This is a genomic window from Flavobacterium facile, from assembly GCF_036321945.1.
Lineage (GTDB): Bacteria > Bacteroidota > Bacteroidia > Flavobacteriales > Flavobacteriaceae > Flavobacterium > Flavobacterium facile.
The window spans coordinates 173014-287260 of record NZ_JAZAYT010000031.1; the positions used below are offsets into that span (position 1 = coordinate 173014).

89 protein-coding genes, 4 tRNA genes and 1 other RNA gene (1 of these 94 cut by a window edge) are annotated in these 114247 nt (G+C 31.7%); 36 read left to right on the forward strand and 58 right to left on the reverse strand.

Annotation, left to right across the window (positions count from 1 at the left end):
* Positions 1–1156, forward strand: the 3' portion of a protein-coding gene (locus UEQ13_RS07360) for a tetratricopeptide repeat-containing hybrid sensor histidine kinase/response regulator (protein ID WP_329805706.1). Its footprint begins 1019 nt before the window's first position; only the last 1156 of its 2175 coding nucleotides appear in the window; its start codon lies off the left edge, out of view; its stop codon occupies positions 1154–1156.
* Here UEQ13_RS07360 and lpxK read toward each other — a convergent pair.
* On the reverse strand, positions 1146–2147 hold the full coding sequence (gene lpxK / locus UEQ13_RS07365; protein ID WP_329805707.1) for a tetraacyldisaccharide 4'-kinase: 1002 nt from the start codon (positions 2145–2147) through the stop codon (positions 1146–1148). The two genes, UEQ13_RS07360 and lpxK, sit on opposite strands and share 11 nt — an antisense overlap.
* A 52-nt stretch (positions 2148–2199) precedes the next feature.
* Here lpxK and UEQ13_RS07370 point away from each other — a divergent pair, with 52 nt between their 5' ends.
* Together UEQ13_RS07370 and UEQ13_RS07375 are read left to right on the forward strand one after the other, a co-directional pair.
* Positions 2200–3291, forward strand: coding sequence for a Nif3-like dinuclear metal center hexameric protein (locus tag UEQ13_RS07370; RefSeq protein WP_329805708.1), 1092 nt, complete (start codon positions 2200–2202; stop codon positions 3289–3291).
* 4 nt (positions 3292–3295) lie between these two features.
* Positions 3296–4075: a zinc ribbon domain-containing protein gene (locus UEQ13_RS07375; RefSeq protein WP_329805709.1), complete on the forward strand. Its 780-nt coding sequence runs from the start codon at positions 3296–3298 to the stop codon at positions 4073–4075.
* Between the two features lie 34 nt (positions 4076–4109).
* Here UEQ13_RS07375 and UEQ13_RS07380 read toward each other — a convergent pair whose 3' ends face one another.
* Positions 4110–5633: a S8/S53 family peptidase gene (locus UEQ13_RS07380; RefSeq protein WP_329805711.1), complete on the reverse strand. Its 1524-nt coding sequence runs from the start codon at positions 5631–5633 to the stop codon at positions 4110–4112.
* 148 nt (positions 5634–5781) lie between these two features.
* Between UEQ13_RS07380 and rluF the strand changes: the two genes are divergently transcribed.
* Complete coding sequence (gene rluF, locus UEQ13_RS07385; RefSeq protein WP_329805712.1) at positions 5782–6570, forward strand: 23S rRNA pseudouridine(2604) synthase RluF; 789 nt, start codon at positions 5782–5784, stop codon at positions 6568–6570.
* A gap of 116 nt (positions 6571–6686) precedes the next feature.
* Here rluF and UEQ13_RS07390 read toward each other — a convergent pair whose 3' ends face one another.
* From UEQ13_RS07390 to UEQ13_RS07530, 29 genes are all read right to left on the reverse strand, one after another.
* Complete coding sequence (locus tag UEQ13_RS07390; protein WP_329805713.1) at positions 6687–7610, reverse strand: hypothetical protein; 924 nt, start codon at positions 7608–7610, stop codon at positions 6687–6689.
* 14 nt (positions 7611–7624) lie between these two features.
* Positions 7625–8119, reverse strand: a complete 495-nt coding sequence (locus tag UEQ13_RS07395; protein ID WP_329805714.1) for a GNAT family N-acetyltransferase — start codon at positions 8117–8119, stop codon at positions 7625–7627.
* 97 nt (positions 8120–8216) lie between these two features.
* Positions 8217–8831 carry a TlpA family protein disulfide reductase gene (locus UEQ13_RS07400; protein WP_329805715.1) on the reverse strand — a complete coding sequence of 205 codons (615 nt, stop codon included), beginning with the start codon at positions 8829–8831 and terminating at the stop codon, positions 8217–8219.
* A 5-nt stretch (positions 8832–8836) separates the two neighbouring features.
* Complete coding sequence (locus UEQ13_RS07405; RefSeq protein WP_329805716.1) at positions 8837–9145, reverse strand: DUF3467 domain-containing protein; 309 nt, start codon at positions 9143–9145, stop codon at positions 8837–8839.
* A gap of 185 nt (positions 9146–9330) precedes the next feature.
* Positions 9331–13641 (reverse strand): DNA-directed RNA polymerase subunit beta', encoded by a 4311-nt coding sequence (rpoC, locus tag UEQ13_RS07410; protein WP_329805717.1) that lies wholly within the window; start codon positions 13639–13641, stop codon positions 9331–9333.
* A 237-nt stretch (positions 13642–13878) separates the two neighbouring features.
* Positions 13879–17691, reverse strand: coding sequence for a DNA-directed RNA polymerase subunit beta (gene rpoB, locus UEQ13_RS07415; protein WP_166127221.1), 3813 nt, complete (start codon positions 17689–17691; stop codon positions 13879–13881).
* Positions 17692–17933: 242 nt separating this feature from the next.
* Positions 17934–18305, reverse strand: a complete 372-nt coding sequence (rplL, locus tag UEQ13_RS07420; protein WP_166127216.1) for a 50S ribosomal protein L7/L12 — start codon at positions 18303–18305, stop codon at positions 17934–17936.
* A gap of 56 nt (positions 18306–18361) precedes the next feature.
* Entirely contained in the window at positions 18362–18862 is a 501-nt protein-coding gene (gene rplJ / locus UEQ13_RS07425; protein ID WP_166127212.1) for a 50S ribosomal protein L10, read from the reverse strand.
* Between the two features lie 22 nt (positions 18863–18884).
* Positions 18885–19574 carry a 50S ribosomal protein L1 gene (rplA, locus tag UEQ13_RS07430; RefSeq protein ID WP_166127209.1) on the reverse strand — a complete coding sequence of 230 codons (690 nt, stop codon included), beginning with the start codon at positions 19572–19574 and terminating at the stop codon, positions 18885–18887.
* A 5-nt stretch (positions 19575–19579) separates the two neighbouring features.
* The gene (gene rplK, locus UEQ13_RS07435) at positions 19580–20020 is read right to left on the reverse strand and encodes a 50S ribosomal protein L11 (RefSeq protein WP_166127205.1); all 441 of its coding nucleotides are present in this window, start codon (positions 20018–20020) and stop codon (positions 19580–19582) included.
* 64 nt (positions 20021–20084) lie between these two features.
* Positions 20085–20636, reverse strand: coding sequence for a transcription termination/antitermination protein NusG (gene nusG, locus UEQ13_RS07440; protein WP_166127202.1), 552 nt, complete (start codon positions 20634–20636; stop codon positions 20085–20087).
* A gap of 6 nt (positions 20637–20642) precedes the next feature.
* Entirely contained in the window at positions 20643–20831 is a 189-nt protein-coding gene (gene secE / locus UEQ13_RS07445) for a preprotein translocase subunit SecE (RefSeq protein WP_225875147.1), read from the reverse strand.
* An 18-nt stretch (positions 20832–20849) separates the two neighbouring features.
* A tRNA-Trp gene (locus UEQ13_RS07450) sits at positions 20850–20921 on the reverse strand.
* A 58-nt stretch (positions 20922–20979) separates the two neighbouring features.
* Complete coding sequence (tuf, locus tag UEQ13_RS07455; protein WP_166127174.1) at positions 20980–22167, reverse strand: elongation factor Tu; 1188 nt, start codon at positions 22165–22167, stop codon at positions 20980–20982.
* Positions 22168–22225: 58 nt separating this feature from the next.
* Positions 22226–22297: transfer RNA gene (locus UEQ13_RS07460), tRNA-Thr, on the reverse strand.
* Between the two features lie 114 nt (positions 22298–22411).
* Positions 22412–22492: transfer RNA gene (locus tag UEQ13_RS07465), tRNA-Tyr, on the reverse strand.
* Between the two features lie 50 nt (positions 22493–22542).
* Positions 22543–22616 (reverse strand) — tRNA-Thr (locus tag UEQ13_RS07470).
* A gap of 95 nt (positions 22617–22711) precedes the next feature.
* Entirely contained in the window at positions 22712–23014 is a 303-nt protein-coding gene (gene hpf, locus UEQ13_RS07475; protein ID WP_091309383.1) for a ribosome hibernation-promoting factor, HPF/YfiA family, read from the reverse strand.
* A 30-nt stretch (positions 23015–23044) separates the two neighbouring features.
* Positions 23045–23938 carry a tyrosine-type recombinase/integrase gene (locus UEQ13_RS07480; protein ID WP_329805719.1) on the reverse strand — a complete coding sequence of 298 codons (894 nt, stop codon included), beginning with the start codon at positions 23936–23938 and terminating at the stop codon, positions 23045–23047.
* A gap of 71 nt (positions 23939–24009) precedes the next feature.
* Entirely contained in the window at positions 24010–24204 is a 195-nt protein-coding gene (gene rpsU / locus UEQ13_RS07485; protein WP_166127146.1) for a 30S ribosomal protein S21, read from the reverse strand.
* Positions 24205–24282: 78 nt separating this feature from the next.
* Positions 24283–25812, reverse strand: a complete 1530-nt coding sequence (locus tag UEQ13_RS07490) for a hypothetical protein (RefSeq protein WP_329805720.1) — start codon at positions 25810–25812, stop codon at positions 24283–24285.
* Positions 25813–25914: 102 nt separating this feature from the next.
* Positions 25915–27087, reverse strand: a complete 1173-nt coding sequence (locus tag UEQ13_RS07495; protein ID WP_329805721.1) for an acyl-CoA dehydrogenase family protein — start codon at positions 27085–27087, stop codon at positions 25915–25917.
* Between the two features lie 40 nt (positions 27088–27127).
* Positions 27128–28006 (reverse strand): ComEA family DNA-binding protein, encoded by an 879-nt coding sequence (locus tag UEQ13_RS07500; RefSeq protein WP_329805722.1) that lies wholly within the window; start codon positions 28004–28006, stop codon positions 27128–27130.
* Between the two features lie 8 nt (positions 28007–28014).
* On the reverse strand, positions 28015–28233 hold the full coding sequence (locus UEQ13_RS07505; protein WP_091309403.1) for a PspC domain-containing protein: 219 nt from the start codon (positions 28231–28233) through the stop codon (positions 28015–28017).
* Positions 28234–28259: 26 nt separating this feature from the next.
* The gene (locus UEQ13_RS07510) at positions 28260–29528 is read right to left on the reverse strand and encodes a DUF2851 family protein (protein WP_329805725.1); all 1269 of its coding nucleotides are present in this window, start codon (positions 29526–29528) and stop codon (positions 28260–28262) included.
* 153 nt (positions 29529–29681) lie between these two features.
* Complete coding sequence (locus UEQ13_RS07515; protein WP_329805727.1) at positions 29682–31043, reverse strand: pyridoxal-phosphate dependent enzyme; 1362 nt, start codon at positions 31041–31043, stop codon at positions 29682–29684.
* Between the two features lie 196 nt (positions 31044–31239).
* On the reverse strand, positions 31240–33105 hold the full coding sequence (locus tag UEQ13_RS07520; RefSeq protein WP_329805728.1) for a putative porin: 1866 nt from the start codon (positions 33103–33105) through the stop codon (positions 31240–31242).
* Between the two features lie 95 nt (positions 33106–33200).
* Positions 33201–34913, reverse strand: a complete 1713-nt coding sequence (locus UEQ13_RS07525) for a SusD/RagB family nutrient-binding outer membrane lipoprotein (protein WP_329805729.1) — start codon at positions 34911–34913, stop codon at positions 33201–33203.
* Positions 34914–34924: 11 nt separating this feature from the next.
* On the reverse strand, positions 34925–38143 hold the full coding sequence (locus tag UEQ13_RS07530) for a SusC/RagA family TonB-linked outer membrane protein (RefSeq protein ID WP_329805730.1): 3219 nt from the start codon (positions 38141–38143) through the stop codon (positions 34925–34927).
* A 200-nt stretch (positions 38144–38343) separates the two neighbouring features.
* On the opposite strand from UEQ13_RS07530, the gene UEQ13_RS07535 reads away from it, so the two are divergent.
* Entirely contained in the window at positions 38344–39039 is a 696-nt protein-coding gene (locus UEQ13_RS07535; protein ID WP_329805732.1) for a ribonuclease HII, read from the forward strand.
* A 4-nt stretch (positions 39040–39043) separates the two neighbouring features.
* Here UEQ13_RS07535 and lipB read toward each other — a convergent pair whose 3' ends face one another.
* Together lipB and UEQ13_RS07545 are read right to left on the reverse strand one after the other, a co-directional pair.
* Positions 39044–39736, reverse strand: coding sequence for a lipoyl(octanoyl) transferase LipB (gene lipB, locus UEQ13_RS07540; protein WP_329805733.1), 693 nt, complete (start codon positions 39734–39736; stop codon positions 39044–39046).
* 60 nt (positions 39737–39796) lie between these two features.
* Positions 39797–40756 (reverse strand): hypothetical protein, encoded by a 960-nt coding sequence (locus UEQ13_RS07545; RefSeq protein WP_329805734.1) that lies wholly within the window; start codon positions 40754–40756, stop codon positions 39797–39799.
* A 113-nt stretch (positions 40757–40869) separates the two neighbouring features.
* Between UEQ13_RS07545 and lysS the strand changes: the two genes are divergently transcribed.
* The gene (lysS, locus tag UEQ13_RS07550) at positions 40870–42564 is read left to right on the forward strand and encodes a lysine--tRNA ligase (protein WP_329805735.1); all 1695 of its coding nucleotides are present in this window, start codon (positions 40870–40872) and stop codon (positions 42562–42564) included.
* 83 nt (positions 42565–42647) lie between these two features.
* On the opposite strand, the gene UEQ13_RS07555 is transcribed toward lysS, so the two are convergent.
* The 5 genes from UEQ13_RS07555 to ffs all read right to left on the reverse strand — a co-directional run bounded on the left by UEQ13_RS07555 (position 42648) and on the right by ffs (position 47651).
* Positions 42648–45113, reverse strand: a complete 2466-nt coding sequence (locus tag UEQ13_RS07555) for a DUF5686 and carboxypeptidase regulatory-like domain-containing protein (protein ID WP_329805736.1) — start codon at positions 45111–45113, stop codon at positions 42648–42650.
* Positions 45114–45199: 86 nt separating this feature from the next.
* Complete coding sequence (locus tag UEQ13_RS07560; RefSeq protein WP_329805737.1) at positions 45200–45952, reverse strand: head GIN domain-containing protein; 753 nt, start codon at positions 45950–45952, stop codon at positions 45200–45202.
* Between the two features lie 63 nt (positions 45953–46015).
* Positions 46016–46429: a type II 3-dehydroquinate dehydratase gene (gene aroQ, locus UEQ13_RS07565; RefSeq protein ID WP_329805738.1), complete on the reverse strand. Its 414-nt coding sequence runs from the start codon at positions 46427–46429 to the stop codon at positions 46016–46018.
* Positions 46429–47463 (reverse strand): M28 family metallopeptidase, encoded by a 1035-nt coding sequence (locus UEQ13_RS07570; RefSeq protein ID WP_329805739.1) that lies wholly within the window; start codon positions 47461–47463, stop codon positions 46429–46431. Before UEQ13_RS07570 ends, aroQ begins: the two co-directional genes overlap by 1 nt.
* Positions 47464–47553: 90 nt before the next feature.
* Positions 47554–47651, reverse strand: an RNA gene (gene ffs / locus UEQ13_RS07575) — signal recognition particle sRNA small type.
* Positions 47652–47738: 87 nt separating this feature from the next.
* Here ffs and UEQ13_RS07580 point away from each other — a divergent pair.
* The 4 genes from UEQ13_RS07580 (at position 47739) to UEQ13_RS07595 (ending at position 56217) form a co-directional block, all read left to right on the forward strand.
* Positions 47739–48791, forward strand: a complete 1053-nt coding sequence (locus tag UEQ13_RS07580; RefSeq protein ID WP_329805740.1) for a glutaminyl-peptide cyclotransferase — start codon at positions 47739–47741, stop codon at positions 48789–48791.
* Positions 48792–48890: 99 nt separating this feature from the next.
* Positions 48891–50948: a S9 family peptidase gene (locus tag UEQ13_RS07585; RefSeq protein ID WP_407934653.1), complete on the forward strand. Its 2058-nt coding sequence runs from the start codon at positions 48891–48893 to the stop codon at positions 50946–50948.
* A gap of 111 nt (positions 50949–51059) precedes the next feature.
* Positions 51060–52100, forward strand: a complete 1041-nt coding sequence (locus UEQ13_RS07590) for a PLP-dependent cysteine synthase family protein (RefSeq protein WP_329805796.1) — start codon at positions 51060–51062, stop codon at positions 52098–52100.
* Between the two features lie 175 nt (positions 52101–52275).
* Positions 52276–56217: a DUF7619 domain-containing protein gene (locus tag UEQ13_RS07595; RefSeq protein WP_329805743.1), complete on the forward strand. Its 3942-nt coding sequence runs from the start codon at positions 52276–52278 to the stop codon at positions 56215–56217.
* Between the two features lie 71 nt (positions 56218–56288).
* Here UEQ13_RS07595 and UEQ13_RS07600 read toward each other — a convergent pair whose 3' ends face one another.
* Positions 56289–56642, reverse strand: a complete 354-nt coding sequence (locus tag UEQ13_RS07600) for a hypothetical protein (RefSeq protein ID WP_329805744.1) — start codon at positions 56640–56642, stop codon at positions 56289–56291.
* A gap of 102 nt (positions 56643–56744) precedes the next feature.
* Between UEQ13_RS07600 and UEQ13_RS07605 the strand changes: the two genes are divergently transcribed.
* A complete protein-coding gene (locus UEQ13_RS07605; protein ID WP_329805745.1) occupies positions 56745–57152 on the forward strand; it encodes a hypothetical protein in 408 nt (135 codons plus the stop codon).
* Between the two features lie 69 nt (positions 57153–57221).
* A complete protein-coding gene (locus UEQ13_RS07610) occupies positions 57222–57551 on the forward strand; it encodes a hypothetical protein (RefSeq protein ID WP_329805746.1) in 330 nt (109 codons plus the stop codon).
* 55 nt (positions 57552–57606) lie between these two features.
* Here UEQ13_RS07610 and hemL read toward each other — a convergent pair whose 3' ends face one another.
* From hemL to UEQ13_RS07630, 4 genes are all read right to left on the reverse strand, one after another.
* Positions 57607–58893: a glutamate-1-semialdehyde 2,1-aminomutase gene (gene hemL, locus UEQ13_RS07615; protein ID WP_329805747.1), complete on the reverse strand. Its 1287-nt coding sequence runs from the start codon at positions 58891–58893 to the stop codon at positions 57607–57609.
* Positions 58893–59753 carry a glucosaminidase domain-containing protein gene (locus tag UEQ13_RS07620; RefSeq protein ID WP_329805748.1) on the reverse strand — a complete coding sequence of 287 codons (861 nt, stop codon included), beginning with the start codon at positions 59751–59753 and terminating at the stop codon, positions 58893–58895. The genes hemL and UEQ13_RS07620 overlap by 1 nt, the downstream gene beginning before the upstream one ends.
* Complete coding sequence (locus UEQ13_RS07625) at positions 59750–60592, reverse strand: 1-aminocyclopropane-1-carboxylate deaminase/D-cysteine desulfhydrase (RefSeq protein ID WP_329805749.1); 843 nt, start codon at positions 60590–60592, stop codon at positions 59750–59752. Before UEQ13_RS07625 ends, UEQ13_RS07620 begins: the two co-directional genes overlap by 4 nt.
* A gap of 109 nt (positions 60593–60701) precedes the next feature.
* Positions 60702–62612, reverse strand: coding sequence for a T9SS type A sorting domain-containing protein (locus tag UEQ13_RS07630; protein ID WP_329805750.1), 1911 nt, complete (start codon positions 62610–62612; stop codon positions 60702–60704).
* An 822-nt stretch (positions 62613–63434) separates the two neighbouring features.
* Between UEQ13_RS07630 and UEQ13_RS07635 the strand changes: the two genes are divergently transcribed.
* From UEQ13_RS07635 to UEQ13_RS07650, 4 genes are all read left to right on the forward strand, one after another.
* The gene (locus tag UEQ13_RS07635) at positions 63435–69674 is read left to right on the forward strand and encodes a GEVED domain-containing protein (RefSeq protein WP_329805751.1); all 6240 of its coding nucleotides are present in this window, start codon (positions 63435–63437) and stop codon (positions 69672–69674) included.
* A gap of 110 nt (positions 69675–69784) precedes the next feature.
* Positions 69785–69988: a hypothetical protein gene (locus UEQ13_RS07640; protein ID WP_329805752.1), complete on the forward strand. Its 204-nt coding sequence runs from the start codon at positions 69785–69787 to the stop codon at positions 69986–69988.
* 465 nt (positions 69989–70453) lie between these two features.
* Positions 70454–72901, forward strand: coding sequence for a GEVED domain-containing protein (locus tag UEQ13_RS07645; protein ID WP_329805753.1), 2448 nt, complete (start codon positions 70454–70456; stop codon positions 72899–72901).
* Positions 72902–73171: 270 nt separating this feature from the next.
* On the forward strand, positions 73172–76051 hold the full coding sequence (locus UEQ13_RS07650; protein WP_329805754.1) for a T9SS sorting signal type C domain-containing protein: 2880 nt from the start codon (positions 73172–73174) through the stop codon (positions 76049–76051).
* Here UEQ13_RS07650 and UEQ13_RS07655 read toward each other — a convergent pair.
* Positions 76048–76374 carry a hypothetical protein gene (locus UEQ13_RS07655; RefSeq protein WP_329805755.1) on the reverse strand — a complete coding sequence of 109 codons (327 nt, stop codon included), beginning with the start codon at positions 76372–76374 and terminating at the stop codon, positions 76048–76050. The two genes, UEQ13_RS07650 and UEQ13_RS07655, sit on opposite strands and share 4 nt — an antisense overlap.
* Positions 76375–76402: 28 nt before the next feature.
* Here UEQ13_RS07655 and UEQ13_RS07660 point away from each other — a divergent pair, with 28 nt between their 5' ends.
* The 5 genes from UEQ13_RS07660 to UEQ13_RS07680 all read left to right on the forward strand — a co-directional run bounded on the left by UEQ13_RS07660 (position 76403) and on the right by UEQ13_RS07680 (position 81495).
* Positions 76403–76579 carry a DUF5522 domain-containing protein gene (locus tag UEQ13_RS07660; RefSeq protein WP_329805756.1) on the forward strand — a complete coding sequence of 59 codons (177 nt, stop codon included), beginning with the start codon at positions 76403–76405 and terminating at the stop codon, positions 76577–76579.
* Between the two features lie 132 nt (positions 76580–76711).
* Positions 76712–78691 (forward strand): urocanate hydratase, encoded by a 1980-nt coding sequence (locus UEQ13_RS07665; RefSeq protein ID WP_329805757.1) that lies wholly within the window; start codon positions 76712–76714, stop codon positions 78689–78691.
* Between the two features lie 10 nt (positions 78692–78701).
* On the forward strand, positions 78702–79232 hold the full coding sequence (locus UEQ13_RS07670; protein ID WP_329805758.1) for a DUF4136 domain-containing protein: 531 nt from the start codon (positions 78702–78704) through the stop codon (positions 79230–79232).
* A gap of 131 nt (positions 79233–79363) precedes the next feature.
* Positions 79364–81124 (forward strand): aromatic amino acid hydroxylase, encoded by a 1761-nt coding sequence (locus UEQ13_RS07675; RefSeq protein ID WP_329805759.1) that lies wholly within the window; start codon positions 79364–79366, stop codon positions 81122–81124.
* 62 nt (positions 81125–81186) lie between these two features.
* Entirely contained in the window at positions 81187–81495 is a 309-nt protein-coding gene (locus UEQ13_RS07680) for a rhodanese-like domain-containing protein (RefSeq protein WP_329805760.1), read from the forward strand.
* A 30-nt stretch (positions 81496–81525) separates the two neighbouring features.
* Here the strand turns inward: UEQ13_RS07680 and UEQ13_RS07685 are convergent, their stop codons facing one another.
* Both UEQ13_RS07685 and UEQ13_RS07690 read right to left on the reverse strand, forming a co-directional pair.
* Positions 81526–82188 (reverse strand): DUF4230 domain-containing protein, encoded by a 663-nt coding sequence (locus tag UEQ13_RS07685; protein ID WP_329805761.1) that lies wholly within the window; start codon positions 82186–82188, stop codon positions 81526–81528.
* Between the two features lie 2 nt (positions 82189–82190).
* Entirely contained in the window at positions 82191–83138 is a 948-nt protein-coding gene (locus UEQ13_RS07690) for a GSCFA domain-containing protein (RefSeq protein ID WP_329805762.1), read from the reverse strand.
* Between the two features lie 198 nt (positions 83139–83336).
* Between UEQ13_RS07690 and UEQ13_RS07695 the strand changes: the two genes are divergently transcribed.
* On the forward strand, positions 83337–85082 hold the full coding sequence (locus UEQ13_RS07695) for an ABC transporter ATP-binding protein (RefSeq protein WP_329805763.1): 1746 nt from the start codon (positions 83337–83339) through the stop codon (positions 85080–85082).
* Between the two features lie 90 nt (positions 85083–85172).
* On the forward strand, positions 85173–85550 hold the full coding sequence (locus UEQ13_RS07700) for a RidA family protein (protein ID WP_329805764.1): 378 nt from the start codon (positions 85173–85175) through the stop codon (positions 85548–85550).
* A gap of 67 nt (positions 85551–85617) precedes the next feature.
* Here UEQ13_RS07700 and UEQ13_RS07705 read toward each other — a convergent pair whose 3' ends face one another.
* The 3 genes from UEQ13_RS07705 to alaS form a co-directional block, all read right to left on the reverse strand.
* On the reverse strand, positions 85618–86370 hold the full coding sequence (locus tag UEQ13_RS07705) for a hypothetical protein (protein ID WP_329805765.1): 753 nt from the start codon (positions 86368–86370) through the stop codon (positions 85618–85620).
* A gap of 123 nt (positions 86371–86493) precedes the next feature.
* A complete protein-coding gene (locus tag UEQ13_RS07710) occupies positions 86494–86946 on the reverse strand; it encodes a lipocalin-like domain-containing protein (RefSeq protein ID WP_329805766.1) in 453 nt (150 codons plus the stop codon).
* Between the two features lie 4 nt (positions 86947–86950).
* Positions 86951–89668, reverse strand: coding sequence for an alanine--tRNA ligase (gene alaS / locus UEQ13_RS07715; protein ID WP_329805767.1), 2718 nt, complete (start codon positions 89666–89668; stop codon positions 86951–86953).
* Positions 89669–89852: 184 nt separating this feature from the next.
* Between alaS and UEQ13_RS07720 the strand changes: the two genes are divergently transcribed.
* The 6 genes from UEQ13_RS07720 (at position 89853) to UEQ13_RS07745 (ending at position 93404) form a co-directional block, all read left to right on the forward strand.
* Positions 89853–90830, forward strand: a complete 978-nt coding sequence (locus tag UEQ13_RS07720; protein ID WP_329805769.1) for a M23 family metallopeptidase — start codon at positions 89853–89855, stop codon at positions 90828–90830.
* Positions 90831–90904: 74 nt separating this feature from the next.
* Positions 90905–91234: a MerR family transcriptional regulator gene (locus UEQ13_RS07725; protein ID WP_329805770.1), complete on the forward strand. Its 330-nt coding sequence runs from the start codon at positions 90905–90907 to the stop codon at positions 91232–91234.
* Between the two features lie 77 nt (positions 91235–91311).
* Positions 91312–91923 (forward strand): LemA family protein, encoded by a 612-nt coding sequence (locus UEQ13_RS07730; RefSeq protein WP_329805771.1) that lies wholly within the window; start codon positions 91312–91314, stop codon positions 91921–91923.
* Positions 91923–92363 (forward strand): TPM domain-containing protein, encoded by a 441-nt coding sequence (locus UEQ13_RS07735; RefSeq protein WP_329805772.1) that lies wholly within the window; start codon positions 91923–91925, stop codon positions 92361–92363. Before UEQ13_RS07730 ends, UEQ13_RS07735 begins: the two co-directional genes overlap by 1 nt.
* 1 nt (position 92364) lies before the next feature.
* Positions 92365–93144: a TPM domain-containing protein gene (locus UEQ13_RS07740; protein WP_329805773.1), complete on the forward strand. Its 780-nt coding sequence runs from the start codon at positions 92365–92367 to the stop codon at positions 93142–93144.
* Positions 93145–93194: 50 nt separating this feature from the next.
* Positions 93195–93404, forward strand: a complete 210-nt coding sequence (locus UEQ13_RS07745) for a hypothetical protein (protein ID WP_329805774.1) — start codon at positions 93195–93197, stop codon at positions 93402–93404.
* A gap of 46 nt (positions 93405–93450) precedes the next feature.
* Here the strand turns inward: UEQ13_RS07745 and UEQ13_RS07750 are convergent, their stop codons facing one another.
* From UEQ13_RS07750 to UEQ13_RS07790, 9 genes are all read right to left on the reverse strand, one after another.
* Positions 93451–96207 (reverse strand): outer membrane beta-barrel protein, encoded by a 2757-nt coding sequence (locus UEQ13_RS07750; RefSeq protein WP_329805775.1) that lies wholly within the window; start codon positions 96205–96207, stop codon positions 93451–93453.
* 113 nt (positions 96208–96320) lie between these two features.
* Positions 96321–97505: a hypothetical protein gene (locus UEQ13_RS07755; protein WP_329805776.1), complete on the reverse strand. Its 1185-nt coding sequence runs from the start codon at positions 97503–97505 to the stop codon at positions 96321–96323.
* Positions 97506–97621: 116 nt separating this feature from the next.
* The gene (gene der / locus UEQ13_RS07760) at positions 97622–98932 is read right to left on the reverse strand and encodes a ribosome biogenesis GTPase Der (RefSeq protein ID WP_166126922.1); all 1311 of its coding nucleotides are present in this window, start codon (positions 98930–98932) and stop codon (positions 97622–97624) included.
* 198 nt (positions 98933–99130) lie between these two features.
* Positions 99131–100015: a GTPase Era gene (gene era, locus UEQ13_RS07765; RefSeq protein WP_329805777.1), complete on the reverse strand. Its 885-nt coding sequence runs from the start codon at positions 100013–100015 to the stop codon at positions 99131–99133.
* A 114-nt stretch (positions 100016–100129) separates the two neighbouring features.
* A complete protein-coding gene (locus tag UEQ13_RS07770) occupies positions 100130–100582 on the reverse strand; it encodes a KTSC domain-containing protein (protein ID WP_329805778.1) in 453 nt (150 codons plus the stop codon).
* Positions 100583–101302: 720 nt separating this feature from the next.
* Entirely contained in the window at positions 101303–101806 is a 504-nt protein-coding gene (locus tag UEQ13_RS07775) for a hypothetical protein (protein WP_329805779.1), read from the reverse strand.
* A 533-nt stretch (positions 101807–102339) separates the two neighbouring features.
* Complete coding sequence (locus UEQ13_RS07780) at positions 102340–102594, reverse strand: hypothetical protein (RefSeq protein WP_329805780.1); 255 nt, start codon at positions 102592–102594, stop codon at positions 102340–102342.
* 507 nt (positions 102595–103101) lie between these two features.
* Positions 103102–103359 (reverse strand): GlsB/YeaQ/YmgE family stress response membrane protein, encoded by a 258-nt coding sequence (locus tag UEQ13_RS07785; RefSeq protein WP_329805781.1) that lies wholly within the window; start codon positions 103357–103359, stop codon positions 103102–103104.
* A 240-nt stretch (positions 103360–103599) separates the two neighbouring features.
* Positions 103600–103773 carry a hypothetical protein gene (locus UEQ13_RS07790; RefSeq protein ID WP_329805782.1) on the reverse strand — a complete coding sequence of 58 codons (174 nt, stop codon included), beginning with the start codon at positions 103771–103773 and terminating at the stop codon, positions 103600–103602.
* Positions 103774–104719: 946 nt separating this feature from the next.
* Here UEQ13_RS07790 and UEQ13_RS07795 point away from each other — a divergent pair.
* From UEQ13_RS07795 to UEQ13_RS07825, 7 genes are all read left to right on the forward strand, one after another.
* Complete coding sequence (locus UEQ13_RS07795; protein ID WP_329805783.1) at positions 104720–104989, forward strand: FtsX-like permease family protein; 270 nt, start codon at positions 104720–104722, stop codon at positions 104987–104989.
* Positions 104990–105264: 275 nt separating this feature from the next.
* On the forward strand, positions 105265–107010 hold the full coding sequence (locus UEQ13_RS07800; protein ID WP_329805784.1) for a sensor histidine kinase: 1746 nt from the start codon (positions 105265–105267) through the stop codon (positions 107008–107010).
* A gap of 50 nt (positions 107011–107060) precedes the next feature.
* The gene (locus UEQ13_RS07805; protein ID WP_329805785.1) at positions 107061–107717 is read left to right on the forward strand and encodes a response regulator transcription factor; all 657 of its coding nucleotides are present in this window, start codon (positions 107061–107063) and stop codon (positions 107715–107717) included.
* 198 nt (positions 107718–107915) lie between these two features.
* Positions 107916–109442 carry a hypothetical protein gene (locus UEQ13_RS07810; RefSeq protein ID WP_329805786.1) on the forward strand — a complete coding sequence of 509 codons (1527 nt, stop codon included), beginning with the start codon at positions 107916–107918 and terminating at the stop codon, positions 109440–109442.
* 6 nt (positions 109443–109448) lie between these two features.
* Positions 109449–109757, forward strand: a complete 309-nt coding sequence (locus UEQ13_RS07815) for a hypothetical protein (protein WP_329805787.1) — start codon at positions 109449–109451, stop codon at positions 109755–109757.
* A 761-nt stretch (positions 109758–110518) separates the two neighbouring features.
* Entirely contained in the window at positions 110519–111073 is a 555-nt protein-coding gene (locus tag UEQ13_RS07820) for a hypothetical protein (protein WP_329805789.1), read from the forward strand.
* A partial coding sequence (locus UEQ13_RS07825) for a beta strand repeat-containing protein (RefSeq protein WP_329805790.1) occupies positions 111070–114247 on the forward strand: 3178 nt, incomplete at its 3' end. The genes UEQ13_RS07820 and UEQ13_RS07825, both read left to right, overlap by 4 nt.

Below are 114247 nucleotides of genomic sequence, written 5' to 3' on the forward strand. Positions count from 1 at the left end.
CAAAGAATTAACAGAACAAAAAGAGAAAGCAGAATTCGCATCTAAAGCTAGATCAGAATTCTTATCTACGGTGAGTCACGAGTTAAGAACACCTCTGAATGCGATAAACGGAATTACGTATTTATTGCTGCAAGAAAAACCAAAAACCAGTCAGTTAAACTATTTGAAATCATTAGAGTTTTCAGGAAATTATCTTTTGAGTTTCATTAATGACATTTTGGAAATTAATAGATTAGAATCAAATAACGTTCATGTTGAAAAAATCAAATTTAATTTGGTTGAATTAGCGAATAATATTAATCAATCTTTCAGTGGATTTATTAGTAAAAACAACATCAATTTTAAATTAGATTTAGACATAGATGGCAATGAAAACCTAATCGGTGACCCAACCAAACTGTCTCAAATTTTAATAAATTTAATCAACAATTCTATCAAATTCACTAAAAACGGTGATGTTACATTAAAAATCAAAACTGTTAACGAAAAAGATAATAAAATCACCTTAAAATTTGTTGTACAAGATAATGGAATTGGTATTCCAGAAGATAAAATTGCAAATATTTTCGATAGTTTTTCTCAAGGTTCTGTAGAAATAAATAGAACATATGGCGGAACTGGTTTAGGACTTTCAATTGTTAAAAAAATCATTGAAATATTAGATAGTGAAATTCATTTAGAAAGTAAAGTCAACAAAGGAACAAAATTCTATTTTAATTTAGATTTTGACAAGTCGGACTTGAAAACCATTTCTAGCATTGAAACAAATCAAGTTATTTCTCACGAAAACTTAAAAGGCAAAAGCGTTTTATTAGTAGAAGACAATAAAATCAACCAAATGATTACCAAAAAAATGGTGGAAAACAAAGGTATGATTTGTACGATTATTGATAATGGTGAAGATTCTATTGTTGCGATGCAAAACAACAAATTCGATATGGTTTTGATGGATGTCCATTTACCAGGAATTAACGGAACTGAAGCTACCGCTGAAATTAGAAAATTTGATAACATTACACCAATTATTGCTTTAACCGCTATTTCATTAAACGAAAACAGAGAAATGCTACTTTCATACGGAATGAACGATGTGGTAACAAAACCTTTTGCACCAGAACATTTTTACAATGTAATTAGTTCTTACTTTAAGGCTTAATTGTTTTAGAAATATTTGTTTGAAATTCTGATTCCGAATTTAAAAACTTCACTTTTATTGGCAAATAAAACAACTTGTCCGAATTAATTTTCCCATTTAAACGTACAAAATCCTTTTCCGTTGTCACTAAGATTTTATCTTGAGCTAAACTATTTAATTCTTTTATTTCTTGATCCGAAAAATGATGATGATCTGGATAAACCATAACTTTATCCTTTCCAGAATTTAAATAATCTATAAAATATTTAGGTTTTGCAATTCCGGCCACAATGACTTTTTCTTTAGCAATTACTTCCGAAACGTTCATGACTTTTTCAGAGCCAAAAACTTCTGTATCATAATCAATTGCAGTAAAGAAAACAGGAACATTTACATCCAATTTCTTTTTGACTTGTTCTTGTTCTTGTTCAGAAAGAGCAGTTGGACATTTCGTTACAATTACCAGATTTGCACGTTTTTTCCCAATCGCACTTTCACGTAAATTTCCGAAAGGCAAAATATAATCGTCCGAAAACAAATCATCGTAAGCTGTTAATAATATATAATATTGAGCAGTAACTTTTCTGTGTTGAAAAGCGTCGTCTAATAAAATTACATCTGGCTTTATCGTCGAAATTAAATTTGCAATTCCTGTTTGTCTGTCTTCACAAACCGCTACAGAAACTTCAGGGAATTTGGCTTGAATTTGATACGATTCATCACCTAATTCATGAGCAGAAATCGTTTCATTCGCCAAAACAAAACCTTTCGTACTTCTTTTGTAACCACGACTTAAAACCGCGACTTTATACTTGTCTTTTAATAATCGGATTAAATATTCGGTATGTGGCGTTTTTCCAGTTCCACCAGCGCTTAAATTTCCGATTGCAATTATGGGTAAATCATAACTTTTACTTTTAAAGAAACCCACATCGTACAGCCAATTTCTAACAAAAGTGACTAACCAATATATAATTGCAATAGGAAAAAGTATTTTTCTTAATAATTTCATACCACGAAAATAAGTTTTTTTATCTTTGAAACTATAAAATTATAAAAAACTCATGCAATTATCTGAAATAACGAAATATTTGGAGCAATTAGCGCCATTAGCCTACGCGGAAGATTTTGACAATGTTGGACTTTTAACAAGTCACACCAACGACATCACAGGGATTTTGGTTTGTCACGATGCTTTGGAAGAAGTGATGGATGAAGCTATTGCGAAGAAATGCAATTTGGTAGTTTGCTTCCATCCTATTTTGTTTTCTGGATTGAAAAAAATTACAGGAAAAAATTATGTAGAAAGAGCTGTAATCAAAGCGATAAAAAATGATATTGCCATTTATTCGGTTCATACCGCTTTAGATAATCATCAAAATGGCGTGAATAAAATTTTCTGTGATGCTTTAGGCTTAACTAATACTAAAGTTTTAATTCCGAAACAAAATTTCATTCATAAATTAGTAACTTATACGAAACCTGAAAACGTAAATCAACTGAAACAAGCTTTGTTTGAAGCCGGAGCAGGAACTATTGGCAATTATGACAATTGTAGTTTTATTTCTTCTGGAATTGGTTCATTTAAAGGTAATGAATACAGCAATCCTGTAATTGGAGAAAAAAATATTTTACAAAAAGAAGCTGAAATTAAAATTGAAGTCACTTTTGAAAAGCACCATCAAAATAAGATTTTAAAAGCACTTTTTACGAATCATTTATATGAAGAAGTAGCTTACGAAATTTATAAAACCGAAAACGAACATCAAAATATTGGTTTAGGAATGATTGGAGAATTAGAAAACCCAATGAAACAATCAGATTTTTTACAATTTGTAAAAGATAAAATGGAATGTGGCGGAATTAGACACAGTCAATTTTTACCTACTGAAATTAAGAAAGTTGCTGTTTTAGGCGGAAGTGGAAGTTTCGCTATAAAAAATGCTATTTCAGCTGGTGCTGATGCGTTTTTGACTGCTGATTTAAAATATCATCAGTTTTATGAAGCCGAAAACAAGCTACTTTTGGCTGATATTGGACATTTTGAAAGTGAAAGGTATACAAAAAACTATATTGTTGACTTTCTTAAAGAAAAAATCACTAATTTTGCAATCATTTTATCAGAATTAAATACAAATCCCGTTAAATATTTTTAACAATATGGCAAATACAAAAGAACTAAGCGTAGAAGAAAAGTTAAGAGCAATTTATGCTTTACAATTAATTGATTCTAAAATTGACGAAATCAGAAACGTAAGAGGTGAATTACCTTTAGAAGTGGAAGATTTAGAAGATGAAGTGGCAGGATTATCTAAGCGTTTAGAAAAATTAAACGAAGATCTAAGTGCTATTGATCATCAAGCAAAAGAAAAAAAGAACAACATTGATGACTATAAAGCGTCAATTAAAAAATATACAGAGCAACAAAAAAATGTGCGTAACAATAGAGAATTCAATTCTTTATCTAAAGAAATTGAGTTTCAAGAATTAGAAATTCAATTGGCTGAAAAGCACATTAAAGAAATGAAAGTTACTTTAGAAAACAAAAAAGAAATTGTTGGTCAAACTAAAGAAAAATTAGACGGTAAGCAAAATCACTTGAAGCACAAAAAAGCGGAATTAAGTGATATTATGGCTGAAACTGAAAAAGACGAGAATTTCTTAATTGAAAAATCTAACGAATTTAGAGGTAAAATTGAAGAGCGTTTATTAGCAGCTTACGACAGAATTAGAAACAGTGTTATCAATGGTTTAGCGGTAGTTTCTATTGAGCGTGGCGCTTCTGCTGGTTCATTCTTTACTATTCCACCACAAACTCAAATGGAAATTGCTGGTAGAAAGAAAATCTTAACAGATGAGCACAGTGGACGTATTTTAGTTGACAGTGTTTTAGCTGACGAAGAAAGAGAAAAAATGGAGAAAATTTTCGCCAAAATGTAATATCAAGAATCCCGATGAAAGTCGGGATTTTTTTTTATCTCTTAATTATTCTTTTAACGAATTCTTTTTCTTCACTTTTCACTTTCAGAAAATAAATTCCAGAAGGCAATTCAGAAATATCTAATATCCCTTGTGATTCCTTCTTTTCAATCTGAATTATTTCTCTTCCTAAAACATCCGAAAAGCGAAAGCTAAATATTGAATTCCCAGCATTTGAAATCGAATAATTTAATTTTCCTTCTGATGGATTTGGGAAAAATTCTGCCGAAAAACCATTAAAATTCTGAACACTTAACATAGCATCAATTGCATTAAGAGCACTCTGCATATTTGGTAACGGACCAACATTTCCAGTTATTGGATTTCCTTGAGGAATACCTGTATTTACTAATAGGTTTCTCATTTCTAAGGGTGATAAATAATTTCCTGTTAAGCCATGATAATACGATTGTAACACAATCACACAACTTGCCACCATTGGAGTTGCTGAACTTGTTCCCGCAAAATTGGTATAACTTTGATTTAAATCTCCACCAATTGTAATATAAGAACCTGTAAATCCAGTAGTAAAAACATTCCCACCCCAACCTTGCACATCAACTCTAGAACCGTAATTACTGAAAGTTGATTTAAAATGATTTATACTTGGTGACCCAGCACCAACTAATATCGCTCCAGAATTACCTCGACTCATATAATCAGCATAGGTTGAACTATCTAAATTTAGACTTCCATTTGCTGCAGCTTCAACAATTATAATTCCAGCATCTGTTGCGGCTTTAGTTAAGTTCCAAACAGTTAAATCATATTCAGCTGGCAACAAATTATTACTCGCATCATAAGCCTGCATTTCATAAATAATAACATCACCAGATTGCGAATTTTGAATCGCTTGCGAGACAGCAAATATTCTATCATATCCTGATTGTTGCCATTCTGGAAATAAAATCATTTCTTGAGCTCCATAAGCCAACCCAGAAACACCATAAATTCCTTTATCCGCCATAACAACTCCAAAAACAGAAGTTCCATGTTCGGTATATGAAGATGTAGCTGAAGTGCTTATGGTCATTCCAGGAGCAATTGACACATTTACAGAATTAAGTTCTTCATGATTGAAGTTACAACCATATTCGATATCTCTTACTTTAATTCCTGTTCCAGACAAACCTAAATCCCAAGCATATTGCATGTTAATTCCCGGATCTGCTCCTAAATAAGTTTGATTTGCTTCAAAATTTGAAGTTGTTGGAGCAATGTCTGTTGGAGGTTTAACTGGAATAGTATTCATTTCATAACCATATTCTACATCTGAAAATGATTTCATTTTTTCGATAAAAGCGGCAAAATCATTCGGTTGAACAGTAAATTCGACAGTATAAATTCTTTTTAATTTCTGAACATAATAATCGCTATTTGAAATACGAATCGCTTCTTTAGACAAAAAATTAATTTTATCATCTGAAATAGAAATGGCTCTTTTTAAATTGGCGTTATTCTGATTTAGAAAAACTTGAAATTCATTACTAATACCTGCATTTTCTTTTAAATAAACCATTACAGTTGAATGATTATCGGATTTTAAAAGCGTGTTTTGCACTTCATTCTGCGCTGTAGAACAAAAAAAGAGAAGTAGAAAATAAGTAGACAACAAAAGCCTCATGATTTTTTTTAGTAAACTTAATAAATTCCTATATCTTTGCCAAATGGAAGAGCAATTAGTACGCATCAATAAATATTTATCAGAATCAGGATTTTGTTCTCGTAGAGAAGCCGACCGATTATTAGAAGAAGGAAGAATTACGATTAACGGTCAATCTCCGGAATTGGGTACGAAAGTCGCACCTGGTGATGAAGTTCGTGTCAATGGCGAATTAGTGACTAATGCGAATAAAAAACCTATTTATTTATCATTCCACAAACCAGCTGGAATTGAATGTACGACTAACTTGAGTATTCCAGACAATATTGTGGATTATATCAATTATCCAGAACGCGTTTTCCCAATTGGAAGATTGGATAAAGCCAGTGAAGGATTGATTTTCATGACTAATGATGGTGATATTGTAAACAAAATTTTACGCGCCAGAAACAATCACGAAAAAGAATATATTGTTACCGTTGACAAACCTATTACAGACGTTTTCATTAAGCAAATGAGTAATGGTTTACCTATTTTAGATACGATTACTAAAAAATGTACCGTTGAAAAAATGAGTCAGTTTGTGTTTAAAATTGTTTTAACACAAGGTTTGAACCGACAAATTCGTCGTATGTGCGAATATTTAGATTACGAAGTTACTACTTTAAAAAGAATCCGAATTATCAACATTACTTTAGATGTTCCTGTTGGAAAATACCGTCCGTTAACGGAAAAAGAAATTATTGAATTAAATACACTTATCGAACCTTCAAGTAAAACCGAAGATGCGAGTATTTTACGTGATAAGAAAACCAATTACGGAAGCAGAAACTACGATAAGAGAAATAGGTAATTTTTGGGCGTTCCCCTATGGGTCGTGTCTTCCGCTATATTCCCGATGAAAAATCGGGAGATGCCGCTACAACCACTAACGCAAATCCGTTTTCATTAGAAATTTGTTCTAATTAGTTATTCCTCTTGCATTTTATTATTTCTCCACCAATCATAGGTACAACTGTTCTTTAATCCAATTGATTTTCTTATTGAATCTAATTTATTAGGATTTAAAACTGGTATACTCAAACTACCATCTTTCATATTAATAAAAGAACCAAAATACTGTTTACTTTTTTTTGATGAAGTTTGAGTCCAAATTTTTCTGTCATAAACGGCTGCATATTCTGAGGGCATACAATTACCTTTCTTTAAATTCTCTAACATCACTTTAAGAAATAACTCTTTATCTGAAACATCTTGATGAATTAAGATAAGAGACAAATCAGCGGAATTTTCAAAATAATTATCAAAACCAATAATTTTTAAATTTGGGTAACCATATTTTAGAAAAATATCATCCAATTCCTTTTTATGCTTTTTACGATAAAAAAAAACTGAATCTTCAGCCAAATTTGCACTTGCTACTTGGTCTTCATTAATCATCCTTTCGATTTTGTGTCTTAATTCTAAATTTAATTTGTTTAAATAAATTTGTTTAAAACCTTTTAATTCATCTTTTGAGAACTTCGAATAACGTAAAATTGTATCATTAAATTTAGAAGAATCATAATGACAAATTGGTATTCCACCAAAATCAGTATAACTTTTTTTAATTTTATTATTAAGGTTATTAGTTTTACCAATCATCACTGAAGAAGCTAAATAATTTCCATACTCATAGTATCCTTGTATATTTATAGGCTCATATTTTTTAAATAATTTATGCAATATCTTATAACTCCCTTCATAATCGTTAACTAAAAACAAACTATCTGCTTCATAAACTTTTAAATAGTATGGTATATAATTTGCGTTTTTATTACCAATACGCGTGTAATTACTTTTACAAGAAAATAAAAACAACAACACACTTACTACAACAATTTTAAACTTCATTACTTTATTTTAAATTAAAACCTCAATTCCATTACATAATCATCCATAATGTAATTGTTTCCTATATCTATTACTTCATCTTTAGTAGCTGTAAAACCAAGTTTTTCGTAAAATAATTTGGCTTTATTGTATTTATTTACATTTAAAAACACCCCTTTTTGCTGGTTGTTTTTGGCTATTTTAATTACTTCATCAATCATAAATTTCCCAAAACCTTTACCTTGAGTTTCTGGTAACAAATAAATTTTATGAATTTTTAGTAATCCTGCTCCATTGCAATTGAATTCGTAGGCAACAAATCCAACTACTTTATTATCATCTAATAACAATTCAAAAATTTGATCATTATTCATTTGATTTTCTAAATTTTCAATCGAATAAAAATTATCTAACATATAATTTAATTGCTCGCTAGATAGTATTTCACCGTAAGTAGATGGCCAAATTGCATAAGCTAAATCCTTGATAATTGGCAATTGGTTTTTATTTATTTTTTCTAAATGTATCATAATAAAAAAGGTGATTACACAAAAAATGCAATCACCTTCAAATTTATAAACTTTTACTGATAAATCATGAAGTTTTTTATTAGCAAGATGTTTTCAATTATTTAAAAGTTGCCAAAGCTTGCTCTATAGCACTTCTAAATTTATAATATGTACCAAACAAACCAAGCTTTGAAGTTAACGTTTCCAAATCACTTGGTCCACCAAGTCTATATTTTATAATTTTTCCATCAAAAACCAATACAGAAGTTGGATAACCTCCGTTAATATCTAAATTACTTAAAAACTCCTTACTAACAGATAAGTGTCTGAAATTAAAAGGATGTTTTTTTATAAAGTTAACCACGCTTTCTTTCGAATCAAAGGTTACGGAAACAAAATCAACTTGATCTTTAAATTTATTTTGCAAATTATTAAGCATATCTGTTTCCAAAACACAAGGAACACAACCCGAAAACCAAAAATTATAAAACACTAATCTTTTTGTTTTAGAACTATCAAATTCAAACCCATTGATATCTTTAACTATAAAAAAAGGAATTTCCTTCCCTAAAAATTGCCTTTTACTCTTTGAATTTATTCCTTCATATATTTCTTCATATTTGATTTTATTCACCAATGAATCTATATTTACTTTATTTACAACAGTATCTTTTTCAGTTTGAGAATTGGCAAATGTGAAAGATAAAACAAAAAGTAAGAAAACTTTATTCATAGTAATTACGCTTGTCCAGTTGGTCCGAAATTTAATGGAATTGGTGGATGTTCTTCTTCTTTAATTTGTCCGTGTGCACTTTCAAAACGGTGAATATTTTCACTTAAAGCTTTTAATAATCTTTTCGCGTGTTGTGGCGTTAAGATAATTCTTGATTTCACTTTGGCTTTTGGTACACCTGGCATTAACGAAATAAAATCTACTACAAATTCTGTATTAGAATGATTGATAATCGCTAAATTAGAATAGGTTCCTTCCGCAATTTTTTCGTCTAATTCGATATTGATTTGACCTTCTTGGTTGTTATTTTCCATTTTTATGTCTTTACGAGGAACGAAGCAATCTCATCCTCAATTAATTATTTGATTTTAAACATATAAGTTTTACAAACCCATATCATGTTGTTAACTATACTACAAGATTAAGTATAATTTTGATTAAAAAAAAACCTAACAGAAAAAATCTGTTAGGTTTTTATACTTATTATGTGATTTGAATATTAGTAGCTGAATTCTTCTTTTCCAGCCATTAATTCACTGTATTCTTCTTTAGAACCTACAAGAATATTATCATAATCTCTCATACCTGTTCCAGCAGGAATTCTGTGACCCACAATTACATTTTCTTTCAATCCTTCTAATGTATCGATTTTACCAGCAACAGCTGCTTCGTTTAATACTTTAGTAGTTTCCTGGAACGATGCCGCAGAAATGAATGATTTAGTCTGTAACGATGCTCTTGTAATACCTTGTAATACAGGTGTTGCAGTCGCAGTAATTACATCTCTTGCAGAAACTAAGTTTTTATCTTCACGTTTTAACAATGAATTTTCATCTCTTAAGTCTCTTGGAGAAATAATTTGTCCTGGTTTTAAGTTCGCAGAATCTCCAGCTTCTTCTACAACCTTCATTCCGTATAACTTATCGTTTTCTAGAATAAAGTCTGAAGTATGTGCTAATTGATCTTCTAAGAATAAGGTATCTCCTGGATCTTGGATTCTTACTTTTCTCATCATTTGACGAATCACAACTTCGAAGTGTTTGTCATTGATTTTTACTCCTTGTAAACGGTAAACTTCTTGAATTTCGTTTACTAAGTATTGTTGAACAGCAGATGGTCCTTGAATTCTTAAGATATCTTCTGGAGTAATTGCTCCGTCTGATAATGGAGTTCCTGCTCTTACGAAGTCATTTTCTTGAACTAAGATTTGAGCTGAAAGCTTCACTAAATATTTCTTAACATCTCCGAATTTAGATTCAATTGATAACTCACGGTTACCTCTTTTCACTTTTCCGAAAGTAACTACACCATCAATTTCAGTAACCACTGCAGGGTTTGAAGGATTACGAGCTTCTAACAACTCGGTAATTCTTGGTAAACCTCCAGTAATATCACTTGCTTTAGATGAACGACGAGGAATTTTCACAAGAATTTTTCCTGCTTTAATTTTCTCACCATCATCTACCATAAGGTGAGCACCTACAGGTAAATTGTATGATCTAATTAACTCACCATCTTTACCATAAATATGTAAAGTTGGAATTAATTTTTTGTTACGTCCTTCAGAAATTACTTTCTCTTGGAAACCTGTTTGCTCATCAATTTCAACCATGAATGATTGACCTTGTTCTAAATCTTCATAAGCAATTTTACCTGTAAATTCAGATACAATTACACCATTATAAGGATCCCACTTACAGATTGTTGCTCCTTTTTCAACTACATCTCCATCTTTTACAGAAATTGTAGAACCGTAAGGAATATTATGTGTACTTAATAAAATACCTGTATTAACATCAACTAATTTTAATTCAGTAGAACGAGAAATTACGATATCAGCAGTATTACCTTCACCATCTTCTCCTTTAACTGTTTTTAAATCTTCAATTTCTAATTTTCCAGCAAAACGTGCAGAAATACCAGCTTCTTCAGAAATACCTCCGGCAACCCCTCCAACGTGGAAAGTACGAAGTGTTAACTGTGTTCCTGGCTCTCCAATTGACTGTGCGGCAATTACACCGACAGCTTCACCTCTTTGTGCCATTTTACCTGTTGCTAAGTTTCTTCCGTAACATTTAGTACAGATTCCTTTTTTAGCTTCACAAGTTAATGGTGAACGAACTTCTACTTTTTCAATTGGTGAAGCGTCAATAGCTTTTACAATTGCTTCAGTAATATGTTCTCCAGCTTGAACTAAAACTTCAGAGTTGAATGGATTTACAACATCTTGCAATGCTACACGTCCTAAAATTCTTTCTCCTAAAGTTTCAACAATTTCTTCGTTTTTCTTTAATGCAGAAACTTCTACACCTCTTAATGTTCCACAGTCTACAGAATTAATAATAACATCTTGAGATACATCATGTAACCTTCTTGTTAAATATCCTGCATCGGCAGTTTTAAGAGCCGTATCCGCTAATCCTTTACGCGCACCGTGAGTAGAAATGAAGTATTCTAAAATCGATAAACCTTCCTTAAAGTTAGAAAGAATCGGGTTTTCAATAATTTCACCACCACCTGCAGTTGATTTTTTCGGCTTAGCCATTAATCCACGCATACCAGTTAACTGACGAATTTGTTCTTTAGAACCCCTTGCACCAGAGTCAAGCATCATATATACCGAGTTGAAACCTTGTTGGTCTTCACGGATATTTTTCATCGCTAATTCTGTTAATTGTGCATTGGCAGAAGTCCAAATATCAATTACCTGATTGTAACGCTCGTTATTTGTGATAAGTCCCATGTTGTAGTTAGCAGAAATACCTTCTACTTGTACACGAGCATCAGCAATTAATTGCGTTTTTTGTTCTGGAATTCTAATATCACCTAAACTGAATGACAATCCACCTTTGAAAGCGAATTTGTAACCCATATCTTTCATATCATCTAAGAAAGCAGCAGTTACAGGTACACTAGTTACAGCTAAAATTTTACCAATAATATCACGAAGATTTTTCTTAGTTAAAACTTCATTTATATATCCTGCAGCTTCAGGTACTACTTCATTAAATAATACTCTACCTGCTGTAGTTTGGATAATTTGATATACTAATTCTCCGTTTTCATTAAAGTCTTTTGCTCTAATTTTAACACGAGCATTTAATTCAACTCTTCCTTCATTTAAAGCGATATTACACTCTTCAGCAGAATAGAAAGTTAAACCTTCTCCAATAATTTCCATTTCTGGAGTTGTTAAACGTTCTTTGGTCATATAGTAAAGACCTAATACCATGTCTTGAGAAGGTACCGTAATTGGTGCACCATTCGCAGGATTCAAGATATTGTGAGACGCTAACATTAATAATTGTGCTTCCAAAATTGCTTCTGGACCTAAAGGTAAGTGAACTGCCATCTGGTCACCATCGAAATCGGCGTTGAAAGCCGTACATACTAATGGGTGTAACTGGATTGCTTTTCCTTCAATTAACTTTGGTTGGAAAGCTTGGATACCTAAACGGTGAAGTGTAGGAGCACGGTTAAGTAATACTGGATGTCCTTTGATAACATTTTCTAAGATATCCCATACTACTGGTTCTTTTTTGTCGATAATTTTCTTAGCCGACTTAACTGTTTTAACAATTCCTCTTTCGATTAATTTACGAATAACGAATGGTTTGTACAATTCAGCAGCCATATCTTTTGGAAGACCACATTCGAACAATTTCATTTCTGGTCCAACAACAATTACTGAACGAGCAGAATAATCCACACGTTTTCCTAATAAGTTTTGACGGAAACGACCTTGTTTTCCTTTTAATGAATCTGATAAAGATTTTAATGGTCTGTTTGATTCTGTTTTAACAGCAGAAGCTTTTCTTGTATTGTCAAAAAGTGAATCAACCGCTTCTTGTAACATACGTTTTTCATTACGTAAGATTACTTCCGGCGCTTTAATTTCCACTAATCTTTTTAAACGATTGTTACGGATGATTACTCTTCTGTATAAATCATTTAAATCTGAAGTTGCGAAACGACCACCATCTAAAGGCACAAGAGGACGTAATTCTGGTGGAATAACCGGGATTACTTTTAAAATCATCCATTCTGGACGGTTTTCTCTGTTTTTATTTGCTTCACGGAAAGATTCAACAACGTTCAATCTTTTTAATGCTTCAGTTTTTCTTTGTTTAGACGTTTCGTTATTAGCTTTGTGACGTAAATCATAAGATAAAGCATCTAAATCTGTACGTGCTAATAAATCCATAATACATTCAGCACCCATTTTGGCGATAAATTTATTAGGATCTGAATCATCTAAATATTGATTTTCCATTGGTAAAGTATCCACAATATTTAAGTATTCTTCTTCTGTTAAGAAGTCTAGTCTACTTAAACTTTCACCTTCTGGACCTTTAGCAATACCAGCTTGAATAACTACATATCTTTCGTAGTAGATAATCATGTCTAATTTCTTAGAAGGTAATCCTAAAACGTAACCAATTTTATTTGGAAGAGAACGGAAATACCAGATATGAGCAATTGGCACAACAAGGTTGATGTGTCCTACTCTATCTCTACGTACTTTTTTCTCCGTAACTTCAACTCCACATCGGTCACAAACGATTCCTTTGTAGCGAATTCTTTTATATTTTCCACAAGCACATTCGAAATCTTTAACTGGTCCGAAAATTCGTTCACAGAAAAGACCATCTCTTTCTGGTTTGTGTGTACGGTAGTTGATTGTTTCTGGTTTTAAAACCTCACCTCTAGATTCACCTAACATTGATTCTGGCGAAGCCAAACCAATTGTTATTCTGTTAAATCTTTTAACTCCAGTACTTTTGTCTTTATTATTTCTATTATTCATCATAGTTTTTACTATTGATTTATGTGCAATTTAAAATTGATTTTAGTTTTATACTTATTATAAAACTACGACCCTCGGATTACTTCTCTAAACTTCAATCTCGATATTGAAGTGCTAATTATAGAAATTAGATTTCTATAAAAAATCGGAACGGATTACGGGGCTAAATCCTAAAAACTCTTTAAAATACCAAAGTAGAGAACGTTAAAAAACGTCTCTACATTGATAAATTCTATTTATTTATTCTTCTAATCTGATATCTAAACCAAGACCTTTTAATTCATGCATTAATACATTGAATGATTCAGGTAATCCTGGTTCTGGCATAGTTTCACCTTTTACGATTGCTTCGTAAGTTTTCGCTCTACCGTTTACATCATCTGATTTAACTGTCAAGATTTCTCTTAAAGTACTTGATGCACCGTATGCTTCAAGTGCCCAAACCTCCATCTCTCCAAAACGTTGCCCTCCAAATTGCGCTTTACCTCCTAAAGGTTGTTGCGTAATTAAAGAGTATGGTCCGATTGAACGAGCGTGCATTTTATCATCAACCATATGTCCTAACTTAAGCATGTAAATTACACCTACAGTTGCTGGTTGATGGAAACGTTCACCTGTTCCACCATCGTATAAGTAAGTATGACCGAATCTTGGAATTCCAGCTTCGTCAGTATACCCGTTAATTTGATCTAATGAAGCACCATCAAAGATAGGAGTTGCAAACTTTTTACCAGTTTTTAAACCTGCCCAACCTAATACGGTTTCATAAATCTGTCCAATGTTCATACGAGAAGGTACTCCTAATGGATTTAATACGATATCTACTGGCGTTCCGTCTTCTAAGAAAGGCATATCTTCCTGACGAACAATCTTAGCAACAATACCTTTGTTACCGTGACGTCCTGCCATTTTATCCCCTACTTTCAACTTACGTTTCTTAGCGATATAAACTTTAGCTAATTTTAAAATTCCAGCTGGTAATTCATCACCTACAGAAATTGTAAATTTCTCTCTTCTTAATACACCTTGTAAATCGTTTAATTTGATTTTATAGTTGTGTACTAAATCGTTAATTAATGAATTTGTATGTTCGTCTGTTGTCCATTGTCCTTTTGTTAAGTGAGCAAAATCGTCAACTGATTGTAACATTTTTTTAGTGAATTTTTTACCTTTTGGTAATACTTCTTCACCTAAATCATTGATTACACCTTGAGATGTTTTTCCGTCTACGATTAAGAATAATTTATCGATTAACTTGTCTTTAAGTTCAACGAACCTTACTTCGAATTCCATTTCAAGTTTGTCTAAATCTTCTTTATCTTTAGAACGCTTACGTTTATCTTTAACGGCTTTAGCAAATAATTTTTTGTCTAAAACTACACCGTGTAATGATGGAGAAGCTTTTAATGAAGCATCTTTTACATCACCTGCTTTATCACCAAAGATAGCACGTAATAATTTTTCTTCTGGAGTTGGATCTGATTCCCCTTTTGGTGTAATTTTTCCGATAAGGATATCACCAGGTTTAACTTCAGCTCCAATTCTTATCATTCCATTTTCATCTAAATCTTTCGTTGCTTCTTCAGAAACGTTAGGAATATCGTTAGTTAACTCTTCGTTACCTAATTTAGTATCTCTAACTTCTAATGAATAATCATCAACGTGGATAGAAGTGAAAATATCGTCTCTAACAACTTTTTCAGAAATTACAATTGCATCCTCGAAGTTATACCCTTTCCAAGGCATGAAGGCAACTTGTAGGTTTCTACCTAAAGCTAACTCTCCGTTTTGCGTTGCATATCCTTCACAAAGTACTTGACCTTTTTCCACTCTAGTTCCTTTTCTTACAATAGGTTTTAAGTTGATCGTTGTACTTTGATTCGTTTTTCTGAATTTAATTAAATTATAAGTTTTTTCATCTTCTTCAAAACTTACCATTCTTTGTTCTTCTGTTCTATCGTACTTAATTGTTACTTTATCAGCATCAACATAAGTTACCACTCCAGAACCTTCTGCATTAATAAGGACACGAGAATCAGACGCAACTTGTCTTTCTAAACCAGTACCAACAATTGGTGCTTCTGGTCTTAATAAAGGTACAGCCTGACGCATCATGTTAGAACCCATCAAGGCTCTATTTGCATCATCATGCTCTAAGAAAGGAATTAATGAAGCTGAAATAGAAGCAATTTGATTTGGCGCAACGTCTGTGTAATGAACTACAGATGGTGAAACAACTGGGAAATCTCCCTCTTCACGAGCAATTACATTATCAGCAAGAATTTTACCGTTTTCATCCATTTCAATGTTTGCTTGCGCAATCATTTTTCCTTCTTCTTCTTCAGCGCTTAAATAAACTGGAGTTGAAACTAAATCAACTACACCATCAGTTACCTTACGGTAAGGTGTTTCGATGAATCCCATTCCGTTTACTTTAGCATATACTCCAAGTGACGAAATCAAACCAATGTTTGGACCCTCAGGAGTTTCAATAGGACATAAACGTCCGTAGTGCGTATAGTGAACGTCACGAACCTCGAAACCTGCTCTTTCTCTAGATAAACCTCCAGGTCCAAGTGCTGATAAACGACGTTTGTGAGTAATCTCTGCTAATGGATTCGTTTGATCCATGAACTGAGATAACTGGTTTGTACCAAAGAACGAATTAATTACAGATGATAACGTTTTCGCGTTAATCAAATCGATCGGAGTAAAGACTTCGTTATCACGTACATTCATTCTTTCACGAATAGTACGAGCCATACGAGCTAAACCAACACCGAATTGAGCTGATAATTGTTCCCCTACAGTTCTAACACGACGGTTAGATAAGTGGTCAATATCATCAATCTCTGCTTTTGAATTAATTAATTCAATTAAGTATTTTACAATTGTAATGATATCTTCTTTAGTTAAAACTTGTTTATCCATTGGAATATCTAAGCATAACTTTTTATTCATTCTGTAACGACCTACATCACCTAAGTTGTAACGTTGATCAGAGAAGAATAATTTGTCGATAATACCACGAGCCGTTTCTTCATCAGGCGGTTCGGCATTACGTAATTGTCTATATATATGCTCTACTGCTTCTTTTTCAGAGTTAGTAGGGTCTTTCTGCAATGTGTTGTGGATGATAGCAAAATCTGCTTGATTAGCATCCTCTTTGTGTAATAAAATTACTTTTACATCCGCATCAATGATTTCCTCAACATTATCTTTATCTAAGATAGTATCACGATCTAAAATAATTTCATTACGTTCGATAGAAACAACTTCGCCAGTATCTTCATCTACGAAATCTTCATGCCAAGTGTTAAGAACACGTGCGGCAAGTCTTCTACCGATGTATTTTTTTATTCCAGTTTTAGAAACTTTAATTTCTTCAGCAAGGTCGAAAATTTCAAGGATATCCTTGTCTCTTTCGAAACCAATCGCACGGAAAAGAGTAGTAACTGGTAATTTTTTCTTTCTATCAATGTATGCATACATTACATTATTGATATCTGTTGCAAATTCTATCCAAGAACCTTTAAAAGGAATTACTCTGGCAGAATATAATTTAGTTCCATTTGCGTGGAAAGATTGACCAAAGAAAACCCCTGGTGATCTATGCAATTGCGAAACAACAACACGCTCAGCTCCATTGATAACGAAAGTTCCGCTTGGTGCCATGTATGGGATTGTTCCTAAATATACATCTTGCACGATAGTTTCAAAATCCTCGTGCTCAGGATCTGTACAATATAACTTTAAACGCGCTTTAAGAGGAACACTGTATGTTAAACCTCTATCAATACATTCTTCGATAGTATATCTTGGTGGGTCAATAAAATAATCTAGGAATTCAAGAACGAATTGATTTCTAGTATCAGTTATCGGAAAATTTTCCATGAAGGTATTATAAAGACCTTCGTTACCTCTTTCGTCTGATTTAGTTTCTAATTGAAAAAAATCTTGAAATGACTTTACCTGAATATCTAGAAAATCTGGATAATTCGGTATGTTTTTTGTCGAGGCAAAATTGATTCTTTCTGTTTGATTAGCAATCATCAATGGACAATATTTTGATTAAAAAAAAGTAATTTTTGTGTTTAACACAACATTTAAAATAATTTATACTTTCTTTTTACAACCAATACATCTTTAAAATAATTTTACAATTAATTTTTTTCTTCGTATTGATTTAAAAAAACATTTTTCGAAATAAAATATAAAATTTTATTATACGAAAAATGGTTTAGGTCGTGGAAATGACTTCCAAGACCTAAACCTGTATTATAAACTGGGTGAGATTATTTTAACTCAACAACAGCTCCAGCTTCTTCTAAAGCTTTCTTAAGACCTTCAGCCTCATCTTTAGAAACTCCTTCTTTAACATTTGTTGGAGCAGAATCTACTAAATCTTTTGCTTCTTTAAGACCTAAACCAGTTAATTCTTTAACCGCTTTTACAACTCCTAATTTAGAAGCACCAGCTTCTTTTAATACAACTGTAAATTCAGTTTGTTCAGCTGCAGCACCTGCATCTCCACCACCTGCTTGCATAACTACTGCTGCAGCTGCTGGTTCGATACCGTACTCGTCTTTTAATATAGTTGCTAATTCATTAACTTCTTTTACTGTTAAGTTAACTAATTGTTCTGCGAAATTTTTTAAATCTGCCATTTTTTCTATCTTTAATGTGTTTAAAATATGTAATTTATTAAGTGCGTTTTGTTTTGTTATTCTGCAGCTTCACCTTTAGTTTCAGCGTTGTTTAATAAAGCTGAAAGTATACGTTTAGCTGGAGATTGTAATAATCCGATGATTTCACCGATAACTTCTTCTCTAGATTTAATAGCTACTAAGCTATCTAAAAGTTCGTCACCAATGTAAACTTCTTGATTAATATATGCTCCTTTTAAAAGAGGTTTTTTACCTTTTTTACGGAATTCTTTAATGATTTTTGCAGGTCCATTAGCTGTATCTGCGATCATTATAGAAGTATTTCCTTTTAAAGTAGTTGGTAAATCTCCGTAGTCGTTTGCAGATACTTCCATAGCTTTTGCTAATAAAGTATTTTTTACAACTTCTAATTTGATTCCCGCTTTAAAACAAGCTCTTCTTAAGTCTGAAGTAGTCCCTGCATCAAGTCCAGATACGTCTGCTAAATATACAACATTCACATCTGCTAACTGTGCAGTTAAATTTTCAATAGCAATTGATTTTTCTTCTCTAGTCATACTAAATATATTTAACTACCAATTATACTGCTTTAGGATCTAAAGCGATAGCAGGACTCATAGTACTTGTTAAGTGAATAGACTTAATGTAAGTACCTTTCGCCGCAGTTGGTTTTAATTTGATTAATGTTTGAACAATTTCGTGTGCATTTTCATAGATTTTATCAGCATCAAAAGACACTCTTCCTATTCCTGCATGAACGATACCAGTTTTATCAACTTTAAAGTCAATTTTACCAGCTTTAACTTCTTGAATTGCTTTAGCAACATCCATAGTTACAGTACCTGTTTTAGGGTTTGGCATTAAACCTCTTGGTCCTAAAACACGTCCTAATGGACCTAATTTACCCATAACAGCTGGCATAGTGATGATTACATCAATATCTGTCCAACCATCTTTGATTTTTTGAAGGTAGTCATCTAAACCAACGTGGTCTGCACCTGCTGCTTTAGCTTCCGCTTCTTTATCTGGAGTAACAAGAGCTAAAACTCTTACATCTTTACCTGTACCATGTGGTAATGCAACCACACCTCTTACCATTTGATTTGCTTTTCTTGGATCTACTCCAAGTCTAACAGAGATATCAACTGATTCATCAAACTTTGCAGAAGCAATTTGTTTGATTAATACTGATGCATCTTTTAAAGAATATAATTTATTCTTTTCAATTTTTGCAGCAGCTTCTTTTTGCTTTTTTGTCAATTTTGCCATATCTCTTATTTTAGAGGAGAATCTCCAGTTACAGTTATACCCATAGATCTAGCTGTTCCAGCAATCATACTCATTGCAGCTTCCATTGTGAATGCATTTAAATCTGCCATTTTATCTTCAGCGATTACCTTAATCTGATCCCAAGTAACGTTAGCTACTTTTTTACGATTAGGTTCTCCTGAACCAGACTTTAATTTTGCAGCATCCATTAATTGAACTGCAGCAGGTGGAGTTTTTACAACAAAGTCAAAAGACTTGTCTTTATATACAGTTATTTGTACTGGACATATTTTGCCAGGTTTATCTTGTGTTCTAGCATTAAATTGCTTACAGAACTCCATGATGTTAACCCCAGCAGCTCCCAAAGCAGGTCCAACCGGTGGCGACGGGTTCGCAGCACCTCCCTTAACTTGTAGTTTAACTACTTTACTAACTTCTTTAGCCATTTTTTAAAATTTTACATTAATCATTGGAAGCGATTAATGCGGGTTTATATATATGTAACAAAAATTATACTTTTTCAACTTGCGTAAAACTCAATTCTAATGGTGTTTTTCTACCGAAAATTTTAACCATTACTTCAAGTTTACGCTTTTCTTCATTTATTTTCTCAATAGTTCCATTGAAACCATTGAAAGGACCATCAATAACTTTAACTGTTTCGTCAATTGAATAAGGAATGTTAACATTTTCTGTTGTTACAGATAACTCATCAACTCTTCCTAACATTCTATTTACTTCTGCCATTCTTAATGGAACTGGTTCACCACCTTTAGTTTCACCTAAAAAGCCAATTACACCTGTAATCGATTTAATAATGTGAGGTATTTCACCTGTTAAGTTTGCTTCAACCATTACATAGCCAGGAAAATATACTTTATCTTTAGATATTTTTTTACCGTCTTTAATTGAAACAACTTTTTCTGTAGGCACAAGTACTTGAGAAATGTAATCACCCATTCCAACACGATTAACTTCTTGCTCAATATAAGCTTTAATCTTGTTTTCCTGTCCACTTACTGCTCTTACGACATACCACTTCTTTACGTTATTATCAGCCATTTTGTATTAACCTTTTAACAAATTAAAGAATCCGTTTAACACTTTAGTGAAAGTTAAATCAACACCCCAAGTTGCTAAAGCAAATATTACTGAAAACAAAGCAACAATAATAGTATATTTTTGAACTTCAGCCCAAGCAGGCCAAGTTACGTTTGATTTTAATTCTTCGAATGCTTCAGAGAAATATTTTAACATGATATTTACTTTATTTTGCACGGGCGGAGGGATTCGAACCCCCATCAATGGTTTTGGAGACCACTATACTAGCCCTTGTACTACGCCCGTTTGTTAAAAACCAGTACTGACTTCTCAGTACTGATTTTAATTTATTATTGACTTATAATTAGTCTAAAATTTCAGTTACCTGTCCAGCACCTACTGTTCTACCACCTTCACGGATAGCGAAACGTAAACCGATAGATAATGCAATTGGAGATAATAATTCAACATCAATAGTTAAGTTATCACCTGGCATTACCATTTCTCTTCCTTCTGGTAACATAATAGTACCTGTTACGTCAGTTGTACGTACATAAAACTGAGGACGGTAGTTATTATGGAATGGAGTATGACGTCCACCTTCTTCTTTTTTCAAGATATAAACCTCTGCTTTGAATTTAGCGTGTGGTTTTACTGAACCTGGCTTAATAATAACCATACCTCTTTTGATATCAGCTTTATCAATACCTCTTAACAATAAACCTACGTTATCTCCAGCTTCACCTCTATCTAAGATTTTACGGAACATCTCAACTCCAGTAATAGTAGAAGTTAATTTTTCAGCTCCCATACCGATGATTTCAACTGGATCTCCAGTGTTTGCAATACCTGTTTCGATACGACCTGTAGCAACAGTTCCACGACCAGTAATTGTAAATGAATCCTCAACTGGCATTAAGAATGGTTTTTCAACGTCACGAACTGGTAATTCAATCCAAGAGTCAACCGCATCCATTAATTCCATAATAGTAGCAACCCATTTTGGATCACCGTTTAATCCTCCTAATGCAGAACCTTGGATAACTGGACCATTATCACCATCATATTGATAGAAAGATAATAAATCTCTGATTTCCATTTCAACTAATTCTAACAATTCAGCATCATCAACCATATCCACTTTGTTCATGAATACAACCATTCTAGGCACACCAACTTGACGACCTAAAAGGATATGCTCACGAGTTTGTGGCATTGGACCATCTGTAGCAGCAACTACCAAGATAGCACCATCCATTTGCGCAGCACCAGTAACCATGTTCTTTACGTAATCCGCGTGACCTGGACAGTCAACGTGAGCGTAATGACGATTAGCAGTTGCATACTCAACGTGCGACGTATTAATTGTAATACCTCTTTCTTTTTCTTCCGGTGCATTATCAATTTGATCAAATGACTTACCTTCACATAAACCAGCATCTGACAATACTTTTGTAATTGCTGCAGTTAATGTAGTTTTACCGTGATCTACGTGACCGATAGTACCAATATTTAAATGGGGCTTCGAACGGTCGAATGTTTCCTTTGCCATGATTTTAAAATTTAATCTTAGTTATTATTATTAGTGTTCAAAAATTAATTCTACTTTGAGCCAATGTCGGGAATTGAACCCGAGACCTCTTCCTTACCAAGGAAGCACTCTACCCCTGAGCTACACCGGCTGTTGTGAGTTCAGAAGTCAAAAACAAACCTAAACTTGTTTTCAATTCTCTTTTAACCTATTTTTCAAACCATTTACCTGAAAGTCATTTCCAAATAAATCATTAAAAAAATTGTGGGGAGAGCAGGATTCGAACCTGCGAAGTTTTCACAGCAGATTTACAGTCTGCCCTCGTTGGCCGCTTGAGTATCTCCCCTTTCTATTTAAACATTTTATTGCATAAATAGTATTCCAAAAATTTCAAAGAGCCAGTGGAGGGACTCGAACCCACGACCTGCTGATTACAAATCAGCTGCTCTAGCCAGCTGAGCTACACCGGCATTTCTATATATAGAAAAAGTCCGCTATTTCTAACGGACTGCAAATGTATGTAATTTATTTATTAATCAAAACTTTTTTAAATCTTTTTTTTCAATTAACTATGTGCTCTTAGCTTTTCTTTTCTTTTTACCAACAAACGTTCTAAAGATTCCACAGCTAAATCCGCCGCTTCTTCAAAAGTTTTACTTTGCTTTTTTACAATAAAATCATCGCCTGGAACTAATACTTTTAATTCTACAATTTTATTTTCTTTTTCACTTATATTCTCAACCTTTAAAAAAGCATCAGAAGAAACTACTTTATCGTAATATTTTTCTAATTTAGTCATTCTCTCATCTATAAAATCAACTAATTTTTTGTCGATATTAAAATTAACCGCGTGAACATTAACTTTCATAATAATAATTGGTATTAAATTAAACATTACTTATTTGTTCCTCGGATGCGCATTATTGTACACTTTCTTTAACTCTGACAAACTACTATGCGTATAAATCTGAGTGGATGACAAACTCGCATGACCAAGCAACTCTTTAACTGAATTTAAATCTGCACCGTTATTTAACAAATGTGTTGCAAACGAATGCCTAAGAACGTGAGGGCTTTTTTTTACCTTTTCAGATACAGTACTAAAGTAATCATTTATTAATCGATATACAAACGTTTCACTTATTTTATTTCCTTTTTTAGACAATATTAACTTTTCATTGTTAACAATTATTTGAAGTTCTTTTCTTTTTATTAAATATAAGGTAACAATTTCTAAAGTTAATGGTAACAATGGAAGAATCCTTTCTTTATTTCGTTTCCCTAAAACCTTAATTGTTTTTCCGTAAAAATCAACAGCATTTAATTCTAAGTTTATTAATTCTGCGCGACGCATTCCAGTTGAATATAATAATTCCACCACCAACCTATTTCGAACACTATCAAAATCTGTCTCCAAAAATTGCGTTTCGAATAATAGATTGATTTCTTTTTCTGAAAAAGGAATTTGAACTTGCTTTGGTGTTTTTAACGATTTGTGTTTTACGAAAGGATTAATTTCTATTTGTTTGGTTTTTAAAAGAAATTTGTAAAACGATTTTAAAGACGCCATTTTCCGATTAATGGAAGAAGGTGCTATTTCAGAATCTGACAAACACACAATCCAACTTCTAATTAACGGATAATTTACTTCTTCTAGTTTACAAGAATCGTGGCTTTCATTTAAAAAGAGTTGAAACGACACAATATCATTATAATACGCTTTTACGGTAAGTGGTGAATATTTTTTCTCTTTTTCGAGATATTCTGTATGTGACTGTAAATTATTGCGCATAAAAAAACCGTTAGATACAAATTTATAATTTATAATCTAACGGTTATAGTATTTAATCAAAAAATGATAGATTAACTTTCTAAGTTGTCTCTCATGTTTTGGATGTAAGCCGCTTTTTGAATTTTAATTCTGTTTGTAACAGAAGGCTTAATGAAAGCTTGACGCGCACGTAACTGACGAACAGTTCCTGTTTTATCAAATTTTCTTTTATAGCGCTTTAATGCTCTATCGATATTTTCTCCGTCTTTAATTGGTATAATTAACATAATATTGACACCTCCTCTCGTTAAGTGTGCAAAAGTATATTATTATTTTGAATTGACAATTATAAATTGTGAATTATTTTAAAAAGTGATTTTATAATATTGATATACATTTTTATCTTTAACTGTACCAATAAATAAAAACTCGTTTTTATTTTCACAAAAAACACCACTCAAGTTTATATAAGAAGTGATTTCTTCTCCATTTATCAAATCACTATAATTAAACTTACCATCTTTACTTATTTTAAAACAACTTAAAGATCTGTTAAGTTTTGAAAGAGAAACATTTATTTCGTCCAGCTTATTTTCGTCTAAAACATTTGAGAAAAGATACAAATCACCATCCTTATAAAAACTCTTTGTTGGCTTTAAACCGACATCTTTATCAGGACGATTTCTATGTATTAAATTTTCCCAATAAACCTCGTTATTAAAATTGATTTTCTCTATAAAAACATCGCCACGTCTCCAATAACTATAAGAATTTGAACCTACTCCTCCGGAAACTTCATAATATTCTTCACTACAAACTATTAATCCATTGGCGTCAAAATAAATGTCATTTACTCTTATTGGATGCCATTCGACTTTACCTTTAACATTTTGCTTCTCCAAAATCAATTTATCTGTAAACAAGTTAAATTTATTAGTTTTTAACACTAAATCATTTGCATTATATTCAAATACAGCTAATCCATTTCGAGTTTCTTTTTCATCATAATAATAACTCACCAAAAACAAGCTATTATCATTTAATTTTATTTTAGGGACATCAAATCGCTCTTTACCATTACCTGAAACTTTAATAGAACTAGCTTTATTATCATTAGAAATCTTATCCAAATCATAATAAACTTCCCCTAACTCTTTCCTGTCTTTATTTTTTTCTCGCCAAATTTCATTTAACAAATAAACTTCATTTGTATTAGATAAAACTATTTCTAATAACCTGCAATTTTCATCTTTTACATTTTTAACAGAATTATATTCTTTAATTAAATTAAAATTATTATCAAAAATATAAAAGTTTTTTGTGTCGTTTTTATCTTCATAAATATCAATCATAACAGCAAAATTTGTTTTATTTTCATTAAAAAAAACATGCTGTTGCAAAATATTCTCAGGATCATATTGACCCAAAAAACCAGATTTAATTTTTGTCTCTTCAATTCTAAAAAGCTCTTTCTTAACAAAACTTAATTCATTTAATTTCGATGATAAAACGGAACAAACATATTCTTTACTTTTAGCATTATGTTCAAATACTATTAAATGGTAAACACCTTCTTTAACTAATAAAGACAAAAGAAAATTTTCATTTTTAACTCTAAATTCTTTCTTAAAATCTAATTCAAAAGATTTTGTTAGTTTCATTTTTTTATCATAAAACTCCACTTGATAAAAACGTTTATCAGTAAATGTAGCTTTAGAAAATTCTCGCAACGCAATGAAGCCTCCATTACCATCGTCTTTAATGTCATGTAATCCGAAAAATTTATTCTCAGACTCAAACAGTTTTGTCTTCTGAATATCTACATTTATTTCTTGCCCCCAAGAAAATGAAATAGCAAAGATTGCCATTATTTTAATTAGTTTTTTTAATATCATTTTTTAAGAATTTAAGCACAAAATTAACATTTTAAAACAAAAAACCAAGTAACAATTTCTCATTACTTGGTTTCTATGTTTTATTACCTATATTACTTTAATCTATTCTTTTACAGCTGGTTGGTAATTTTGTTTGTCGATAATCATTTTCGATAAAATCTCTTTTAAGATTTCTGACGTTCCACCACCAATTGGTCCTAAACGACTATCTCTTAACAAACGAGCTAATGGATATTCTTCCATATAACCGTAACCACCAAGCATTTGCAAACAATCGTAAATGGCTAAATCAGCTACTTTTGTAGATTTTAATTTCGCCATTGTAGCTTCTTTCACTACATATTCGCCTTTATCTAATCTGGCAGTTGCTGCGTAATTGAATAGTTTACAGTGTTCCACTTCTGTAGCGTGTTCTACCATTGTATGTCTTAAAGCTTGAAACTTATTTATTGTTGTTCCGAAAGCTTCACGTTGCGACATATATTCAATTGTATAATCAATTGCATATTCTGCTCTTGCGTGTGCATTGATTGCCATAATTAATCTTTCGAAAGCAAAATGTTGCATGATATAAGGAAATCCTTTTCCCTCTTCACCCATTAAATTTTCTACAGGAATTTCTACATTATCAAAGGCAATTTCCGCAGTATCTGATGCTCTCCAACCTAATTTATCTAATTTAGTGGCAGATATTCCTTTTAGATTTGAATCCATCAAAAACATACTGATACCTTTGTTTCCAAGTTCCGGACTTGTTTTTGCAGCTACTACGTAATAATCAGCATAAACACCATTTGTAATAAATGTTTTAGAACCGTTGATAATAAATTTATCACCTTGTCTTACAGCAGTTGTTCTCATTCCAGCTACATCACTTCCACCAAAAGGTTCTGTAACACATAATGCTCCAATTTTTTTACCTAAAATACTTGGTACTAAATAGTCTTGTTTAATTCTTTCATCACCTTCTGCATTTAAATGCGTCATAGCTAAATAAGCGTGTGCCCACATTGCTGCAGCAAAACCAGAAGATTTAATTTTCTGAAGTTCTTCTAAAAAAACAACCGTATAAAACAAATCTAAACCTAGTCCACCATAAGCTTCAGGATATTTTAATCCGAAAAAGCCCATTTCTCCGAATTTTTCCCAAATAAAGCGTTCAATTGTACCTGTTTTTTCCCATTTTTCAATGTGTGGTACTACTTCTTTGTGCAAAAAACTTCTTAAACTTTCTCTGAATAATTCGTGTTCTTCTGTAAAATATAATGAATTCATAAAACTATGCTGTGTATTTGTTGATTTTTATTGATTTATTTTAGAATTCCAAATATACGGCGATTATTTTTAATTTTTCAACAGGAAATTGCTTAACATTTGTTAAATCTTCAATATTCTTAATTTCTCCATTCATACTTCTATAGGTAACAATGTTTTTAGCAATGTAATAATTAAAGTAAGGAAACTGTTGTAACTCTTTAATTGGCAACTCATTAATTTTAATTTTCTTTAAATTTCCTGTAGATTTAATTTGGAATCTTTTATTTAAGTCTGCAATAGCTTCTAACGAAATTCCCCAAATAAAATTAAGTTGTTCCATATCAGCAAAACCACCAAATTTTTCTCTTTCTGCAATTATTTTAAGTGCTAATTTTTCGCCAATCATATATACTTTTTCCAGTTCTACTTGATTAGCTGTATTGATATCTTGAACGATAATTTTAGTTTCTTTTTTCTCAAATTTTTGATATTTATTTTCAAAATTAGATGGGTATTTATTTGAAGACTTATTCGTTACCCAGTCTGGAAACTTGAAATAAGGCGCGTATTGTTTCATCCAATCGTTGGAAACGCCAGTTAGTTTTTGAAATTCTGCATTAGAATTTACATACTTATTTTGTTTTCTTAACTTATGAAGTTTATCAATTTGCTCAACGGTCATTCCCAGTTTATAGCCTTTATAATCCGAAATAAAATTTGGATTAAATGGATAAATTTTAGCGGCAGCTTCTTGAGTAACTTCTTTTAAGCTATCTATACTATTTTGTTGTTGTAACCAATTTTTATCATCGTGAGACAAATTAACATCACTTGAAGATTCTTGATTATCAAACCAATAGAAACAAACTTGCAACAACCCAATTAGGGCTAGCAAAATGGCAATACCGAAATAATGCCCTTTAGAAAATTTTATCATGGATTTTTTTATAAATCAAACACAGAACTGCGCTTGGTGTAAATCATATCTTTTAATTTTAACAAAAAAGCCAATGTTAAATAAAATCCGAATCCCAAACCTACTGTAATAAAAGAAATGTACACGAAAAACAAACGCACTTGAGTGGCGCGCATACCTAACCTATCAGCCAAACGTGAAGCGACATAAAATCCGTTTTTCTCGAAAAAATGAAGTAAGTTGTACATTTCTAATTTATAAAGGATAAAGATACTTAGTTTTTTAACAATTGCAAAGCTACAGCGCATTTGAGACACTTATTTTTGTTACAATATTCATTTTTTAACTCTAATAACGATTGCGATTGAAAAGCATTTGCCGACTTTACTTTAAATTCTGAAAACTTATCTAAAATGGAATTTTTCTCAGAAGGAATAGCTTCTAAAAGCGAAATTAACTCTTCCACATTAAGTTTTCCTTGATTTTTACCATAACTAAACTTAATGGGAACAACGGTATTAATAATCAGCAAATCAATAAATTGATCGGTTAATATTTTACTTTTTGGTTTACTCTTTTTTGAAAAATTGTAGTGACTTTTCCAATATTCTGACGTTTCACTTTTTAATAAATTTTTTATATCTGAATACGAATCAGCTAAAAGGATTTGAGAAAAAAAATTTGGTTTGTTTGAAATTAGCTGAATCAATTGCGACAGTCGAATCGTAGGGAAATTATCGGGACGAAGTTTGAAAAATTGTGGTTGCAAACCGAGTTCTTCCTTTATATTATATTTTAGTTTGAGATAATCCCAATTACTTTTTAATTTAAAATAGTATTCATCTTCTAAATTATTTTCTAACAAATTTAATTTCCCAAAAAACAAAGCTTCTAAAGTTGCTGCATCAAAACTTTCTTTTCTTATTATCGAAAAAGGAAAGGATTGAGCCAATTGTAAAAAACAATCGCCGTTAGTATTGAGTCCGAAATTTTTGGCTAGCATTTCAAAAAATACGGCTTCCCAATTGTAATTGGTTTCTTGAAGTCTTTTATCGATGACTTCTGATTTTCTTTCTAAACGATTTAAAAACAGACTTTCTAACCAATTAATCCAAATAAAATCATCCGTTTCTGCGATATGATTTTCGCAATTGATCCAAGATTTAGAAGCAATTAACGATTTATATTTATTAATTTCAGAAAGTGTTACGTACTTTTTTAATTCCAAAGTTGGGATTTCTGAATTGTCTTTTCTGAAAATTGGTGAGTCATTTTCCCAAACCACGTGTAGAATTAAGTTGTCATAATTGGGATCTTTTTCATGATTATGAACATACCAATCGGAAGATTTAATATGAATTTCTATATTTCCAGCCCATTTTTGTTGGTTAATAGAAATTTGGGCATTAAAAATATCAGGTCCAGCATTTTGCAAATACTGTCCGAAATGATTGATCTCTAAATCCTCGTTGAGATGTGTTTTGAGTTGGGTAAATGGTAGCTTCTTATTTACCCATAAATAATGGAGAAATTCTTCTTGCACGGCGTATAAAATTTAATTTTGGCATATAATAAAAAACAAATATAAAAAAAACGGATAACATTTTGCTATCCGTTTTTAAAAATATTTATAAAAGTTCTCGATACATTCCGATTTATACTTCATCGAAATACTCGAACTGACGTTATCAATTCCTTATTTGATAGAGCTAATAATATCGTGTTTGGTAATAATATGGTGTCTTCCGTTTCCTAAATCTACTAAAACTGCTTGATTGTCTTTGCTAATTAATTTAGAAACTTCATCAATAGAAGCTGCTGCTGAAACAATTGGATAAGGTTTTCCCATTACATCTTTGATTGGTAAATCGGCGATATCTTTGTTTTCGAAATAACTTCTAAACAAGTCAGATTCGTCTACACTTCCTACAAAACCAGTTGTATCTATTACAGGGATTTGAGAAATTTTGTATTTTTTCAATCTTTCAATCGCATGAGAAACCAATTCTTCTGTACGAACAATTACTAATGGTTTATCTTTATGATCTTTGATTAAATCTTCTGCTTTTGTTAGTTCTTCGTCTAGGAATCCACGTTCGCGCATCCATTCGTCGTTGTACATTTTACCTACATATCTACTTCCTGAATCGTGGAATAAAACCACTACAACATCTTCTGGTTTGAAGTGTTCTTTTAATTGTAGCAATCCTTTAACTGCTGCTCCAGCTGAATTTCCACAGAAAATCCCTTCTTCTAAAGCTAATTTACGTGTATAAACTGCAGCATCTTTATCCGTTACTTTTGTAAAACCATCGATTAGAGAAAAATCAACATTTAAAGGTAAAATATCTTCTCCAATTCCTTCTGTGATATACGAATAGATTTCGTTTTCGTCAAAAATACCTGTTTCGTGATATTTTTTAAACACAGAACCATACGTATCAATTCCCCAAATTTTTACATTTGGATTTTGTTCTTTTAAATATTTAGCGACACCAGAAATCGTTCCTCCAGTTCCTACTCCAACTACAAAATGCGTAATTTTTCCTTCTGTTTGTTTCCAAATTTCTGGACCAGTTTGCTCATAATGTGCGGTAGCATTACTTGGATTATCATATTGATTTACATACCAAGAATTAGGAATTTCGTCTCCTAATCTTTTAGAAACTGAATAATAAGATCGTGGATCTGTTGGCTCTACATCTGTTGGACAAACGATAACTTTTGCGCCAACTGCACGAAGAATATCTGATTTTTCTTTAGATTGTTTATCAGAAATTACAAAAATACATTTGTAACCTTTTACGATAGCCGCTAAAGCTAAACCCATTCCAGTATTTCCAGAAGTTCCTTCGATAATTGTTCCGCCTGGTTTTAAACGACCGTCTGCTTCTGCATCTTCGATCATTTTTACGGCCATACGGTCTTTTACAGAGTTTCCTGGATTAAAAGTTTCTAGTTTTCCTAAAACTAAACAAGGAATTTCTTCTGCGATTTTATTCAATTTTACTATTGGCGTATTTCCGATAGTTTCTAATATGTTTTTTGCGTAGTTCATTTCTAAATCTATTATTGGCTACAAAGTTAGTTTTTTTTGTTTCAGGTTTAAACTTTCGATGTAAAAAGTTAATTAATTTCTGATATAAACGAAAATATCATTATGAAAACGGATGCGTGAGTGATGGTAGCGGCATCTCCCGATTTTTCTTCGGGAATATAGCGGACAGCACGACCTGTAAGGGCACGCCCAAATTCTATTTAAAGAAATTCCATTCTAATCCAAAACGTACGTGAAAGTCGCGGAATGGTGAGTTAGGCGTATTGTAATAATCTACTTTATTTGTAAATAATGCGTTAACATGTTCGGCTTTTAAGTAAATTCTACATTGTTGTACGCGAGCATTTACAAAGAAATCTAAAACTGGGAAACCTCCAACTTTTTGTTGATCTTGCACAAAAAATTCTCCTAAAACTGCCACATAATCATCTGCATAATAGTTGCTGAAATAATTTACAGTAATTCCAGTTTGCAACAACATCGCTTTTTTGAAAACGGGTTTGGTGTAATACAATGTATGTCTTAGCACAAGATAAGGTAAGTTTAAAATTTTGGCACCTTGTTGTACTTCTTGCATTTTAATTCGGTTATCTAAGGCCCAATTTTTATATTTAATTTCTTTAGCGATTTCGGCACTTAAATATTGAATAGATTTATTGTATTGAAAAGGTTTCACCACTAAACTATCAATTCTTTCCTCTGTATTAAAAAAATACAAATGATCGTTTAAATTAGTAAATTGAACAGATGCTTCAAACCATTTATTTTTTGTTTCGACAACTAAAATACTGCTCTTTTCATTTTTGAATGGGCTATTCCAATTATAATTATCGTAGTCACTTTGATTAAAAACAAAAACGTTATCAGGCATTTTACTGGTTTGTTGTGCAGAAATTTTTATATAATTTTCCTGAGAAAATTTATATTTAGCAAATACTTCATAGTTTGATGAAGGTTGATTAGAAATTGCATTTTGCAATAAAATATTGAAATTCCATTTGTTTTGATAGAATTCGTATTGTCCGCCAATAGTATTAATTCGATTATGTAAATTATACTTTACATTTATATCGTATACCTTACCAGCAGGGATTTTATAAGATTGATTATAAGAATAATTATCTATAAAGAAATTGATTTCTCCTAATTTATTAGTTTTAAAACTTACACCTAGTTTATTATAAAACACATCAAATCTAGTTTTATTATTTATAGAAGAATTGATTGAATTTCCTAATCTTGAACTTTTAGTTGGTTGAAAATATTCATAAAACTTATTTTCATAATATGTTTGATGCTTTAAAACTAAAGAATTCCCAGTTGAAAATTGATAGGAATGATCTAAGAAATAACGATTCCCTTTTAGTTTAGAGGAAGCGTCATTAAAATACACATCAACTCTTTCGCGTTGGCTAAATGAAGGATTTGATCCATCTAATTGAGTAGGATCTACGACACCTCCATTTTCCTGATTATAGATGTCTTGTCCGACAAAATTAACTTTAAGAAAATATTTATTATTTATTGAATTATAATTTGAAATAAATCTGAAATGCCCTGAACTGGTTAGATTATTAAAATAATCACCAATAGAACGTATAGATTTATAAGCAACGGTAAAATTTAAATTCGGTTTCGTGTTTACAGAAAGTAGTGCATCTAAACTTTGTCCTTGACGCATCACTGTTTTGAAATACAAATCTGTTAATGGTGTTGGAACAGAATAATAATAAATATCACTATTATTTAAATAAGTTGCATGTTTGGCATTAAAACCAAATTGTGGTAAATTATAAGTTTTTTTTCTTGAAAAATCTAATTGATTAAAAAGATAACCTTCATTGGAAAACGTAAATAATCCAAAGTTATCTTTTTTCAAATAGTTGTATTTATATTCATCTTTAATGGTTAAGGATGTATCTATATAAATAGTATCTTTCTCTGAATTGAAAGTTTTGTATAGTTTAATATCGGCTTTTAAGTCTTTAACTTTAGTTGAATCTAATTCTTGAGCATTAATAGAAAATGCCATGAAAGAAAACAACGCAATAAGGTATCTCATTTTTTCATTTTAAAAGACAAATGTAATGAGAATTTGTGGAAATAAAAAAACCCCGATAAAATCGGGGTTCTTAATTTATGTAAACAATAATTTAATTATTGTCCTAAAGCTGGATCACCTTGTAACCAGAAAGGAACATATTTATTAGTAATATCAAAAATGTTATCAATTGATACATTTGGAACATTATTAGCATTAGCTATATATTCTGAAGTTGGATACAATAAACGGTAAGGTCTTTTTGTTCTTGTAGTTCCAATTGGCATTGGATTTAAAGGATAACCTGTTCTTGTATTGTCTAAATAAGACTCAATTGCATTTGAATTTAATAATGCAATCCATTTTTGAAACATAATTGCATGATAGTTTTGAGCTGGTGTAAATGCAGCATTATAACCAAAGTTAGGTTTAGTATTAATTGTTGTTAAATACGTACCTATAGCAGCAGTATAATGAGACATAGTAGCAGTAACACCTGCATTAAATGACGCACTAGCATCTAAACCTAATACCGCATAAGCAGGAGAAGTTGTTGCTCCTAAATGAGCTGCTTCAGCTTGTAAAAAATAAGATTCAGCAATTGTCATAATATACCCATCAACATTAGCATAAAAATTTCCAACATTAGTATTTGGTAATCCAGATGCATTTCCAGGAGCAACTTGAAAATGTGGATTAAAAAAGAACGGTGAAAATTTACTTGGTTGACCAGTAGAAGTAACCGATGGACTTGGATAATATACATCTGGTGCAGTAGAACCTTGAGTCACCCCTTTTTGATAAGATGTTGGTGAAGTACCAGCAAAAGAGAACAATCTAGATCTTCTAGGGTCTAACACATTAGGATAAAAAACACCACTTCCAGCTACTACTTCTTGAGCAGCAGGAGAAGAATAATTAACACTAGTATAAGGATTTAAAGCCTTTACAATATGACCCGATGCACAAAAAAGATTTCTATTAGTTGTGTTACCAGCAGCATCCCAACCAAAAGCTGTAATAAATGGATTCACTTGAGAATCTGTAGAATTATTAAAACCAGGATTAATTGTAATATCTTGACTTACAAAAGACTTACCAGCTAAACCTGTTAAACGAACATCTCTCCATGCAGCAGTAGCTCCAGTTGTTTTAGACATACGTAATAACATTTTTAACTCAATAGTGTTAGCAAATTGTTCCCATGCTAAATAATCACCACCTAAAACAATATCCAAATTAGCTAAATCTGAATTATTAGGATACACGTTACTTTGAAGATCTGCAAGTAAAACTCTTGCTTCATCTAATTCAATCAATAACTTCTTATAAATTTGTTGATCATCATCATAAGCAGGTGTTAAATTAGCATCACCTTGAAATGCTTGACTATAAGGAATATTTCCATACAAATCCACTAAATATTGTAAATTATATACTTTGTAAATTTTCGCAATAGCTTTACAACCTACATATTTATTATCTGGATCATTATAATCAATAATTTTTTGGAAATTACTTGAATTAACAGCCAAACCTTCAAAAATACCACTATAAGAAGAAGTAGATAAATTCAAACTAAATTCCGTATTGAACGGACTTGCATAAGACTGAACGTTTCCACCAGTAGCATTAGAAAACAATAATCCTAAACGATTCATCGTATTAGATTGAATTCTAAACTGACCTAATTCAGCAGCAGGTAAAAACTGTGTAGGTAAACCTTGAGCTGTTAAAAGTTCATTTGGATTTGTATTTACATCAAAATAATTATCACATGATGCAAATAACAAACCTAAAACAGGAACTATTATTTTTAAATTTTTCATATTATATTTTATTAAAAAGTTAAGTTTAATGAAACTCCATACGTTTTAGTAGCTGGGTATTGTCCTAAATTAGAAATACCTTGTCCATTACCAGTTGTAAATGAAGCTTCTGGATCTGTATAACCTTGGTTTTTAATACCATTACCGTTGTTTACAAAGAAAATAAATGGATTTCTTGCATTAACACCAAACTTCATAGAAGTAATTCCAGAATTTTTCAACATTTTAGCAGGAATAGAATATGCTAAAGCAATTTCTCTAATCTTAACAACAGATCCATCAACAACTGATAAACTTCCTACATTTCCATTTGTAGCTCCCCAAGTTGGTAAATTTCCTGGAGCAATTGCTATTGTATTTGTAACATAATTTGGAACAGAAGGTGTACCTGAATTAAAAACTGAATTTGGTACTACAAAACCATTTTCTCTATCTACATCACCTGAACCTAAATCACTTCCTGAGAAAAATAAACGGTTATAAGTTTGAGAATAAACGCTATTACCTGCTCTGTAATCTGCAACTGCAGTTAAACTAAAACCTTTATAACTAAAAGTGTTAGAGAAATTGATAATAAAATCAGGATTCACTTTACCTGCTTTTTGTAAAGTAGAAGTAATTAATGGAATACCATTAGAACCAACAATAATGTTTCCATTAGCATCTTTTTGATATTCAGTTGCTTTAATTAAAGGAAATTGTTCTCCAACTACCGCATAAATACCTACACCAGTACCACTCGCTAAAGCAACTTCAGTAACACCAGGATTTAAAGATTTCACAATAGTTTCATAATGTGTATATCCTGTTTTAAAACTCCAGTTAAAACCGTCTGTACTTCTAAATGGAACTACTCCTAAATCAACTTCGAAACCAGTATTACGTAAGTTACCAATGTTATCTTGGTTAGCTAATAAACCAGAAAAAGAAGATGTTGTAGCTCTTGTAATTAATTTTTGAGTATCATTTTGATAAATAGTACCTTCTAAAGTAATTCTATCATTAAATAAACCTAAATTAAGACCTAATTCTTTAGAAATTACAAATTCTGGTTGAATTGTTTGAGTCACCCCAGCTGTTCTTGGATTAAATCCAAAAATATCTACGTTTCCATTATTAAATGGAAAACCATTAGCACCAGGAGAAACATTTGTTAAACCATAAGTATTAATAGCAGAAACACTACCAACTTTAGCGTAGTTAGCATATACTTTAGCATAATTTAAAGTTTTACCTTTTAAAGATTCAAATGCTTTTGTTGGAACAAATGAGATACCAGCAGAAGGATAGAAAAATGCTTTAGGAGCTGCTGATGATCTTTCATAACGTCCTGTTAAATTTAAAAATAAATAATTTTTATAATCTAAATCAACATTAGCAAAACCTGAAGCACGTCTTCTTAACGCATACCCATTTGACAATGAACTTGGTGTGTCTGGTTTAGCCACGTTTTTAATATTATACCAACCTTCAATCTCTAAATTTTTACCACCTTGTTGAGTAAATAAATTATATTGTTCTTGTAAGTTGTTACCAATATTAAATTTCAAATTTAAATCTTTTGATAAATCGTAATCAAAATTCAACATTAAATCACCATAATAATTTCTAGTTGAATTAGTTGTAATATAATAGCTAGATACTTCATATTGATCAGACCCACCTGCAGCAGAATATAATTCTCCATTATAAGTTGGTGAATTTAAAATAGAAGAAAAGTCTAATACGTAATCTTGTTTAAATCCATCATTATGTTGTGTAGAAATTATAGAATTTAACTGAATATTACCATTGTAAGTCGCAGAAATATTCTTATTGATTTCATAGTTCAACTGTAAGTTACCATTAAAGTTATTAGTCTTATCATCAAATCTTTTTTGTTTGATAATTTGAAATGGGTTTAATGCATAAGCCGAAAAGTTATGTGCACTTCCTGAATTTCTGAATTTATTTAAATCAACGTTAGTTGGAGTTTGTAATAATTCATCAATTAAATTTGAATCTGTCTGAGTAACAACTTGATTGGTGTACTGAACAGAACCATCCATCTTAAGTCTTTTTACTCTTTTTCCAGCTTTAAACATGAAAGTATTTCTTTTCAATTTATCACCTTCAACAACAAAATCAGTATCTTGTCTACCGTAGTTAAACATTGTGTATCCATCCTCAGAACCTGCATTAACAGACATATTTGTTTGGAAAACAGTACCTGTTCTGAAGAAATCTTTAACATTATCATACCCTCTTGATTTCCAAGTATCTGTGATCAAAGAACCATCTGCCTGTGGTAAACCAACAGGAACTTGAGTACCAGCCCAAGCTGGATCAGAAAAAGAAGGTCCCCATGATCCATTCTCAAAAGGAGAATATTGAGTATTCCCATTACGCGGATCAGTTGGGTCATTAAAATTGAAATCATAATTTCCTACTCCCCAACCTTGTCCATATTTCTCTTGTTTTTTTGGCAAGAATAAAATATTTTGAAAATCAGCAGAAGTATTTAAAGACACTTCAATTTTAGAAGACTTACTACCTTTTCTTGTAGTAACAACAATTACACCATTTGAACCTTGTTCACCATATAAAGCAGCACCTTGCTGACCTTTAACTACGTTAATAGTTTCAATTAAATCTGGTGACATTTGAGACAAAATAGTAGCTGATGAAATTGCATTATCAATAACTACTAACGCTTCATTGTTACCAGTAAGTGATCTACTACCACGTAATACGATTCTACTAGTAGGATTAACTCCATTAGCAGTCATATTAATTTGTAAACCAGAAACTTTACCAGCTAATGACTGAATTACGTTAGGGTTTGCAGCTTGTGTAAGCTCTTTGCTTTTTACTAACTGAGCTGCTGAAGTCTGAGCATCAACTCTCTTTTTAATACCTAAAGCTCCAACAACTTGAACAACTTCGATATCAGTAGCTGAAGATGAAGTTAAAACTACATTAACAACATTACCAGCACCAACTGTAGCCGTTTGAGAAACTTTTCCAAAAAAAGCAATGTCTAAAACATCACCTTGGCTTGCTTTAATTGAGAATTTACCATTCTCATCAGTTTGAGTACCTAATTTGGTACCCGCAATACTTACAGTAGCACCAGGCAAAGCTTTGCCTTCACTTGTTACTGTACCTGTAACAGTTTTCTGTTGTGCGAAAGAAAACTGCATTGTAAACGCTACTAAAAGCGTAAAAATCCATTTGAACTTCGATCTCATATTAATTTTATTTGAGTTAGTTATTCCGCAAACTTCTTAATAATTTCTTAAATAAACAAATAATACTTCGGAATATTATCAATTTAATTGTGTTAAATTTTTTTAGCTAAAAAAATCAGATTGCCGAAACAACTATACAATAGATGCAAAAAAGTGTTAAAGGTTGCGTTAAAATAATTTATTTTTGTAAAAAATATTTTATGTTAAAGAAATGTTATAACAAAATTTTAATTGAATGTGGCACTGATGAAGCAGGCAGAGGCTGTTTAGCTGGGCCAGTCACGGCTGCTGCAATTATTTTACAATCTCCTAACCTTACCTTAACAAAGGAGAGAAAAAAATTAGAACAATTCGTATTTGAATCCATAAATGATTCCAAACAGCTCACTGAAAAAAAACGTTTTGAACTAAGACCAATTATAGAAAATTTGTTTGATTTTGCATTTACACATATTCAAAATGATGAAATTGATGAAATAAACATCCTAAATGCATCGATGAAAGCTATGCAAGAAAGTGTTTTGAATCTAAAAACACGCCCAGAATTTATTATTGTAGATGGAAACCGACCTATAAATGGAAAATTAGGCATGAAACAAACTTGTGGAAAGATTTTTTTACCAGAAGAAATTGAAATATTAAAATCAATTCCAAGTACTTCCATAATAAAAGGCGATGCAAAATTTTTGAGCATAGCCGCAGCTTCTATTTTAGCAAAAACATACCGTGATGATTTTATGGACAAAATCCACGAAGAATTCCCCATGTATAATTGGAAGAAAAACAAAGGCTATCCTACAAAAGAACATAGAGAAGCCATTAGAAAATACGGTATAACTAAATACCACAGAAAAACATTTAGATTATTACCAGAACAATTGAGTTTAGATTTATAGAAACCTAAATAAATGAACTTTCAAATAAAGCAGAAAAATGTTTTAGAATTTTCTCTTTCACTTCTTGTTCATCAACTCGTTTTCCTAATTCTACATGCATTGAGGTTACTGCTTTACCACGAATACCGCATGGAATAATATTGTCAAAATAACCTAAATCGGCATTTACGTTTAAAGCAAATCCATGCATGGTTACCCAACGAGAAGCTCGAACACCTAAAGCACAAATTTTTCGAGCAAATGGTGTGCCTACATCAAACCACACCCCTGTTTCACCAGGACTGCGTTCTGTTTTTAATCCGTATTCAGCTAAAGTTAAAATAATGGCTTCTTCTAAAAAACGAAGGTATTTATGAATGTCTGTGAAAAAATTTTCTAAATCTAAAATAGGATACCCTACAATTTGACCAGGACCATGATAAGTTATATCTCCTCCTCTGTTTATTTTGTAGAAAGTTGCTCCTTTTTCTGTCAGTTGTTTTTCAGAAAGTAACAAATTGGAAAAATCACCACTTTTACCTAAAGTATAAACATGTGGATGTTCCACATACAAGAAATAATTTGGCGTAACAATTTCTGGATTATTTCTTTTCTGAATTTTTAAATCGACAATTGCCGCAAATAATTCTTCTTGATAATCCCAAGTGTCTTTATAATCTTTATTTCCTAAATCGAGAAGTTGAATTTTTTTGTTCATAATTTAAAGACACAATTTATTTTTAACAAATGAAAATAAATCGCAATTTTTTATCTGTATTTATTGATTTTCAAGTTCAATTGTAAAACTGAGTTTTTCTGGAGCTTTCATGTATTCATCAATAGGAAAAGTAATAAAAACAGTTTTTTTATCTTTACTCAATTTATGATTTTTCACAGATACCGTTTTAATTCTTCTAGGAAATGTATATTCAAGAACATATTTAGAATCTTTAAAACCTTTTTCCATAACCTTACCAACTTTCTTGAACTCTTTATTCATTTTCTTCAAATCGGCTTTACTAACTTTTTCCTCTTCTATTACTTCCTCATCTGAATAATCTTCAACATAAGCTGTATCAACCATCGTTGAATCCGCATAATCTTCATAAACATAAGTCGAATCCTCAACATAAGCTGTTGTATCTGAATCTTCATACATGTCTTCACTTTCATAAGCTGAAGTATCTACAACTATTTCTTTTTTCACTACACTTCTTGAAAATAAATTCCCTTTAAAAGTCAAAGTAGTTTTTGTATCGTTGAACATTCCCCCCATTCCAGACATTGGGTCGCCACTTTTTCCTGTAGCTTTTTGCAAAGTTGATGTTGGAGATTCCATATTATTAAGTTCATCTACATTATTAAATGAACCGAATAATTCAAAATAAGCTTGTCCATTCTTTTTATTCATAACTGAATGAACAGAGAATTTTTCTAATTTTTCAAACATAACAATTTGCTCTGGAGTCAAAGTATCTCCTTTTTTAATTGCCATTTCTTTAAAATCTTTAAAATGAAAAGTACTGTCAATATCCTTATCAGAATCGGAAAAAATTGCTTTTGCAGATTCCTTTTCCTTGCTTCCCATTTTCGAAATCGTTTCTACAAATTTTGACATATTAAAATTATAAGAAACCTTCCCAGTTCCATCAGAATTAATTGTCATTTTTTCAGTAATATTACAACTCACAAATAAAGTTGCCACTAAAAACACAATTACAAATTTTATGTTCTTCATTGTTTTTTTTATTTTTCCCAAAGATACAATTTTGAATTAATTATGCTAAAAAATTCTCACTTTGAAACTATATTTCTATTACCTATCTTTGCGTTCTTAAAATATAAAATATTATGCAACTTTCCGAACAAGAAATCATTAGAAGAGAGAAATTACAAGCCTTAAGAAATTTAGGCATCAACCCTTATCCTGCAGATTTATATCCTGTAAAACACACTTCAAAAACCATAAAGGAAAATTTTGAAGAAGGAAAAAAGGTGGTAGTTGCTGGAAGATTAATGAGTGTAAGAGATCAAGGAAAAGCTGCTTTTGCCGAAATACAAGACAGCGAAGGAAGAATACAAGCTTATTTTAACCGAGATGTGATTTGCGAAGGTGAAGACAAAACATTATACAACCAAGTTTTTAAAAAATTAACCGATTTAGGAGATTTTATTGGAATTGAAGGCGAATTATTCACTACACAAGTTGGAGCGAAATGTATTCGAGTAGATAATTTTACTTTTTTGAGTAAAACCTTACGCCCATTACCTTTTCCAAAAACAGATGAAGACGGAAATGTTCACGATGCTTTTAACGATGCGGAATTACGTTACCGTATGCGTTATGTAGATTTAGTTGTAAATCCGCAAGTGAAAGAAGTTTTCGTAAAAAGAACAAAATTATTCTCAGCCATGAGATCTTTCTTTAACGAAAGTGGTTATATGGAAGTGGAAACACCAATTTTACAATCTATTCCTGGTGGAGCTGCGGCTCGTCCGTTTATGACACACCATAATAGTTTGGACATTCCATTATACATGAGAATTGCAAACGAATTATACTTAAAAAGATTAATTGTTGGTGGTTTTGATGGTGTGTACGAATTTTCTAAAAACTTCCGTAACGAAGGAATGGACAGAACGCACAATCCTGAATTTACCGCAATGGAAATATATGTAGCCTACAAAGATTACAATTGGATGATGGAATTTACCGAAAACCTTTTGGAATATTGTGCTACGAAAGTAAACGACACCACAGATGCTATTTTTGGTGAGCATAAAATTAGTTTTAAAGCGCCATATGCAAGAGTGACTATGACGCAATCTATCATTGATTTCACAGGTTTTGATATTTCTGGAAAAACAGAAGCAGAATTATTTGCAGCCGCTAAAGGAATGGGAATTGACGTGGATGAAACGATGGGTAAAGGAAAACTGATTGATGAAATTTTCGGTGCTAAATGCGAAGGAAATTATATTCAACCAACATTCATCACTGATTATCCTAAAGAAATGTCGCCATTATGTAAACAACACCGTGACAATCCAGATTTAACGGAACGTTTTGAATTAATGGTTTGTGGAAAAGAAATTGCCAACGCGTATTCTGAATTAAACGATCCAATTGACCAACGTGAGCGTTTTGAAGCTCAAATGGCTTTAGCCGAAAAAGGTGATGACGAAGCGAACGGAATTATTGACGAAGACTTCTTACGCGCATTAGAATACGGAATGCCACCAACTTCTGGTTTAGGAATTGGAATGGATAGATTAATTATGTTTTTAACAAATAACGCGTCAATTCAGGAAGTTTTATTCTTCCCACAAATGCGTCCGGAGAAAAAAGTTACTTTTGAATTAACAGAAGATGAAAAATTCATAGTTTCTTTATTAGAAAAAGAAAACAACCAACCAATTGGTGTATTGAAAGAAAAGTCAGCGTTAAGCGGAAAAAAATGGGATGCTGCCATGAAAGCTTTAGCAAAACACGGCTTAACTAAAGTTGTAGTTGACGGCGATAATAAATTAGTGGTTTTAGGATAAACTACACTAATTAACAAACAAAAAACCTCGAAGCAATTAAATTTCGAGGTTTTTTATTTTAATTATTCTTTGATATTTTTTTTTTAAAATTTTAATCCGAACATCAAGCCGTTTTTAGCAACTCCACCTTGAAAACTTCTAACAAAATCAACTCTGAAAATCTTAAGCTTTCCAAAACCAATTCGATCTAAACCAACAGTCATTTCTTGATAAGGTTTATTATCTGAAGTAGCTAGTTGATGAAATCCTGATACAAAATTCCAACCTAATTTATTTAACAAAGGAATTTTATTCATAAAATAACCATTGTCGTTATAATTTACATGTGTTTCGAAATATTGATTATTGGTAGATTGCGTATAATATGGCAATAAATTAAAGCTTGTATTGTACTGACCATCAATTCTAATATGCGTTTGATTTCCGTTGAAATGTTTGTAATCTGCGAAAGAAATATTATCCGCGTTAAAGAACTTACCTGCTTTCAAATTTAGTTGTAAATCACCTTTATTTGCTAATGTTTTTTTATAATTTAAACGAGCTTCTAAAAAGTCATATTCGTAACCTTTTGCAGTAGCTAGAAATGCTTTTGTATAAGTAAAACCTAAACTTGGATATTTTCCTTCATTCATATTCATTTTCCCGTCTGGTCTTGTAATATATTTTTGACCGAAAACAATTCGTGAACTCAAACTAAATTTCGTCAAATGATGTTCCTTAATTGCTGCAACAGCATCAGAATTTGGATTTAACGGATTATTCGAACTGTAAATATCACTTGTTTTATTAATAGCAAAATCAGTTGTATTAAACAAAGGTTTTCTGTTTTCGTAAGCTAAATTCGCATTTAAAAACAAACCGTTTGCTACTTCTCTACCCGTTCCAATTTCAATAAATTCCTTTTCGTATAGTTTCATGAAATTATTTTTAAAAACTAATGAACTTACCGAATTTTCAATCCCTGAAATTGGCTCAGAACTATTAAATTGATTGACTTTATTTCCTCCAGCTAGACGAATATAAGCATCATTTGTATTGTTGAATTTGTGATAAAAACCGGCAGTTGGCCTTACTCTTTTATCTGAAAATCCGTATTGAAAATCGGAAGTAATTGAAGTACTTTTTTGTTTTTCTTCATTATAACTTGAATACGAAAATCCAGAACCAATATGATATCCTTGAACTGTATTGAAATTAAAAGAAGACAAATTAAATAAACCTTGATAATTAAATCGTTTGTCTTTAAAACTATTTTTGTAAGTATAACCCATAATGATTTTAGACAATTTAAACTTGTTTGAAATCACATCAACAGAATCCAAATATACTTGAGAATTTCGAACTTTATAAACACTGTCTTTTTTGATATAATTGGTAGTTTCCTCTTCTGTTAAAGGCACCGGACGGCTTTCTAACCAATAAGAATCATCTTTTTTATTCGATTTTTCTGCAAATGTTACCACTTCACTTCCAAAAGTTTTTTTCTCAAAACTATCTACAAACTTATAATTACTAAAAACATGTGTAAACTTTCCGTTAAATTTCATCATAAAAACTCCTGCTTTAAAATCAAACGATTGCAAACTTTTAACCCACATTTTAGTATCTGGATTAAAATTGTAATTCTGCACCACTTTTAAAGTTTCTAAAATTTCTTGTTGTGCTCTTTTGCCTTTAATATCTAAATCAACAGCATAAACAGCATACGAATCATCAACAATATAAATATAACCTTCAAAAACAGGTTCTTTATCACGTTTTGGGATGACTTTAATCTTATAGATGTAATTATTATAACTATCTGTAAAGGTGTCTTCTATTTTGTATTTGTAATACGTAAAAGCGTTAGAAGCAATTGGCGAAATCATCGGAATATTATAACTAATCGTATTCTGATAAAAATCGTAATTGGTATTAATTGCGGTGTTAAAACTGAATCCATTATCGTTTCCAGCGACTTTACTTGCTAAAATTTCTTCTTTTAAATTGTTTGGTTTTTCGAACTTAATTTTAGAAACAGTTTCTGATTGATAGATAATTCCAGCACCAGTAGAATCAAGGTTTCCTTCTAAATCTCCAATTTCAAGACCCATGAATTTCTTCGGAATATCTTTTACTCTAAAGATTCCTCTAGAATAAAAATCAGCCTCAAATTTATCTGTTTTATCGGTGTTTTTTTTACGATTAGCAATGGCGTTTCTTATAATTCCATTAGCAGGATTCTCGCTAGTTTTAACTACCACTTCTTCAATTGAATATTGTTCATCTGATAAAGTAGCATTTATTACTGTTGGAAAAGAAGTAATTTCTTTGGTAATCGTTTGAGTTTTGTAACCTAAAATCTGAAAAACTAAGGTATAAGTACCTGTTTTTTTAATGTTTAATTCATATTCTCCATTTTCATTTGAAGAAGTTCCGATATAAGTTTTTTCAACAGTTACACTTGCATAAGGCAAAGCGTTTCCATTTGAATCTGTAACTTTCCCTCTAATTTGAGCGAATGAAAAACTTGTAATTAGTGCTAAGGCGAATAATAATTTAAATTTCATAAGTGGCATTTAATATTTAATGTTAATAATTAGGTATATGTACACATTTATTATTTTTTGTTACAGAAATTTCTTAATAATTTATTTTATTTTACTTGTTCCACAGAACCTGAAGTACTTTCAGTAACCTTTACTTTATCTGATTTTCCATAATATTTTATAGATGCGCTTGTAGAAGCAGTAGCGTCTAAACCTTTTAATGCTAAAACATTAACTTCTGAAGAAGTAGTTGCTAAAACTTGAACAACATTTGCTTGTAACTCTTTCGCGTCACAATTTGAAGAACTTGATGCATCAATCGCTAAATTGTTTGTTTTACCTTTTAAATCGACAGTAGAACTACTACTTAAATTTACAGCAATATCTTGAGTTGACAAATTTAAAGCCACATTTGAACTTGAAGAAGCGTCTATAAAAATGGAATTACAAGTCACATTTCCTGAAAAATCACCACTTGAAGAAGTATTTATTTTTAACAGACTAACATTTAAATTGTTTTTAATTGAAAAAGTTGCAGATGAACTTACCGTAACACTTCCAATTCCTTTATTCGTAACTGAAACAAGTAATTTACTCGTGTCAATATTTTTAAAATACTTATCGTTATCAATATAAATTCTCAGAATATTATTCTTTGCTTCGACTTTTAAATATTTCATCAAATCTTTTTCCCAACTAACCACAACACTTTGGGTTGCACCTTGCGTATACATTACATTTACACTAGTTGACGCCTTAATTGCTGTAAAATTTCCGACAACTCTGTTCTCGTTTATTTGCGCGAAAGAAATACTAATCATTGCAAAAAAAGCAATAATAAATAGGTTGGTTTTTTTCATTTTTATTATAGGTATTAGATTCTAATTTTATAGACGATTTTTAATTCAAAAAGGTTGCATTAGTTATAAAAAACTTTGCAAAGCCAATGTATAACTTTGCAAACCAAAACCAATAATCACCCCTTTTGCATTTGGAGAAATATAAGATTGATGGCGAAATGTTTCTCTTGAAAAAGTATTAGAAATATGAACTTCTATTACAGGTGAAGTTATCGCTTTTACGCAATCACCAATAGCCACAGAAGTATGCGTATAAGCGCCTGCATTCAAAACTATTCCATCATAAGTAAAGCCAACTTCTTGTAATTTATTGATGATTTCCCCTTCTACATTAGATTGAAAATATTCTAATTGCAAGGTTGGAAATTGAGATTTCAACTCCTTAAAAAACGAATCGAAATCTTGATTTCCATATATTGAAGTTTCTCGTTGTCCTAATAAATTCAAATTAGGTCCGTTCAGAAGTAGTAATTGCATTATTTTCCGTCTTTATCAACCACAATTTTATTTTCTCTGTTTGCCAATTCCCAAGCTAAAGTAAAGGCTAATTTCACACGCATTGTTAACAAATCGTATTCAATTTTGTCAGCTGTATCGTTTGGCCCATGATAATCTTCATGCACACCATTAAAAAAGAAAATTGAAGGAATTCCTTTTTTTGCAAAGTTGTAATGATCAGAACGGAAATAAAACTGATTTGGATCATTTCTAGCATTAAAAGTATAATCTAAATTTAATCCAACATATTTCGTATTCATTTCTTCATTTATCGAATGTAATTCAGAACTTAACCTATCAGAACCAATAACATATATATATTTTCCATTCTCTTTATGAGTTCCAATAGTATCTCTACGACCTACCATATCAATATTAATATCGGCAACAGTATTTTTTATAGGAAATAAAGGGTTTTCAGAATAATATCTTGAACCATGTAATCCATGTTCTTCACCAGTTACATGTAAAAATAAGATTGAACGTTTTGGAGCGTGACCTTCTTTTTTAGCTTCAGCGAAAGCTTTTGCGATTTCAATTAATGAAACAGTTCCTGAACCATCATCGTCAGCGCCGTTAAAAACTTCGCCATTTTTCATACCAATATGATCATAATGTGCAGAAATAATAACTACTTCTTCTGGTTTTTCTGCACCTGGAATAAAAGCCCAAATATTTTCAGAGTCTCCCAATTTTGGAGAAAACCCTTTTTTCATGAATTCTGAAGGTACTTTTTGGTAAAAATCAGTTGAACCTGGAGGATTTTTAATCCCTAACGCTTTGTATTGCTCAATAATATATAAACCTGCTTTTTTCTGACCTGCTTCACCTGTATTTCTTCCTTCCATTTCATCAGAAGCAATAACGTGAAGATTTTTAGATAAACTAGCTTCATTAATAGTGTTCATGTATTTTGAAACATCAACAACCTTTTTTGGAGTAACAATAGCTTTTTTTGAAGAACAACCCAGTAAAAAGACTGAAGTTGTAAGTAGTAGTAATAACTTTTTCATTTGTATTGGTTTAAGACAATACAAATCTAATTAAAAAAGTTTTATACCAATAAATTTTATAAGAATTTTATGAAGCGAAGTAAAATAAAAAATGGCAAGCGACCTACATCGCACCGCTACAACCACATACCTTTGCTGCGTTCCCACCCTGGAGGATTTTGAGGGAGCTGGTCGTGTAGGACTTGCCGGTGCAAATATACAATCTTTTATTATTTTTGCAAATCAAAAATTAGTTTAAAATAAATTGTAATATTGTAGTATTAATATTTACGGAAATGAAAAAAATTAACTTACTAATAATCACATCATTAAGTGCTCTTTTATATAATTGCGGCAACACAGAAAAATTATTTTCTATAGCTTCAAAAGACCTAAAACAAGTCTACAAACCGAATGAAAGTGTAAATTTAAGTGTAGAAAACGCAGAAAACACCACAATTGATTCAGTAGTTTATTATTCAAATGATATCAAATTAGGTACATCTGCAAATAATAAAATCATCAACTTTAAATTAGACAAATTACAATTTGGGGTTCAAGATATCAAAGCAGTTGTTTATTATGAAGGTCAAAATGTAGAATGTTTAACGTCTTTTGAATTGATTTCTAACATTACTCCAAAATTATATGAAACTAAAGATTATACGATTTTGAATACATATAATCACGATTCAAACGCTTATACACAAGGTTTAGAGTTTTACAATGGAACTTTATTAGAAGGAACTGGACAAAACGGCGAATCAACTTTAAGAAAAACAGATTATAAATCGGGTAACGTTTCTAAATCTATACCATTATCACCTGATTATTTTGGAGAAGGAATAACCGTTTTTAATGGTAAAATTTATCAATTGACTTGGAAAAATAAAGTTGGTTTTATTTATAATGCTGATACTTTCGTTCAAGAAAAAACATTCAATTATTTCGCAGATATCGAAGGTTGGGGATTAACGCATAACGACAAACATTTAATAATGAGCGATGGAACTAATAAAATTTACTTTTTAAATCCTGAAACTCAAAAATTGGCACGTTCTATTAACGTATATTCTGATACGAATGCTATTTCAGAATTAAACGAATTAGAATGGATTGACGGAAAAATTTGGGCCAACATTTACCAAAAAGATGCGGTAGTTATCATCAATCCTGAAAACGGTGCTGTAGAAGCTGTCATTGATTTTTCAGCATTGAAAACAAAAAATAAAAAAACATTATCAGAAGGAGATCAAGTTTTAAACGGAATCGCCTTCAACCCAACAACAAAAACTGTATTTGTTACTGGGAAAGATTGGGATAAAATGTTTGAAATCAAGTTAAAATAATTTTCAAAAACCAAAACTACTACTATGAAAAAAATAATCTTAGCATCAGTTTTACTGATATTTAGCATACAATTACATTCACAAAACAAAAAGAAGAAAATGAATAAGATGCAACCGCCTGTAGCGAAAATAATCCCTAAAAAATTAGAAAAACACGGAGATGTGAGAACCGATAATTACTATTGGTTAAATGAAAGAGAAAATCCGGAAGTGATTGATTATTTAAATAAAGAAAACGAATATTACCAAAAATCTACAGCGCATACCAAACAATTTCAAGACGATTTATTCTTAGAAATGAAAGCTAGAATTAAGGAAGACGATAGTTCTGTTCCTTATTTTTATAACGAATATTGGTACATCACGCGTTTTGAAACTGGTAAAGACTATCCAATTTACGCTAGAAAAAAAGGAAGTTTAGACGCCAAAGAAGAAATTTTATTCGATTGCAATGAAATGGCAAAAGGACAATCTTATTTCAATTTAAGCGGAATGAGTGTAAGTGGCGACAATAAATTAGTGGCTTTTGGTTTAGATTTAGTTTCTAGAAGACAATATACTATTCAAATTAAAAATTTAGAAACAGGCGAAATCCTTTCTGACAAAATCGAAAATACTACTGGTGGTTCAAGCTGGTCTACAGATAATAAAACCCTTTTCTACACGGGAAAAGACGCACAAACCTTACGATCTGATAAAGTTTTCAAACATAAATTAGGCACAAATGCTGCCGAAGATGTTTTAGTTTTTCATGAAAAAGATGATACTTACAACACATTTGTTTATAAAGAAAAATCGAAGAAATACATGATAATTGGTTCTGGAAGTACGCTTACAACCGAATACCAAATTTTAGAAGCAGACAATCCTGATGGCACTTTCAGAATTTTTCAACCAAGAACTCGTGGATTAGAATATTCTATTTCTTTCTATAAAGACAAATTTTACATCTTAACGAATGCGGACAAAGCGACCAATTTCAAATTAATGACAACGGCTGAAAATGCTACATCAAAAGAAAATTGGACGGATTTGATCCCACATAGAAAAGACGTTTTATTAGAAGGCATCGAAATTTTCAAAAACTATTTAGTGGTTGAAGAACGTTCAAACGGATTAAACAAAATTCAAATTAAACCATGGGATGCTTCGGGCGATTATTACTTGCCTTTTAACATTGAAACCTACACATGTTACACGACTTCAAACGTAGATTTCAATACAGACATTTTACGTTACGGCTACCAATCTATGGCAACTCCGTCATCTGTGATTGATTTCAATATGAAAACCAAAGAAAAAACCATCTTAAAAGAACAAGAAGTTTTAGGTGGGAAATTCGACAAAAACAATTACATAGAAGAAAGAATTTGGGCTACAGCTACTGACGGAACAAAAATTCCAATGAGTATGGTTTACAGAAAAGGCATCAAAAAAGACGGTAAAAACCCATTATTACAATATGCTTACGGTTCTTACGGTTCGTCAATGGATCCTTATTTTTCTAGTACGCGTTTGAGTTTAATGGACAGAGGATTTATTTACGTTATCGCTCACATTCGCGGTGGAGAAGATTTAGGAAGAGAATGGTACGAAAACGGAAAACTATTAAAAAAGAAAAACACATTTACCGATTTTATCGATTGTAGTAAATACTTAATTGCTGAAAAATATACTTCTGCCGAACATTTATATGCGGAAGGTGGTTCAGCCGGTGGCTTATTAATGGGTGCGATTGTAAACATGAATCCAGAATTATACAACGGTGTGATTGCACAAGTTCCTTTTGTGGATGTAATTACAACCATGTTAGACGATTCTATTCCGTTAACAACTGGAGAATATGACGAATGGGGAAATCCAAACGAGAAAAAATATTACGACTACATGTTGTCTTATTCGCCATACGATCAAGTAAAAGCGCAAGCTTATCCAAACATGTATGTTTCAACAGGATTACACGATTCGCAAGTACAGTATTTTGAACCAGCCAAATGGGTAGCAAAATTAAGAGTCATGAAAACGAACAACAAACAATTATTTTTAGATACGAATATGGAAGCTGGTCACGGTGGAGCTTCAGGAAGATTCGAAGCATTGAAAGAATTAGCGAAAGAATTTGCTTTCTTATTCGATTTAGAGAAAATTAAAAAATAAATTAAAGAATGATTTGTCAATCTGAACTTGTTTCAGATTCTTGATTATTATTTTAGATTCTGAAACAAGTTCAGAATGACAGATGCAATATTTAAAGATATGATAGCAAACATGAAGAAGGAGATAACAGCATACAACTCTGTTTTAGAATTAGTTGGAAATACACCAATTATTAAATTAAATAAAATTGCTGCAGGATTAAAAGGGAATTTTTACGCAAAAGTAGAAGCTTTCAATCCTGGTCATTCAGCAAAAGATAGAATTGCCATGCATATTATCAACAGTGCGGAAGAAAAAGGCATTTTAAAACCAGGTTCAACTATTGTAGAAACAACTTCTGGAAATACTGGGTTTAGTTTGGCAATGATTAGCATTATCAAAGGTTACAAATGTATTTTAGCTGTAAGTGATAAATCGTCTCCAGATAAAATTGACATGCTAAAAAGTATGGGTGCAAAAGTATATGTTTGTCCTGCAAGTGTGGCTGCTGATGATCCAAGAAGTTATTATGAAGTGGCGAAAAGAATTCACAAAGAAACTCCGAATTCTATTTACATCAATCAGTATTTTAATGAATTAAATATTGATGCCCATTATTGCAGTACAGGAAAAGAAATTTGGGAACAAACAGACGGTTTAGTGACGCACGTTGTCGTTTGTAGTGGAACTGGCGGAACCGTTTCTGGAATTGGAAAATATTTAAAAGAAAAAAATCCACTAATTAAAGTTTTAGCTGTGGATGCTTATGGTTCTGTTTTGAAAAAATACCACGAAACCAAAGAATTTGACGAAAAAGAAATCTATTCGTATAAAATTGAAGGTTTGGGTAAAAACTTAATTCCAACTGCAACCGATTTTGATATTATTGACCAATATGTAAAAGTTACCGATAAAGAAAGTGCTTTAATGGCGAGAGAAATCTCAAGAACCGAAGGTTTATTTGTAGGCTATACTTCTGGAGCGGCGTTTCAAGCAGTAAAACAATATGCAGCATTGGATGCATTTGACGAAAACAGTAATGTAGTTGTCGTTTTCCCAGACCATGGTTCACGTTATATGAGTAAAATTTACAGCGACGAATGGATGCAAGAACAAGGCTTTTTAGACACTGAAAATATAGATGATTCGATGAAGATTGAGATTATTAAATAATTAGAATTTTATAAATCATACGAAAATCCTCATTTTAATTTAATTTGAGGATTTTTTTGTGGGATTTATTTATATTTACAAACAATAAAAATATTGGTAATATTTATAACTAGAAAAATGTAGCTAATTATAAATTTACATACATTATCTACAAACCAAATTTAAAATACCAAAAATGAAAAAAATAGTACTCGTACTTATCTTAATAACGAATCATTTATTATTTGCACAAGTTCAACACATAAATATTGGTCAAGAAGAATCATTAAACCAATTTGTTGAAGTTATGAATCAGTTCAGTCCGAAAAACCATCCTGGGACTGGGACAAAACAGCAAATAGTTTGGAAATCACAAGACAACATTTATTTATACGGTAATGACAATTTAGCTTATAATTCTGGAAATTCTTCATTTTGGGTTTACAATTTAAACATTAAACAGTGGAAATGCTTACAAGACAATAATGTTGCTACAAATTTTGGTACAAAAGGAGTTTTTAACACTACAAACACACCTGGTAGACGATCTCAAAGTATAACATTTGTTGACAATAGTGGAAATCTTTTTCTTTTAGGTGGAACTTATGGGGGCGGAACAAATGATTTATGGAAATATGACATATCATTAAATCTATGGGCATGGATTGGCGGTTATGATAATCATGCCGCTGGAATTGTAGGGAATTATGGACCAATTGGAGTTGAATCTTCATCTTATTTTCCATCTTCAAGAATTTTTTCAAATCCAATTGTGTCGAATGATGGAATGATATATATTTATGGTGGCCACGCTCCAACTTTTGACGGTTATGATAGGTATGATTTATGGAAATACAATCCTAACAACAATTCATGGACTTTACTTTACAAACCAACAAACAATTCACAAAACATAGGAATAATTGGCGTTGAAGATACAAACAATCGACCTGGCTGTTTATTAGGCTATACTTCATGGTTTTTTGATAATTGTTTATGGTATTATGGAGGTTCATCTGAAAATAATACTGCAGTAAATTCTGTTCAGAAAAAAGTTTGGAAATTTAATCTATTAACGCAAAAATGGACTTGTGTAAAAGATCCAAATACAATTGATGCTATATATGGTCAACAAAACACAAGTAATATTGTTAATACTCCTCCATCTTTAATACACATGTCAAATTCTGTAGTTCATAACAATGAAGCTTATTTTATTGGAGGCTATGAATTAGGTGGAAATACTACTAATGAATTAAACAGAGGGCATCATGGCAGTCTTTGGAAGTATAATATGCTCACAAATCAATGGACTTGGCTAAAAGGAAAGCAATTAACAAAACATCCAGGATTCCATGGAAAAAAAGGTATCGAACGTAGCGAAAATTTACCTTCATCTCGTCTTAATTCTTTTTTATTGATTGAAAATAATGCACTAAAACTATATGGCGGTAATGCTTTTCAAGCAAACGGAGCCATTAACACACAAGAGTTTTGGAATTACAACATTTCAACAAATAATTTTACTTGGATTGATGGAATAACCACTAGATATGATCACATTAATCAAAATTCGACTTACTATTTTGAAGAATTAAATACAGCATCTGTTTATAATGTTGTAGAACCTACTAAATTGAAATGGGGCGAAAAAGGATCTAAACTTTGGTTTTTTAATACGTTAAATAATCAGCCATTCCTTGGAAATGCTTTTTTTGGTGGAATGTTTGAATATGATATTGAAACTTCAACTTGTTATAAAATAAAAGAGTTTGGCTCAACGCCATACAATTACGGTGTTTATGGTCAAAAAAATGTAGCTGATGTTTCAAATATTCCTCCATATAGAGAAAATGCTTGCTTATGGGAAACTGACACTAAATTATATTTAATGGGTGGCTTTGGTATGACTGGTTATTCTTATTATTATAATGATTTTTGGGTATTTGATAAAGCCACAAAAAATTGGACTTGGATTGGTGGTTCAAAAAACAATGACACACCTTATACTTTTTATTCAAATATTGGAGAAGCAAATTCAAATAATTACCCTAGAAGTCGTGCAAAAGCTCAAACTTGGGTGGATGCTGATGGTAATCTTTGGTTGTTTTCAGGTGTAAATGATCAAAGTTATTATTTAAATGATTTTTGGAAGTTTGACACTATTACTAATCAATGGGTATTAATGGGTGGTAATCAAAATAATTGCACAAATAGTTCAGCCTATTTTTTAGATACTTACCCACCATTTGTTCATAGTGCTGCTACTTGGTCAAAAGGAAATGATTTGTATTTTTATGGAGGTAATGGTTTAGGTAAAGAATCCAACCTATTTACCGCAGGGCTATTAAGTGATATTTGGAAATATTCAACCACAAATAACGTTTGGACAAAAGTTCTTGGCAATAGAAAAATTGGCATTAATGGAAGTTATGGAATAAAGGAATACGGGTTTATAACTAATGTTCCCAGCTCTCGAAAAGATTTTGTGTCATGGTCGGACATTTACGGTAATTTATGGTTGTATGGTGGATTTGGAAAAGGAACTTCTGGAAACTCTCAATCAGATTTATTTGATCTTTGGAAATATGATCTTACTTTAAATCTTTGGATTTGGATGGATGGCTTAAATTATCAACCAAGTCCGTTTGACCCATTATTTGATGCAAATAATTATAATTTTCCAAAAAGGGTTATAGACAGGTCTGTTACATATAAAAGTAATAATAAATATTTTTTAGCATCTGGAATTTCAAATAATCTTTGGGAATTTGACTTTAATTCATATCAAAAAGATTATAATAGTATTGAAGGAACGGCAAGATTTGATGTAAATAATAACTGTGACATAAATGATATTGTTGTACCTAATTTAAAACTTAAGATAAACAATTCAACTGATAATCAGTTTTATACCAATTTAGAAGGCTACTACAAAATTTACACTCCTTTTCAAAACAACACATTAGAAGCTGTTGGATTAGCTGAAAACAATACCTTTTTTAACATAAATCCAACAACTACAACAATTAATTTTTCTGGATTTAATAGTACACAGATTCAAAACTTTTGTGTTTCTCCAAACGGTTTACATAATGATGTTGAAATTGTTGTTATTCCAATCATTGATGCGCGTCCAGGATTTAACAACCTATATAAAATCATCTATAAGAACAAAGGAAATTCAACAATCTCTGGATCTTTACAATTCAATTATAACGATAATATAAATGATTACATTAGTTCTTCAATTCCTCCAACATTACAAAGTTTTGGATCATTAGAATGGACTTATAACAATCTAGTTCCTTTTGAAAGTAGAAGTATTATGGTAACTTTAAATCTAAACACGCCAATAGAAACACCAGCAGTTAATGGCGGCGATTTAATCAATTTCATAGGTATAATTTTGCCTTTAGCAGGAGATGAAAACTCTAATGATAATACTTTTACATTAAGTCAATTAGTAGTAAATTCATTTGACCCAAATGATAAAATATGTTTACAAGGTAATTTGGTAGAAGCAAATAGAATTGGAAATTATGTTACTTATAAAATCAGATTTAAGAACAATGGAACTTCAAAAGCACAAAACATCGTTATTAAAGACAATATTGATCCTAATAAATTTGATATTGAAAGCATTATAACTTTAGATGCGAGTCATAACTACAGAAAATTAATAACATCAACTAATAACTTAGAATATCATTTTGAAAATATAAATCTCCCATATGATAATGCCAATAATGATGGCTATGTTGTTTTTAAAATCAAAACAAAATCAACGCTTGTTGCAGGTGATACCTTCAGTAATTTAGCTAATATATATTTTGATTACAATTCTCCAATAGTAACAAACAATTACACAACAACCATTCAAAACACTTTAGGATTACAGGAAAATGAATTGTTAAATACAATTTCAGTTTATCCAAATCCAGTAAAAGATATGTTGCATTTTCAAACAAAAGAAAAGGTCTTGAAAGTAGAAATTTATGATGTTGCGGGTAGAATAGTAAGCTCAAAATCTATAATTGAAAATAAAATAAATTTAAGCGAATTAAAAGCTGGAAACTATTTCCTTAAACTTTATACTGAAAAAGGGATAATGCATACTAAAATCATAAAAGAATAAAAATGAGGTTTTATAATTAATTAAAAAATCGGCACGTATGCCGATTTTTTTTTTGTATTAACAAACCCCTTTCAGATTTGCACTATAACAACTTTATTTCCATTTCTTGCAACTTTATTTCCATTTCTTGCAAATTCATTTCCATAACTTGTATAGTTATTTCCATATCTTACATAAGTATTTCTATAATTTGCATAGTCATTTCCATATCTTGAATAGTCATTTCCATAACTTAGATCGGGATTTTCATAACTTGCATAGTCATTTCCATAACTTATATCCGTATTTCCATAACTTACATCCGTATTTCCATAACTTCCATAGTCATTTCCATAAATTACAACAGTATTTCCATAACTAACATCCGTATTTCCATAACTAACATCCGTATTTCCATAACTCGCATAGTCATTTCCAATTTTCACAACTTCATATAAAATATTCTTACTGCGAAAATCTTTTCTTCAACTGATATTAAACCATTTCCGAATTAAAGTGTCCAATACTAAACTTTAAAATTAATAGATATGAAAAATGTAGTAAAGAAATTAGTAGTTGTAATGGCGTTAGTCCTTTCATTCGGAGTTTCAGCTCAAGACAGAAGAGAAAAAATGAAAAACGCCACTCCGGAAGAAAGAGTAGCAATGAGAACGGAAAAAATGTCTGAAAAATTAGGCTTAGACGAAAATCAGAAAAAGAAAGTAAAAGAAATTTTAACTGCTCAGCAAAAAGATAATAAAACAACAAGAGAAGAAATAAAAGCGGAAAGAGAAAAAGCACGTGTTCAAATGAAAGCAAACATGAAAAAACAGCACGAAGAGTTGAAAGCAAAACTAAAACCAATACTTACAGAAGAGCAGTTTAAAAAGTGGGAAGCGATGCAAAATGAAAATATAGAGAAAGGAAAAGAGAGAAGAAATCATAAAAAAAGATAAATATTATTAAAAAATGCTTCCATATTGAAAATATTTTTTATTTTTGGTAAAACTATTAAACAAATTACAATGAAAAATTTATTAGGCGCTCTTGTTTTATTCTTAGCTTTTACAGTAAATGCAAGTGCTCAGGAGTTCAAAAAAGTAGATGAAAAAGCTGAAGCGAAAACTAATTTAGCTGCTCTTTCAGAAGTTGTTTCTCTTGAACAAGGAACTTTAAAAGAAGATTTATTCCGTTTATTTGAATACAAATTCAGAAATTTAAACGACAATCTTTCAGCAGATAGTAAAGCTGAATTAGCTAAAATCATTGAGTTAAAATTAAGAGCTACTCTTACAGATGATCAAATAAAAATTGTAGAAAAGAAAGAAGGTTTGTTGAAAAAATTAACAAACTAAAAATAAAAAAATCCCGTCAGTTTGAACTAGACGGGATTTTTTTTACTTATTATTACTATAAAATCTTAGCGACTTCGTTGATACATTTTATAGTGTAATCTAAATCTTCATATGTTAACGCATCTGTAATAAACCAAGTTTCATAAGCAGATGGAGCAATATAAATACCTCGGTTTAATAATTCGTGAAAGAATTTTTTAAATCTATCGTTATCACCATTTTTTGCGGTTTCAAAATCGTATACTTCGTTTTTATCAAAATGAACTGAAATCATTGACCCTACTCTATTTATAGTAAATTCAATATTGTTTTCAGATAAAACTTTGTCGATTCCTTTTTCTAAGTAAGCTGTTTTCTCATCTAAACGGTTAAAAATTTCAGAATCTGAATTTAATTCTAACAACATTTGGTAACCTGCAGCCATCGCTAACGGATTCCCAGACAATGTTCCCGCTTGATACACAGGACCAAGAGGCGACAACATATTCATAATTTCATTTCTTGCGGCAAAAGCACCAACTGGCAAACCACCGCCAATTACTTTACCAAAACAAACAATATCAGCATCTACATCATACAATTCTTGAACACCACCTTTTGCTAAGCGAAATCCCGTCATAACTTCATCAAACACTAATACTGCGCCGTTTTCTACACAAAGTTGCTTTAAACCTGACAAAAACCCGCTCTTAGGAGGAATACAACCCATATTTCCTGCAACTGGCTCAACAATTATAGCGGCAATTTCATTTTTATTCGCTTCAAAAAGTGCTTTTACATTTTCTAAGTCGTTGTATTTTGCTAACAACGTGTCTTTTGCTGTTCCTTCAGTAACTCCTGGACTATTTGGTACACCAAAAGTACTTAAACCACTTCCAGCAGCAATTAGAAACGAATCGGAATGCCCGTGATAACACCCTGAAAATTTAATTATTTTATCACGTTTTGTATAACCACGTGCTAAACGAATAGCGCTCATACAAGCTTCTGTACCTGAATTTACAAAACGAATTTTATCAATATTTGGCACCATTGAAACCGCTAATGCTGCAATTTTTGTTTCCAATTCAGTTGGCGCTCCAAATGAAGTTCCTTTTTTTGCTTTTTCAATAATGGCATTAATTACCGGTTCATGAGCATGGCCTAAAATCATTGGTCCCCACGAATTGATATAATCGATATATTTATTTCCGTCTTCATCATATAAATAAGCACCTTTGGCTTCTTTTATAAAAATGGGAAAACCACCAACTCCTTTAAATGCTCTTACTGGCGAATTTACACCGCCAGGAATTACTTCATTCGCTTCAATAAATAACTGACTACTTCTTTGATATAACATTATTTTTTTACTTTTAATTTTTGACCAATTGATATTCCAGAATCTAAAATATTATTTAAATTTTTTAATTCGTCCACGGATAAATTATATTTTTTAGACAACGAATATAAAGTATCTCCTTGTTGCACAATATGTTCTCCAGCAATTTGAGTCACAACTCTAGGTTTCGGAACAAAATTTCTTCCTAAAACTTCGTTATCAATTTTATACAATTCATAACGTTCGATAATTCCAATTAATTTTGAAGGATACAAAGTATCAGTTGCGTAACCCGCTTGTTTTAAGCCATTTGCCCAAGATTCGTAATCGCCTTTATCTAATTTAAAAAGGTTTTCATATCTTTTTCTTGAAGATAAAAAAGACGAATGATCTTTATAGGATTCTGCAGGATCTTTGTATTTTCTAAAACATTCTTGTTCGGCATCATCATCATATTTTATAGATTCTCCCATCCATCCAGTATGACATTTAATTCCGAAATGATTATTTGCTTCTTTTGCTAGTTGTCCAAAACCAGCACCTGATTCTAAAATTCCTTGTGCCATGGTAATACTTGCAGGAACACCGTGCACTTTCATATTACTTTTAGCAGTTTCTTTAAAATCTGAAATGTATTTTTTCACATCTTCTGTTGTCGCTTTCACTTTTGAAGTCGCAACTAAAACCTCACTTCCCGATGAATTTGATTCCTTTGGAGTGTTTTTAATTTCTGGTTTGACTGTTGGAGCTGTTTTTACAGGATACCTTTTAGTTACAGGATAACTTTTGGTACTTGTAGTTCTTTTAGTAGTTCTAATTTTAGAACTTCCACAACTTATAAAAAGTAGAGAAATAAATAGTATTACAATTTTCTTCATCATATTAGTATCTTCGTTTTTCCTTTTTTTTCTAATGTTTTATTCATTCCAGCAATGCCTTGTAAACCACCGGTATGAATGGCAAGAATTTTTGAATTTGCAGGAAAATAATTATTCTCAATTAAATTCATAATTCCGAACATCATTTTACCCGTGTAAATCGGATCTAAAGGAATTTGATATTTCAAATAGAAATTATTTATAAAATCTATTAATTCATCAGTCACTTTTCCATAACCACCAAAATGGTACTCACAATTTACTGTCCAATTTTGTTTGTTTGCAAATTTAGCAATATCATTTTGTAAAAAATCACCTTTTAAAGAAGAAAATCCAATAATATTCTGATTGTTTGCAGAACTATTAATTATTCCAGTAATTGTACCGCCAGTTCCAATAGAAGTACAGATATGTGTAAATTGCGAATCTGTTTCTGTTAAAATTTCCTCACAACCTTTGATGGCTAATTCATTGGTTCCACCTTCGGGAAGCAAATAAAATTCTCCAAAATCTTTTTGTAGTTGTTCGATGAAGTCTGTAGTTTCCTTTAGTCGATACTGTTCTCTTGAAATAAAAACGAATTTCATTCCTAAATTTTGTGCCTGTAACAAACTTGGGTTTTCAGAAATTTTATCTTGTAATTCTTCTCCTCTGATAATTCCGATGGTTTCAAAACCGAAGGCCTCACCTGCTCCAGCAACCGCAACAATATGATTGGAAAAAGCGCCACCAAAAGTTAATAAGACTTTTTTATTCTGTTTTTTTGCTTCTTCGATATTATATTTTAATTTTCGAAACTTATTTCCGGAAATAATAGGATGCAGTAGATCTTCTCTCTTCATATGAAGAGAAATAGCATTTGGAAAAACCGTATATATATGTTGATTTTCAGACATAAAAAATCCCGAATAAGAATTACCTATTCGGGATTAAATATAATTATTTATTTTATTAGTTTCCTACAATAATTTTCTTTTCAACAGAAACATTATCAGCAGTATTTAATTTAACAATATAAACACCATCACTTAAAGCGTTTGTAGGCAATTCAATTAAATTATTTTTACCTAAGTTTTTCTTAGTAATCACTAATTTTCCAGTAACATCATAAACAGTACAATTTAAAACGTCTTTATTTAAAGTGTTCACAATAGTTAACATAGCATTTTTATTATTTTGAAATACTTCAAATGAATCAGAAGCTAAACTATTATTATTGTTTGCTAATACTTCAAAGTTTTTAAATGTTACTTCAAAACGAGTAGCATTTTCTCCAGCAGGTAAATTCATGCTAAATTCATTATTTTTGATGTCAAAATAAATTCCTGTTTCTTTATCGTGAATATATACATTCTCAGAATCAGTAAAATTAATAATATCAGAAACTCTAACTTTAAAAGTTGATTGCGCAGCACATTTAAAAGCTATTGGAATTCTTTTATCTATATTAAATGGCAATGTAGTAATTGCACATTTTTTATTGTTATTATCTTGAGTAAAATGAACTAAATTCACAGCATTTGCATATACTTCAGGTGAAATCGCATCATAACCTATATCATAACCATCAGTTGTATTTGGATTAAAAGCCATTGCAATTTCTGAAGATTTTTCATTATTTAATATCGCTAATAATTTAATTTGCGGTACTGGCAATTTAGATAATTGCGAATAATCTATACCGGCAACATTAGGAATTTCATCCCAATTTGTAATAGCTTTATTTTCATTTGAATTTGCGCTTTTTTCAAATGTAGATTCATTTGCAACTCCTTCTTTTACAAAAGCTCTATATGCATTTTTCATTACTGAAGAACCTGCAGCGATACCTTTCACCATAAAACCTTGTCCTATTGGAGAAAAGTGTCTTTTAAAGTTTGATCCTGATGAAGCACCTGTAGTATTTAAAGAACCATCACTATTATATGTATTGTATGTTGCTGCTGTCCATGTCCCTGGAGTACCAACAGTTGCACCATTTGCTACATAGGTCCCGTAACCACCAACATAAGTGCTTAAAACGTGAGAAGCTCCTGATTTACTATGTTCCCAAAAATAAGCAGCACCATCAATAACATTTGGATTAACCCCTGCAGAAATGACTCCTGTTGTAGGATTATATTGTCTACCAGTATGTTCCACTAAGTACATATTTAAATTAATAGCACTTGAATATGGATTTCCAACCAAAGTTAAACCCCCATTAGAAACCGCTACTGAAATATCTCCATCATTTGGTCTTCCTCTAAAATCGTAACGTTGTGCTGCACCTGTTTTGTTAGCTACACCATCTGCGTCAACTGCTAATACATCAGTACCTGAAGTTCCTTTCATAGAAAAACCTTCACCTGGATTTAATGTTTGAGTATTACCAACATATTGCCAATTGGCATAAATAGGAGAAAGAGAAACAAATTTCCAAATCCAATATGGAGCAATCTGCATTGTCCCACCAGATCCACCAGTTGCTGTACCATTATAATTACTAGATGGTAAAATTTCAGCAGCAGTAGAAGAAATTAGACCAGTTGGCCTATTCAATAAAGCAATCCCAAATGGATTCCCAGCTGCACCATTTCCAACAGGCGAACACCAATAGTTGTACTGATAATTATTTACAGTTCCTTCCTGAAAAACAGATAATTTACCTGTTCCAGTATTAACTGAAGACCCAGAACCTTTTTGCAATAATTGAGACGTATTTCTAAGATAGAAATTACCCGTATTATTCAAATTAACATCTTGAGTAACTGTCATATACTGATTTGTCATAAATACATATGAACCATCTTTAACAAATAACTGAGCATTTGCAACACCCGTTAAAGCTATCATTAAACTAGTAAGTAAATTTTTTTTCATGTAAATAAAATTTTGAGTTCAAAAATATTTCTCAAAAGTAATGCTATTTTTTAATATAAGCAAATAAAACAATTGCTTAATGCAATCAAAATTACCTACATACCAAATACTTAAAACGGAATAAACCACACATTAAAAGAATTTCGAAAATAAATTTAACTTTTTACTTTTAAGACTATAATTCATACATACGATTAAAAAAGAATATTGGTTTTAAAACACCACTTGTTTTACAATTTTACAAAAAAATAACGCAACAAAACAAAAAATGTTTAAAAAACGTGTTTTTAAAACAAAAATGTGAAAATTCATTTATTTTATCGAAAAAATTTGCATTTTATCTATTATAACATATATTTGCTTTTCTAATAATAACGAATTTTAACAAATTTATTGTTTATTTTCCATTATTAGACAAAGTTTAATAGTTTAAAAAAACATATAAATGCTTATGATAAAAAAGTACTCTTACAACAAAAAACAATTTGTTTTTAATGATTCGTTATCATTTAAACTAAATTTTAAAACATAAACTTTAAGAAAAATTCTGACAAGCTAATCTACAATATGGTGTTTTTCATTTTATGATAATTTTTCAACAAAATATGAAAAAAAATAATTAACTCTGAGTTTATTAACAATCATTAACTCATTGATTAATATTGATTTAAAAACCAAAACGTATTGATTAGTTATTCGTTCATTAGTTTAAAAAGCATTTATAATAAATTTCAAATAATATGTTTTTAGTTAATATATCAATACAATTGTCTTGATATACATTATGAAATTACAATAGAAAAAAAATAAATCCCCCCGTTTATGAAATACAATTACCATCCAGTAATTCGCCCTCTTGCGATTACTAAAGCAGAAAAACTTACTTTTTCAAAAAGTAAAACTAATTTCTTATTAGCATGCCTTTTTACTTTACTAGGATTTACTGATGTTTTTGGGCAGGTAGCAAATTACACCTTTTCTGAATCTGCTGGAACTTACTCCTCAGCCACAGGAACAACTGTTCATGCTTCCGGTTGGGATGATGCAGTCTCAGCGAATACTATTCCTCTTGGATTCTCATTTTTATTTAATGGCACAAGTTACACAACTTGTTCTATTGCAACTAATGGTTTTTTAACTTTTGGAGGTACCATAGCTGGAACAACAGTATATACCCCTATTTCTTCAGGTACTGGATATTCAGGAGCCATTAGCGCCGTAGGTTTTGATTTAATTTCAAATGCATCTACCATAACGTACACAACAACTGGTACTGCGCCAAACAGGACTTTTATTGCACAATGGAATAATGCAAGAAGATATAGTGGCGGCGCAATTGGAGGTGATTTTAATTTTCAGATAAGACTAAATGAAACTACAAATATTATCAATGTTGTTTATGGAGCATGCACTCCTTCAACCACTACAATTTACTCAGTGGAAGTTGGATTGAGAGGCGCAAGCAATGCCGACTTTAACAATAGAAGTTTAACAAGTAGTGTTGTTTGGGATTCAGCAACAACTGCCGGAGCAGCAAATAATTCTGCATGTAGAACTAGAAGTAATGCATATCCAAATAGTGGTAGAACATTTACTTGGACACCGCCACCGCCTCCTATCATAACAAGTTTAGGTGCGGCAAGCGGTTGTGTTGGTTCGTCTTTAGTAATCACGGGAACTAATTTAACAGCAGCAAGTGCTGTTACTATTGGAGGAACAGCAGCAACTATTACAGCAAACACGGCAACGAGTATAACAGTAACCGTTGGAGCTGGTACTACTGGAACTGTTCAAGTAACAAATCCAAATGGCTCTGCAACATCAGCAGCTACTTTCACTGTAAACCCTTTACCAGCAGCAATTGCTGGCGGATCAGCAACGGTTTGTACAGGTGCTTCTACACCTGCATTCACAAGCGCTACGACTGGTGGAACATGGTCTGTAATAACTGGAACAGGAACAGCAAGTATAACTTCACCTGGAGGTGTTTTAACTGGCACTACTGCAGGATCCGTTACAGTAAGATACACATTACCAACTGGATGTTTTGTAACATCTGGAACTATAACTATACAACAAACTCCAGGCGCTATTGCGGGTGGATCAGCAACCGTTTGCAACGGAGCTTCAACTCCGTCATTTACTAATCCAAACGGAGGCGGAACTTGGTCTGTAGTAAACGGAACAGGTACTGCAACCATAACTGGAGGCGGAGTTTTAACAGGAACTTCAGTTGGTACAGTAACTGTGAATTACACAATTGGCACGTGTACACCAGCAACATTTAACGTTACAATAAACCCAACACCTGCAGCAATTGCCGGTGGAGCAGCAACAGTTTGTACAAGTGGAACTACACCCGCATTTACGAATGCAACTGGAGGCGGAACTTGGTCTATCACTAACGGCACAGGTTCTGCAACAATTGGAGCAGCAACTGGCATAGCAACTGGAGTTACTTCAGGAAACGTTACAGTTGTATATACGGTTTCAGGATGTAGCGTATCAACTACTTTAACAATAATAACAACACCAACCATAACAACTTCTCCAACAAGTGTGAGTGTTGCAGCTGGATCAAACACTTCTTTCACTGTTGCGGCATCAAATACTCCAACCAGTTATACATGGCAAGTTAGCACCAATGCTGGTGGAGCATGGACAACTATTACTAACGGCGGAGTTTATAGTAACGCAACAACTGCAACTTTAAACATCACTGGGGTTACAATGGGCATGGATGGATATCAATACCGTGTTTCAGCAACAAATAATTGTGGCACTTCAACTTATTCAACAGTAGCTTTTTTAAATATCTCATTAGTTTATTGTCCATCTGTACCAAATGTGAATTTTCCAGACGGTATTACAAACGTTCAATTTAACACTATTAATAACACAACAGCAACAACTGCTACTATTCCATATACAGATTACACAGGAACTCAAAACACAACTGTTACTCAAGGGCAATCTCATAACATTAGCGTTAGAGTTAATACAGATGGCGCCTTCACAATGGCTCAAATGGTTTGGTTTGATTGGAACAGAGATGGCGATTTTGATGATGCTGGAGAAGGTTACGACTTAGGAACGGTCACAAACAACGCTAACGGTTTAAGTTCAGCTTGCCCGTTTGCAATCACCATACCAGTTTCATCTGCAATTGGAGTTACTCGAATGAGAGTTTCTTCTCGATTTACAACAGTATCAACTCCATGTGCTAATGGATTTGACGGTGAAGTAGAAGACTATAGCGTTACAATTTTAGCAGCACCTCCATGTATTGAACCTACAGGACAACCTACTGTATTAGCATTAACACCTGGAGCTACTTCAATTAATGGTTCATTTACAGCTGCAGCACCAGTACCTCAAAACTATTTAGTAGTAATGAATACTACAAATATTGCACCAACAGGATTAATTATTGACGGAACTACATATGCAATTGGATCAAGTATCGGTGTAGGAAACACTGTAATTGACACTGACACGAACACGACATTTACAGCTAGTGGTTTAAATACAACCTCAACCTATTATTTCTTCATATATTCATTGAATGCCTTATGTTCTGGAGGACCACTTTACAACACTAATGCAACTGTTTTAACAGGTAATGCCACAACTGTTGGTGCGCCAGCAGCTCCATGTATTCCAGTAACAAATACAGTTAGAAATCAAGACAAATACATCAGTAGAGTTGCTTTTATTGGAACTTTAGTTGAAACAAATAACATAAGTACTTTTACAGATGTAACACCAGGTTATCAAGACTTTACTATTTTAGCTTTAAAAGCTCAGCAAGCTCAAGGCGAAGGAGTTAATCTAATTGTTGAATCTTTTGGCGGAAGAGCTAAATTATACGCTTGGGTAGATTGGAACAAAAATGGAACATTTGAAAACAGCGAAAAAGTATATGGACCACCTGCCGCAGGTATATCAAGTACATTTGGATTTATTATACCTAGCGGAACTGTTCCAGGAGATTACAGAATAAGAGTTAGAACTTTTAACAGTTTCTATAACGATGGTAATGGAGCGAACGGCAATCCTGACGAATATTTCGGATTAAATTTCAATGCCTGTGAACTATTTGACACAGGAATGGTAGGAGCATTTGCTTCAACACAATATGGTGAAGCCGAAGATTATTTATTTACTGTAATTCAAAGATGTGATGCTAACATTACCTCAGTAGTTGACGGAAGCGTTTGTGGTTCTGGGGTTGTAGATTTAATTGCAAATGGAACTGCTGGTACTACTGAAATAAGATGGTATGACGCTCTTACTGGAGGAACATATTTAGGCAACTCAACAAGCGGCGGTACATTTGGAACACCTTCAATTGTTGCAAATACAACTTTCTATTGTACAGCTTGGAATGGAACTTGCGAATCATTTGTAAGAACTCCTGTAGTTGCGAGAGTTAACCCTACTCCAACATTAACTTTTGCACAATCATCACCAGATGTATGTGGTGAAAATGCTATTGTTGCTTTAACAGCTGGAGGAGACAAACAATTATCAGATCTATTATACGAAAGATTTGAAAGCGGTGGATTAGGCGCTTTTACAAACATAAATACCGACGCAACACCAATTGGAATTAAAAACGATACGAAATGGACAAACAGACCTAGTACATTTGTACCTTCAGTAGGATTATCATGGAAACCAGCAATTTCAAGCGGTTTAGCACCTAACCTGTATGCATTAGCTACATCTGACTCTGGAACACCTCCAGATCAGTTAGTAGAAAATTCAATAACTTCAGGAATATTAAATTCAACTTCATATTTGAATTTAACAATGACCATGAAATTTTACTATTCGCGTTATTTCCCAGACAACACAAATAATGCAGATGAATTTGTTACTATTGACATATCTACAAATGGTGGAGCTGCATGGACACCTTTACAAACGTTTACTGCAGATTCAGGAATTGGAACTAAATTTGTGAATTTATCATACAATTTAGATGCTTATATCAACCAAACTAACTTAAGAGTTAGAATTAGACATCACTCGCTAGGAAGTGTAACTGGATATTTACCTGACGGTGTCGCTATAGACGATGTGAGAATTTTTGGAGATTTACCTTTGAACACTGCTTTTGTTTGGAGCGGAGCATCATTACCTGACGTTTATTCGAACCCAACAGCAACAGTACCATATGTTACAGGAAGTCCTGTTGTTACTGTTTATGTAAAGCCAACAATAGCACAATTAGAAATGGGAAGTTATACCTTTACAGCAACTGCTGTTTTATCTAATGGATGTACAGCAAACCAAAACATTACTCTACTTAATAAATCAAAAATTTGGAAAGGAGCTGTTGATAACAATTGGTATAACGCAAACAACTGGAGTCCAATCGGAATTCCTGACACAAATTCTTGTGTAATTGTTCCAGACATTGCTACTTCCGCAAACAGACCTTCTGAAATAAATACAGCTGCTTCTAATGCTTATGCAAAATCATTAGAAGTTAAAAGTAATGGAGTATTAAATATATATCCAAACAATGACTTAACTATAACGGAAGCTATAAACGTAGCTGCTACTGGATTAATAGACTTAGAAAACAGCGCTAGTTTAATTCAAATTAACAATGTTGCAAACACTGGTAACATAAGAATGAAACGTAATGTTAACATTAGAAAACAAGATTATGTTTATTGGTCATCTCCAGTTGCAGGTTTTGCTAATAGCGCCGTATCACCTGGAACTAATTTAGGATATCAATACAAATGGCTTCCTACAACAGGTGGTGTAAATCAATTTGGTAATTGGACATTTGCTAATGAAACAATGGTTTTAGGAAAAGGATACTGTTTAAGAGCTCCAGATACTTACTCATTATCATCATTTACTAATTTCACTGCTACATTTTTAGGTGTACCAAATAATGGAAATATAACTATACCAATTAGTAGAGGAATTTGGAATGGAGGAACTTATTCAACAGGAGTTTCAACAACGCCTGGAACAAATGAGGATGACAACTGGAATTTAGTTGGAAACCCATATCCATCAGCAATTAACGCTCTTAATTTCTTGACTTTAAACACAAATATTGCAGGTTTTGTAAACATTTGGACACATGGTACTTTACCATCGAATGCAACTGCAGATCCATTTTATAACAGTTATGCATACAATTATACACCTACAGATTATTTAACTTTTAACGCAGTAGGCCCATCAACTGGTCCTGGAGCAGGTTCTTTTAATGGAAGTTTAGCAGCTGGACAAGGATTCTTTGTTTCAATGCTTCATGGAACAGCTGCAACAACTGAAAATTTAATTTTCAATAACAGTTTAAGAAGTAACACAAATGCTAATGACGGGTTTTATAAAAACTCCACTAATAAAGATATCAACAATTTAGAAAAACACAGAATTTGGTTCGATTTAGTTTCTCCTAATGGAAATAGTGTTAGATCTTTATTAGGATATGTTGAAAATGCAACTAACGATAAAGACAGATTATTCGAAGCAGTATCAAATGAAAAATTATCATTTAATATTTTCTCTTTAGTAAAAGATGAAAAAATGCTAATTCAAGGAAGACAACTTCCATTTGATAGTAATGACAAAGTTAAAATCGGTATTAGTATTCCACAAGACGGATTATACAAAATAGCATTAAGTTCCATTGATGGTTTATTTTTAGATACCAATCAAAATATCTATCTAGAAGATAAGTTATTAAATGTGATATTCAATTTAAAAGATGCTCCATATTCTTTTATGAGCAACAAAGGAACAGTAAAAGATAGATTTGTTTTAAGATTCGCTAAAGAAATAGAAATTAATGAAATCACAAATCAACTAACTGTTTATGACAATAATGTTTTAACTGTAGAATCTGGAAAATCAAAAATTAAAAACATTCAAATTTTTGATATATTAGGAAAAGAATTATTTACAAAAAACAATGTAAACAATACTAATTATCAAATAAACAGTTTAACCAGAACAAATAGTCTATTGATAGTTAAAATAACACTAGAAGACAATACCGAAGAAGTTAGAAAAGTTATTTACTAATACACACCGCACTTCATTTTAAAAAGGCCTTTACTTTATGTAGAGGTCTTTTTTTTTAAAATAAAACTTTTCTTTAAAAAAAACACTACCTATTGCTGTGTTTGCTAACCATGTTCGCAAATGCACAAGTCGGAATCGGCACTACTACAACCGCAGGTGCTTTAGATCTAAACCCAACCGTTGCTACTAATTACGGTTTAGTTACTCCAAGAGTAGCTTTAACATCAATATTAATTGAAGCACCAGAAGTATTATTTGAAGATTACGGCATTGGAAAATTAGTAAATGGAGAAGTATATATTAATATTGATTAGATTTTAGCCAAATCCTTATTTATCGAAGAAAAACATCCTTTGAAAATTTTCATACAATTAGAAGGAGATAGGAATGGTGTTTTCCTAAAACTAATTTTACACATTCAAGTTTAAATGTATAATCATACTTAACTTTTCTTTCCATAAAAACACCCCAAATAGTGTCTAACTTTTGAGGATATTCATTTGTCAGTCTTTTTTTAATGATATATATATATAATTTAACCACAATCACAATATCCTAACAATTAAGTAATTTTTTATGTCATTTAACGCATAATGATGTGTTTCATCGACAAATAATGTTTTGCATCGAATATTTTAAACATTTCGTATAGAATTTGTTTAAAATTTATATATTGCTCAACGAATTTAAAAAATAATTTCACAATATGGAATTAACACATTAATTCTTAATTAAATATTAAACAATAACTAAAAAAAAAACACAAAACTACTTATAAAATGAACAACAAGGTCAACCACCCGAGACTCAAAACTTTAACCAATTTTAAAAAACACATTACTAATAAACTTAATTTATTACTGTTTTTTCTTTTTTTAATTTTTACAACTACAACTTTTTCGCAAACTGTTGACACATTCTCAACAGCTGGAACTGGAACATGGGTTTGCCCCGCTGGTGTTACCTCGGTAAAAATTGAAGCTTGGGGAGCTGGTGCTGGAGGTGGATTTGCAAGAGCTACTAACAATGCTGCTGCAGGTGGTGGAGGTGGAGGTGAATACACCTACTCAAACACAATAAGCGTGGTTCCTGGAACTACCTACTATTATAGAGTTGGTACTGGCGGATCAGGAGGTTTACAAACTGGTACTGCAGCAACTGCCGGAGGATCAAGTTGTTTTTCAACAGCTACAAATTGTGGAGGAACAATATTAACATCAGCAAACGGAGGAAATATCGGAACTTCAGTTGCAACAAATACAAGTGGAACTGGAGGAACTGGAGGAACTGGAGGTGTTTTTTCAAATGGTGGAGCTTTTAGAGGCGGAAACGGAGCTAATGGATTAAATGGAAATGGCGCAAGCTTCGGAGGCGGAGGAGGCGGAGGCGGTGCAAGCACACTTGGTAACGGAGGAGATACAACAAATAGAAATGGAGGTATTGGCACAGGTGTTGGCGGTGGAAATGGTGGAAATGGCGGTTCAAATCTTGATGGAACTAGCGGAAATAATATCGGCGGCGGCGGCGCTGGTGGTCATAGAAATAATAATAGCAATAATGGTGGAAATGGTGGTAACGGTCAAATTAGAATAACATACACAATACCAGGTAGTTATTGTGCAGCAACAAATACAGCTTCAACATCCTATTATATAACAAATGTAACCTCAACAGGAGGTGTTGCTAATTTTAATAATAGTTCAGCAGCATTTGCAGCATATTCAAATTTTTCTGCACAATTTGTAAGTCAATTCCCTGGAGCTAATTTTTCTTTAAGCGCAACGCATCCAACAAGTACCTACGGATATAATGTTTGGGTAGATTGGAATAATGATACAGATTTTAATGATGCAGGTGAAAATGTACTTTCTACAGGATATCTTAGTACTCCAGCAAGTTTAGGTAGTGTAACAATTCCGTTAGGTCAAGCTGCAGGAGATTACAGAATGCGTATAAGAAATGCTTATTTAAGCAACCCTGCTCCAGCATGTGGGGCATTTGATTATGGAGAAGCTGAAGATTACACTGTTCGAGTTATTGCGTCTCCAGCATGTTCAGGAGCTCCAACTGCAGGAACTACAACAGTCTCACCAGCAACTGGAAGTCCTGGATCATCTTATACGGTTTCAGCTTCTGGATTTACAAATGCAACTGGGCTAACATTTCAATGGCAATATAGTACAACTGGTAGCGGTGGACCATGGACAAACCAGGGTTCTGCTACAGGAACTTATTCTAATTATACTGCAACAGCACCTGCTTTAGGTATCACAACCCATTGGCGTTTAGTTGTTACTTGTACTGCAAGTGCTCAAAGCGCAAATTCAGTAACAGCTGCATTTACATCCGTTTCAACACAAAATATACCTACAACAGGAAACAACACAGTAACTTGTGGAACAAATATCGTATTATTTGATAATGGTGGAAACGCTGGAGATTATGCAAATAGCTCAAATGGATATACAGTTTTAGAGGCTGGATTAGGAGCAACAATTAATATTTCGGGAAACTATGTTACTGAAAGTTCTGATTACATAAAAATTTATAATGGAACTGGAACTGGTGGTACTTTATTAGGCACTTATTCTGGAACTGGATCTATTAACTATACTGGTACAGCTGGACAAACTTTAACCGTTCAATTTACTTCAGATAGTTCAATTGTATACTCTGGTTTTTCTCTTTCAGTTAACTATAGCGGAACTTGTTTCCCTGTTTGCGCTGGAACTCCAACTGGAGGAACTGCAGTAGCAACACCAGGATCAGCTTCACCAGGATCAACATACACAGTCTCTGCATCTGGATATACTGGAGCAACTGGACTAACATTTCAATGGCAATATAGCACAACTGGTAGTGGTGGCCCATGGATAAACCAAGGCGCTTCTTCTGCGACTTATTCAAACGTTACTGCAACGGCTCCTGCATTAGGTACAACTGTTTTATGGCATTTAATAGTTACTTGTACTAGTAGTGGACAAAGTGGAACTTCTACAAATGGAACTTTTAACTCTGTATCAACTCAAAATATTCCAACAACTGGAAACACTACAGTAACATGTGGTACAAATATCGTTTTATACGACAATGGTGGAAGTACAGGAGACTATGCAAATAGCTCAACTGGATATACAGTTTTAGAAGCTGGACTTGCATCAACAATAACCATTTCAGGAAACTATATTACAGAAAATAGTCTTGATTACATTAGAATTTATAACTGAACTGGAACTGGAGGAACTTTATTAGCTTCTTATACAGGAACAGGTTCAATTAACTATACAGGAACTGCTGGACAAACTTTAACGGTTCAATTTTATTCTGATAGTACTACCATTTATTCAGGTTTTAGTCTATCTGTATCTTATACTGGTGTTTGTTTTCCTGCTTGTGCAGGAACACCAACTGCAGGAACTGTAACCACTACACCTAATACAGGATGGTCAGGCTCTTCATATAGTGTTGTTGCTTCAGGATATACTCAAGCTTTAAACATGACATATCAATGGCAATATAGCACAAACGCTGGTGGACCATGGACAAATGCTGGCGTAGCAACTAGTTCATATGCTAATTATAGTGCTGTAGCTCCTGCAAGTGGACTTGTATATTGGCACTTAGTTGTTACTTGTACAAATAGTGGTCAAAGCACAACTTCTTCAAATGGCGTTTTTACAACAATGACAGTAAGTACTGTTGTAACAGGATGTCCTAATGTTGTATCAGGAGGCTTAGGTTTAAGTGGAGCAGATCCAGCAGCAGTAAATTGTACCGCAGCGTCAACTTGTGTTGATTTAGAAGCTACTTATTTAGATTTAGGAGAAACAACAGACTATATAGTTGAACCTATAGTATATAATCCTCCACGTAGTTTTACAGGATTAGCTAATCCGGTGAGTGTTAATACAGATGACGTTTGGTCTCCAATTGTAAACCTACCGTTTAATTTTTGTTTTTATGGAAATACATACACTCAATGTGTAATTGGTTCTAATGGAATATTAAGTTTTAATACTGCTTTAGCAGGAAATTCAAGTGGATATAGTTTTAACAACAACATTCCAATTAGCGGAAATACTGTATTAAGAGAAAATTCAATTTTTGGTGTTTTTCACGATATTAATCCAGGTGTAGGAACTTTAAAACAAGTTGGTTGGGAATTAATCACTTTACCAACAGGATGTAGAGCTTTAGTAGCATCTTGGTCAAATGTACCGATGTTTAGTGACAATACGATTTTATATACAGGAATGATGGTATTGTACGAAAATTCAAATATTATTGAAGTTTATATTAATAACAAAATGCTTGATAATGCTGGCGCTGGAACTTGGAATGATGGTAATGCAATCGTAGGTATTCAAAATGCAACTGGTACTTTAGCTTCTGTGCCTCCAGGAAGAAATGGTCTTGATCCAAACTGGACAGCAACTAATGAAGCTTGGCGTTTTGTACCAAATGGTACTTCAATCGCATCAATTAAATGGTATGAAGGGGCTGGAGTTGCAGGACCTGTTGTAGGAACTACACAAACAATAAACGTATGCCCTACTTCAACTACAACTTACACCGCAGAAATTACATACACTTTATGTGACGGAAGAACAATTAAAGAAACGGATCAAACTACTGTTACCATCAATGGAGCAAAAGTCTGGAATGGTTCTGTAAGTACTAACTGGAATATCGCTAACAACTGGACGCCTACAGGAGTTCCAACTTCAGCAGACTGTGTAGTAATACCTAACGTAGCAAACGACCCAATTATTGGAGGAACTAACTATAGTGGTTTAGGATTAAATTTAGCAGTAAATACAGATGCAATCTTAAACATTACAGCAACAAATGCTTTAAAAATAACTGATGTTATTAATGTAAATCCAACAGGAACAATTATTGTTCAAGATGACGCAAGTATCGTTCAAATAAACAATGTTCCTAACACAGGAAACATTCAATATCAAAGAAATGCTAATATTAGACGTCAAGATTATGTTTATTGGTCAACTCCAGTAGCTAATTTCGCAAGTAACGCTGTTTCTCCTGGAACAAGTTTAGGATATCAATATAAATGGACACCTACTATTGCAGGAAACACGAATCAATTTGGAAATTGGGCGTTAGCTAACGAAACTATGGTTAAAGGCAAAGGATATTGTGTAAGAGCACCTGATTCCTATTCACTTTCTGCATTTGCTAATTATACATCTACATTTATTGGAGTGCCTAATAACGGAAACATAACAATTCCAATTAGTAGAGGTACATTTAATGGAGCCAATTACTCAACAGGAGTTTCTACAACTCCTGGAACTAAAGATGATGATAACTGGAATTTAGTTGGAAACCCATACCCTTCTGCAATTCACGCTGTTAATTTCTTAACATTGAACACAAACATTGCAGGTTTTGTTAATATTTGGACACATGGCTCATTGCCTTCTAACGCAACAGCAGATCCTTTTTATAATGATTATGCTTATAACTATACACCAACCGATTATATCACTTATAATTCTGTAGGAGCATCTAGTGGCGCAGGTACATTTAATGGTAGAATCGCAGGTGGACAAGGATTCTTCATATCAATGTTACATACTTCAGCTGCAACAACGGAAAATTTAAATTTCAACAATACACTAAGAAGTAATACATATGATAATACTGTATTTTACAAGAATTCTAATGAGGATAAAAGCGCTGACGAATTAGAAAAACACAGAATTTGGTTTGATTTAGTTACGCCTTCAGGAACAAGTATTAGATCTTTATTAGGATATGTTGAAAATGCGACTAATCAAAGTGATAGATTATTTGATGCATTTTCAAATGAAAAATTATCATTCAATATCTTCTCATTAATTGAAGAGGAACAAATGTTAATTCAAGGTAGAAAACTTCCATTTGATGTTAATGACAAAGTTAATATCGGTGTAAGTATTCCTCAAGATGGATTGTATAAAATTGCATTAAGTTCTGTAGATGGATTATTTTTAGAAACCAAACAAAACATCTATTTAGAAGATAAATTATTAAATGTAATTTTCAGTTTAAAAGATGCACCTTATTCATTTATGAGTAACAAAGGTACTATTAAAGATAGATTTGTTTTAAGATATACAAAATCTGATAAAATTACAGAACTTACAAATCAATTAACTGTTTACGACAATAATGCATTAACAGTTGAATCTGGTAAATTGAAAATAAAAGATGTTGTAATTTTTGATACTTTAGGAAAACTATTACTTAACAAAAACAATGTAAATGATAAAAATTATCAAATCACTAATTTGAACAGAACAAATAGTATGTTGATCGTAAAAGTTACTTTAGAAGATAATACAGAAGAAGTAAGAAAAATTATTTACTAATAATAGTTTAAAAATCTCCAAAAAGACCTTTGTTTTAAATAACAAAGGTCTTTTTCATTTTCATAAGCTTCTCGTTCAAACGAAATATTCTTATAAGCCAAATGCCAATTTTTATATTTTATGTATCCAAACAAAAATTCCGTGACATAAATAACAAAAAAAGGTAGCACCAACATTTCTAATTGTTGTCTGATATGTATTTTTTCATGATTCAATAATACAGCATCGTTTCTATCTAATTTCTCAGATAAAACAATAAAAGGAAATAAAGTGATTCCTCTCACCCACTTTGGGGTTAAATATTTAAAAACTATTACAATCATTTGATACAAAGTTGCTAAATTTGCCTTTATGAACAATGAAATAAATCCAAATAATTTAAAAGAAGGTGAAGATTTTTATTACACACCTGAAGGATACAAATGTTTTACCGAAAAATACCATCTAAAACGTGGCTATTGCTGTAAAAGTGGTTGTCGTCATTGTCCTTACGGATTTGACAAAAAAACTGGCACCATCAAAAAATAAAAAATGGACATTCAATTATTCAAATATCGAATCAAAATTCACAAATCCTATCATAGGTCTGACATTCGTTATCCCTAGGTTTCAATTATCTGAAATTTAGAACATAAACCTAACGAATTAAAAAACAAAAAAATGACTTTCAAAGAACAAATACAACAAGGTATTCCATCTGTTTTACCACAGCCAAAAACTTACGAGACTTCCATAAATCACGCGCCAAAACGTAAAGAAATATTATCCGCAGATGAAAAAAAATTAGCCTTAAAAAACGCACTTCGTTATTTTGACGCGACACATCATGCGGAATTACTTCCTGAATTTAAAGCGGAATTAGAAACGTATGGTCGAATTTACATGTACCGTTTTCGTCCAGATTACGAAATGAAAGCGCGACCAATTTCTGATTATCCAGGAAATTCAGAACAAGCAAAAGCAATCATGTTGATGATTCAAAATAATTTAGATTATGCTGTAGCTCAACATCCGCAGGAATTAATTACTTATGGTGGAAACGGTGCCGTTTTTCAAAACTGGGCGCAATATTTGTTAACGATGAAGTATTTGTCTGAAATGACAGACGAACAAACGTTATCCATGTATTCTGGTCATCCAATGGGACTTTTCCCTTCTCATAAAGAAGCACCAAGAGTAGTGGTAACAAATGGAATGGTTATCCCTAATTATTCTAAACCAGACGATTGGGAAAAAATGAATGCTTTAGGTGTTTCTCAATACGGTCAAATGACGGCAGGAAGTTATATGTACATTGGTCCGCAAGGAATTGTGCACGGAACAACTATAACAGTTTTAAATGGCTTCAGAAAAATCAAAAAATCACCAACTGGAGGTTTATTCGTAACTTCTGGATTAGGTGGAATGTCTGGCGCACAACCAAAAGCTGGAAACATTGCAGGATGTGTTACGGTTTGTGCCGAGGTTAACCCGAAAATTACACATATTCGTCATTCTCAAGGTTGGATTAACGAAATTGTAGAAGATATTACACTTTTAGTCGCAAGAGTTCGAAAAGCTTTAGAGAACAAAGAAGTAGTTTCAATCGCTTATTTAGGAAATATTGTAGATGTTTGGGAACGTTTTGACCAAGAAAATCTACATATCGATTTGGGTTCTGATCAAACTTCATTACATAATCCATGGGCTGGTGGCTACTACCCTACTGGTTTTTCATTTGAAGAATCGAATGAAATGATGGCAAACCATCCAGATAAGTTTAAAGAAGAAGTTCAAAAAACATTACGTCGTCATGCAGATGCAATTAATAAACATACTGCAAAAGGAACGTATTTCTTCGATTACGGAAACGCCTTTTTATTAGAAGCTTCTCGAGCTGGAGCAGATATTATGGCAGAAAATCATATCGATTTCAAATATCCAAGTTATGTGCAAGACATTATGGGACCGATGTGTTTCGATTATGGATTTGGACCTTTCCGTTGGGTTTGTGCTTCTGGAAATCCGGAAGATTTAGCGAAAACAGATAAAATTGCTTGTGATGTTTTAGAAGAAATGATGAAAAATTCGCCAGTTGAAATTCAACAACAAATGGCAGATAACATCCAATGGATTAAAGGCGCACAAGAAAATAAATTAGTAGTGGGTTCTCAAGCTCGTATTTTATATGCAGATGCCGAAGGAAGAATTAAAATTGCAGAAGCGTTCAACCAAGCGATTGCTCGTGGAGAAATTGGCATGGTAGTTTTAGGTCGCGATCATCATGATGTATCAGGAACCGATTCGCCTTACAGAGAAACTTCAAATATTTATGATGGTTCTCGTTTCACAGCAGATATGGCCATTCAAAACGTAATTGGAGATAGTTTCCGTGGTGCTACATGGGTTTCTATTCATAATGGCGGTGGCGTTGGCTGGGGCGAAGTGATAAACGGAGGTTTTGGCATGCTTCTTGATGGAACTAAAGAAGCATCTAAACGTTTGGAAATGATGTTGTTCTGGGATGTGAATAACGGAATTTCAAGAAGAAATTGGGCAAGAAATGAAGGAGCTATTTTCGCCATAAAACGCGCCATGGAAGTACAACCTTTATTGAAAGTAACCCTTCCAAACTTAGTAGATGAAAATTTATTAACTTAATAATAAAATTATGAAGACTCTAAAACTACTATCCATTTTAGGATTTTTTATCCTGACCTCTTGTGCTTCTGTATCAGTAAATACTGATTATGACAAAAAAGCAAACTTCGCATCGTATAAAACGTATGCCTATAGTAAGAACAGTATTGATAAACTTGAAATTTCAGATTTAGACAAAAAACGAATTTTATACGCTATTGATGACGCTATGCCTGCGAAAGGTTTTTCAAAATCAGAAAATCCAGATGTACTAATTAGTATTTTCACTAAAGAAAGAGAACGTGTTGATGTTTACAATAACATGGGCTGGGGATTTGGAGGAGGTTTTGGCTGGGGACCAGGTTGGGGAATGGGTTACACCAGAACTACTACCACGCCAGAAGGAACATTATATATAGATATTATTGATGCGAAAACAAAAGAATTAGTTTGGCAAGGTATTGGAACTGGCTATTTAACAACCAATTCCGAAAAAAAAGAGGAAAGAATTGCAGAATTTGTGGCAAAAATTTTAGAAAAATACCCACCAATTGTAAAATAAAATTTAATTCAATAGAAATACATAAATCCTGATAAGTTGTTAAACCTATCAGGATTTATATTTTGCATGATAAAAATCATAATTTGATATAAAATTTATCGTAATTTTACATCAAACAACAAAACATAAAGATGGAATCAAATTTTGAAAGTAACCCATTGATTGACAGGTTACCTAAACATTTAAAACAATTCATAATCCCTCAAGATTATAACGATTATACACCTATAAACCAAGCGGTTTGGAGATATGTAATGCGCAAAAACGTAGATTACTTATCAAAAGTTGCTCATAATTCTTATTTAGAAGGTTTAGATAAAACAGGTTTAGAAATAGACAATATCCCGAATATGTATGGTATGAACCGTATTTTAAAGGAAATTGGTTGGGCTGCTGTTGCTGTAGACGGATTCATTCCGCCAAGTGCATTTATGGAATTTCAAGCGTATAATGTATTAGTTATTGCTTGTGATATTCGTCAGTTAGAACATATTGAATACACACCTGCTCCAGATATTATTCACGAAGGTGCGGGCCACGCTCCTATTATCGCCAATCCAGAATATGCCGAATATTTACGTCGTTTTGGTGAAATTGGTTGCAAAGCCATTTCGTCAGCTCGTGATTACGAATTGTATGAAGCCGTTCGATTATTATCAATCGTAAAAGAAGCAGAAGGTACGCCAGAAGCAGAAATTAAAGCCGCAGAAGACCAAGTAGAGTTTTTACAAAACAACATGGGCGAATTGTCTGAGATGTCAAAAATTAGAAATTTACATTGGTGGACCGTTGAATATGGTTTAATTGGAACTGTTGAAAATCCAAAAATATATGGTGCTGGTTTGTTATCTTCTATCGGAGAAAGCGCTTGGTGCATGACAGATAACGTAAAGAAAATTCCTTACGATATTTCAGCTGCTGACCAAAGTTTCGATATTACAAAACCACAACCGCAACTTTATGTTACACCAGATTTTGCACAATTAAGCTCTGTTTTAGAAGAATTTGCTAATAAAATGGCTCTTAGAACTGGCGGATTATCTGGAATTAAAAAATTAATTACTTCCAAAAATTTAGGAACTGTAGAATTAAGTACGGGTTTACAAATTTCTGGAGTTTTTACCAATGTTATTGAAAACGAAGGGAAACCAGTTTACATACAAACTACTGGACAAACTGCTTTATCGTATAGAGAAAAAGAATTAGTGAGTCACGGAACAGATGCGCACGCAGAAGGTTTTGGATCGCCAATTGGTAAGTTAAAAGGTATCAATTTATCGATTGAAGACATGGGGCCAAGAGATTTACGCGCTTATGACATTTACGAAGGTGAACAAATTACTTTAGAATTTGAAGGAAACATTAAAGTTTCTGGAGAAATTGTAACGGGAACAAGAAATTTACAAGGCGAAATTTTATTAATTAAATTCAAAAATTGTACCGTAACTCACGGTGAAACGATATTATTTGCACCTGAATGGGGGATTTACGATATGGCTGTTGGTAAAAAAATTACCTCAGCATTTTCAGGACCAGCAGATGTGAATAGTTTTGATATGATTAGCCACGTACCTTCAAGTCATACTATAAAACAAAAAAAATCAGCGAAAAGAGAAGAATTAGAAAGTTTATATAAAAACATAAGAAATCTAAGAGAAGGAAAACCAGCTGAAATTACTTTAAAAGAAGCATTTGGAGCCGTAACTGCTCATCACGAAAATGACTGGTTGCTTTCTGTTGAAATTGCTGAATTAGCTAAGAAAGAAAATAATTCTGACTTAATTGATAAAGTATTAAATCATTTAGAGAAAGTAAAAATCAATCGTCCAGAAGTGGCACATTTAATTGATGGTGGATTAGAATTAATTTTCGAAAAAGCTACAAATATCTAATAGTAACATTTGTTACAAAACAAAATCTATCATTCCCATATATTTGCTTAAAACAAACGAATATGGGAATTTTAGATTTTTTAGGTTTTGGAGATAAATCCAAACAAATTGCAGAATTTACAGCAAAAAACGCTGTAATTATTGATGTAAGAACGTATGAAGAATTTGCTGGCGGACATATCAAAAACTCCAAAAACATTCCTTTACAAGTTATCGAATCAAAAATTAACGATATTAAAAAATTAAACAAACCCGTAATTGCATGTTGTAGAACAGGAAGAAGAAGCGGAATTGCAGCAATGATTCTAAAGAAAAATGGCATCGAAGCAATGAACGGTGGTGGTTGGCAAAGTTTACAAAGTAAGTTATAATAAAAAGTCCCGATTTACTCGGGACATTTTTTAGTTTAAAAACTTCTGTTTCACTTCTTTGTCGGAAGTTATGACTTCATCTTTATATTTCATCGTCCAACCTAAATTTTTGGTTACAATAAATAAACTATTTAATTCTGATAACAATCTGTTTTTCGCGTTGGTTTTTAAATTCGAAGCTTGAATCTTTTTAGACAAATTCGCTCTAGCAATTTTATTGATTTTATTATAATCTTCACCTGTAAATTCATTGAACGTACTCGATTCCGTATTATAATATTTAAAATCTGGTGCGATTTTGATTTCTTCTTTCGGAATTTCAACAACTGTAATGATTTTATTTATCGAATCAATATCGTATTTCATTTTACTCAAATCGAAACTTACGGTAACATCAGCATTAATCACTACGATGGCTTTTTTCTCAAAAGAAAGCAAATCACCCATATATTTTTTAGAATCTTTATAGGTAATCACTTCAGCAAAATGACCTTCTGTAACCACTAATTTACCAACATTTTTAATTTGTTGTTGAATTAAAGCCGTATCATATTCTACAACAGAAGTATCGCCTTTTGAAGAAAAATACTTATAACCAAAAAACAAAACTAATGCTACTAAAATTAGAATAATCCATTTTCTAAATTCTGTTAGTATTCCGAAAAAACTTGGTTTTTGTATAGTTGATGTCATAATTAAAATTGAATATTAGGATGTTTATTGACTAAGGTATTTATTTTCTGATTCAAATTCTCTAAAAACTTTTTATGACTTTCCGAATTCGGATTAAAAGGTCGATGTTTCAAAGCGCGTTGAATTTCGCAAACTTGATTCATCAAACCGAATTCCTTCTCATCAACATAATTTTCAAAGAATTTTATCCAAATATAATCGATAGCTGTTTGATTCGGATGCAACATATCTTCGGCATAAAAACGATAATCGCGCAACTCATCCATCATAATTTCGTAGCTCGGAAAATAATTCGAAGTTGGAAATTGGAAGTTAGAAGCATGCAAAGCTGAAATTAAATGTGCTTTACTCAACGTATTTTCTACAAAACCGTCTTTAATATGTCGAACTGGCGAAACCGTAAAAACAAAGTTGCAATTCGGATTTATAGTTTGAATTTCTGAAATTATATTTTGCAAACTCGCTTCAATTTGAGCGATTGAAAGTAACTCTTTTACAAATTGTTTTTGAGGTACTTTATGACAATTCGCTACAATTTCATTACTTTCAATATGTCTGTAAACCCAAGAAGTTCCTAGTGTAATTATTACATGTGTTGATTTGGAAAGTTCTTGATTTGTGGAATCTATTAATCGATTTAAATTACTAAGAAATTCTTCTTGATTTGGATTCGAAAGTTCCGAATGTACTTCATAACAATGCCAAGCTTCGTTATGATAAAAAACATCATTTTCTGTGAAATATTTTTTGTGAATACTTCTAAGAATCAATTTTTCTAAAGAAACGGGATTGAAAATAATTCCAAACGGATTGACCACATTTTCAAATTTAAAATACTCCAATTTCTCCGCCATATTTTCGGCAAAACAAGAACCTAATGACAATACTTTAGAAGTATAATCTATTGGGAAATAGGATTTTTGTAGAGGTATTTGTGTTTGAAAGTGCATCGTTTTTGAAATCTTAATCCAAAAGTACAAAAACAAGTTAAATAGTTACTAAAAATTACAGTAAGACTTTTTATTCCGTATTTTTGCACGATAAAATTTTTCAAATGATATCACCATTAACAACAAATTTGCGTAAGCAAATACCAATAATTAAGAGAGTGATACATATGTTACCTATAAAAAATAAGATTTAAACATATGAAACTACTTTACGCCTATCTAAAAAAACACAAATTACTCCTATTTTTTGCCTTATTGATGGCAACAATCAATATTTGCTTTAGTTTATCCGATTCTATTATTACTGGTAAATTAATGCAAGATTGCGGTGTAGGAATTGCAAAATACAAAGGAAACGAAATCGGTTTTATCAAATCAGTAGGTTTTTGGTTAGGACTTTCGCTTGGTGCCGCCATGATTTCGAGAATTACTAAAAACTTTCAAGATTATTTTACCAATATTGTCATTCAAAGAACGGGTGCAGAAATGTATACTGATGGAATTAAAAAATCGTTAGATTTACCTTATGTTGATTTTGAAGACCAAAGTAGCGGACAAACGTTAAGCAAATTACAAAAAGCCAGAACCGATTCTGAAAAACTAATTACACTTTCTATTTCCTTAATTTTTCAAACCATAATTGGATTCATTTTTGTGATTGTTTACATTTCAAGAATTGATTACAGAATTGCTTTCGTATTTGTAATTACGGCTCCAATTATTGCGTTTATAAGTTCGTTTTTAGGAAAGAAAATCAAAGCGGTTTCAAGAACAATTGTTATGCAAACCAACTCATTAGCTGGTTCCACAACAGAAAGTTTACGTAACATCGAATTAGTAAAAAGTTTAGGATTAACTTCTCAGGAAGAAGGTCGATTAAATTCGAACACCCATAAAATTCTACAATTAGAAATTCAGAAAATTCAATTCATTAGAAGTTTGAGTTTCATTCAAGGCACAACGGTTCACTTTATGCGAACTTGTGTGGTTTTTGCTTTATATTATTTCTTATTTAGCGAAAAAATTGTCGTTGGTGATTTATTAACTATGGTGTTTTTCACTTTCTTCATCTTCAATCCGCTACAAGAATTAAGTGCGTTTATCATTGCGAAAAATGAAACCAAAGTTTCTATGGAAAATTTCGAACAATTATTAAATGCGAAATCAGAACACCGACCAGAAACACCAGAACATTTCGGGAAAATTAGTTCTTTAGTTTTTTCTAATGTGAGTTTTCAGCACAAATCAGCGAAACAACCTGCTGTAGAAAACATTAATTTCAACATCAAACAAGGAGAAACGGTTGCTTTTGTTGGACCTTCAGGCGCTGGAAAAACAACATTGGTAAAATTATTAGTTGGTTTATATCAACCTGCTGTTGGTCATGTTTTATATAATGGAATTGATTCCAAAGCCATCGATATGTTAGAATTGCGACAACAATTAGGTTTCGTAACACAAGATGCGCAACTTTTTTCAGGAACCATCAGAGAAAATTTATTATTCGTAAAACCAGAAGCAACCGACGAAGAAGTTCTAAATGCACTGCATAGAGCGAGTTGTGATAATTTATTAGCTCGAGCTGAAAAAGGTTTAGATTCGACAATTGGCGAAGGCGGAATAAAGATTTCGGGTGGTGAAAAACAACGTTTATCTATCGCTAGAGCGATTTTAAGAAATCCGAATTTATTAATTTTTGACGAAGCCACTTCCGCTTTAGATTCGATAACCGAAGAAGAAATTAATAGTACGATTAGAAACATTTCGGATGAAAACAGAATTACAGTTCTTATCGCTCACCGATTGTCAACTATCATGCATGCTGATAAAATATTTGTATTAGAACAAGGAAAAATTATCGAACAAGGTAAACACGAAGATTTATTAGTGGAAAAAGGGTTGTATTACGCGATGTGGCGCCAACAAATTGGGGAAAGAAAATAAAATCTATTAATATAAAAAGAAACACGGATTAAAGAAATTATTATAATTTTAAAAATTTCTTCAATCTGTGTTTAAAAAAAGTATTTATTTATGTTTAAAAAAGAATATTTACATCCCAACGAAGGCTTTTCACAAGTCGTACTTATAGAAACCGAACAAACTAAAACCTTACATATTTCAGGGCAAATTGGTGAAGGAGATGATTTAGAATCTCAAACTATTGCTACATTTAAAAACTTAGAAACACTTTTAAAAGAATGCAATTCTAGCTTTCAAGATGTAGTAAAAATGAATACCTATATCGTAAATTTCAATCCGGAAGTAGATTTACCGATTTTTAGAAAAGTCCGAAAAGCGTTTTTAGGTTCTGAAAACTATCCAGCAAGTACTTTAGTTGGAGTTAGTATTTTAGGAAATAGAAATTGGTTAATTGAGATAGAAGCCACTGCGGTGATTGATAAAAAGTAATTCAAATAAAAAAACCCTCCAAGAGTTTGGAACTCTTGGAGGGTTTGATATATAAACAGAGAAAATTTTAGTAAAAATATTGTACTTTTCCAACAACTACATCGCTAGAATTTAATTCTCTTTCTTCAGTAGGATAACCAACTGCATTATAATCAAACTGATAAACACGAACTGTAGGTGTGCCACTATTATAAGTTCTAGTTACTTTAGTTTTATTGTTAATAGATGCTTGTTCATCATCTAACAATTTATCAAAACCTAAAATATTTTTCCTAGGATTGTTTTTAGCATCATATTCGTAAACAGCAACCATTAGACCGTCTTCTTCCTTTACTAAATTCCCGTTCAAAAACGTATATTTTCCAGAGCCGCTAAGTGTTTCTACATTTGCAGCATTTACATTATATTTTAAAAAATCAACCGTACCATTTGTATTATGAGTAAAAACATATTTATTTTTATACGTAGTAGTCGCACTATATTCGGTAGAAATTAGTGTTTTTAACTTATTATTTTCATATGTATAAATAGTATTACCTTCGATATTATTTCCTGAAGAAAAATCTTCAACCTTAGTAATAAAATCTCCAGTATAGGTAAAAACCGATTTATCTTCTCCGGTTATTATTTGAACCAGCTTATTACCATTGTACGTAATAAGAGAGGTAGAAACTTGTCCAGTAGAATTAGTTTCAATAATTTTAGTTGGTAACACGTAGGAAACAACTGGAGATGTTAGTACTTCTGAAACAACATCATCTTTAGAACAAGATGATAATACTAGTGTAAAAACACTAAATAAGGCAATAATTTTTTTCATTTTATTTTTTAATTAAATTCACGCAAAGAAAAAAGAAAAAAACAGTTAAAACAAACAAATAACCGACAAAAAGAATCCCTCCAAGAGTTTGGAACTCTTGGAGGGATAAATAATACATTAATATTAATTAAGAGAAACGGCAACAACTTGACCACTTGGATCGTTATAAGTTTGTTTTAGAACTAATTCTTCAGAAGTTAAACTTAGAATTTCATAAACATAAGAGTGAGGAATTGGCGCTCCTGGTAAATTGTTTACTGTCAGAATATTTCCAGATAAACTCCAAAGTCCCGTTTCAATTCCGGTATTTGCACATGAAGAATCAAATCCCACAAAATCAATTTCTCCATTTTGACGAAAGTCTTGATAATCTCTGTTTGTTAGACAATCATGAGTATAATTCTCAAAAACGCCACCATTTATAGTTCCGCCTTTCATATACCATTTGCCTGAAATAGCTGAATTATTTATTTCTAATTGATTTGTAGTAGGAATAACTAAATCATCATCTTCATCTGTACAACTTACAAACAAAAAGAAAACGAAAAGAATTGGTAAGATACATTTTACTTTCATAACCTTATTTTATGAATGAAACCGCATTTTCTAAAACTGCAGCAATTCCATTAGCTTTTTTACCTTTTCCTGAGGCGAAAAACGGTTGTCCACCACCATTTCCGTCGATTAGTTTTCCTAATTCACGGATTACGTTTCCAGCGTTTAAACCTTTATCTGCAACCAATTCTTTAGCAATATAACAGTGGATATTTGGTAAACCGTCTTCAATTGAAGCTAAAACTACAAATGAATTTGGTTTCGAAGTTCCAATCGCTTGCGTTAAATCTTTTGTTGAACTCATTGATAAATCAACTTGTTTTACTAAGAAATTGATTCCGTTTATGTCTTGAAATTCAGAAACTAAACTCGCCGATAATCCGTCGATTTTTTCTTTTACTAATTGCTCCAACTGTTTTTTCAACTTCGCATTATCATCTTGTAAAGCAACAACAGATTTTAAAATATCTTGTGGGTTTTTTAATGTTTCCTTAATTTCAGCCAACGTATTTTCTTGATTCGTGTAGAAATCTTTTACTGCATCACCAGTAATTGCTTCAATTCTTCTGATTCCAGCTGCAACTGCTCCTTCCGAAACAATTTTAAACTGCCAAATATCAGCTGTATTGTTCACGTGAATTCCTCCACATAATTCCATGCTTTCCCCAAACTTAATCGCACGAACATTGTCTCCGTATTTCTCACCAAATAAAGCCATCGCACCTTCGTCTAAAGCTTGTTGGATGGGAATACTTCTTCTTTCAATTAATGGCAATTGTGCTGCAATTCTTGTATTTACAAAAGCTTCTACTTGACGTAATTCTTCATCAGTAACTTTAGAAAAATGAGAGAAATCGAAACGTAAATAAGTTGGATTTACTAACGAACCTTTTTGTTCTACATGCGTTCCTAAAATCGTTCTTAAAGCCAAATGCATTAAGTGTGTTGCCGAGTGATTTTTAGAAGAAGCACTTCTTAAATCTGTATTTACTTTTGCTGTGAAAACCGCATTTACATTTTCTGGTAATTGTTTGGCGAAATGTAAAATTAAGTTGTTTTCTTTTTTTGTATCGATAATGTCAATCGTTTCATTTGCTGAAACTAAAGTTCCCTTATCTCCTACTTGTCCACCACCTTCTGGATAAAAAGGCGTATTATCTAAAACGATTTGGTATAAAATTCCGTCTTTTTTAGAATCTACTTTACGGATTCTTGTAATTTTTGCATCGTTTTGCGTTTGATCATATCCTACGAATGTTTCTACATTTCCTGGAATTAAAACCGACCAATCTTCTGTTGAAACCTGAGATGCTGCACGAGAACGATCTTTTTGCTTTTGCATACAAACATTAAATCCTTCTTCGTCTAAACCAATTCCCTTTTCTCTAAGAATTAATGCAGTTAAATCTAAAGGAAACCCAAAAGTATCGTACAATTCGAAAGCTTTTTCTCCATTTAAAATTAATAATTCTTCAAAATTTTCATGTTCAGGATTTAACTCTTTTATAACTGGCATCAAAACTTCGTTACCAGTTATTTGTAAAATTTCTTCATCCAATAATCTTAATCCTTGTTCTAAAGTTCTTAAAAATGACTTTTCTTCTTCTCGAATTACTATTGTGACTAATTGCTCTTGATTTTTGATTTCTGGAAAAAATTCTCCCATTTGATTAGCTAAAACTTCTACTAATTTATAGATAAAAGGTTCTGAAGTATTTAAAAATGAATAGCCATAACGAATAGCTCTTCTTAAAATCCTACGAATTACATAACCTGCTCCACCACTTGATGGAACTTGTCCGTCAGCAATAGCGAAAGCCACCGCACGAACGTGATCTACAATTACACGAATGGCAATATTTATTTTTTCTTGATTTTCATCCTGAACGGACAAGTCGCGACTTGTCCCTACTGAATTTGGTGTGTATTTTAATCCTGTAATTTCTTCTACTTTCTCGATAAGCGGCGTGAAAACATCTGTATCGTAATTGGATGTTACGTTTTGCATCGCCATACACAAACGCTCAAATCCCATTCCGGTATCTACGTGTTGTGCTGGTAATTTTTCTAAAGAACCATCTGCTTTACGATTGAATTCCATGAAAACATTATTCCAAATTTCCACTACTTGAGGATGATCTGCGTTTACTAAACTTCTTCCAGAAACTGCTGCTCTTTCTTCATCAGTTCTTAAATCGATATGAATTTCCGAACATGGACCACAAGGACCTTGATCGCCCATTTCCCAGAAATTGTCTTTTTTATTTCCTAAAATAATTCGGTCTTCTGGTACAAATTGTTTCCAAATATCCCAAGCTTCTTGATCAAAAGGCACATTATCTTCTGTACTTCCCTCAAAAACAGAAACATATAAACGGTCTTTATCTAATTTTAAAACATCAGTTAGAAATTCCCAAGCCCAAGGCAACGCCTCTTTTTTGAAATAATCACCAAATGACCAGTTTCCTAACATTTCAAACATCGTGTGGTGATAGGTATCAAAACCTACATCTTCCAAATCGTTATGTTTTCCAGAAACACGTAAACATTTTTGTGTATCTGTAAGTCGAGGACTTTTTGGCGTTCCATTTCCTAAGAAAAACTCTTTAAATTGAGCCATTCCCGAGTTATTAAACATCAGGGTTGGATCATCTTTTAAAACAATTGGCGCAGAAGGAACAATTGTATGTCCTTTGCTTTCAAAAAATTGTAAATACGCTTTTCTTATGTCTTGTGATTTCATTTTTATGATATTGAATCGAATAATTTAGTTCATTGAAAATTTTAAAAAAAATGTTTCGAAATGTGAAACAAATTTTAAGTTCTTTCGTATAATAAGTGTTACTTTGTGATAACGAGCACAAAAATAGTAAATTTTAATGAAATCGTTAACAACAAAAAGTTTCTAAAAGGCAACTTTTTCAAATATGAAGAGAGTAAAATTTTATTACGACGCGGAGAAATTAGCATTTAAACAAATTGTGACTAAAAACAGCACTAAAATCGGCTATGCGATGTTGTTTTTATTAGCAAGTGCGTTGTTTGGTTTTTTATGTTTTTTTATATTAAGTAACACCAGTTTTTTTGAAACGCCAAAATCGAAATTACAAGCGCGTGAATTAGAAACCATGAAGTTGAATTACAATTTATTAAATCGGAAAATAGCTTTAATGGAGGAAGGTTTGTCGGCTATTGAAGAACGTGATAATAATTTGTATCGTGTATATTTTAATAGTGCAGCCATTTCAAACGAAGAACGCAGAGCTGGATTAGGTGGCGTAAATAGATATAAAGATTTAGAAGATTTTAATAATAGCGATTTGATAATTAATTCGTCTAAAAAAGTGGATGAAATCATGAAAGCGTTAGCGATTCAATCCGTTTCTTTGGATGAAGTTACGAAATTAGCCAAGCAAAAAGCGGTTTTATTAAAAGCGATTCCAGCGATTCAACCTGTAAAAAATGAAGAATTAAAACATATGGCTTCTGGATTTGGATATCGAAGTGATCCTTTTACGAAAATAAGAAAATTTCATAAAGGCATGGATTTTTCTGCTAAAACAGGAACACCAATTTACGCTACAGGAGATGGAGTTGTAAGAAAAGCAGATGGAAGTTTGTCGGGTTATGGCAATCATATAGAAATTAGTCATGGTTACGGATATTTAACTTTGTATGCGCATTTAAGTAAATATAAAGTAAAAGCCGGACAGAAAGTCAAACGTGGTGATATTATTGGATATGTAGGAAGTACAGGCCGAAGTGAAGCACCACATTTACATTATGAAGTACATAAAAATGGTGAAGTGGTAAATCCTTTAAATTTTTATTATGGCAGTATCTCTGCTAAAGAATATGTTTTAATTAGTAAATTAGCGAATCAAGAAAATCAATCTCTTGATTAAAATAGTGTTTCAAGTTTCAAGTTAACAAACCAACCTGAAACTTGAAACCTGAAACTAAAATAACAAAAAATATAATGCAAGTAAACTTACCAGAAAAAAGATATTATGGCATTGGCGAATTAGCGAAAGCATTTGATGTGAACGCGTCGTTAATCCGTTTTTGGGATAAAGAATTTGACGAAATTAACCCTAAAAAAAATGCTAAAGGCGACAGAATGTTTCGTCCAGATGATGTGAAAGTGTTACAAATGATTTACCATTTAGTAAAAGAACGTGGTTTCACTTTGGAAGGTGCAAAAATTCATTTGAAAGAAGGAAAAAAGAAAACCTTAGACAATTATGAAATCATCAGTAAATTAGAAGGAATAAAAAATCAATTATTAGAAATGAAAAAAGGACTTTGATTTAGTTTTCAGTCGCAGTTTTCAGTAAAAAAAGAAAAAAAATAACAACTAAATAAATTAACTTAAACAATAAAATTATGAGAAAATTTTTGCCATTTATTATCATTGGAGCCATTCTATTAATTGGATATAGCTACTTTAAAGGAATTAACAACACAGCGGTAACCTTAGACCAAAATGTTAAAGAATCTTGGGGAAATGTAGAAACCTCTTACCAAAGAAGAAATGACTTAATAGGAAACTTAGTAAAAACAGTACAAGGTGCAGCAGAATACGAAAAAGGGACTTTAACAGCCGTAATTGAAGCACGTGCAAAAGCAACTTCAGTAACAATTGACCCAAGTAATGTGACTCCAGAACAATTGGCACAATTTCAACAAGCACAAGGCGGAATGACCAGTGCACTATCAAGATTATTAGTAACTGTAGAGCAATATCCTAGTTTAAAAGCAAATGAGAATTTCTTAAAACTTCAAGATGAATTAGCAAGTACAGAAAATCAAATTTTAACAGCTCGTACTCGTTTTAATGAAGCTGTTAAACCATATAATACGCACGTAACTATTTTCCCAAACAGTTTGTTTGCAGGGTGGTTTGGATTTAAAGAAAAAGCTTTTTTCAAATCAGATGCTGGCGCAGAAAAAGCACCAAATGTAGAATTTGATTTCGACAAAAAAGAAACAAAATAATGAGTAAAACCGAAGAATTTTTAACCAAAGCGGAAGAACAAGAAATTGTTGACGCTATTGTTGTTGCCGAAAAAAACACTTCGGGGGAAATTCGTGTGCATATTGAAGAAAGCAATACTAAACCTCCTGTTGAAAGAGCACAGGAGGTTTTTCATCTTCTCAAAATGGATGAAACCGAACAGAAAAACGGGGTGCTTTTTTATATCTGTATGCAAACCAAAAGTTTTGCTATTATTGGCGACAAAGGCATCAACGACTTAGTAGCACCTAATTTTTGGAATTCTACCAAAGACCACGTAATTGAAAAATTCAAAGAAGGTAAATATAAAGACGGATTAGTAAACGGAATTATTGAAGCAGGAGAACAACTTAAAAAGTATTTTCCTTATAATAATGAAGATGATATCAATGAATTGTCTAATGAAATTTCAAGAGGATAATATGAAAAAAATAGTAGTTTTATTCGTTTTCCTTTTTGGAATAATTGCTCAAGCTCAATATCAAATTCCTGAAAAACCTAGTCTACAAACCTCTGTTTATGATTATGCTAAACTTTTATCTGATTCGGAAAAATCGCAATTAGAAGAAAAGTTAGTTAGATATTCAGACACTACCTCTACTCAAATTGTTGTGATTACAATTGACGATTTAAAAGGGGAAGACGTTGGTGTTTTAGCTACTAATTGGGCCCAAACTTGGGGAATTGGTCAAGCTAAAGAAGACAATGGTGTTATCATTTTAGTTTCTAAAAATGATAGAGAAATTTCCATCAGACCAGGTTATGGCGTGGAAGACAGATTAGTCGCTGGTATTTGTGGACAAATTATCAGAAACGATATTACGCCAGAATTTAAAGCCGGAAGTTATTATAACGGATTAAATAAAGGTGCCGAATCTATTTTCAAAGTACTTACTGGGAAATATAAAGGGGAACGTAAACAAGATAAAAAAGAAGGAAGCATTTTACCAATATTATTAGTTATTGGATTTGTTATTATATTTCTAATTTTAGTTTCTAAAAACAAAGGTAACAACGGAGGCAATTCAGGTGGATTTGGTGGTCCAGATTTAATGGACATCATTATTTTAAGTAGCATGGGTCGTGGCGGCGGCGGAAGTTTTGGCGGCGGTTCATCATCTGGTGGTGGATTTGGCGGTGGCTTCGGTGGCGGATTTGGCGGCGGCGGATTTTCTGGTGGTGGCGCTAGCGGAAGCTGGTAAAATCAGTGTTCAGTTTGCAGTTTTTAGTACGCAGTTAAATACAATAAAAAATGGAAGATATTTTTAGAACAAAAAATGAATTTTATGTTTTGACTTTTATTTTAATCATCACGTTTATTTTCATTGTTTTATTAGGTCGAAAAACATTTTTAAGATTAAAAAAACTAGATAAAAATGAGTTAAAAAAAGAAATGGATAGTTCTCTAGACAAATCATCAACAGCCATTTTTATAAAAAATATATTAGAATTATTTAGTTAATTGTAATAAACAAAAAACCCGATAAGCACTTATCGGGTTTTTTGTTTTACATCATAAATCTTTTACTTTCCTTTTTTTCCTTACTATCAAACATATGGATTTTGTAGGTTAAAGAAAACATAACGTATCGTTTCAAAACAATATTTTCTTCATCTGTTATGGAAGTTTCAGAAACGGTTCTTTTATTACTTTGGTTCTGATTTAAAATATCGTATACTTTTACTTTTGCTAAAAACTTATTATTGTAAAATGAATACGCTAAACTCGTGTTCCATAAATAAAAATCTTTTTTGAAACCTGCTCCTAAATTGGAATTGTAATTGTATCCAAAATCGTTACCAAAAGTCCAATTTTTTGGCCAATAACTGGTGATTTGCAAATTCATTCTGTGCGAATAAAATGAAGTTTTATCAATCGTATAATTCGTATATGAAACAAATTCTTTTCCGAAATTATAAGATGGTGCTATCGTAATTTTATCTGTAATTTCGTAATTAAATCTAACACTTGGCGTGAATGAATATGACGTACTTGTAAATAATTCTCCATTAACAAATCCTTTATCATAACCAAAATTATTAGAAATTTTGAATTCATATCTATAATTAACCTTTTCTTTCTTAATAGATTTATTCCAATATAAACTAAACCAAGAATTATTATTTCCATTCATATCTACATAAGTCGTAGTTTTCTTTCGATTAGCATCATAAATAGTTTTAGATGTAACTTGGTTTTCGTAATAATTAATTCCTGAATTAAATCCATAACCAGAACGAGTGGCTATATCAAAATTTCGGTATGTAAAATTAATAGAGTGATTTTTATTTACATTCAAATCAGGATTACCCACAATTGTATTTAATGAGTTAGATATATTTTGAATTTGTAATAATTGATTGGCAGATGGCGGGCTATAATTTAAATTATAGTTGAACCTTAAACTTTTTGATTTACTAAAATTATAACTTCCATGAACATTTGCATCAGGTAATATAAAATTCTTATCTAAAAGAGTAGCTAAACCTAAATAATCTGAAGTATTCACATTATGAATAGACATAGCTCCTAACTCTACACGAAAGTTGTATTTTTTTTTATTTATATTAATTCCAGCATAGGTATATAATTCCGAAGTTTTTGCCTTTATAGCACTTGACAACAAATCATTTCTATCCGTGAACGAATTTGTACTAGTATTAAAATCAAATGTTTCTCCTATATTACTATTGAATTTATAATCATAACTAGTTCCTAATTTCACAATCAATGAATCCGTAATAGGTTCTGCATATTCAAAATTCAACCTATAATTTTCCGTTTTATTTTTTCGATTAGAAGTTTGATTCCTGATATCGGATGGTTCTGAGATTTGATAAAAATTAGTTGTCGAATTTACTTTAACATCAGTATCATTAGAATTATTCTTATTGTCCAAAACTATCGATATATTTCTGCCTTTTCTTTTAAACGACTTAGTAAAAGTGGTTGTACTTTCGAATGTTTTACTTAAAGATTCTGAAATATTATCTGAAGCAAAATCATTTAACAAATTAGTACCTTCAAATGAACTACTTTTGGTTGAACTATAGCTTGTTCTTTTAATATAATTCATTTTAGGTTCAAACACAATTGACATAGTAGAATCTATTTTAATATCGGCCATAAAACTAAAATTATCAGATTTAGAATCTGTTTTACTAGTTGCTTCAGAATTGGTTATAAAAGTTCCATTAGGCAAAAATGTAGTAGCATTGGTTTTATTTTTATTTCTGTTACTTGATTCAGAATGAGAAAAACTACTTGAAAAATCAACCTTTTTGAGATAATTATCCGAGTAATTTACGCCCACTAAATTAGACTCTGTAATCCCAAATTTGGAACCAGAATTTTGTCCATTAAGTACTCTACTACCATTTCTTCCTCCACCCATATTATCAAAAACTTCATCCATTGAAAACCCAACCGAATTGATATTATTCGCAGAAGCCAAAACACTTACTTTGGTTTTGTTTTTAAAATAATTTAGAATCCCACTAGATTCATAACGTTCATCTGAGCCATAACCTACTAAGGCTTTTCCAAAGAATCCTTTGTTCTTTTTTTCATCAATAGTTAAATTGATACTTGCATTATTAGAAGACGCAATATCACCTGTTTTCTCTTCTTTTCTTGTTTTAGTATCTGTTACTTGAACTTTATCAATTATTGAAGATGGTAAGTTTTGTAAAGCGACTTTTCCATCTTTATCAAAAAATGGTTTTCCGTTGACTAAAATTTGGTTGACTTCTTTTCCATTGACTGTAATTTTTCCGTCTGCATCAATTTCTATACCTGGCAATTGTTTTAATAATGTTTCCACATTGGCATCTGGTCTAAGTTTGAAAGATGCTGCATTAAATTCTAGCGTATCTTTTTTTATTCGAATTGGAGGAATATCACTTTTTATTAAAACCGTTTCAATTTCAGTATCTTGCTTATATAGTTCGATTACACCAAAATCAACATTATTACTAATAGTTTCAAAAGTTTTTGTAAATGTTTCTAATTCTGGAAAAGATACTTTTAAGGATACGGAAGTATTTTGCGGTGCAACTTTAAATTCAAAAGCGCCTTGTTTGTTTGAAATAGTATATTCTAAAACTGCTGAATCTTTTTCTCTAGTTAGATAAATTGTTGCGGATTCAATTGGCGTGTTGTTCGTTTTATTGTTTAGTTTTCCTTTAAATACAAATTGATTTTGTGAAAATGAAAATAGTGTACTAAAAAATAAAAAGACAAGAATTAAGGTTTGTTTTTTCATAGATGAAATAAAAAATGGCTTTAATAAAAACCAAAACGTATTTTTGTAAAAATTATTGTACAAAAGTACGGTTTTAAACAAAAAACCCAATAATCACTTATCGGGTTTTTTGTTTATTTCTTTGAATTAAATACATTATATTTTATAGAAATCACATTACGTTTCATATATCCATTACTCCCACCATAACTACGCAACCCTAATTCAAATTTCTTATATCTAAATCCTAGTTCTAAAAAAGCCACTCCAGGCAATTCTATATGACTATCATATTCTATATTCTTCTTAACAACTTTACTTTTAGAATTACCTATAGTAACGAAGGTTGGTAAACTAACATAAACTTTAAAATTAGTTTTATTTATTGGATACATTCTAATATTTAAAGGAATAGAAAGTGTACTAGATTTTAATTCACCAGTAAAACTAGTTACTATCCCATTATTATCAAAAGCATTATAAGAATAAACACTTTTCACACTTGCAAAAGTCGGTGAAACTACAAAAGAAAAAAAGTACTTATATAAAGGTAATACATATTCAAATTCTGCTCCTACACCAAATACTATTTTATTTTCAGTTTCAAAATCAACATTTTTATCAATAAATTTAATAAAATTATTTTCTAATGTTCCTTTTATTTGTAAATAGCCATAATCCTTTTGTTTTTTTATTTGTTTTACACCTGAAACACATTCATTTGTTTTACTAAAATATGCAATAATTTTGTCTTCTTTATAATCTAATTTTGCAATTTCATTTTTTAAGAGAATATTTTTTTCGCAAAAAACATTTTTATATAACTCAACCTTATATTCTTCATTTAATAATACTTTATTCTCATCAGTATATCCTTTAACCAATAAAGGTAAAATGACGTTTGAATTGGCTTTCGAATAAAAAAATTGATTGACATCACTATCTGATAAATAATATAGTTTAAATTCTCCATCAACTAATTGTTCAATGAATTTAGTTTTTTCATGTAATTTAAATTCTTTAAAAGAATCTAAAAAATCAGCTCTCTTGGAATGTTTAGAAACACTGAATGTTCTTTTAACATATTTGACTTTGTCAATAATATCTACTGAAACAACTTCTAAACCTGTTAAAGTAATTGATTGAGATTTTTCAGTTTCTTTAAATTGAAATTCTTGCGGGGTTTTTCTATTCTCACTATATCTAACAAATCCATTCATCTCTGTAGAATCAGATTTTATTATTTTTGCAGGAAAGTAATTCTCCTGAGAATATCCAAATATTGAAATTAAAGATAAAAACAGTAAAAATTTATTCATTTTTTTATTATTTATTTGTGGTTTACAAATGTAATAATTTTCTGAAATAAATTTTATTAATAACAAGAAAATAGATTAAAAAAAACCCGATAATCACTTATCGGGTTTTTTATTATTTATTTCTCTCTGATGTAAATATCAATTGGCACACCACTAAAATTATAGTTTTCACGCAATTTATTTTCAAGAAAACGTTTGTATGGATCTTTTACATATTGTGGTAAGTTAGCGAAAAACACAAACTGTGGCACCGGAGTTGGTAATTGCATGCAATATTTAATTTTCACATACTTCCCTTTTAACGCTGGTGGCGGTTGGTTTTCAATAATTGGCAACATTAAATCGTTGAATTTAGATGTTGAAATTTTTTGTTTTCTATTTTCAAAAACTTCTACAGCAGTTTCTAAACCTTTTAATAAACGTTGTTTTTCTGTTGCTGATACGAAAAGAATTGGCACATCTGTAAACGGTTGGATTTGCTCACGAATTTTACGTTCGTAATCTCTTGCTGTCATGGTTTCTTTTTCAACTAAATCCCATTTGTTCACTAGAATTACAATTCCTTTTCTGTTTTTTTCAGCTAACCAAAAAATACTTTGATCTTGTCCTTCGAAACCACGAGTGGCATCAATAACTAAGATACAAACATCGGAATGCTCAATCGCACGAACCGAACGCATTACAGAATAAAATTCTAAATCTTCTTTTACTTTCGCTTTTCTTCTAATTCCGGCAGTATCTACTAAATTAAATTCGAAACCAAAACGGTTATATGTGGTATCAATTGCATCACGAGTTGTTCCTGCAATATCTGTAACTACAAATCTATCTTCACCAATTAAAGCATTAATAATTGACGATTTTCCAGCGTTAGGACGACCAACAACTGCAAAACGTGGTAATGGATTTTCATCCTCCACTGCTTCTGGCAATTCTGGTAAAACTTCCACTAATTTATCTAATAATTCACCTGTTCCACTTCCATTCATGGCACCAATAGTAAAATATTCGCCCAATCCTAAATTGTAAAACTCTAACGCATCTGTCATACGTTTTGAATTATCTACTTTGTTAACAGCTAATATAACTGGCTTAGTAACTTTACGAAGTAATTTAGCAACTTCATCATCCATTGGCGTAATACCTTCTTCAACATCTACCATAAAAATGATAGCATCGCATTCGTCAATCGCTAATTCAACTTGTTTTCTAATTTCACCTTCAAAAATATCGTCAGAACCTTTAATGTATCCACCTGTATCAATTACAGAAAATTCTTTTCCATTCCACTCACTTTTTCCATAATTCCTATCACGTGTAACACCACTCACAGAGTCCACAATGGCATCTCTACGTTGGATTAAACGATTAAAAAGTGTAGATTTCCCTACATTTGGTCTTCCTACTATGGCTACAATATTATTCATTCTTCTTATATTTTGTGCAAAAGTACGTTTTTTTATTTTAGAAGCAGACATTTTGAATTTCAAAACACTTGCTGTCCCGCTTTCCAGGCTACACGGTAGCTTCTTCCAATCGGGGCTAAAACAGAACTGCTTTTTTCAAAACAATTTTTCTATTTACTCTTTACTAATTATTCTTTACTAATCACTATTGATTAGTCATTATTTTTGATTATATCCGAATCTTCGTAATTGGAAAGCATTGCTTCTCCAATCTTTATTCACTTTTACGAAAATTTCAATATGTATTTGTTTGTCGAAAAACAATTCTAAATCGGCACGAGCTTGCATACCTACTTTTTTCAAAGCTGCACCTTTATGACCGATAATAATTCCTTTCTGTGTATCGCGTTCCACCATAATAACAGAACGGATTTTTATTATTTTTTCTTCTTCAAAAAACTCTTCCGTTTCTACCTCAACCGCGTATGGAATTTCCTTATCGTAATTTAATAAAATCTTCTCACGAATGGTTTCATTTACGAAAAAACGCTCTGGTTTGTCAGTTAAAGCATCTTTTGGATAATACGGTGGTGAAACTGGCAACAATTCTACAATTCTATTCAACGCTTCTTTTACATTGAAGTTTTCTAATGCCGAGATTGGAAAAATTTCTGCATTAGGCACTTTAGCTTGCCAAGTTTGCACTTGTTCTTCTAACATTTCCTGATTCGACTTGTCGATTTTATTCAACAAAAGTAAAACTGGAATTTTAGCATGAATAATTTTATTGAAAAACTCTTCGTCTTTTAATTCTTTCTCCCCAATTTCAACCATATAGATTAAAATATCGGCGTCAGAAAAAGCACTTTTTACAAAATCCATCATGCTAGTTTGCAAATCGTAAGCTGGTTTGATAATTCCTGGCGTATCCGAAAACACGATTTGATAATCTTCATCATTTACGATTCCGAAAATTCTGTGACGTGTGGTTTGTGCCTTACTGGTGATAATAGACAACTTCTCACCTACCATAGCATTCATTAGGGTTGATTTCCCTACGTTTGGATTTCCAATAATATTTACAAAACCTGCTTTGTGCGACATATATTTATTTATTTATTTTGCAAAGGTACATAAAAAAAGCCACTCGTTTCAGAATGGCTTTTTGCTATAATCTGATTAAAACTGTTTCTCGAAATACTCGAAATACTGTTTTAATTATTCTGCAGCTACTAATTTACTAGCGCTACGGTATGTGAATTCGTTATAAATGTGACGACGAGCAAAACGACCTGGTGATTCAGCGTTTACCATTTTCACATACGTGTTTCTTGGTACACCAAAATATTCGAATTTACTTCCGTCTACAAAGCTAATATATAAGACACCTTTATCCATATGAAAATCAGAAATTTGAGAAGTTGTAGTAGTAGCTGTGTATTCTGCTTTTACTTTTTCTCTAGTTTCTGGAGCTATACTTACTAAAAAGTGGTAGGCTTCAATAATGTTCTTACTTCTTTCTTCAGCTGCTAAACGCTCAACTGGATCTGCAATAGTATCAGGATGATCTTCCTTCATACTATTTCTATATATTGTTTTTAATTCTTTTAATGTTGCTTCTCTGGTAACATTAAGTAACTTTCTGTAACCAATAATTTTCTGTGTAGTCATAAATTTTCAAAATAAAAGTGCAAAAGTAGTGATTTTTATTTTCAAAATCCTAAAAAAATTAATTAATTTAATGTTAATTTATTGATACTGAGTAAATTACATAAAAAAAGCTCCACATTTCTGTGAAGCTTCTTAGTAGCGGGAACAGGACTCGAACCTGTGACCTTCGGGTTATGAGTTTAAAAATTTAATTTTTTAAAATCATAACTCATTGTATATTAACTAATTAAAAACAACATTTCTGAGTGAGAAAGCAAAAAACGTTTACTGTTTTGTTTACTTTTGTGAAGTGCAAATATATAAAAATTATTCAGTATAAAAATATTTTTAATAAAATTCAAAACAAATCATATTCTTATTCTTATTCTTTTAACACAAATAAATTCAAATTATAGAAATCTCTTTTCAAAAAAACGGGTTGTTATTAAAAAACAAAATCTTTTATTTTTTTATTTTTTTTCAAAATGACAATCTACGCAAAGTTCAAAATAAAAAACCTTGCTTTATCTTTGCTTTGAAATTTCTTTGAGTAAAAATTTTAACTTGAAGAAAACTCATTTATTAACTTTTCAAATTTACATTTTTTTATTTCATCCGATAACATACTCATCAAAATAATGAAAATAAAAAACTTTAAAATATTAAGTTAATATAAGGAAACAAACTCACTAATTTCAAATTAAGTCTTATCAGTCTAGTATTTTAAAAACTAATATAATTTTAAACATAAGAACAGTTATTAGGAGACGAAACAGATGCGCTAGCTCCATAATGGGTTATGGAAGCAACTAAACACATACTTTCATGCCCACAAGCAAGTCCGTAAAAATTTTCTCTTTTCTTTATTGTAATCTTATTGACATTTTTTCCTCTTTCCATTCCTCTGTCATTTCCATGTCTCCATCTAATTTCTAAATTCTCTACTTGAACTCTTTTACTATTAGGATTAGACGTTTTTGTAACCCAAGCTTCAAAATAGTATTCTGCATGAAATAAATAACATTTTGCCTGCCATTTTATATTTAGCCAAAGGGGCTCGTCAACATCCTTATTATTAACTAAACGATTTTGTAAATTATTATTTAACCCTATAGAGACTTTCTTAATTTTATCATCAAAATCTGAAATTATCTGGTTTAACCTTTTATTATAGTATCCTTTTGGTATATCATGAAAAATAGGAATACTTGAAAAAGAACTAACAGATTGAATTAATTTATTCATAACATAATTTTAGTGTTCAATAATTATATTTTCTATTAAATATTTTTTTTTTCGAATAACGTCATTACTTCTTATTCAACTTCTTCAAATACTCGAGTAAGTTCAATGTTTGTATAATCTTTCTTTTGTTGATTTTAATTCTTTTATTTATTACCTATTAGCTGATAATAAAGTAAAACTTCAGATTTTCCTTTTAATACATAGATATCACCTCAGTTTTTATTTTTTTCTGCAATAAAAAATCCTTTATCCGTATAATCATCCACTACCACTTCTTCATATGTTTCAGTATTGTTGTAATCTATAACAAATTCAAAGATTCCTTCTTAAGTTCTACTATTTGAGTTAATTGTTAGGGTAATTTTACTTCACAATCTATACAGACTGTCCTTTCAAAATGTAGTCAAAGACTTCATTTGGCACATTCATTTCCAACTTTTAATAATTGATTATTCCTCTCTAAACATTAAAAAAACAACTTATTACACCAATTACAAAAACAATAAACACCAATAGTAATAAAACTATGTTTTTCATTTTAATCCTATTCTAAATAAACTGTCAATTCTCATTTTTAATGGTGTGTAAAAATTTGCCTTTGGTCTTGAAATATCAATAAACTCAATTTCATTAGTATTTTTATATTTTGAAGCAACATCATTTTTCTCATAACAAACTAAAATTCTGTTTTCAAAGCATTCTTTAAAACGGAAGAAAGCTACAATATCAAATTCATAGTATGCATTAAAAACAGCTACATCGTCAGAATTAAAATTTTCAATTTTCATATACTCAACACTATTAAGCCGAATAAAATTATATTCTTTTGAAAACTTTTTTTTTAAAAAAATAAAAAAAAATCTTCTCCTATCATAAACGTATATATTTTTCAATTTACCACCTTTACATATTCTGTTTATATGATCAACATCTTTTCAATTTTAATATTATCTTTTGATATTTAAGGATTGTTGCGAGACAGAACATATTACCTAAATCTCCCAATTTCTAATTACAAAAAGTTTAGTAATTAGATATGCCTGTCTGACGCAACAATAAAAACCATTTCAATATTATATACTTAAACCTTTTTTTACCTCAGGCATTACAATGCCCCCCAACACCTAATTACCAGAAGTAAAAGTAATTAGTGTAATTACCTGAGGTAAAAAAAAAATTATCTTATTTGTTTTTTTGAATTTAAAAAAAATGTTGTTCAGACAGCAGCGTATAATCAATATTACTATGTTCTACTACTAACATAGTCCTAAATAGCTGCCTGAAACAACAAAACCTTAATCTATTTTTATCTTTTTAATTATTGAAAACAAATACAATAATTGTAATGCGCCTACAATAGTTATTATTGTGTTCCATATAAATATCAAATTATCTACATCAAAAACGAGTCTTGTAGAATACCATTTACCTAATAGCCCACCAACAAATCCAATTACAATGTTTGTTATTTGGTTAAATCTAATATCTTCAAAAATATTGCCTGCTAACCAACCAGACAAACCGCCAATTGCTAAAAAAAATAATATATGCATAATTATATTTAAATTATTATAAAAAAGCTTGTTGTTCAGGCAATTATTCTTAAAAAAACTATCACATAACAATAAAAGACAACCTTTTTTATTCATTAAGTCACAGAATTGATTCAATATTTTTTTTAATTTATTGCTTTAAATTTGAATTTTAACTAAAGCAATAAGACATAATTGAAATAAACCCCATAACTAAAACAAAACTATCCTTAACAGCTTTAATTCTTATTCAAATTACTTTTATAACATTTTAATCAAAGCTTTAATCTCTTCTACTATTGAAAAATATTTAACATTTAAAGGATCATTATTCTTTATTAATTCATCTAATTCTCCTTCGTTCAAAAGGAAAATCTCTCTATCTACAGAATCCCTTTCTTCTAATAATTTTTCTAATTTTTCATCCTCTAACATAATAAGAAATTTCTTTAGCACTAAATAGGGTTAATAACTACCCGATACAAACAAATTTATTTTCAAACATTTCTCCTATCAGAGAGAATGTTAACAATAACAAAAAGGGAAAACAGATAAAATCATGTAACTGCAAATTTTACTTTCGTTTTTTTAAATTTAAATTAATACCATTTAGCTAATTTAATTCACAATAAAACATGAACTTATTTTGTGACTAATGATAAACGGTTTACAAAAATAAGCAGGAGTGTATCAAATATTTGTAGAACAATATTTTTAATATCTTTAGAACAAATACTACTTAAATTTAAAACAAAAAACACTTCTGAATTTGACTTACATTGTTGTTTGGATTTAAGTTATTATAAAGAAAACATTCATTATAAAAATAAAAAACATCAATTTTTAATTAAGATGCACAAAAAAAATTGAACATGTAAAAGGAAATCTGAAAATTACCTTTCGACAACTAACGTTGCTATTTGAGATGTGCTTGTAAAAAAAAAAAAATTAAAATGAGAATCCAATGAACAAAACTATTGGCTATTCAGGCATTAAATTGGCAGTTAAGAGCTTAGATATCAAATAGAAAATCTTCAATTGCACCTGAAATAGCAACTAATTTTATTGATGAAAAATTAAATCCGGAAAATAATCCTTGGGGAACTTTCAATTTTGGTTTATTATTAAAACTTAAGAATGTCGAATCAAAACAAAAAGTTGAAGCGGCAATTGAAAAATCGCATTATGAAAACAATTTACTTCGATGGGCAAAAGAGGAAGGAATTACACACGATGAAAATTTAAAAAACATGATGAAGAACCCAGAAAAATAGTTTTAGAATCACTAAAACATGTTACTTCATTTAATAGTAAATGATTATCCTGGAGGCAAAAAAATTATCAATTTTTTTATAATTATGATGGGGTTGTCTATTTCAATTTGATTCTTTCTATTGTGAATTATTTCAATCTTTCTATGACAAACGCTATACAACTTACAAACGAAGTAGAAGTTAGAAAAAGTAATGGAGTTTCTAAATCAAATAGTATCAAGCAATTTACTTTTGAAACTATTTTATTTACTTCTTTTTCATTGTTGTTAGCCTTAATTTTCGTAGAATTATCGCTATCTCATTATAATAAATTTTTTGGAAAAGAATTAATCATTTATAGTAAGCAATTTTACACTCAATCACTTCTTTTTTTTTAACATAAAAACACTTATCTCTAAATTTTAAAATTATTTTTCACATATTCTTAAAAATTTATCTAAATACGTAGTATTTATTCTACATTTATATAAAAATTTATACTACAAAAAAAAGATTACATATACTCTATTTTTGCCTTATAAAAAAGGTGTTTTATTTATTACAATTTAAAATAATGTTTTGCTTTATTATATCTATTTATTTTTAATAGACAAAGCCGCATCTAACTGTAAGAAATTTAAGTATTAAGAATTAATATTAAATATTAAATATTTTGAAAAAAAACGTATTGAAACAGTTTGATTTAAGAAACCCTAATTTCAAACATAGAAAAGTAGTACATTTTGCTTTATTGACAAGTATTATATTATTACAACTTTTACTTCTTGTGATATTGTATAATGAGATTTTTAATGAATCCAAATTAGATACTTTAGAAACGGAGTTGAAAATATCTGACCAAGCAAAACATTTTAGTGACCTTACCAAAGGTAACTATATTACTGCGCAACATAATTTGCAGAATTATATTCAAACTAAAGACAATCAGTATTTAACCAATTACAATACTGCACTCAATACTCTTAACCAAAACATTGATAGTTTAGCAAAAACTGTAGACAAAAGCAATTCATTTTCTCTTTATTTGAATCAAAAAGATTCAACCAAATTATCGATAAAAGAACTTAATAAAGCAATTGATTCATTAATCAATATTCAGATTTTACCTAGTACACAATTTGAAAAAGATTTATTGAAATTAAATAGTTTTAATTATGAAGATGTTTTGAATAGTATTAATATTGAATCGTACATGCTGGTTGATACTATAGAACGCAAAGGCCTTTTTTCAAGATTAGGCAATGCTATTTCCGGTAAAGTAGATGTACAAAAAGAAAAACTTAATGTAGTTGTATCTATGAAATACGGCAAAAAAGTAACTACAGGAAATATTGAGGAGCAATTAGCTGCCGCCTTTAAAAATACGAACAACTATTATCAGAACGAATTTTTAAATTACAAAAACAAGCTTACAACCTTAAAAGGAAAAGATTCAAATTTTTTAAACAGAAACAATCAGCTTTTAAACTATAGCGAATTACTCTTAAAAAAATATGATGATGCCTTAATCTCTTTTACAAATGACTCTAAATTTAAATTTCAAAATCAATACAAAACAAACAAGTTAATTCGAAATTATACTGTAATTGGATTGGTTATATTTATGGTTATTATTTCTGGAATACTTATTTTATTAACTCGCTTGGCATTTGAATATGAAAAACGATTACTATTGGCACAAGAGAAAATTCAACAAAACTTGAGTTTTAAAAATAGAATAGTAGGTATGATTAGTCATGAAATTAGATCACCTCTTAATATTTTGTCAATATATAGCAAAAACATCAGTAAACAAATTAAAGATGAAAGTTTACAAGAATCGTTAAAATCGATACAATTTACAACTAACTCTTTATCGCTTTTAGCTAATCAAGTTTTAGACTATTCAAAAAACGAAAACAAAAAATTAGAATTGAAAAAAAGTGATTTTTACCTAAAAGACGAATTAAATGAGATACTAAAATCGCTATCCAGTTTTGTGCAAAACAATGGGAATCAACTTGAAATAGAAAATAAAATTCCCGAAAACTTTCTTATACATTCTGATGCCGTTAAAATTCATCAGCTTTTTTATAACATTGTTGGTAATGCCAATAAATTTACTAAGAATGGACTAATAACCATTTCACTGGATTCTGAAAAAAAATTAGACCATAAAATAAACTTACTTGTTACTATTAAAGATAACGGAATCGGTATTAACGAAGATGATTTACAACATATTTTTGAAAATTATCATCAGGGCCAAATATCAGCCGATGTAAAAAATCTTGGTGCAGGATTAGGCTTGAATTTATGTAAAGAAATTATTGATTTGTTTGATGGCACAATCAAAGTTAGCAGCAAAAAAAATATAGAAACTATTGTTTCTTTCAATTTGCTTTTAAACTCAAAATAATAAAAACCGCCCCCCTTTGTTTTAAGTTTAATTAAATATTTATAATAGCCATGGAGAATAATTTTAACAAGTTTAGTTTTATCACCGCAGATGACCATAGTGTAGTTACTAAATCCTTATCTTTTATTTTAAAAGATTTATACAAAGACCCAATTGTATTTCAAATTGAAAACATTAGTGATATTATCAAAGTATTAAATGACAATACAGTTCATTTACTTTTACTTGATGTTGCTTTTCCTGATGGCAATAGCCTTGGTATTATTCCTACCTTAAAAAAAATGCAACCCGATTTAAAAATTCTTATTTTTTCTGGGTATGATGAAGAAATTTATGCCATAAGATATATCAATGCTGGCGCTAATGGCTTTTTGAGCAAAATTAGTTCTGAAGAAGAAATTAAAAATGCTATTACAGCTGTTATGAACACAGGAAAGTACCTGAGTAAAAAAATTCAAGAAAAAATTATGGATAGTTATATCTTGAAAAAACCAGCTAACCCCTTAGAGCAATTGTCAAATAGAGAATTAGAAGTTGCAAAACTTATGGTAGATGGCTATGGCAATACTGAAATTTGTGAAGCGCTTAATATCCAAAAAACTACTGTAAGCACCTATAAAACAAGGATTTTTGAAAAGACTGGTATTGACAACCTTTCTTATTTAATACAATTATTCAATTTATATTGGAAAGATGATAAACAATAAAATTTAAACCCAAAAATTATTTTAAAAAACTTAATTTGTGGTTTAAATTCTACTTTTTTTGAATTATTTATTCTACATAATCTTATTTTTTTGTTTTTTAACTTTGCTTTTAATGACTGATTTTATCTTCATCAAAAATGCGTAACTATTTAATAAATAAGATAGTAGTCATTAAAAGCAAACTAAAAAACAATCATCATGAAAAGAGCATTATTTTTATTCTTAATAACCTCGACGTTTTATGTGCAAGCACAGGTTGGAATTGGAACAACATCTCCTGACGCTACTTTAGACATTGAAGCTGCTAACCCTACCGGAACGACCACTAATGTAGACGGTATTTTAATTCCTAGAGTTACTCGTGAAAGAGCAATGTCTATGGCAACAGTTCCTGTTTCTACTTTAATATATGTTACTGAAACAACAACTGGTTCAGCAACTTCTACAGCTATTAATATTACAACTGTTGGATTTTACTATTATGACGGAGCAGTTTGGCAAAAAATAAATACAGGTACAAATACTAACTGGTCTTTAACTGGTAATTCTGGAACAACCGCTGGCACCAACTACATCGGAACATCTGATGCAACTGATGTTAGAATAAAAACCAATAATGTTGATAGATGGAATATTTCTAACACCAATAATGGTCAATTGCAATCTTATTCCTTAGGAAGTGTGACTGCCCCAACTTATTCTTTTCAAGCAGACTCTAATACAGGTATTTGGAGTTCTGGTGCAGATGTTTTAAATTTTTCTACAAACGGTAGTGAAAGAGCAAGAATATTAAATGGTGGAATGGTTGTAGGAAGTACAACTGCAATTGCTGGAGACCGATTTTCATCCTACGGATTAACCAATGAATATGCCGTTAATGGATATGCAATTGGCGCAAATGGTGTTGGTGTTTATGGTGCTGCAACTGGAGCTACTGGATTTGCAATAATTGGCAGTAATACTAATGCAAGTGGTACCGGAATAATTGGTGCTGGAAATAATTTAACACCTTCATACATGGCAGCCGGCTCTGGTGGTGCTTTTACAGGAAGTAGTATGGGGTTAATAGGATTTGGAAGCACAGCTGGAAGTGGCTGGGGTGTATTAGGCGCTGGAAACAATGTTGCAATTTCTACTTTAGCTCAAGGTGGTGGTGGTTCTTTTTCTGGAAGACAATGGGGGGTATTTGCAAATGCCACAATATCTGGTAATGGAGCTGTAGACAGAGCTGCTTTTATTGGTAATTTTAACGAAACTTCTACTGCAAGAACCGTTTATTTAGGCGCACGAATTGGAGGTGTAAATTACAAGGTTCTTGGCACAGGTTCTACTTCTGTTTCTACAACCATGCCTACAAGAGATGGCGAAAGAATATTGTTTGCACCAGAAGCACCCGAAAACTGGTTTTTTGATATTGGCGAAGTTGAATTAGTGAATGGAAAAGCTATAGTACAATTAGACCCTCTTTTTGTAGATTGTATCTCTGATTCAAAACCTTTTAAAGTTTTTGTACAAGGTGGTGAAAACACAATGGGTGCTATAAAAATAACTCGTAATCAAGATGAAAAATCTTTTATATTAGAAGATCTTGGTGGCGCAAGTAATGGAACTGTTCAATATTCTGTATATGCTATTTGGAAGCAAAAAGAAAATTTACGTTTTCCAAAATATGAAAGCCCAATCCAAATTGAATATATTTCTGCCACATCAGAAAATAAAAAATAGAACCTAATGAAAACTTACTATGTTTTTGATTCTTCGGCATATTATGTTTCTAAATTACTAAGTAATTTTTCGGTAAATAAAAAAATTAATTTGTGTTTTGTTTCAACAGACCATAAAATTGAACAGAAAGAAATTATTTATATAGTAAATGATTTAAGTGACTTTGTTGACTATTTAGTTATGAGAGAAAAACATATTCAAACCCTTTTAGTGATTACAAGTGTCTATTTGATTAAAAAACTAAGCTTAACTAAAACATTTACTTTTTACACCTATGAAGAATTAGAAAAATATTTAGAAAAAACAATTTGTTAAATTTTAGTTAGATTAAGGCTTCTTAATTATTTTATGTTTAGTAATTTAAAGTGGAGCATAGTGTTATTAATATTCTTGAGGGGGTACTAATTACAAATAGCTCCACTTTTTTTAAACAATTTAATACTTTTTGAAATTGAATAGTTTGCGTTTAAGCCCAAATTATTTGAGAAAAGTGTCTAAAGAACTAGTGGACATATAAGATATTTTTTTTATTTGATTTAGCTCGCCTAAACCAAAATTTCTTCTTCCTCGAAATGACAATTAGCAAAAATTACTGGTTACAACAAATTCCTCTAAATTAATTTTATTTTAAATAACCACAAAAGTAGTACAAGTTCTACTTTAACACCATTTAATGTACTACAAATACTTCGTTTACAACCTTTTACCTTTGTTATATAATTTCTCAATCTAGAAAAATGGCTCTACCCCGCCGTAATACTTTGCGTATTTATACAGCTTTTGATAGATATATCCATAAGGATACTATATACAATTGCTACTATATTGTATTTAAGGGCTTTTTAAGCTGTGTGGTGGTTTTTTTTTCTTTATTAATTACCCCTAAAATAATTAACTCTCTATATAGCTACTTTTTTAATCCACTCCCCAGGAGGCGCATTGTAGTGCTACCCCATTTTATTTTATAGCTTTTATAAAATAAAAGAATTAAAAAGTGCATTTGGCTTAGCACTCAAAAAAAGCCTACAAATAAAATTTGACAAAAATTTAAAATTCTAACCCTAATTATTTTTTTTATGAAAAACAATTATTTTTTGCGATGGACGCAGCGACTGCTGTTCTTGCTTACCATTATGGTTGGCTTGAATGTTTCTGCTCAATCCTTCATTGTCAGTTTTCCTGACCATGCTGTCGCACCTACTCAAAACCCAAGGAATGTAATTGTAGCCAACGGCAGCTCACTTTTAAGAGTGCGTTTAGACGTTGCCGCAGCATCTACATCCGGGGCAAGCGTAACGGTACAACTACCCACAGGGGTAGAATATGTTACGGGGTCTGTTGCCAAAGCAGCAGGAACAGCAGCACTCACCATTGCAGATAATGGCGGAGTTGCAAATGCACCAAATCTTTTAGTAGGACCTGCAGCACTTGTGCCAGGTCAGTTTATGGAATTTACTATAGATAGGACAGTTTTAACTTCTGTTGTTATGAATTTGAATGGACCATCTATAGATGCCTACATTAATATGTATACTTCACAATTTATATCTAATTCAGGCGAAATTGCAGTGGGTCTTAATAACCTAATGAGCGTAGAACCTTTTACTAAAATTAAAACAATTCTCTTATGATTAAACTTAGAGAATTGAAAATTAATATTATGAAAACAAATAATATATATATGAGCGAAAACAAATCTAACAAGGTTAGTTTTGTTTTGACTGATAGTGATAAAGTGAATAGTTCAAGAAGTACTATAAAATCAATTGTGTTTGATTTTATAAGCAAAAAAGCAAATTATATGGCATTTTTGTTTCTTTTTTTACTTTCATTTATAAATGCAAGTGCACAGACAAGTGTTACGCCAGAGGCTGGTTATTCTAATGCTTTAAGATATAGTTATACAGGAAGCGATCAAACATTTACTGTTCCTGCCGGCGTATATAGTATTTATGTAAAAATTTGGGCAGCAGGAGGTTCGATGGAAACAGTAAACCCTGCTCGAGGAGGGGCAGGTGGTTTTACAATGGGAACCATTCCTGTTACACCAGGTCAAGTTTTGAAAATTATGGTTGGGCAAGGAGGATTGCAACTTGGAGGGACATCTTATGGTTTTGGTGGTGCTGACGGCGTTAGCTCTAGTGGTTTTTGTAGTGGAGGTAATGATGCTTCTGGTGGAGGTTTGAGTGGTATATTTACTGATAATTTACCCATTACAAATACATCACATGCTAGAGCTTTGCTTATTGCAGGTGGCGGTGGTTCAGGTGGACTTATGACACAAAGAACTGTTGGTGAATATGCTATATTATCTGGTCAACCAGGAAATTCTTTAACAATTCCTTATAATAGTACTTTTAATGGTTCTTCTGGAGATGGAGATTGTGTTACTAGACATGGTGAACAGTCGGCTGGTGCTGGAGGAGGATATGGAGGAGGTAATAACTCAGCTGTTTATTCAAGTTTTTCACAGCCTGCTTCTATTGGAGGAGCTGGATATATTTCTTCTGTCGTTACTGGAGGGAGTATGTTGGGTACATCTTATGTAGAATCTATTGCTAATACTATTCCTCCAATGACTTCCGATGTTCATTATGTTTCTGGAGTCGGAGTTGGGGGTTATGGTAATACGGGTGATCCAACAGTTCCAGGTGGTAATGGCATGGTTGTTTTGGAATATGCAGTTAATTGTATAAATCAACCAACTATTGTTTTAAGTGCTACGAGTGGTTCTACATGTGTTAGCACACCAATAACTGTTAGTGGAAATACTTTTGGAGGAAGTGCCACAGCGGTAACTATATCTTCAAATGGTTTAGGTACTGTTACAGCATCAGCTTCAAGTTCACCATTCAGTTTTACTTATACGCCAGGAGCTGGTGATGCAGGTAATGTTGTTACAATTACTGTAACAACAAATAACCCAAATGGAGCACCTTGTACAGCTGCTACAGCTACTTATAGTTTAACTGTCGCACCTAACAATACTACTTCAAGTAACGTTACTCGTACAATGTGTATTGATACAGCTATATCTCCTGCATTAACACATACTACAACAGGTGCAACTGGTATTGGTGTAGCAACTGGTTTACCAACAGGAGTAACCGCTAGTTGGGCATCTAATTCTATATCATTAACTGGTACTCCAACTGTTGCAGGAACTTTCAATTACATAATTCCTTTAACAGGAGGTTGTGGTTCAATAAATGCTACTGGAACTATTATTGTTACGCCTAATAGTTCAGCTTCATCGAATGCAACTCGTGTTTTATGTGTAAACACATCTATATCACCAGATATAACGCATACAACTACTGGAGTAACAGGAATTGGAGCAGCATCAGGCTTACCTACTGGAGTAACAGCTAGTTTCTCTTCTAACACCATAACTATAAGTGGTACACCAACATCAATGGGAACTTACAACTATTCTATTCCTTTAATACCTGATTGTGGTTTAGCATCAGCTACAGGTACAATCGTTGTAAATGGACCCGTTTCTATCACAATTTTACCAGCAACACCAGGTACTGTTTGTGTAGGAGGTGCAACAACTTTAAATGCAACACCAGCAGGTGGAACTTGGACTTCAAATTCACCAAATGCAGTTATTACTCAAAACAATGCAGACGGTACAGCATTTGTAACCATCAACGGAACTGGAGATTTTACTTTTAATTATTCTCATCCAGGAGTAGCAGGTGTTTCATGTGCTAACAGTGTTAATAATATCACTTTAGTAACAGGAGTTGCAAATCCGGCTACACCAACCGTATCTACTACAGTAGCTACATGTAGTGCAGCAGGCACAGCTTCTATTACAAACTATAATGCAACTTATGTATATACATTTGCGCCATCAGGTCCAACTGTAGGAGCAGCAGGTACTATTACAGGTATGCTTGCAGGACAAAGCTACACAGTAACAGCAGCTACCGTAGCAGGAAATTGTACTTCATTGCCTTCAGCACCATTTAGTGTTCAGCCAATGCTAGTTACACCAGCTACACCAACAATAGGAAGTGTAATACAACCTACTTGTTCAGTAGCTAATGGTACTTTTGTAATTACTAATTATTCTTCAGCTAATACTTACTCAATTACGTCGCCAACTGGAACTGTAGTTTCAGGACCAACAGCAACAGGTTTAGTAACAGTAACTGAAGGAGTATATACAATTACTGCAAATGCTAACGGATGTACAAGTGCGCCAGTTAATGTAACTATTAATGCGCAACCAGTAACGCCAGCAGTTCCAACTGTTAGCCCAGTTACTCATCCAACATGTTCAGTTGCAACAGGTAGTTTTACAATAACTAACTATAATGCAACCAATACTTACACATTTGTACCAGCAGGTCCAACAATTGATGCGTCAGGAGTTGTTACTGCTTCAACTGGAAGTTATACATTAACAGCGAGTGCAAACGGATGTACAAGTGCATCAGTAAGTGTTACTGTAAATGCACAACCAGCTACACCAGCTACACCAACAATAGGAAGTGTAACACAACCTACTTGTTCAGTAGCTAATGGTACTTTTGTAATTACTAATTATTCTTCGGCTAATACTTACTCAATTACGTCGCCAACAGGAACTGTAGTTTCAGGACCAACAGCAACTGGATTAGTAACTGTAACGGCTGGAAGTTATACTGTAACTTCTACGTCTAATGGATGTACAAGTGCGCCAGTTAATGTAACTATTAATGCGCAACCAGTAACGCCAGCAGTTCCAACTGTTAGCCCAGTTACTCATCCAACATGTTCAGTTGCAACAGGTAGTTTTACAATAACTAACT

Bases quoted from the DNA above. Each gene is read 5' to 3' on its own strand.
- lpxK (WP_329805707.1), bottom strand. From the start codon at position 2,147: ATGAAATTATTAAGAAAAATACTTTTTCCTATTGCAATTATATATTGG.
- UEQ13_RS07370 (WP_329805708.1), top strand. From the start codon at position 2,200: ATGCAATTATCTGAAATAACGAAATATTTGGAGCAATTAGCGCCATTA.
- UEQ13_RS07375 (WP_329805709.1), top strand. From the start codon at position 3,296: ATGGCAAATACAAAAGAACTAAGCGTAGAAGAAAAGTTAAGAGCAATT.
- UEQ13_RS07380 (WP_329805711.1), bottom strand. From the start codon at position 5,633: ATGGTTTATTTAAAAGAAAATGCAGGTATTAGTAATGAATTTCAAGTT.
- rluF (WP_329805712.1), top strand. From the start codon at position 5,782: ATGGAAGAGCAATTAGTACGCATCAATAAATATTTATCAGAATCAGGA.
- UEQ13_RS07390 (WP_329805713.1), bottom strand. From the start codon at position 7,610: ATGAAGTTTAAAATTGTTGTAGTAAGTGTGTTGTTGTTTTTATTTTCT.
- UEQ13_RS07395 (WP_329805714.1), bottom strand. From the start codon at position 8,119: ATGATACATTTAGAAAAAATAAATAAAAACCAATTGCCAATTATCAAG.
- UEQ13_RS07400 (WP_329805715.1), bottom strand. From the start codon at position 8,831: ATGAATAAAGTTTTCTTACTTTTTGTTTTATCTTTCACATTTGCCAAT.
- UEQ13_RS07405 (WP_329805716.1), bottom strand. From the start codon at position 9,145: ATGGAAAATAACAACCAAGAAGGTCAAATCAATATCGAATTAGACGAA.
- rpoC (WP_329805717.1), bottom strand. From the start codon at position 13,641: ATGATGAATAATAGAAATAATAAAGACAAAAGTACTGGAGTTAAAAGA.
- rpoB (WP_166127221.1), bottom strand. From the start codon at position 17,691: ATGATTGCTAATCAAACAGAAAGAATCAATTTTGCCTCGACAAAAAAC.
- rplL (WP_166127216.1), bottom strand. From the start codon at position 18,305: ATGGCAGATTTAAAAAATTTCGCAGAACAATTAGTTAACTTAACAGTA.
- rplJ (WP_166127212.1), bottom strand. From the start codon at position 18,862: ATGACTAGAGAAGAAAAATCAATTGCTATTGAAAATTTAACTGCACAG.
- rplA (WP_166127209.1), bottom strand. From the start codon at position 19,574: ATGGCAAAATTGACAAAAAAGCAAAAAGAAGCTGCTGCAAAAATTGAA.
- rplK (WP_166127205.1), bottom strand. From the start codon at position 20,020: ATGGCTAAAGAAGTTAGTAAAGTAGTTAAACTACAAGTTAAGGGAGGT.
- nusG (WP_166127202.1), bottom strand. From the start codon at position 20,636: ATGGCTGATAATAACGTAAAGAAGTGGTATGTCGTAAGAGCAGTAAGT.
- secE (WP_225875147.1), bottom strand. From the start codon at position 20,831: ATGTTAAAATATTTCTCTGAAGCATTCGAAGAATTAAAATCAAACGTA.
- tuf (WP_166127174.1), bottom strand. From the start codon at position 22,167: ATGGCAAAGGAAACATTCGACCGTTCGAAGCCCCATTTAAATATTGGT.
- hpf (WP_091309383.1), bottom strand. From the start codon at position 23,014: ATGAAAGTTAATGTTCACGCGGTTAATTTTAATATCGACAAAAAATTA.
- UEQ13_RS07480 (WP_329805719.1), bottom strand. From the start codon at position 23,938: ATGCGCAATAATTTACAGTCACATACAGAATATCTCGAAAAAGAGAAA.
- rpsU (WP_166127146.1), bottom strand. From the start codon at position 24,204: ATGTTAATTATACCAATTAAAGACGGAGAAAATATCGATAGAGCATTA.
- UEQ13_RS07490 (WP_329805720.1), bottom strand. From the start codon at position 25,812: ATGATATTAAAAAAACTAATTAAAATAATGGCAATCTTTGCTATTTCA.
- UEQ13_RS07495 (WP_329805721.1), bottom strand. From the start codon at position 27,087: ATGAATTCATTATATTTTACAGAAGAACACGAATTATTCAGAGAAAGT.
- UEQ13_RS07500 (WP_329805722.1), bottom strand. From the start codon at position 28,006: ATGATAAAATTTTCTAAAGGGCATTATTTCGGTATTGCCATTTTGCTA.
- UEQ13_RS07505 (WP_091309403.1), bottom strand. From the start codon at position 28,233: ATGTACAACTTACTTCATTTTTTCGAGAAAAACGGATTTTATGTCGCT.
- UEQ13_RS07515 (WP_329805727.1), bottom strand. From the start codon at position 31,043: ATGAACTACGCAAAAAACATATTAGAAACTATCGGAAATACGCCAATA.
- UEQ13_RS07520 (WP_329805728.1), bottom strand. From the start codon at position 33,105: ATGAGATACCTTATTGCGTTGTTTTCTTTCATGGCATTTTCTATTAAT.
- UEQ13_RS07525 (WP_329805729.1), bottom strand. From the start codon at position 34,913: ATGAAAAATTTAAAAATAATAGTTCCTGTTTTAGGTTTGTTATTTGCA.
- UEQ13_RS07530 (WP_329805730.1), bottom strand. From the start codon at position 38,143: ATGAGATCGAAGTTCAAATGGATTTTTACGCTTTTAGTAGCGTTTACA.
- UEQ13_RS07535 (WP_329805732.1), top strand. From the start codon at position 38,344: ATGTTAAAGAAATGTTATAACAAAATTTTAATTGAATGTGGCACTGAT.
- lipB (WP_329805733.1), bottom strand. From the start codon at position 39,736: ATGAACAAAAAAATTCAACTTCTCGATTTAGGAAATAAAGATTATAAA.
- UEQ13_RS07545 (WP_329805734.1), bottom strand. From the start codon at position 40,756: ATGAAGAACATAAAATTTGTAATTGTGTTTTTAGTGGCAACTTTATTT.
- lysS (WP_329805735.1), top strand. From the start codon at position 40,870: ATGCAACTTTCCGAACAAGAAATCATTAGAAGAGAGAAATTACAAGCC.
- UEQ13_RS07555 (WP_329805736.1), bottom strand. From the start codon at position 45,113: ATGAAATTTAAATTATTATTCGCCTTAGCACTAATTACAAGTTTTTCA.
- UEQ13_RS07560 (WP_329805737.1), bottom strand. From the start codon at position 45,952: ATGAAAAAAACCAACCTATTTATTATTGCTTTTTTTGCAATGATTAGT.
- aroQ (WP_329805738.1), bottom strand. From the start codon at position 46,429: ATGCAATTACTACTTCTGAACGGACCTAATTTGAATTTATTAGGACAA.
- UEQ13_RS07570 (WP_329805739.1), bottom strand. From the start codon at position 47,463: ATGAAAAAGTTATTACTACTACTTACAACTTCAGTCTTTTTACTGGGT.
- UEQ13_RS07580 (WP_329805740.1), top strand. From the start codon at position 47,739: ATGAAAAAAATTAACTTACTAATAATCACATCATTAAGTGCTCTTTTA.
- UEQ13_RS07585 (WP_407934653.1), top strand. From the start codon at position 48,891: ATGAATAAGATGCAACCGCCTGTAGCGAAAATAATCCCTAAAAAATTA.
- UEQ13_RS07590 (WP_329805796.1), top strand. From the start codon at position 51,060: ATGAAGAAGGAGATAACAGCATACAACTCTGTTTTAGAATTAGTTGGA.
- UEQ13_RS07595 (WP_329805743.1), top strand. From the start codon at position 52,276: ATGAAAAAAATAGTACTCGTACTTATCTTAATAACGAATCATTTATTA.
- UEQ13_RS07605 (WP_329805745.1), top strand. From the start codon at position 56,745: ATGAAAAATGTAGTAAAGAAATTAGTAGTTGTAATGGCGTTAGTCCTT.
- UEQ13_RS07610 (WP_329805746.1), top strand. From the start codon at position 57,222: ATGAAAAATTTATTAGGCGCTCTTGTTTTATTCTTAGCTTTTACAGTA.
- hemL (WP_329805747.1), bottom strand. From the start codon at position 58,893: ATGTTATATCAAAGAAGTAGTCAGTTATTTATTGAAGCGAATGAAGTA.
- UEQ13_RS07620 (WP_329805748.1), bottom strand. From the start codon at position 59,753: ATGATGAAGAAAATTGTAATACTATTTATTTCTCTACTTTTTATAAGT.
- UEQ13_RS07625 (WP_329805749.1), bottom strand. From the start codon at position 60,592: ATGAAGAGAGAAGATCTACTGCATCCTATTATTTCCGGAAATAAGTTT.
- UEQ13_RS07630 (WP_329805750.1), bottom strand. From the start codon at position 62,612: ATGAAAAAAAATTTACTTACTAGTTTAATGATAGCTTTAACGGGTGTT.
- UEQ13_RS07635 (WP_329805751.1), top strand. From the start codon at position 63,435: ATGAAATACAATTACCATCCAGTAATTCGCCCTCTTGCGATTACTAAA.
- UEQ13_RS07640 (WP_329805752.1), top strand. From the start codon at position 69,785: ATGTTCGCAAATGCACAAGTCGGAATCGGCACTACTACAACCGCAGGT.
- UEQ13_RS07645 (WP_329805753.1), top strand. From the start codon at position 70,454: ATGAACAACAAGGTCAACCACCCGAGACTCAAAACTTTAACCAATTTT.
- UEQ13_RS07650 (WP_329805754.1), top strand. From the start codon at position 73,172: ATGACATATCAATGGCAATATAGCACAAACGCTGGTGGACCATGGACA.
- UEQ13_RS07655 (WP_329805755.1), bottom strand. From the start codon at position 76,374: ATGATTGTAATAGTTTTTAAATATTTAACCCCAAAGTGGGTGAGAGGA.
- UEQ13_RS07660 (WP_329805756.1), top strand. From the start codon at position 76,403: ATGAACAATGAAATAAATCCAAATAATTTAAAAGAAGGTGAAGATTTT.
- UEQ13_RS07665 (WP_329805757.1), top strand. From the start codon at position 76,712: ATGACTTTCAAAGAACAAATACAACAAGGTATTCCATCTGTTTTACCA.
- UEQ13_RS07670 (WP_329805758.1), top strand. From the start codon at position 78,702: ATGAAGACTCTAAAACTACTATCCATTTTAGGATTTTTTATCCTGACC.
- UEQ13_RS07675 (WP_329805759.1), top strand. From the start codon at position 79,364: ATGGAATCAAATTTTGAAAGTAACCCATTGATTGACAGGTTACCTAAA.
- UEQ13_RS07680 (WP_329805760.1), top strand. From the start codon at position 81,187: ATGGGAATTTTAGATTTTTTAGGTTTTGGAGATAAATCCAAACAAATT.
- UEQ13_RS07685 (WP_329805761.1), bottom strand. From the start codon at position 82,188: ATGACATCAACTATACAAAAACCAAGTTTTTTCGGAATACTAACAGAA.
- UEQ13_RS07690 (WP_329805762.1), bottom strand. From the start codon at position 83,138: ATGCACTTTCAAACACAAATACCTCTACAAAAATCCTATTTCCCAATA.
- UEQ13_RS07695 (WP_329805763.1), top strand. From the start codon at position 83,337: ATGAAACTACTTTACGCCTATCTAAAAAAACACAAATTACTCCTATTT.
- UEQ13_RS07700 (WP_329805764.1), top strand. From the start codon at position 85,173: ATGTTTAAAAAAGAATATTTACATCCCAACGAAGGCTTTTCACAAGTC.
- UEQ13_RS07705 (WP_329805765.1), bottom strand. From the start codon at position 86,370: ATGAAAAAAATTATTGCCTTATTTAGTGTTTTTACACTAGTATTATCA.
- UEQ13_RS07710 (WP_329805766.1), bottom strand. From the start codon at position 86,946: ATGAAAGTAAAATGTATCTTACCAATTCTTTTCGTTTTCTTTTTGTTT.
- alaS (WP_329805767.1), bottom strand. From the start codon at position 89,668: ATGAAATCACAAGACATAAGAAAAGCGTATTTACAATTTTTTGAAAGC.
- UEQ13_RS07720 (WP_329805769.1), top strand. From the start codon at position 89,853: ATGAAGAGAGTAAAATTTTATTACGACGCGGAGAAATTAGCATTTAAA.
- UEQ13_RS07725 (WP_329805770.1), top strand. From the start codon at position 90,905: ATGCAAGTAAACTTACCAGAAAAAAGATATTATGGCATTGGCGAATTA.
- UEQ13_RS07730 (WP_329805771.1), top strand. From the start codon at position 91,312: ATGAGAAAATTTTTGCCATTTATTATCATTGGAGCCATTCTATTAATT.
- UEQ13_RS07735 (WP_329805772.1), top strand. From the start codon at position 91,923: ATGAGTAAAACCGAAGAATTTTTAACCAAAGCGGAAGAACAAGAAATT.
- UEQ13_RS07740 (WP_329805773.1), top strand. From the start codon at position 92,365: ATGAAAAAAATAGTAGTTTTATTCGTTTTCCTTTTTGGAATAATTGCT.
- UEQ13_RS07745 (WP_329805774.1), top strand. From the start codon at position 93,195: ATGGAAGATATTTTTAGAACAAAAAATGAATTTTATGTTTTGACTTTT.
- UEQ13_RS07750 (WP_329805775.1), bottom strand. From the start codon at position 96,207: ATGAAAAAACAAACCTTAATTCTTGTCTTTTTATTTTTTAGTACACTA.
- UEQ13_RS07755 (WP_329805776.1), bottom strand. From the start codon at position 97,505: ATGAATAAATTTTTACTGTTTTTATCTTTAATTTCAATATTTGGATAT.
- der (WP_166126922.1), bottom strand. From the start codon at position 98,932: ATGAATAATATTGTAGCCATAGTAGGAAGACCAAATGTAGGGAAATCT.
- era (WP_329805777.1), bottom strand. From the start codon at position 100,015: ATGTCGCACAAAGCAGGTTTTGTAAATATTATTGGAAATCCAAACGTA.
- UEQ13_RS07770 (WP_329805778.1), bottom strand. From the start codon at position 100,582: ATGACTACACAGAAAATTATTGGTTACAGAAAGTTACTTAATGTTACC.
- UEQ13_RS07775 (WP_329805779.1), bottom strand. From the start codon at position 101,806: ATGAATAAATTAATTCAATCTGTTAGTTCTTTTTCAAGTATTCCTATT.
- UEQ13_RS07780 (WP_329805780.1), bottom strand. From the start codon at position 102,594: ATGAAAATTGAAAATTTTAATTCTGACGATGTAGCTGTTTTTAATGCA.
- UEQ13_RS07785 (WP_329805781.1), bottom strand. From the start codon at position 103,359: ATGCATATATTATTTTTTTTAGCAATTGGCGGTTTGTCTGGTTGGTTA.
- UEQ13_RS07790 (WP_329805782.1), bottom strand. From the start codon at position 103,773: ATGTTAGAGGATGAAAAATTAGAAAAATTATTAGAAGAAAGGGATTCT.
- UEQ13_RS07805 (WP_329805785.1), top strand. From the start codon at position 107,061: ATGGAGAATAATTTTAACAAGTTTAGTTTTATCACCGCAGATGACCAT.
- UEQ13_RS07810 (WP_329805786.1), top strand. From the start codon at position 107,916: ATGAAAAGAGCATTATTTTTATTCTTAATAACCTCGACGTTTTATGTG.
- UEQ13_RS07815 (WP_329805787.1), top strand. From the start codon at position 109,449: ATGAAAACTTACTATGTTTTTGATTCTTCGGCATATTATGTTTCTAAA.
- UEQ13_RS07820 (WP_329805789.1), top strand. From the start codon at position 110,519: ATGAAAAACAATTATTTTTTGCGATGGACGCAGCGACTGCTGTTCTTG.